Origin of the sequence: Parabacteroides sp. Marseille-P3160 (assembly GCF_900162725.1) — a bacterium.
In the GTDB taxonomy this organism is placed as follows: domain Bacteria; phylum Bacteroidota; class Bacteroidia; order Bacteroidales; family Tannerellaceae; genus Marseille-P3160.
In genome coordinates this window covers 2,801,060-2,916,402 of record NZ_LT799418.1, presented here as the reverse complement: position 1 = coordinate 2,916,402, position 115,343 = coordinate 2,801,060, and the positions used below count along the sequence as shown (strand labels likewise).

The following is a 115,343-nucleotide window of genomic DNA, read 5'->3' as shown; positions in this document are numbered from 1 at the left end:
TCCTTGGAAACCAGTATCTCCGGATCGACTTCTGGGGAGTCGAACTCGGTACGGCCGATATAGAAATCTTCTTCTTCACGGTCGATGATGGTTTTAAACGTATGCCCTACCTTTTTTTCGTTTAGCTCGCCGGAAATGTTTTCCTGGATTTGCATCAGGTAGTCCAGGCGTTCCTGCTTGACTTCCATTGGGATTGTGTCTTCATAATGACGGAATGAATAGGTATCGGCCTCGTGGCTATAGGCAAAGGCACCCATGCGTTCGAAACGCATTTCTTTAACAAACTGCACGAGCTCGTCGAAGTCCTGGTCCGTTTCTCCGGGATGGCCGACCATGAGGGTCGTCCGGAGATGGATGCCCGGAACCTCCCGGCGTATCCGTTTTATTAATTCATACGTTTCCGACTTGGTAATATTCCTTCTCATGCGTTTCAACATCGGATCGCTGATGTGTTGCAAGGCAATATCCAGATAGCTACAGATATTGGCGTGTTCACGCATGACGTGCAGCAGATCGTAGGGAAAATGGGCGGGATAGGCGTAGTGCAAGCGCAACCATTCCACTCCCGGAATGGCAGATAAACGTTCCATCAGTTCAGGAAGGGCAAGCCTTTTATATATATCCAGGCCATAATAGGTGAGATCTTGAGCAATCATCTGGAACTCTTTTACCCCTTTGATGGCCAGCAGGCGGACTTCTTGCTCGATCTCTTCTATCGGTTTGGACTGGTATTGCCCGGTGATAAGCGGGATAGAGCAGTAGGAGCAGGTGCGGTTGCAACCCTCGGCGATCTTGACGTATGCATAGTGGCGGGGCGTGGAAAGCAGTCGGTCGAAGCTCAGATCGCTGTAATAGGACTTCCCGAGATCCTTCATCAGTTCTTTCCAGTTGAATTTCCCATAAAAGCGGTCCACACCAGTCAGTTCCTTTTTCAAATCCTTTAGGAACCGTTCCGACAGACAACCCATGACAATGAGCTGTCCGATGCGGCCTTTCTTCTTTGCTTCCTCCAATTCGAGAATCATATTGATGGACTCTTCCTGCGCATCCCCGATGAATCCGCAGGTATTGACTACGACGATTTCGCCGTTTACTTTTTCCGGGTCATGTTTGACCGTATAGCCGTTAGCTTGGAATTGACGCATGAGTTGCTCGGAATCGACCAGATTTTTGGAGCAGCCCAAGGTAATGATGTCTACTTTATTTTTTCTCATTCACCGAATAATGAATCTACGAACTCTTTTTTGCGGAAGACCTGCAAATCTTCGATGCCTTCTCCCAATCCGATATACTTGACCGGTATGCGGAAATGGTCGGAGATGCCGATTACCACCCCGCCCTTCGCGGTACCGTCCAGTTTGGTGATTGCCAGGGACGTCACTTCGGTCGCCGCGGTAAATTGCTTGGCTTGTTCGAATGCATTCTGACCGGTGGAACCATCGAGTACGAGCAATACTTCGTGGGGAGCATCGGGAACCACCTTCTTCATCACATTCTTGATCTTCGTCAGTTCGTTCATCAAATTTACTTTATTATGTAAACGGCCGGCGGTATCGATAATCACCACATCGGCGTCGTTGGCTTTAGCCGAACTCAGCGTGTCGAAAGCGACCGAAGCCGGATCGGAACCCATCCGTTGCTTGATGACGGGGACGCCGACGCGCTCACCCCAGATGACCAATTGCTCTACGGCCGCCGCACGGAAGGTATCGGCTGCTCCCAGATAAACTTTCTTCCCGTTTTTCTTGAATTGGTAGGCCAGTTTGCCGATCGTCGTCGTTTTGCCTACGCCGTTGACGCCTACCACCATAATGACGTATGGTTTCCTATCGGGAAACTCGAACTGGTCGCCGTCGACCGTATTGTTTTCAGTCAGGAGTGCGGCGATTTCTTCCCGTAATATCTTCGTGAGATCTTCTGTTGTTACGTATTTATCGTTCGCCGCTCTTTTTTCGATGCGTGAGATGATTTTCAGCGTCGTGTCTACTCCGACGTCCGAGCTGATCAGTACCTCTTCGAGATTATCCAGCACGTCGTCATCTACCTTGCTTCTGCCTGCAATCGCCTTGGTAATCTTGGAGAAAACGCTGTCTTTGGTCTTCGATAACCCCTTATCTAAGCTCTCTTTTTTATCCTTGTTGAAAAAACTAAATATACCCATATTCTATGCTGTTATAATCAAATTCTTACGCCACCGCTAAGATACGGAAAAATAAGCAACTGCAAAGCTTTAACTCATTCGTCCTTTGTAATCTTCGTAGCCGAACCGACGGTAAACGACCAATCGGTCGTCGGTCGTCCATAAAGCGATGGCCGGATGGGGAATGCCATTAAACATCGTTGTCTTAACGATGGTGTAGTGGATCATATCCTCGAAAATCAGTTTGTCGCCCACCTTCAGCTCCTTATCGAACGACCAGTCGCCCATATAATCACCACTCAGGCAACTATTTCCCCCGATCCGGTAAGTGGGTCTGCCGGCTATTTTCCCGATAACGGCATTCCGAATGGCCGGCTGGTAAGGCATCTCCAGGCAGTCGGGCATGTGACAGGTAAACGAGGCATCCATCAGGGCAGTCCGGATGCCATGATTCTCTACAATATCCACCACCGTCGCCAATAAGAATCCGGTTTGCCAGGCGAAAGCGCTGCCGGGCTCCAAAATGATTTCCAGATTGGGATATTTCGCACGGAAAGACTTTAGCAAAGACACTAAATGGTCTGTATCGTATCCTTTCCGGGTCATCAGGTGTCCGCCTCCCATATTGAGCCATTTGGCCTGGCGGAGAAGCGGGTCGAATCGTCTTTCCACCTCTTTTAGAGTCTTTTCCAGGTCGTAAGAGGAGGATTCGCACAACGTATGGAAATGGAGGCCTTCAATCCCTTCAGGCAGCGTATCGCCCAATAAATCCCGGACGATACCCATCCGGGAGCCGGGAGCACAGGGATTGTACAGTTCCGTTTCCACTTCCGAATATTCCGGGTTGATCCGCAGTCCGCAGGAAATATGCTTTCCGCCGGCCGGAACCATCGGATAAAAGCGTTCGTATTGCGACAGCGAATTGAAGGTAATATGGCTGCTGTATTTCAATATCTCAGGAAAATCGGCCTCGGTATAGGCCGGGGAATAGGTATGCGCCGGATTCCCCATCTCCTCATAAGCTAACCGGGCTTCGAACGGCGAGCTGGCAGTGGAGCAGGGAATGTATTCCCGGACAATCGGGAACGCTTTCCATAGGGCGAAAGCCTTGAATGCAAGAATGATATTCGCACCGGAGCGTTCTTTTACGTTCTTAATAAGCGATAAATTATTACGCAATAATTTCTCTTCCAGAACATAGCAAGGAGAAGGAATCGATTGGATATCTATCATGTCTCTTTTATAATCTTTAGTTTTGCGTACTTCAAAAGTAAGTTTTTTTCTCCGAAACTGTCAAAAACCACAGTCGCCTTTTCGTTACCCTCCACTTCGGTTACTTTCCCGACACCGAAGCGGTCGTGCCGTACCTGCATCCCTGCTTTTAATCTGGGAACATTCGTCGCCGGGGCGGCCGCCGGAGAATCGTTGTCTTTCTCCACCCGGCTTAGCCGGCGCGTCGGGATTGTTGTTGCCCGCGGTTGGGATGTAACCCCTGTACGCAGCTCGGGTTTAGGCTGTTGGAGAGGTGAAGCGAAAGCCGGGCGCGATTGAAAGGGTCCCGGTTCCTTATCCAACCGGTCTTCGGCCGGGAATGCATCTTCCGGCAGTTCCAGGTAAACCGGGTCGATATCTGCAATGAAACGGCTGGGGGAACTGAAGTTGGTCTGCCCGTTACGGAAACGGCTTTTGGCGTAGGTCAGGATACAATTTTCGCGGGCGCGGGTGATTGCCACATAGAACAGCCGCCGCTCTTCCTCCACACCCCGCGGATTATCCAGCACCATTTGTGAAGGAAACAGGTTTTCCTCTAAGCCGACGACGAATACATTACTGAATTCAAGTCCCTTGGCGGCATGAACCGTCATGAGGGTAATCTTGTCCGCCTGTTCTTCCTTATCGGTATCCTGGTCGGTCGCAAGTGCTACTTCCGAAAGAAAATCCGTAAGGGAAACTTGTTCCATGCCTTCTTCCCGTCTGATTTCGCAGAATTCGGCGATTCCTTTCAGCAGCTCTTCCATATTTTCCTGGCGGCTGATTCCTTCGACCGAGCGATCCTGATAGAGCAGGCTGGCTATACCGCTCCGTTGGACGACTTCGCGGGCAATCTCTTCGGCGGAAAATTGTTCGTTTTCTCCGATCAAGTTGTCGATCAGCTGGCGGAAATCCGCCAGTTTCCGGGCGGTCCCCCCGTTAATGGAAATGCCGTAGGTTATCGGCTCCTGCAGGACGGTCCACAAACTCAGGTTCTGTTCGCGGGCGGCGGTGACCAACTTCTGAACCGTCGTCTCGCCGATGCCCCGGGCGGGATAATTGATAACGCGCTTAAAAGCTTCCTCGTCATTGGGATTGATGATCAGTCGGAAATAGGAGATGATGTCTTTGATTTCCTTTCGTTGGTAGAAGGATAAGCCCCCGTAAATCCGATAGGGAATATTTTGCTTGCGCAAAGCCTCTTCCAGTATACGAGATTGGGCGTTGGTACGGTAGAGGATGGCAAAGTCGGCATACCCGTACTGGCGGTTGCTTCTCTTCAGGTTATTGATCTGGGAAGCGACGATATACCCTTCCTCATAGTCGGAATAGGTGCCGCATACCTTCACTTTCGTCCCCTTGTCGTTTTCGGAATAGACGCTCTTGTAGATCTGAGCCTTGTTCTTAAGGATAAGGCTGTTGGCCGCATTAACTATGTTTTGCGTCGAACGGTAGTTGCGTTCCAGTTTGAAGATCCTGCATCCGGGGTAATTCTCCTGAAACTGCAGCATATTGTCAATATTTGCTCCCCGGAAAGAATAGATGCTCTGTGCATCGTCGCCCACCACGCAAATCCGATGGTGCAGTGCGCTCAGTTTCTGTATGATCAGATGCTGGGCAAAGTTGGTATCCTGGTACTCGTCGACGAGTATATAACGGAACAGGCGTCCGTATTTGTCTAATACTTCCGGGAAATCCCGGAACAGGATATTGGTTTGCATCAGCAAGTCGTCGAAATCCATGGCCCCGGCCTGAAAACTTCGGTTCTGGTATTGTTTGTATATTTCGCGCAGATAGGGGACCTTCGATTTGATATCGTTTTCCATCAATTCCTTGTTCTGCCCGTAAGCATTCCAGGTAATCAGCGAATTTTTGGCGTTGGAAATCCTGTTTTGAATCATTCCCGGACGATAGACTTTATCATCCAGTTTCATCTCCTTGATGATGGCCTTGATTAGATTCTTTGAATCTGTTGAGTCGTAGATCGTAAAATGGGAGGGATAACCCAATAGAGTCGCTTCGCTTCGCAGTATACGGGAGAAAATCGAATGGAAAGTCCCCATCCAGAGGCGGCGTGCCGTCTCTTCTCCCGTAATAGCGGCAATCCGTTCCTTCATTTCGCGCGCGGCCTTGTTTGTGAATGTCAGCGCCAGAATGCTATAAGGGGGAAGCCCCTGTGATAGCAAATAAGCAATCTTATAAGTCAATACCCTTGTTTTGCCGGAACCGGCGCCGGCCACGACTAAAGAAGGGCCGCTGCAATATTCCACTGCCTCCCTCTGACTTTTATTTAATTGGTTCAAATATGTTTCCACCCAGAATTGATCTATCAGGACAAGTCGATATAAACGTGGAAAGAGCAGGCAAGCCCGCCTTTCCACGTAATTTTTTACAAAGGTAGAAAAGATTTGGATATTATGGAAGGATGTCTACATCTTCAGCAGTTTGTCAAACCGCCGGATTAAGTCGTGGAGATCTTCAGGCGTTTTGGAACTGCCTTGTTCAGTGGTGAGCCAGTCGCTTGCATAAGATTTACGCGCTTCTTCCAACACTCTTTTCCAATTGACATCGCCTTCGGTCAGCTTGGCGTTGAACCCGGCCCAACGTCCTTTTTCATCCGCTGTTTTTTTGCTGAATTCCTTAATATGAATCCGTCCGATACGGTTTCCCAGTATCCGGATCCATTGTTCGGGCCAACCGTATACGAGGATGTTTCCACAATCGAAATAGAAACGTACGTAGGGACTATTGAACTGGTCTATATACTTACATGCTTCGATCGGACTTAATAGAAAATTATTCCATACGTTCTCGATGCAAATTCTCACCCCGAGCCTTTCGGCAACGGGAATCAGTTTCTTTATTTCTTCAGTGGAACGATCCCAACATTCGTCGTAAGTGATGAATTCATTCACTATACCGGGGACAAGCAGGACGGCGTCCGTACCATAGGCTTTCGCATCTTCCAAAGCGATGATTGCCCCGTTCACTCCTTCCTGCCGGGTAGCGGCATCGGGAGAAGAAAGCGGTTTGTCCCAATGCGTAGAGCAGCAAACGCCGGAAGCGACCAGCCCGGTTTCCTTCAGGGCGTCGATTACTTCTTGGCGGTTCATGTGGCTGCTCGGCTCGATTCCATCGTATCCAACCGCCCGGATGATCTTGCATTTATTCAATACGGTGCCTTCCATACTGACGGTTCCCCACATGATTGATTTGCGGAAAGCATCTGCCGTGCCGTTCGCGATAACCGGATTGCTCAATGCCGCCTTACTCTCCGAAGCTTTTCCATGCAACGAAGGCAGGGAAAGCGCTCCGGCGGTCAGGAGGGTGTTTTTTATAAAGTTACGTCGTTTCATCTGATTATATTTTAGGTAACTGGGGAGCTTCGCCCGCGACCGGTATCTCTTCCTTGATTCCCGGAACAGGCCCGAAGGCGTAGGTCTCCGGCCCAAGTTTCATTGTGGAAGCCATGATCTGGTCCCAGGTGACGAATTTACCGGTATAAGCTGATTCGCGCCCCATGATGGCCATCAGGGTGGATTGCACGTGTTGCTCGACGTCATTGATCGGCTTGTTAGTGCGGATCGCGGTCACCAAGCGGATCAGCTCCTGTACGTACGGATCCGGCACCGCCATCGACTGGTCTGCATCTTCCGGTTTTGGATATGGATACTTCCACGCCACGCTGCCGTCAAGATTGAAAATCGTATCGAAACAGTTGGTATATCCCTTTGTCCCATATATCATTACATTATGTGTATAATCGCAGCCGCCGATCTGGCGGGAAGTACAATGGGCGCGATGTCCGTTTTCATAGACATATTCAATGCTGAAGAAATCGTACATGTCGCCTGTAACCCGACGTTGGCGTCCTCCCGTCGCTTCTGCACGAACGGGATGTTTGTCTCCCATGAACCAGGTCATCATATCGATCTCATGGATGAATTGCTCGACTACCAAGTCGCCGGAAGTCCAGCAGAAATTCACCCAGTCGCGCAGCATATATTCCATATCGTTCCATTCCGGACGGCGTTGCACGAACCACAAAGCGCCTCCCAGGCGGGTAACGTGTGCCGAAACGATTTCGCCGATGGCTCCTCCAGCTACGCGCCTGAAAGTTTCTATACAATCCTTTTGCGAACGCCGGATGGTACCGCTGATAACCGACAGCCCGAGTTGGGCGGCTCGTTTCCCCAACATCAGCATCTGCCTGGCTCCCACCGGATCCACGGCGCAGGGCTTCTCTATAAAACAATGTTTATTCTTTCCTATGGCGTATTCGAAATGGGAGGGACGGAAGACGGGAGGCGTACAGAGAAGCACCACGTCTACTCCGGAATCGACAACTTTCTTGTAAGCGTCGAAGCCGATGAAGCAGTTTTCGTCCGCGACCTTTTGTCCTTTTTCTTCCAGCGTTTTCCGGCAAGCATCCAGTTTATCCTGGAATACATCGCCAAGCGCTGTTACCTGCAGGCCGCTGCCCGCATCCAGAAAATTACAGGCCGCACCGGTTCCCCGGCCGCCGCATCCGACTAATCCTGCTTTTAATGGTTTTCCTTCCGGTGCGGTTTTCAGAATTTCAGGGACAGATACGTCCTTTGATTTTGTTTCTTTAGAAGAGTTCGTACATCCGGTCAGAAAGGAGGGAACGGACAAGGTTCCGATTGCTCCCAGCGCCGAATTCTTAAAAAAATTACGTCTGGTTAATTTAAGACTTTCTTTCATGCTTGTGTATATTATAATAATAGGATTAAAATCAGAATTTTGCAATAGTACAAATTTAAAGCTTTTAATTTATGTCTCAATGAAATAATTCCGAAATCTCGATAAAAATCCGAGAGATATCCGGCAACTGATTTCTTTTATTCAATTAACCGGATTTTACCGGTGAAATTTAAATAAAGGATTCATTGCATTATTTTTTTTCGACTATTAAAAAAGAATAACTACCTTTGCAGCAAATATAACAAAAGAAGTTCCTTCAAACAATGATCAATCGAATTTTAATCCGTATTAAGGTTTTGCAGATTTTATTCGCGTACTATCAAAACGGAAGCAGAGATTTGCAAGCGGCAGAAAAGGAATTGCAGCTTAGCCTACGCAAGTCTTATGATTTGTACTACTATTTTCTTCTCTTGATTACTGATATAACTTATTTACAAGAACTTATTGTCGATAATCGGCGTAATAAATACATTCCGAAAGAATCGGAACTGAATCCGAACATACGTCTGATCGAGAATCGTTTTGCAAAACAGTTGAAAGAAAACAAGACGTTGAAAACGTATCTTCTGAACGAAAACATCTCATGGAATGGCGAAGATGATTTTCTTAGATCGATATTGGAACTTATCATAAAGTCCGATATTTACGATGAATATATCAAAAATCCGGATGATTCTTATGAAACCGACCGGGAGTTCTGGCGTTTGGTCTTCAAACGGTTGATTTGTGGAAATGAAAATATTGAAGAATATTTGGAAGATAGATGTATCTATTGGAACGACGATATCGAAATCATCGAAACATTCGTCATTAAAACGATCAAGAAGTTCGATGAATCGAAGGGAGCCGCCCAATCTCTTTTGCCGATGTTTAAGGATCGTGAAGACGAAGAATTCGCCATTGCTCTTTTCCGCCAATCCGTATTGAATGAAGCGAATTACCGGGATTTGATAGAGAAACATATGAAAAACTGGGAGACGGAACGTATCGCCAATATGGATTTGATTATCATGCAGGTGGCTTTGGCGGAATTACTTAATTTCCCCTCGATCCCGACAAACGTCACATTGAACGAATATATCGACGCAGCGAAGTTTTACAGTACGCCTAAAAGCGGAACATTTATAAACGGAATTTTGGATTCGGTGGTAAAGGATCTAAAAAAAGAAAAGATTCTATTGAAGGATTAAGAATAATCCTTATTTTTGTAAGTGACTGTTAGATATTTACAATACAAACTAATTATAAATAAAAGAGTATGATGCTATTAAATGTTTTGCTCCAAGCTGCCGGCGGACAATCGCAATGGTCCGGAATTTTCATGATGGTTGTTATCATCGCGATTTTCTATTTTTTTATGATCCGTCCCCAACAAAAAAAACAAAAGGAAATACAAAAAGCGCGTGAAGCATTGAAAGTAGGAGATGCCGTAATTACTTCCGGTGGTATCTACGGGAAAATCAAAGAAGTGGGTGATACTTTTATGATACTTGAAATAGCCGACGGCGTTAAGATTCGCATCGATAAAACTTCCGTATTTGCAACAGGCCAAGGCCCTCAGCAAAAATAAGAAAACCAAATGCCACGGCTTGAACATAAAAACATGCCTTTCAAGTCTGTAATGAAAAAGGTAAAGGCTTCTTTCCGAGAATTTCATTGGAGGGAAGCTTTTACCTTTTGTGCGTTTGTCCTTTTAGCCTCCGGCTTCTGGCTAATGCAGAGCTTGAAGCAGGAATATGAAATCGAATTGTCGGTTCCGATCCGTTACCGGAATATTCCGCCCAGTATCCATTTCTCGGAAGACCGGCCGGAAAAGCTAATTATCAAAGTAAAGGATAGAGGGAATGTGCTGCTTAATTACTCCCTGGGACGTACTCTGGCTCCGATAGAGATCAATATGAAGAACCTGCCTTTGGATCAAAAGGAAAAAGTCCTGGTCAGCAAGCAAAATATAGAGGCGGATCTTCTGAAGCAATTGATTTCGACCACATCATTGATCAGTTTTGCACCTCGTGAGATCCGGGTAAGCTACGGAAAGTTAATAAGTAGGGAGGTTCCCGTCGTTTTTGCCGGGAAAGTGCAGCCTGATGCGGGCTTTCAGGTTTCGGACAGCATTCGCATTACACCGGCGACTGTAAAGGTCTATGCCAGCCAGGGGGCTTTCGATTCCATATCAGTCCTTAAAACAGCCTATGCCGAATGGAAGACGAACCAGAGGATCGTGCAAAAGGTAAAGGTCATCGCTCCTAAAGGGGCCAATGTCGAGCCGGCAGAAGTGACGGTTACGATCCCTGTGGAAGAATATACGGAAAAGACACTTTCCATCCCTATTATTTGCCCGGATCTTCCGTCTCAATACACCGTACGGACTTTTCCTTCAAATGTGAATGTGGTTTGCAATATTCCGATGTCCCGTTTCAAATATCTGTCCGATGTAGACTTCGGTGTGAGTATTTCATTTAAAGATCTGAAGGATAATAAGAGCGGGCTTGTCGACCTGACCTTGTTTAAAAAGCCCGACTGGGTGACGGACGTCACGCTTTCTCCGAACCAGATTGAATTTTTACTTGAACAAAAGACCTCTCCCCAACCGGAGAAAGCCGGCGATGAAACAGCTCCCCAGGAATAAGCGAATCGGCATTACCGGAGGTATAGGTAGCGGAAAATCCGTTCTGGCTTCCCTGTTAGAGGTCTATGGAATTCCCGTTTACATTGCGGATGTCGAAAGCAAGCGCCTGACAAACGAATCCCCCATAATCCGTGAGGGGTTGACAGACCTCTTTGGAGAATCCTTATATACGGACGCAGGATTGGATAAAAGAAAACTGGCCTCTTTTATTTTTACACAGCCGGATAACCTTAAGAAGGTGAACGCCATCATACATCCGGTGGTGGGAGATCATTTCCGCCGGTGGGTGGACGGACAGGAAACGCCTTATTGCGCCATGGAATCGGCGATCTTATTCGAATCGGGTTTCGACCGTTGTGTAGATACGACTTTGATGGTATATGCTCCGCTGGAGCTTCGCATTGCACGCGTACAAGAGCGGGACCAGTTTAGCCGGGAAGAGATTTTAAAACGGATCCGGAATCAACTTTCCGACGAAATAAAGAAAGAACGTGCCGATTATGTTATCTACAATGACGGCCATCGGGCTTTGATCCCGCAAGTGGAGGCCTTCCTTGCTACGCTCGGGCTTTGATTTTTTCTATTTTTTTTCTTTTATCTTATTGATAGTAAGTTTCGAAGTAATGAAGCGGTTTTGCCTTTTAGGTTTATTTCAGCTGGGAGTTGTTGCTTTGCGGAGATTTATATTACATTTGTACCCTTGAATTTTATAAATAAATAAAGAAAATAAAAGTGTTATGTTGAAGACAATCTTGTCTATTTCGGGAAAACCCGGGTTATACAAATTAGTTTCACAGGGTAAGAACATGTTGATTGTAGAGTCTTTAGTTAATGGAAAACGGATGCCTGCGTATGCAAAGGATAAGATCACCTCTTTGGGCGATATTGCCATGTATACGACTGACGGCGAGGTTCCTTTGGCTGATATTCTGACTGTGATGAGAGAGAAGGAGAATGGAGAGAAAGCTTCTGTGGAAGCTTCCGCCCAACCGGATGTACTGCGTGATTATTTTGCCGGCATTCAGCCGAATTTTGATCGTAGCCGGGTTTATCCAAGCAATATAAGCAAGTTGATCACGTGGTACAATCTTCTGATTGGAGCCGGAATTACAGAATATAAAACGGCCAACGAAGAGAAAGCGGCTCCTTCCGCCGAAGAGAAATAGGAAGAAATAGCACTATTATCATACAAATAGCCGGTCGTCCGCTTTAAATGCGATGATCGGCTATTTTATTATCGGAGGATGTGAATGTAAAACACCCTTATTTATCTCTATCCAGATTCATGATCTTCAAGGTAAAGATACTGTTGGGCAACTCAAATGCCTCTTTTATACAACGTGTCAAAGCATACATCACATCTTCGTATTCGCCAAACACATGCGTAGACATACTGTTCGGTTTCACCGTAATCTTATCTTCTTTCTTCAGATCCGCAATAAATGCCTTTACCGGAGCTTTGAATTCCTCTTTGAGGGGATAATAACTAATTTCAACAGAGACTTTCATATTCCTTTTTTCTTATTAACCTATTCCGCTCCGGTTTTGTTCATCCGGCATCAGAAAAGGGGATGGTCTACTTTTTCATCCGAGAGGGCAAGTCTGATCACTTCCGTGATGTCATCGACATAATGGAAGGTCAGCCCGGACAGATAGTCGGGATTGATGTCATCGATATCTTTCTTGTTGTCTTTGCACAGAATCAGATTCGTGATGCCGGCGCGTTTTGCTGCCAGTATCTTTTCCTTGATGCCACCGACCGGCAAAACTTTTCCGCGTAGCGTAATTTCCCCCGTCATCGCCAAGTTCTTGTTTACTTTCCTTTGCGTGAAGGAAGAAACCAGAGAGGTAACCATTGTAACTCCTGCACTGGGGCCATCTTTCGGAATAGCCCCTTCCGGTACGTGGATGTGGACGTTCCAATTCTCAAATAACTCTTCGTTGATCCCGAATTGGTCAGCGTGGGAATGGACGTATTCCAATGCCAGAATGGCGGACTCTTTCATGACATCCCCCAGATTACCCGTGATTGTCAGCTTCGATCCTTTTCCTTTACTCAGGCTGGATTCGACAAACAGGATCTCTCCGCCAACCGTAGTCCAGGCCAATCCGGTTACGACGCCGGCATAGTCATTACCCTGATATTTATCACGTGTATATTCCACTTGTCCCAAATAGTCGACCAGATCCGCCGGTTTGATTGTCACCGGCGTGAATGACGATTCGTCGGTAGCCAACTTTCGTGCTACCTTTCTCATGATTTTCGCTATTTTCTTATCCAATTCACGGACACCGCTTTCACGGGTGTAAGATTCTACGATGGCTTGTAACGTCTTCCTGGGTATCGAAATCTGTTTTCTGGAAATACCATGAGCTTCTATTTGTTTAGGAACCAGGTGATGGGTGGCTATTTCCACCTTCTCTTCCAGAATGTAGCCGTTCACTTCGATTAACTCCATCCGATCCAACAACGGCTGGGCGATCGTATTCAGGTCGTTTGCCGTGGCGATGAACATCACCTTGCTCAGGTCATAATCAATGTCCAGATAATTGTCATGGAAAGCATTGTTCTGCTCCGGATCAAGCACTTCCAATAGAGCGGAAGAGGGATCTCCCTTAAAATCGTTGCTGACCTTGTCGATTTCATCGAGAACAAATACCGGATTCGAAGTGCCGGCTTTCTGTATGTTCTGGATAATACGTCCCGGCATCGCGCCGATATAAGTACGGCGATGGCCGCGGATCTCCGCTTCATCGTGCAATCCGCCTAATGAAACCCTCACATACTTACGGTTTAATGCCTTGGCAATCGATTTCCCCAAAGATGTCTTACCGACTCCCGGAGGGCCGTATAGGCAGATGATCGGGGCCCGCAGGTCGTTTTTCAGTTTCAATACGGCCAGGTGTTCGATGATACGTTCTTTTACCTTTTCCAGTCCATAATGGTCATGATCCAGTACTTTCTGCGCATGCGTCAGATTGAAATTGTCTTTGCTGTATTCTTCCCACGGCAGATTGATGATCGTTTGCACATATTGTGTCTGCATGGAATAGTCCGGAGACTGGGGATGCAGGCGCTCCAGCTTGCTGAGCTCCTTCTCAAATGTTTCGGCAACGGCGGCCGGCCATTTCTTTTTCTTCGCCTTTTCACGGAGTTCCTTTATTTCCAAATCATTGATATTGCCTCCCAATTCCTCTTGGATGGCCTTCATCTGTTGTTGGAGGAAATATTCCTTTTGTTGCTTATTGATATCTTCTTGTGTCTTAAGTTGGATAGATGCCTTCAACTCAAGCAACTGATACTCCCGGTTCAGGATGAATAGCAGCCGGTAGGCACGGTCTTTCAGGTCGCCGATCGACAGCAGCTCTTGCTTTTCGGAGGCGCTCGTCAGGATATTGCAACACGAGAAATTGATCAGATAGATCACGTTCTGGTTATTACGTATCGAAAAAACCAGATCGCGCGGAGGGTCGGAGATTGCGTGAAGCATCTTGATCGTCAGATCCTTGATCGTGGAGATCAAGGCCTCGAATTCACGATCGCTTTTACCCGGCATGGTCTCCGTCATTTGCGTGATCCTCGCTTTCAGATAAGGTTCCGTAGCGGTGACTTCGTTCAGCAGGAAGCGCCTCTTCCCCTGTAAGATGGCGGTGGTTGTACCGTCCGGCATTTCGAGGATGCGGATCACCTCCGCTATGACGCCGATGTTGAAAAGATCTTCCTGTTCAGGTTCTTCCGTATCTTTTTCTTTCTGGCAAACTACGGCAATGAGTTTTTTCTTTTGTACGGCCTCTTTGATCAACCGCAAGGATTTGGGCCGCCCTACCATGACCGGCATGGCTACGCCCGGAAAGAGAACCATATTGCGGAGCGGAAGCAAAGGAATTTCACTTCCCAATTTTTCCAAACCGTCGGAGAAATCGTCATCGATATCACATTCGGTCAGGATGGGGACTACCATTCCTATGTTGTCGTCCATGTCGTCATAAGTATCTTCGGGAAGCATTCTAAGCTTGTTTTTTTTCATTGCGTATGTATATTCTTGTATTTATTGATAGCTTGGACAAAATATGTGCCAAAGTTACAGCTTTTATGTCAAAAACCGTTTACTTTTGCAAGATCGTATGGCGAATTCGTATTTTCAGTTTAAACAATTTCTGATTCTGCAAGACCGGTGCGCCATGAAAGTGGGAACGGATGGTGTTTTGCTCGGAGCATGGACAGAGGCCGCAGGAGCCGCCCGTATCTTGGATATCGGCACCGGTACGGGGTTAATCGCTTTAATGTTAGCCCAGAAAAACTCCCATGCCCAAATCGACGCCATCGACATTGACGCTGATGCCTGCGAACAGGCTGCCGGTAATGCGCTCGGCTCTCCCTTTGCCGGCCGGATCCGGGTGCATTCCCTTTCCCTTTCCGAATATGCCGAAACGAATAACAAGCGTTACGATTTAATCGTTTCGAACCCTCCTTATTTTGTCCGTTCCCTGAAAAGCCCGGAAGAAAAAAGGAGTCTGGCGCGACATAACGACAGCCTGTCTTTATCCGACCTGATACGCCTCGGACGTTCGATGCTCACGGAAGAGGGGAAAATCTCACTGATCCTGCCGCCTGCGCTTTATGAGGAATTGTTGCTATTGCTTCCCGCCCATGTGCTGTCGATCCGGCGCCTGACCGAAGTGGCCCCCGTTCCCGGAGCCGTCCCCAAGCGTTATCTCGTGGAACTTTCCCCAAAGCAGGCGGATGATCCGGTTGAAACGAACCGGTTGGTGATAGAGGAGAAAAGGCATCAGTATACACCGGAATATATCCGGCTGACCAAAGACTTCTACCTGAACATGTAATCAGGGGCGGGTATAGATGAAAGTCGAAATTACTTTTTCGATCTTTACCTGGTCCGGATTGGGAACGTCTATATCTTCCAGTGTGTCCGCATCGTATTCGCTCGTGTTGTCCGATACCAAAGTCAACGTCTTCCCGGAAATCATATAATTATATCCATCGAAATCATCTTCGCCAGGAACAATTTCCGTGTAGATAATCAGCGAATCGCCGGTAAGGTCGTATGTAAATTCAAATTCGAAGGAATCATTCATTTCCTTGACCTCAGCCAAGGAAGTTCCCGTCCCGTCCTGCCGGAAGGTAAGGGTACCCATCGGAGCGTTTACAATATCATCCTTGATAATGCCCGTAGCGGTAGGATCGCTTGTTTTTATATCCACTTTGGTTTTTACATACTTCCATGTACCTAATAGCGGATTATCCTCCGAATAGGCGGATATCTGACTATTAGCCTGTGTAAAAAGGTATAACAGGAAAAGCGAAAGCATAAATTTAGCCATGGCTGATTCATTTAAACGGATCAAATAATTGGGTGCAAAAGAAGTTAAAAACCTTTTCTTTACAAAATATTTTACCTCTTTTTATTAAGTAACTTTAGAAATTATTTTCTTTACCCCTCCGCTCTTTATAACTTGATGATAATCAATTGGAATATTTGCTGACGGATGGCCTTTCTTTCGACCCGTTACGATTCCAATGTCCGTTCATGTCGGCTGGGAATGCCTCTTATACGATCGGGTATATCCTTCTTAAGGAAAAGTAATACCCGATAGAGTTACTCGGTACAGGCGATTGCCTGTTTGTGTATTGGGAAACTAATATTCTCTGGCTGGGAAAAGATCTTTCTCTGGTCAGTAAAAGATCTTTTCCCGCCCAGAGAAAGATCTTATTACGGCGGGTGAAAATTGACTTGTCAGTACTTTACGAGGCAAACGAATTTACCCATTTGTTCGGCGGAGTGTCTTCACTCCGTAGTGTTGGAAGTAAAGCTCCCGCTTTGCCTATCCTTAAAAAAGGAGAATCATTGCGAGGCGGGAGCCTCGCTTTTATCACCGACGGAAGCGGGAGCTTCCGCCGAACATAACAGGAGTTTAAAAGCAAAACGATTATAGGTGTAGACTATATCCGCTTGCTTCCGTCGAACATAACAGGGGTTTAAATGCAAAATCATTATAGGTGTAGGGCAATTCAAGCTCCAAGGTGCCGTTTCGTTCCGAGTTTAAATGCAAAATCATTATAGGTGTAGGCTATATCCGCTTGCTACCGTCGAACATAACAGGGGTTTAAATGCAAAATGATTATAGGTGTAGACTATATTCGCTTGCTTCCGCCGAACATAACAGGAGTTTAAAAGCAAAACGATTATAGGTGTAGACTATATCCGCTTGCTTCCGCCGAACATAACAGGGGTTTAAATGCAAAATGATTATAGGTGTAGACTATATTCGCTTGCTTCCGCTGAACATAACAGGAGTTTGCCTGAGTACTTTATCTAAAAATCAGTAACTATCATAACAATTTGTATTCTTTATGGGTTCCAATTTTCTTTGAAATCTAATTCCAGTTGGAAGGCATCCCCTAACTTGGGGAGGTCGTTGTTTTTGATAGTGAGGCCGATCAGGCGGACTTTGGGGGTGAGCGAAATATCTGCCAGCAGTTCTGTACCGTTTTTATATAACGAATCGTAGTCCGTGACGGGGAACTGGAAAGAGCGGCTGCGGGTGATCGTACGGAAGTCGGCATACTTGATTTTCAATGTAACTGTTCGTCCCTGGAAAGAATGTTTGTTAATTCGCCGGATGACATCCTCCGCAATTTCCTTGAGTTGCTCCTTCAGGACGTCAATGGAATCATAATCTTCCGCAAAGGTCGTTTCGGCGCCGATCGACTTATGGATCCGGTTCGGTTCTACCTGCCGGTCGTCAATGCCCCGGGCATGCTGGTAGTAAATCATGCCTGCCTTGCCGAACCAGGCGGCGAGCTCTTCTATCGAATGCTGCTTCAGGTCGAACCCATTGTGGATGCCCAGTTGATGCATTCTTTCGGCCGTCACTTTTCCGATGCCGAAAAAGCGTTCGATCGGAAGCTGCTCGAGAAACGGTTCCGCATTCCGCGGCTTGATCACGAAGAGTCCGTCCGGTTTCTTGACATCAGACGCGATCTTTGCCAGAAACTTATTGAAAGAGACGCCCGCCGAAGCGGTCAGCCCGGTTTCTTTATAAATACGTCCCCGGATTTCTTCGGCGATGCGGGTAGCTACTTGCATCTGTTTATGGTTGACCGTTACGTCCAAAAATGCTTCATCCAGGGACAAGGGTTCGACCAGGTCGGTGTAATCGAAGAAAATCTGCCGGATCTGCCTGGAAACGGATTTATAGACCTCAAAGTGTGCCGGGACAAAAAGAAGATGCGGACATTTCCGGAGAGCCGTCACCGACGGCATTGCCGAATGGATGCCATAACGGCGCGCTTCGTAACTGGCGGTGGCAACGACACCCCGCGCGCCGGGATAACCGACAGCGAGCGGCTTACCCCGGTATTCGGGATGATCCCGCTGCTCGATCGAAGCGTAAAACGCATCCATGTCGATATGTATGATCTTTCTCATTCGTTCCGCCCGAAAAACAAATTATCCTGCAAGAAAATAAAAATTTCCCACAGGACAATTTACGAATAGCTATTTTATTTTTTCCGCTTATTTATCGAATATAGAGCGGGCGATTCCGAGTTCTAATCCGCGAAGTTCCGCTAAGCCTCTCAGGCGGCCGATGCAGGAATATCCGGGGTTCGTCTTCTTTTTCAAATCGTCGATCATCTGGTGCCCATGGTCGGGACGGAAAGGAATGGAGCATTGGCGGCGTTGTTGCAGTTCAAGGAAAGCCTTCATGACTCCGTATATATCCACGTCGCCTTCCAGATGGTTGGCTTCATAGAAGTTACCCTCGTCATCCCGTTGCGTGCTCCGCAGATGAACAAAGTTCACCCGGTCGCCGAAGCGTCTCATGATTCCCGCCAGGTCGTTATCGCTCCGCACACCGAAAGAGCCGGTGCAAAGGCAAAGCCCGTTGCTTTCGTTCGGGACGGCTTCAACCAGTTTCCGGAAGTCATCCTCCGTACTGAGAATGCGCGGCAAGCCGAGGATAGGGTAGGGAGGATCGTCCGGATGGATCACCAGGTGAACGCCTGCCTCGTCCGCTACCGGAGCTATTTCGCGAAGGAAATAGATCAGGTTGGCGCGAAGCTTCTCGGCGTCGATGTCTTTATAGCGGTCCAGAGCTTCCTGGAATTGTTCGATGGTAAAGCTCTCTTCCGATCCGGGAAGCCCGGCTATCATGTTGCGCGTTAACTGATGGCGTTCCGCTTCGCTCATGCCGTCGAACCGTGCTTTGGCTTTCTCCTTTTCAGCCTCGGTGTATTCTTTTTCCGCACCGGGGCGCTTCAGAATAAACAGATCGAATGCGACAAAGGCGGCGCGTTCGAAACGAAGCGCCTTGGAGCCGTCGGGCAGGGTATAGGCCAAATCCGTACGAGTCCAGTCCAATACCGGCATAAAGTTGTAGGTAACGATCTTAATGTCGCAAGCGCCCAAGTTACGCAGGCTTTCTTTGTAATTCTCAATATAACGTTGGAAATCTCCCGTTTGCGTTTTGATATGTTCATGTACCGGCACGCTTTCGACAACGCTCCAGCGGAGCCCGGCATCTTCAATCAATGCCTTGTGCTTTTTGATCTCTTCTACGGTCCAGACTTCCCCGTTGGGGATATGATGCAGGGCGCTCACTATACCGGTGGCTCCCGCTTGGCGGATATCCCACAGGCTTACCGGGTCTTTCGGCCCGTACCAACGCCACGTTTGTTCGGATAGATACATATAGTTTCTTTATTTTATGGTTATTAAATGGAAAAGGCGTCAAAACCTCCGTCGATAGGAGTGATGGTGCCGGTTACGAATGCGGAAGCATCGCTTGCCAACCATTGGATGGTGCCCAGGAGTTCTTCCGGTTGTCCCAAACGGGCAAAAGGCGTATGGGCGATAACCGTTTTGCAGCGATCGGTCGGAGTCCCATCCGGGTTGCTCATCAGCGTGCGGTTTTGTTCCGTCAGGAAGAATCCCGGGGCAATCGCGTTGACACGCAAGCCTTCACCGAATTTGCGGGCCAATTCCCCTGCCATATATTGCGTAAAGCTGTTGATTGCCGATTTGGCGCATCCGTAGCCGACGACACGGGTCAGCGGGCGTAAAGCCGATTCGGAAGATATATTGATGATACTTCCTTTCTTTTGTTTGACCATCGCATCGGCGAAGACCATAGTCGGCAAAACCGTACCGAAGAGGTTCAGGTCGACTACTTTCCGGAAAGCTTCGATGTCCAGGTCAAAGATGGTTTTATCCGGCGGAATTGTCGCCCCGGCCATATTCCCTCCGGCAAGGTTGATCAATACGTCGATACGGCCGTAGGCACTTATAATTGCTTTCCTGTTTTCTTCGAGCAATTCTTTCTTCAACACATCGGTCGTAAGGAAGAGCGCTTCTCCGCCGTCGTCCTTGATTTCTTTAACGAGTTCTTCGCCTCGTTCGGCATTCCTGTCCAACACGACTACCCGTGCACCTTCGCCGGCCAGATACTTGGCCATGCTGCTCCCTAAGATTCCGCATCCTCCGGTCAGAAGGATTACCTTTTCTTTGATACTAAATAAATTTGACATTTCTTAATTAGATTATATGTAATTATTATAATAATGTACGTTTTCCTTCATCAGGATATCCATCGGCATATAATTGATTCCATCCACTTTCTCTTTCAGGACCAAATGCCGGAATAAGGCTTTCACGCTGTTCAGTCCCTGTACTTCCGGCCGTTGGGAGATCAGATGACTTACGAAACCGCTGTCCAGGCAGGGTATATTGGCGTCTACGATATCGTATCCGATCATTTTGAAATGCTTCAGCGAAGGATGCGACTGAAAATACCGGGATAGAAAATGTACCCTTGAGTTGAAGATAATCCCCGCCTGTACTTGCGGATGCATTTCGAAAAAGCGATCTAAGATCTGATCGTTTTTCTCTTCATCGTGGGAATCGAGATGAACGGTAAATATATGGCCTTTGTGGTTATGTTCGACAAGGTATTGCTGGAAGCCCGCCCTCCGGTTTGTGATCTGGGTCGATACCGTGTTCTGGTTAATATGGAAGATCAGGATATCATCCGCCGGTTTTGTCTGTTCGGATAGCAATCGTCCTGCAATAAAGCCGGAGATGAATGAATCCGTCCCGTAATAAGCCAGGCTGTTTGTATTCTCTATATAAGAATCGATCATGACGTAAGGGATCTCCCTCCGGTCGAGTTCCTCCATGAGCCGTATACAACTGTTTCTGAAAAGCGTGGCAATGATGACTCCCTCGTAGGTGTCTTCTTTAATCTCATCGATCAGCCGGTCAAAGCTGCCGTTGTCATATTGGTCGAAATATTTCCTGATGACTTCGATGTTGTAGTAGTGCAGTTCGCTTTCCGCCTTGTCAATGCCACTGCAGACCTGCGACCAATAATCTCCCGCTTCAAAGGAAGGCGTAAGTGTCAGAAAGCGATAGTTTTTTTTTAGGGCAAGCGACCGGGCAATCATATTCGGTTGGTAATCGATTTCCTTAAGGACTTTTTCTACTTTTTTCTGAGCCTCTTCGGACACTCTGCCTCTTTTATGCAAAATCCGGTCGACTGTACCCGTCGATACGCCGGACAGCTTCGCTATATCTTTGATTCTATAGTGTTTCATTTTTAATTATTGAGGTTAACCGTTTATCGACACAATTAATTTATATTATCTTGTGTTCGCACACAACAAATGTATAAAAGTATTTTGAATCGACACCAAAAGAAAGGAAGTAATCCGGGAAAGATATATTTTTTAACAAAGAAGCCGTTCACTTTTATTGTGAATGGCTTCTGAAGTTATGAATGATTTCAGTTTTCCGCTTTCGCCAGGAAGGTTCCTTCTTCTTCCAATATCGATGCGGCAGGAGCATTCAACTTGCGGAATACATAACATGAAGCCATAAAAATTAAAGGTATGGCAACAAAAACACCGATGCCTAATGCTATAATTCCCAAGATCACAATTCCGATGCCTACCAGTAAAAGGAGAAACAAGGGGAAGACTTGTCCTTTTGTGATTGTCCAGCTCTTCTTCAGAGAATCCAGGATACCGGTATTTTCCTCCACGATAAAGTAAAAGGCAAATTGGAGCCGGAGCCCCAGGTAGATGCCGGGAATAATCAGCAAGCAGAGCCCGATAACCATGATGAGAGAGTAAAGTATGGATGTAATCATGCCTTTAAGGATCTTTCCGGATTGTTGCCCGTAGGCTGAAAATTGCGGCTCTTCCCCGTCTAAAGCCTGAAACAGGTTTTTGATGTAACCCAGATAGAAAAGGGTGGTGAAAGCGAAGGAGACAAAGTACATGACACCGCCGGTAATTCCTTTGGGAGCTCCTACTTCATTAGTCGGAGTAAATATATTCAATAGAAAATAGATGATAGTATATCCGACCAACAACCCGACTAATATCCAAATTTGCTCTTTTAAGCTTTTCCAAGCTGCTTTAAGTGCCTCAGAAATGACTATTTGTTGCTTCATTTTTGTGATTGTTAAAGATTTAAAACGGATATAAAAGTAATTGTTTTTGTTTTTCCGGCAAACTTTTATGCAATAAAAAAGGAGATTCTTTGCAGAACCTCCTTCATTTATTTAATCTATCGGTTTAGAGAGCATTGATCTCCTTCAAAACATTGTTTGTCTTGCGGGTTGCATCTGCACTCTTGGCAAACAATTCTTTTTCGGCATCATTCAGGTCCAAAGAAATGATCTTTTCGATACCGTTTTTACCTAATACAACCGGTACGCCGATGCAGATATCGGATTGTCCGTATTCTCCTTCCAGATAAACGGAGCAAGGAATTACTTTTTTCTGGTTGTGGATGATGGATTCAACGACATAAGCTCCCGCCGCTCCCGGAGCATACCAAGCGGAAGTTCCCAGCAGGCCGGTCAGGGTGGCGCCGCCTACCATCGTTGCTTTCACTACCTCGTCCAGTTTCTCGGCGCTCAACAATTGGCTTACCGGAACACCTTTGTAGGTTGCCAGGCGAGCCAGAGGAATCATGGTCGTATCTCCATGGCCGCCGATTACGATACCTTCTACTTCGTTTGCGTTAGCTCCCAAAGCCTGAGACAGGTAATATTTGAAACGTGAGCTGTCCAATGCGCCGCCCATACCGATGATCCGGTTCTTAGGCAAGCCCAATGACTTTAATGAAAGGTAGGTCATGGTATCCATCGGATTGGAAATCACGATCAGGATAACATTGGGAGAATATTTCAAGATGTTCTGTGCGACACTCTTTACGATTCCTGCATTTACACCGATTAATTCTTCACGCGTCATACCGGGCTTACGGGGAATACCGGAGGTAATTACTGCTACATCGGAGTTTGCCGTAGCTGCATAATCGTTTGTTGTACCGATAAGAGTCGTATCAAAACCTAACAACTGGGCTGTTTGCATGATATCCATTGCTTTTCCTTCGGAAACGCCTTCTTTGACATCCAATACGACGACTTCGTCTGCAACCTCATTGAATGTAAGAACATTTGCTAATGTAGCGCCTACGTTACCGGCGCCTACTACTGTTACTTTAGACATGATCTTTTTAATTTATAATGTTTTACCTTGAAATAATCTTTTATTCCTTAAAACCTCCACAAAATTACTACGTATTCTTTAATAAAGAAATATTTCCGTATATAATTTTGCCAATCATTCTTAAAAATCGATGAGAGACTGTTTAAATTTTATCGGATCCCTTTTTCATGCCGGATATAGAAATGGATTGGGATATTCTGATGTTTGCCGGTTTTCTACTCAACGTACAAAACCAGCCCCTTGAGGTATTCTCCCTCCGGGTGATAGATGTTGACCGGATGGTCGGCAGGTTGCGTCAGTTGGTGCAACACACGTACCTTGCGCCCGGCTTGTGCGGCGGCACTGAAAATCGTCAGCCGGAAATTCTCTTTGCTTACGACCTGTGAGCAGGAGAAAGTAAAGAGAATGCCTCCCGGTTTTATTTTCTCAAAAGCGATTGCATTCAGTTTGCGGTATCCCTGCAGGGCGTTTCTCAATACATTCCGGTGCTTGGCGAAAGCCGGAGGATCGAGGATGATCAGATCGTAATTGCTCCCCATTTTCTCCAGATATTTGAATGCGTCTTCGGCAAAGGCTTGATGCCGGGGATCGTCGGGAAAGTTCAGGGCTACATTTTGGTTGGTCAGGGCGATTGCTTTGGCCGAACTATCTACCGAATGAACGACCTTGGCTCCTCCGCGCATGGCATAGAAGGAGAATCCTCCGGTGTAACAGAACATATTAAGCACCGAACGGCCTTTGGCATAAGCCTGAAGGAGCGCACGGTTCTCCCGTTGGTCGACAAAAAAGCCGGTTTTCTGTCCTTTGCGCCAGTCCACATAGAACTTTAGCCCATGTTCCGTCGCAATGCCCTCTCCGCCATTTTCTCCGTACAGATAACCGTCTTCGTTTCCCAGATCGGCTTTGAAGGGCAATGTGCTGTCCGATTTATAATAAATGGCTTTCAATGTGCCACCGAGTATGCGTATCATCGATTCGGCAATTTCCTTCCGTGAGAGGTGCATGCCTATGGAATGAGCTTGCATGACTGCGGTCTGATCATAGATATCGACCACCAGTCCCGGCAAATTATCCCCTTCTCCATGGATCAACCGGTAGGTGTTGCCGTCACTTGCGCCGACCAGCCCGATGGCTTTCCGAAGTGCGTAGGCTGCTTCAATCCGCTGATCCCAAAAGGCGCTGTCGATTATGGTAGGCTCGAAGGATAAGATCCGGATCGCAATGCTCCCGATCTGATAATGCCCGACGCCGAGGAATTGCTGGTTCGCGCCGATTATTTCGACGATCTCTCCTTCTTCCGGTTCTGCGGAACATGAGGCGATGGCGCCGGAGAAAATCCACGGATGAAAGCGGAGAATGGACTCTTCCTTCTTCGGTTTTAGATATATCTTTTTATAATTCATTGGGGTAAATTCAGGAACTTATAGATTCGCAAGCAGGCCCAGGCATCCAACGCAGCATACTTCTGCTGCGCTTCGGTAAGGAAACCGGATTCCCAATTGCTCAGACGAGCTCTTTTTGATATTTTCTTTTTAAACAGGATTGCATAGATCTTTTGAAGACTGGCGTCGTCGATGCCGTATTGGCTGACATAATTCTGAAGATCCAGGAAATTGACCGGTTCTATGTTGGTACGCTTGCGCAATGCATTGAAGTCATCCCTAAGCGAAAGCCCGATCTTCTTGACGGACATGTCTTTCAGGAAAAATTCCAGCTCTTTCGGCATACCGAGCAAGTTTAAGCGGAAAAGATAGCAAATCTCTTCCGTCGAGAGTTGGATTAATGCCACCTGATGGGTTTTTCCTTTGGCAAAGGTCGGACGGGTTTCCGTATCGAATCCCACTTCCTTACTGTCGGTAAGCACCTTGATAGCGTCCGGAACCTGGTTCTCACGTTCGACGACAATAATCTGCCCGGGAAATTCTTCTATCGGCAGGGAAGCAATCTCTTCTTTCTTTATGGTGTTGATATAGTGCATTAGGCTAATTCTTCCTCATTGGTTTTCAACTCGAATTTTTCGTCGTAGCGGATCGAATGCAAGGCTTTTAAGGCGTTCAAAAGTTTTTGCCCCCAATATTGACGGAAATTCTCCAGACACGAGGCCATTGCTTCTTCCATCGCCTCGTCATATCCCTGGCGGAAAATAGAAACAAAATTACCGATATCCTGATACAAATCCGCTATATCTTCCGAAATGAAGGCGGCGATAGGACTGTCACTGTATTTCATATCCGATTGGAAAGTGTCCAGATAGGTATCCTTTTCTTCAAGAAGGGTTGCAATACGCTCTCTTACTTGGTTATACATCTCTTCCGTTATATAAAGTTCGGGAAAAGCCTCCCGGTTCAGGGGATAAACTTCCGGTAAAAGCGTTGCCTTCAGATATAAAAGAGGAAGCAATTTAACGGTCTTATCAACGAAAGTGAATTGATTTAAAGAGGGAAGTGTCTCGACAAAAGAGCAAAACTCCAATGCTACAGTCACAAATTCGATTGTATTTTTGTTATATATCGGACTCTCTTCCTTTTCCATTTTAAGTTAAGAATTTGTAGAACACTATTTTTCGTTTCGTTTGCAAAAGTAAGAAATTTATTGCTTTGTTGTTGTATAACCGACGTAAATGCGGTGGATCAAATGGCAGAATATCCGGTAAGGTTTAGTTAAAAAAGATGAAAGTTATGTTTTATAGCATATTTTTGAAAAACTTGTTGTATATTTGCAGTGAATTAAAGGAGAAGAGTCTCCGGATTTAGATTAATAGGTTATTTAAAATTAGGTTATCATGACAAAAACGAATGAAATGAATCGTCATTTAGCTAAACTGCGTTATTCGCTTGGTCGGTACCAGGCTGCAGGTAACGGGTTTATGTGTCAACAACTCAGTACGCAAATACGTCGTATGATTGCTGGCGATTTGAATTTAAGTTCTGCAAAGAACTGATTTTTGTGAAGTATTTATCCTATCGGGTCATTTGGACTGCGATAGGGATCTAAAGAGGTTAGGCTCTTACGTCAATGAGGTTGCGTAAGCGCCTTTTTTGTTGCCCTAAAGTCAAAAAAAATAGAGTCAAAATATTTTGACCCTATCTTATTTCTATCCTTCGCGTAAGGAGGAACCCAGTTTACATCAGAAACCTCCGATCCAGCGTACGTAAGCAAAGTCCATACGGTGGGGCAGCTTATCGTTTTTCGGGTAAACACGTACCCCGAGTTTCAGCCGGCCGGCTTCAACCGGAGTCGTCTTGATTTCAAAATATAGTTTGGAACCTTCTTCTTTTACCAACGCAAACGGTTCGGCAATAATAAATTCGGTCTGATTATTATCCGGATTCTCTTTTGTATAAACCAGATCGATTCCCAGCATCGCCTTCAATTCTTTTCGGTCGATTACGATATCGGCTTTATATTCTTTACCTACGACGGCCGAGGAAAATAATTCGTTGTCATACGTAAAGGACTCCACTTGGAAACTGTCCCAATGGGTGACCACTTCTTCTTTCCAGGCAGTGATATCCTTAGCCTCCGCATAATTATTCTCTTTCAGAAGGGTGGAACGCGTTGCCAGCTTATTATAGAAACGATTCAGATAGTCGTCGAGCATGCGTTTCATCGTGTAGTCCGGCGCTATTTCCGAAATGGAGCTTTTGATGTACTGGATCCATTCGGGAGAATATCCCTTGCTGTTCTTGGCATAGTAAGCCGGGATGATCTCGTCTTCCAGCGTATGATAAATCGTAGCGGCATCCAACTGATCCTGATACTGCTGGTTTTCATAAGTCCGTTTGTCCGTTAAAGCCCAGCCGGCACCTTCGCGGTAACCTTCATACCACCATCCGTCCAGAACGGAAAAATTAAGCACTCCGTTCATTTCCGCCTTCTCACCGGAAGTTCCGGAAGCTTCCAACGGGCGGGTAGGGGTGTTCAGCCAGATATCCACGCCGGAGATTAAACGCCGTGCCAACCGCATATCGTAATTCTCAAGGAAAAAGATCTTACCGGAGAATTCAGGCCGGCGGGAAATCTCAACTATATGCTTGATCAATCCTTGTCCGCCTCCGTCCGCCGGATGCGCTTTCCCTGTATAAACAAACTGGATAGGATATTTTTCGTTATTGACTATTTTGGATAAGCGATCTAAATCGGTAAACAATAGGTGCGCCCGTTTGTAAGTAGCAAACCGGCGGCCGAAACCGACCAGCAGGGCGTTCGGATTAATCTTTTCCAACAGGCTGACCACCTGGGAAGGATTTCCCTGATTCTTCAACCAGTTTCCTCTGTATTGGTCTTTGATATAGTCGATCAGTTTATTCTTCAACATCTTGCGGATGTTCCAGATCTCTTCGTCCGGCACTCGCTGGATAGCCGACCAGATCTTTTTATTCGATTGGTCATTAAGAAAGTTCTTGTCGAAAATCCGGTTGTAATATTTCTTCCATTCGGTCGCTGTCCAGGTCGGCATATGGACGCCGTTGGTTACGTAGCCTACATGTAGTTCTTGGGGGAAGTATCCTTTCCATACGGGGGCGAACATCTCTTGGGATACCCTGCCGTGCAATTTGCTTACGCCGTTCGCTTCCTGGCAGGTATTCAAGGCAAAAGTACTCATGGAGAATTTTTCGTTCGTACCGGGGTTGGCGCGTCCCATATCGATGAAGTCCTGCCAACTGATACCCAATTTAGCGGGGAATTCGCCCATGTATTTGCCGAACAGGCTTTCTTCAAAGTAATCATGTCCTGCAGGTACCGGCGTATGAACGGTATATAGGGCGGAGGCGCGAACGACTTCCAATGCCTGGTTGAAAGTTAAACTTTCTTTCTGAATATAGTTCACAAGCCGTTGCACATTAATCAAAGCGGCATGTCCTTCGTTGCAATGATAGACTTGTTTCTGGATCCCCAGCTTATCGAGCAGGAGGATGCCTCCAATGCCCAGCAGATATTCCTGTTTCATCCGGTTCTCCCAGTCCCCTCCATAGAGCTGGTGGGTGATGGAGCGATCCCATTCGCTGTTGGAAGGGATATCGGTATCCATTAAATATAAAGGAACCCGCCCTACCTTTACAACCCATACGTTTGCGTAGACAATCCGTCCCGGATAAGGGACTTCCAGAATCATCGGCGTTCCATCGGGCGTTAAGACCTGCGTCAGCGGAAGGGTACTGAAATCCTGCGGTTCGTAATTGGCGATCTGCTGTCCGTCCATGGACAGAGTTTGGGTAAAATAGCCGTAGCGGTAAAGGAAGCCGACGGCTACAAGATCCATATGGCTGTCGCTGGCTTCTTTCAGGTAATCGCCGGCCAGTACGCCCAGGCCCCCGGAATAGATCTTTAATACATTGGTCAGGCCATATTCCATGCTGAAATAAGCAATGGATGGTTTGGTCTTATCCGGCGCTTCGTTTATGTATGATTTGAACAGTTTATATACTACATCGATTTCCGCCATCAATTCTTCATCGGCCAGAATTTCCTCAATGCGTTTATGTGTCAGGTTTTGTAAGAGAAGAACAGGATTACCTTCGGTCGATTTCCATAAATCAGGATCCAACTTACCGAACAATTTTGCCCCTTCGTAATTCCATACCCACCAGAGGTTGGTGGCTATTTCCTGAAGTCGTTCTAATTGAGGTGGAAGTTTGGAATGGGAATAAACGACTTTCCACGTAGGTTCGTTTGTGTTATTAACCTTAATTTTCATAATTATAATCTGTTATTTTTTGTCTTTTTCCGTATGAGTATTGTCGTCTAATGATACAAATATAAAAATCTTTTCATGAAACGACGACTGTTTCTCGTTTATTTCTTTTCCTTGTGTTCGAGAGTGCTGTGTCGAAGGCTTGGTAATAGTAAAGGATAAATTCTTTCCATTCGGCTTTGGAGGCCAGGTCGAAACAGCGCTTTCTTATCTGTCCGGCTTGTGCCTGGTCTTTGCTCAAGGAAAGCAGATCCTTTGTAATATGATTGACCACATCGAAATAGTTGAAGTCGGTACGGTCGATGACAGATACGCCGTCATCGATATTATAGCCGGAAACGATACTTTTTGCCCACAGACCGAATCCGGATAAGTCGGTTGTAATTGTCGGAATGCCGAAGGCAATACTTTCCAGCGGGGTATAGCCCCAAGGTTCGTAGTAGGAAGGAAATACGGTCGCATCCATTCCGATCAGCAAGTCATAATAGGACTTGTTGAAAAGACCGTCTTCCCCGTTGAGATAACAGGGGACGAAGATGATTTTGAGCCGGTCTGTCGATGTATTGGTGAAGCCCAGTTGGCGGATATAGTTGATGATTCGGTCTTCCTCCATCCGGTTCAGCCAGTGCGTAGCGAACGGCATCTGCAGGGGATGATCCTGGCGTATATCTTTATTTATCAACTCATTCAGGTCTGATCGGGCAGCTTTAACCCATCCCGGAACCATGAGGAACGCTACGGCGTCCCGTTCCAGTTCTCCGCCCGTACGAAGGGCGTTCATCGAGGAGATAAAGACATCGATGCCCTTATTCCTGTATTCATAGCGGCCTCCGGTTGCAATCAGGAAAGTATCCGGAGAGAGCGTACAGCCGCAAAGTTTCTCCGCCACATTAATTAATGTATCCCTTGCTTCCCGGCGTTTGGTTTCATACTCTTTGCCGACGGGTACAAAATTAGGTTCGAAGCCGTTCGGGGTTACCAACGCCTCTTTCTCCAGCAGTTGCTTGCATTCATAGGCGGTAATTTCGCTTACTGTCGTGAAGCAATCCACGTGGCGGGCGGCCTGTTTCTCTACGGAATGTTTGGCTTCCATATGGAGTTCCTTTGCCATCTGGTCGCCGTTATATTCATTCATGTAAGCATATAAGGGTTTTCCGTTGCCGGCGATGGAGCGTCCGATGGAAGTCGCGTGTGTCGTAAAGACCGTTGCGATCCCGGGAAGATGTTTCTTCACATAAAGGGCTCCCATGCCGAGCATCCATTCATTGAAGTGGGCTATTACCTTCTTCTTTTGCAACCGGTAGTGGTTGTGGAAGCTTTCGATGGCCTTGCCGACGGCATAGGCAAAAAGGCAGGAATCGTCGTAATCGCCGTATGCTTTCGAAGAATCCACTCCGAAAGATTCCCACATTGAATAATAGAGTGCATTCTTTTTATTCAAAAAGAGTTTGTAATCAACCAGAAGTACGGGAGGTGTTCCGGGAACTTTCCAGCGTCCGATCCTTATTTTCAAATGTTCTTCTTTAACAAGCGCATCCCGCCAGGAAGTAAAAAGCGTCATGTCTTCCGTGAAATCGGCCGGCATATGACCTAAGTCGGGACCAATGAAAATTACTTTGTCGGTGAATTTCTCCTGCAGGGTGTACGCTTTGGTAGAGAGTACGGTATAAATTCCGCCTACCTTGTTGCAGACTTCCCAACTACTTTCAAAAATATATTCAGGCGTTATCATATGGCTTGTTAAAATATATAGGCCCTCATTCTCATCTCATTAAATAAACGGGGCCAGGAAACGGAGGTCAAAGATATCTTATTTTTTTTGTTAATTCGTTAAACAATCTATAATTAACCCTTAAATATTATTTAATGGCGAAAGAAGCACATTGTCAATTTGACAGCCATTGTGTAGTCTCGGCAAACAATGCTATCTTTGCACATTGACAAAATTAGAAATATGGCAAATAAAAGACTTTTAAAGAAAGAAATAAGCGCAATATCAGACGCTTTGTTTGCGGAAGCGCTGTTTTCTATCTTGCAAAGACCCGAATCGGATAAGGAAAAAGGAGAACAATTACTGTCGCGGATTGTCCGCCTGAACGAGGAATTTGTACGCAGGGCGCACCGTCCGTCAGGTAACGGGAACCGCTCAATAGTAAAGCAATACTACCGCAAGTTGGTTGACGACCTGGTTGTTGAGGTAGAATCGATAGCCGGGGAAATCAATGAACTTAGTGGAATAAAAGAAGCGGAAGCATGAGCCGGATTCTTGCAAAAACGATCCTCCGCCTTTTCGGTTGGAGGATAGGTTCGGTGGGGGATGACGTGAAAAAGTGTGTGATTTGTGTGGCTCCCCATACGAGTAACTGGGACTTTATTATCGGAAAATTTTTCTATTGGGCGATCGGCAGGAAAGCTAATTTCCTGATAAAGAAAGAATGGTATTTTTTTCCATTCAACCTTCTTTTTCATATGATTGGAGGTATTCCTGTAGATCGTGGGCAACGCACCTCCACCACCCAACAGATGGTCGAGGAATTCGGCAAACGTAATTATTTCCAGTTGGCCATTACCCCTGAAGGAACACGTAAGAAGACGGATGACTGGAAACGAGGATTCTATTTCATTGCCCTGGAAGCCAATGTGCCCATCCTGTTGGCTTATATCGACTATGATCTTAAGGAGGTGGGTTTTATGGGAACCTTTTATCCGACGGGTGATGCCGAAGCGGATATCCAGGAAATACGCGCCCGTTACCAGCATAAGACCGGACGCCATCCGGAAAACTTTACCAATGAATAAGCGCCATCGGTTCCTGATTTCATGTTTTTATACCAATGTATGGTGATGACGAATAGATGTTTACCATATATCGATCTGTTCCCGCGCCGTCTGGTAGTCGGAGATAAGTTCGTTCATGACTTCGGCTACCGTCTGTTGCCGGCGGAAAAGGGCGGCGATCTGCCCGATTTCCAATTCTCCTTCTTCCAGATCGCCTTCAAAAATTCCTTTTTTGGCGCGTCCTCTGCCCAACAGTTCCCTTAATTCCTCCGGCGAGGCTCCACGCGCTTCCGCTTCTTCCACGGCCGTTTTGAAACCGCCTTTTGCCAGGCGGGCAGGAGTGAGTTTCTTCAGCAGTAGCTTGGTATCGCCCTCCTCCAAGTCCAGGCAATGCTGCTTGAATGCCGGATGGGCGGAACTTTCTTCGGTTAAGGCAAAGCGGGTACCGATCTGTACGCCCTCCGCACCCAAAGCGAAGGCCGCCAGCATCTGGGCGCCGGTACCGACTCCTCCGGCCGCCAAGAGCGGCAGAGAGGTGGAGCGCCGTACGGCCGGGATCAGACAAAAGGTTGTCGTTTCTTCCCGCCCGTTATGGCCACCGGCTTCAAAACCTTCGGCGACAATGGCGTCGACTCCGGCTTCCTCGCATTTAAGGGCGAATTTGGAACTACTTACCACATGGACCACTTTGATGTCCCGCTCTTTCAGGTAACCTGTCCAGTTTTTCGGATTCCCGGCTGAAGTAAAAACGATTTTTACCCGTTCATCCACCAAGAGTTGCATGATATCTTCTATCTGAGGGTACATTAAAGGCACATTTACACCGAACGGTCGGTCGGTTGCCGCCTTGCATTTACAGATGTGTTCCTGTAGGATTTCGGGACGCATCGAGCCGGCGCCTATAAGCCCGAGACCGCCTGCATTACTGACCGCCGCCGCCAATCTCCATCCACTGCACCATACCATGCCTCCTTGAATGATAGGATACTTAATTCCGAATAATTGACAGATTCTATTCATGTTCTGGTATTTTTATTTTTAAAACGAAGACAAGATACACGTTTTTACGATATTTTGTATCTTTGTTGCTTGAAAAACAGATACAGATGAGCAAAGGAGCCAAAAGTTTACTCTTTTATATAGTGATGATTCTAATCTTCGGCTCATTAATGTATGTAGTCGTTTTAAAAGGTGAAAGTCACGAGGCTACAGATGAAATCGCACCAGTTCAGAATGCTCCTTCTAATTTAATAGAAGGATTTCCTTTTTTTTGCCAGTCTTTATTAGAAAATATTGAATCCCCATTGGGCGTTTTGCTCCTGCAGATTGTCGTTATCTTGATAACTTGCCGCATCGTCGGATGGGTATTTCATAAAATGGGGCAACCGACCGTAATCGGAGAGATTCTGGCTGGGATATTACTCGGCCCCTCAGTACTCGGCCATCTGTCACCGGATCTTTCCGCTCTTTTATTTCCGAAAGAATCCTTATCGAACCTGACGCTTTTAAGCCAGTTCGGGCTGATTCTTTTTATGTATACCGTCGGAATGGAATTGAATCTCTCCGAAGTTAAAAAACGACTTCAACAGACCATTGTGATCAGTCATACCAGCATTATCATACCCTTTGCCCTGGGAATGGTGCTGGCTTATTTTTTCTACGACGAATATTCTTATAAAACCACCCCTTTTCCTTCTTTCGCCCTTTTTATTGGAATTGCCATGAGCATTACCGCTTTTCCGGTCCTGGCACGGATCATTCAAGAACGGAAACTGACACGTACGCATCTGGGGACTATTTCTTTGGCCAGTGCGGCCAACGATGATATCACGGCCTGGTGTCTTCTGGCTGTTGTCGTGGCTTTCGCCCAGGCGGGTAATGTTCTTAGTTCCCTCTATAATATCCTGTTCTCCATTCTTTATGTGTTGGCCATGCTCTATTTGGTTCGTCCGATTCTCCGGGCGGTCGGACATTTGTATCATAACAAGGAGGTGGTGAACAAATCGTTGGTGGCCTTTATGTTCTTGGTTCTGATCCTTTCCGCTTACCTGACGGAGATGCTCGGCCTGCATGCTTTGTTCGGAGCTTTCTTTGCCGGAATAGTCATGCCGGCAAACATCAAATTCCGGAAAATAATGACTGAAAAAGTCGAAGACGTATCCTTGGCCTTATTCCTCCCGTTATTTTTCGCTTCCAGTGGTTTACGTACGGAAATCGGACTGCTGAATACCCCTGAACTATGGATGATGTGCGGAATTCTTATTCTGGTTGCCATCATTGGTAAATTCGGCGGAGGATACATCTCTGCACGCTATGTCGGGGAAACGCGGAAAGATAGCCTTTATTTGGGGACGTTAATGAATACCCGCGGTCTGATGGAATTGATCGTTCTTTCTATCGGTTATGAAATGCATATTCTGCCTCCCTCCATCTTTGCCATGTTGGTTCTTATGACCTTGGTGACCACTTTTATGACGACTCCGCTTATTTCCTTGATTGACTTCTGTTTCCGTACGAGTGAGAAACAGAAACAGCATCGGGAGATGGAAGCCAAAGAGTTGGCTTTCAAAGTGCTGCTTTCTTTCGGCCGGGCCAGTAGCGGGCAGATTCTCCTGGATGTCGCCCATCAGATGTTTTCGCAAAACCGCAAGCGGCTGGAATTGACCGCCCTTCATTTTACAGTGGGTGACGATGTGAACCCCCTGCAAACGGAAAATTTTGAAAAAGTGAGTTTCGGCCCGGTTCTGTACGAAGCCAAGAAACTGAATCTATTGATTTCAACCCGGTATGAAGTATCGAGCCATGCCAGTCAGGATATTTGCAACATCGTCAATAAGGAAGGCTATGACTTTCTATTGGTCGGTTCCGGTGTAGCGATGAGCGATTTGCCGACCGATGTGGAGGCTTCCCGATTTCAACGCTCTTTCGGACGTTATTTCGGAAAGCTGAAAGCTTCTTCTTTCTTATTTTCTCCCAATGCTTTGCTGCAGGATAAGACGAAACGGTTTATTGAAGAAAGTCAATGTTCCGTCGGTGTTTTTGTAAACCGTGGTTTTGTTATGGCCAACCATATTCTGGTCATCCTCGATTTACCGGAAGATTTGGTTTTACTCGATTATACAAAAGACCTGATAAAAACAACCCACGGTTCGGTCTCCCTGTTGATTCGCACCAGCTATATTTCTCCCGACGTGAAAAAGATACACCGGACAGCGAAGGAGTTCATCACTTCGATTCCCGACTCGAATATCGTACCGGATAATGAATTCACGCAAGATACTTTCAACGGTTATGATTTCATGTTAATCGGCTACAATACGTGGAATCATATCTCGGAAGAATATGGAGAATCCCTGCAGCAAATCCCTTCTACACTGATTATCAGCCATCTCGTCCAACCGGAATCCTCAATGGCAATTAAAAAGGTTAAATGATTATCCCGCTTGACTTGTACGGTAAAAAGATTGTACAAGGAGCAAGCCATGTATAAAGTGACTTCTCTTTGCGTACTGTTTGGTGTAAATATGCTGCGCAAACATGGTGCCGCGAAGACGTTCCCAAAGCGATGGGTTTTTATGAGGGGGCAATTTTATTTGTTAACTTTACTCCACTCCTCATACGGCAGAGGGTTGTGCAAAGGCACTCTCGGATAAGGGGAAAAAACGTAAATCGAAGTTAGGTTTTAGACTTTGTTAAGTATATTGATTCTATTAATTAATGTATAATCTGTACCTGATTTCAGTAAAGGTCACCATGAAAAAATTCAGTATACTGAATTTTTTCATGGATCAGACTCTCAATGGGGCATTATGCGATCATCATAAAAAGTTATTTGACGAACGAGGACTTCAATAAATAGTCGGCGCATCCCTTGACTCCTTCGAACTGGGTTTGCCCTTTGGGCATTCCTTCGATTTCCACAAAGTAGTCGGTTCGCCCATTGGCATAGAACTGCTTGAAGATCATCCCGAAATTCATCATTCCGGATTGACCGAGTACATACCGGTCCTTGATATGCAATACTTTAATACGATCTTTGTAGTTCTCAAGGTATTCTACCGGATCCTGTTGACCGATGACCGCCCAGTATACATCCATTTCGAAGAAAACGAGCGAAGGATCGGTCTGTTTAAGGAACAAATCGTAAATCTTGTCCCCTTTTTGCTGCCGTCCAAACAGCGCCTCTTTACCTCCGGGTACGACATGGGCAAATTCGAAGTCATGATTGTGGTAACCGAAATTCAGACCGGCCGCTTTTACTATTTCTCCGGCTTCATTGAAGACCTCGCAAACGAAAGCGACTTCTTCCGTATTACGGGTACTGGGTTGCCCTGGTTGAATTAAATAGGTGACACCTAATTTGGCGTGATCATCGGCCGTTTTTTTCCAATAGTCTGCAATTTGAGATTTGTTTTCCTTTGTGTATTCACGGATGGGAGGATTGACATGGGAGCTGATGATTTTCAAGCCGGCATCTTCAGTCATCTTTTTATATTCCATCATATCGATACCGTTAATTTTACCATCGCCATATCCCGCTAATTCCAGCGTGCTGTAGCCCATCTTTTTTATCTTTTTCAAACCGCCGGGTAGATCTTCATATAACTCTTTACCCAATGAATAAATCTGTAACCCGATTTTCTTTTTTGCTTTCACGACTTCAGCTGTCTGTGTGGTCGCATTTACCTTGCCGGATACGAGGCCTCCGACGGTTAGAAGGGAGGCCGCTTTAAGGAAGTTTCTTCTATTAGTCATAAGTGGATTTGATTTAATTAAACGTTCAAAGATACGAGATATTTCTGTACGTTACTTTCTGAGAAGCCAAATATTGATCTAATTTTTTTTGTTTGAGAGAATGGTATTTGGATATTATCAGGTTTTCTTGGTTCTTTCCCGATATTCCTTACCCCATTTGATCATTTCCAAAATAATATTACCGAATGTTTTGGAATCGATCTCAAAGTGGATTAATTTGATGACATTGAGCTGGGGTCTAATACTGAAAAAAAAAGCCCGCTTCTGGATTAGAAGAAGACTGTTGTTAATATTACCTTACATTTACGTTGTAAAACTAAGAAAAGTTTTAGCTAAAGACAAATATTTAGGCATTTTTTAATAAAAAAACTTTCACTGAAGAACTATATGTTTAATAAACAGAAAGTTTACTGGATGTTTTTAATGCAAAAAAATAGATTATTTACTATCTTCTTAAAAACCAATCTATATAAGACTCCCCTTAAAAATAGTAGATGAAACTGTTTAAAAAATAGTTTTCACTCCCTTCCATTTATTTCTTTCTATTCAGGATGAATGTATGATAAGTATTTTTTCCCCGCTTCTAATCCAGTAGGAAAAGCTGAACGTATTATTATGAAATGTAAAGGTACTATATATGAATGATTTAATCTAATTGAAGTAAACAGATTAAAATAAATCTGAGATGTTGAATGTTAACTGTAAATAGAAAAATCAGATATGATTTGTATGATTATATATGCTTTTAACGAACCTGAATAACAAATTATTTTAACTATTGTGTATGAATCACCATCATCCATTAAAAGGAATCTCACATTCCTCTTCTTTTTCGAGAAAAACAGTTCTATTTTGTTTTGAGAGTGATAAAAAAATTCATCCTCCAAATTATAAGAACATGTAGAAGCAGTATCTTATGATGAACCATCCGCTATTGTGATGGCAATGGTTTATTTATGATTTTGGAGCTTTATTAAAATAACGTATATTTTAATGAGGTTCAATGAAAACCATTATGAGTAATTAAATCTCGCGTAGTAGCCGATTTTATTTAATTATCAATAATACCCTCTGTCTTTTTAGTACATATTATACTATTCTTAATGAAAAGAATAAACGATTAACCGTCTTAAAATCTATCGAATGAAAAAAATTATTATCTGGAATACAATGAGAAATACAGGCTTCTTACTGTTTGTGTGTATGTCTGTTATGATGTCTTGTGGGAAAAATGATGAAGCAAATGAGGGAGATAATAGAGTATATGATCCCTCCCAACCCATAGAACTCACAAGTTTTTATCCTGATTCAGGCAAATATCTGGAAAAGATAATGCTAACAGGAGAAAATTTTGGTACCGATCTGGAGCAAATCCGAGTGTATTTTAATAGTAAAAAAGCAGCGGTAATTGGTTCTACGGGTACCCGCATGTATGTTTTGGCTCCGAGATTGCCCGGCGATACATGCACAATATCGGTGGCTATTGGAAGCGATTCCGTGGTTTATAACAAGACATTTCTGTACCATACATCAGTTACCGTTACTACTATTGCAGGAAATGGAAATGGCTCAGGATATCAGGATGGAGATCTCGCCAGTTCTGTTTTACAACCTCGTTATCTCTGTGTAGACAATGAGAATAATATTTTTGTTCTGACAAGATCCAGCAGTGATGCGGATATGAATGTTGCAAGAATTGATGAAGAAGAGAATCTTCTCATAACAATAGCGAAAGATGTGGTAGGCAATGCGCCTTGTGCAGATGCAGAAACTGGTGTAGTAACCTTTCCCACCGAAGCAACGATTGGTTCTTTTTATACCCTTAATCCGAAAGAACTTTGGGCGCCTCGCTTCAGAGAAATGAAATGGCCCGCTACAGGGGATATACCTGATGCCGGATGGAAACATAGTATGGTGGTAAATCCTACTGACGGCTATGTTTATACACGCTATTATTATGGTCATATAGTGAAAATGAATCCAAAGACTTATGAAGTGGAAACCATCTATAAAACAGAACAAGGAGATAGTTATGGATTAACCTTTAATCCTTTAAAACCGAATATCCTTTACATCGCATTTTGGAGTAATTCCGGTGTGAATGCAAATAGCATTTGCAGCATTGATGTATCAAATCCGAGTAATTCGTTTAAAAAATTAAGTGGATCAACAAGCGGAGGACATCGGGATGGAGCACTGGAAGTTGCACAATTTCGTGAGCCGTCACAAATATTTTGTGATGCGGACGGCAACATCTATGTTGCAGATAGCGGAAACCATTGTATTCGTAGGATAACGCCGGAAGGAATGGTGGAAACGACGTTGGGTATGCCTGGTACTGCAGGATGGAAAGACGGTGGGAAGGAAGAAGCTTTGTTTAACACACCACGGGGAATTGGTATTAGTAAAGATGGATCGGTTTATGTTGCTGATTGGGGAAACTCTCGTGTTCGAAAATTATCCATTAATTAAAATTCGAGGCAAGCAATATTACAAATAAACGGACAGTAAAAAACAACTTAAATCATATTAAATGAAACACATAGTATTTATATTATGGCTACTATTATCCGTAAGCCTTGCTCTTTCGGCTCAAGAGAAAAAAACCACTTTTGTTATGGCAGGAACTGTTTATGATGAGATGGATACTCCTTTGCCGGGGGCTACTATTTATTTAAGGGATAAAATTAGCATTGGAACAACGACAGATGTCGACGGTAAATTTACTATTAAAGCATCTCGTGGAGATATGATTGTCTTCTCTTTTGTGGGTTACGAAAAAATAGAATATTTGGTTACGGAAGAGAAAAAAGATCTTAAAATAAAGTTTACTCAGACAGCTCAGAAATTGGATGAGGTGGTCGTTGTTGGCTTGGGAAGCCAACGGAAAATATCTACGGTCGCTGCCGTTACGAGTGTAGACGTTAAGGACTTACAGCAGCCGGCTGCATCTGTTGCAAATCTTTTAGGAGGTCGTGTAGCAGGTGTGATTTCTATGCAAGCAAGTGGTGAACCGGGGAAAAATATCTCCGAGTTCTGGGTCCGGGGTATTGGTACATTTGGAGCAAATTCGAGTGCCTTAGTCCTTATTGATGGATTGGAAGGAGATATCAATTCTTTAGATCCGGCTGATATAGAAAGCTTTTCGGTATTGAAAGATGCATCGGCAACAGCCGTGTATGGGGTAAGAGGTGCAAATGGTGTCGTTCTGGTTACAACAAAAAGAGGTGAAGCGGGTAAATTGAACATCATAGGGCGTGCTAATTTTACGCTTTCGCATCTTAACAGAATACCCAAATATTTACGTGCCTATGATTATGCCAAGTTGGCGAATGAAGCAAGAGAGGCTCGTGGGGAAACCCCTGTATATTCTGATGTCGAAATGGATATCATTAAAGATGGATTAGATCCGGATCTTTACCCTGACGTCAGTTGGCAGGATGAAGTACTTCGTGATGTTTCTTTCAAACAGACTTACTATGTAAGTGCCCGTGGCGGTGCCCAAGTGGCAAGATATTTTCTCAGTTTAGGAGGAAGTAATGAAACGGCTGCTTATAAATATGATAAGAATAGTGTTTATTCTGCAAATGTCGGATATAATACCTATAATTACAGGGCTAATATTGATCTGGAATTATCGCCGACTACCACGCTTTATTTCGGGACGGACGGTTATTTATCAGTACAAAATAATCCAGGTGTCGCAAACACAGATTATATCTGGTATGCCCAATCAAATCTTAATCCTTTATTACTTCCTATTATGTATTCCAATGGACAATTACCAGCATCCTCAACGACTGCTTCTCTTCGATCTCCTTTGGTAATGATTAATCATATGGGGAGACGGACAGATCAGGAATATAAAGGCAAGTTCACATTATCCCTTGAACAAAATCTATCAATGTTTCTGGACGGACTAAAAATAAGGGCGCAGGGAGCTTATGATTTGAATAGTAATTTTTCGGAAGGTCGTTATATTCAACCGGCCCTTTATCAAGCTGTAGGTCGGGATCAGGCAGGAAAACTTATTACAATACAGCGGGTACAGGAAGGTACGGTTTCATATTCTAAGTCAACAGATCAATACCGGAAATATCATTTTGAAAGCACCTTGAATTATGATAAGGTTTTTGCCAAAGACCATCGTGTTTCCGGGCTGGTTTATTATTATATAAGTGATCAAAAACTTGCAAGTGATGGAGTTAACAATTTAAGTGCTATTCCAATCCGTTATCAGGGAGTTTCCAGCCGATTGACATACGGATTCAGGGATACCTATATGATCGATTATAATTTTGGTTATACGGGGTCTGAGAATTTTCAACCCGGCAGACAGTATGGTTTTTTCCCTTCAGTCGCTTTAGGTTGGGTACCGTCTAACTATTCTTTTGTAAAAAAGCACTTCCCCATTATTAGCTTTTTAAAGATCAGGGGATCCTATGGATCTGTCGGTAATGACCGTATCACTTCCAGTCGTTTCCCTTATCTGACTATGGTGAATCGTTATAATTCAAGTCCCTGGGGCTCTACTCCCGTGGAGAGTATTAGCGAGTCGACCGTCGGGGCTGATAATTTGGAATGGGAGAAGGCTATTAAGGCCGACTTGGGAATTGAAGGACGTCTTTTAAATGATAAAATATCTTTTGTGGTAGACTTTTTCAAAGATAAGCGCGATGGTATTTTTATGCAGCGTGTCCAGGTTCCGGATTATGCCGGTTTGGTTTCCATGCCGTATGGAAATGTCGGAAAGATGGAAAGTTATGGTGCCGACGGAAACATATCGTATACACAAGAAATATCCGAAGATATGAGTTTTACGATCAGAGGCAATTTTACTTATTCCAAAAATAATGTACAAAACTGGGAAGAGGCCAATCCTAAATATCCTTATCAGGAGGCAGCCGGCTATCCATATGGAACGATACGCGGCTATCAGTCTATCGGACTTTTCAAAGATTGGGACGATGTGAATAACAGTCCTGCTCAATTCGGGACGGTAATGCCGGGAGATATTAAATACCGGGATGTAAATGGCGACGGTAAAATCGATACAGATGATAGGGTACCGCTATCATACAGTACTTATCCTCTATTGATGTATGGATTCGGCGGAGAGTTCAGATACAAAGATTTTACGATAGGTATTCTTTTCAAAGGAACGGGGAAAACTGACTTTTTCCATGTAGGTTATGGTGGAAATGGAACCGGATATGTACCGTTTTATAATGGAGTACAAGGAAATGTATTGACGATTGCAAACGATCCGGTCAATCGGTGGATTCCTAAGGACTATGCAGAAAAGCATGGAATAGATTTGAAATATGCGGAAAATCCAAATGCCCGCTTTCCCAGGCTAACGTATGGCTATAATGAGAATAATTCACAGCTCTCTGATTTCTGGAAGGGGGATGCCCGTTATTTACGCTTACAGGAAGTAACTGTTAACTATAACTGGAAGAACAGGTTTTTGAAAAAGATGAATATACAATCTGTTGATATTCAATTGGTGGGGAATAATCTCCTGCTGTGGGATAAAGTAAAGTTATTTGATCCTGAACAAGCTTATAGGAACGGAGAGGTTTATCCGATACCGAGTACCTATACTTTGCAGTTGTACATTAATTTATAATTATAATAAATAAGATTCAGATGAATATAATAAAATTAGATAATAAGAAACATAGGGATGGTTGTATGGCTTTAGCCAATGATACCAGTCTCATGCGTGACGATTTCTGTAAAGAAAAATCTTTCCGGTTTGGCTCTTTAATGCTTATCTCTTTATTATGGTTGTTGTTATCATCCTGCCAAGACTTTCTTAGCGTGGATAATTATTTCAGTGATGAGTTGAAACTTGATTCGGTATTTGCAGAAACAAGGTATGTAAAAGCTTATATGTGGGGCGCGGCGTCAATGTTTCCCGATGAAGGACAAATATTGCAGAATAATTATACTCCGGGGCCTTTAGCTACCGATGAAGCTTTTACAGGGTTTTTAACAGTGTATGCATATAATGGAATGCGATTTGTGTTGGGTGAAATAACAGCTGCGAATTTATACTCATTTAACACATGGGGAAACCTATATAAAATAATACGTAAATGCAACACCATTTTGGCTCGTATCGATGAGGCAAAAGATATGACAACCAAAGAGCGCTTCGAGATAATTGGGTATACCCGTTTTTTAAGAGCGTATGCCTATTATAATATTTTAGTTGATTTTGGATCTCCGATTTTATTAGGTGACAAAATAATGGAGTCGAATGCTTCGCTTGCTGATTATGACTGTATCCGTAGTACCTATGATGAGGCCGTAGAATATATTTGCAGTGAGTTAGAAGGAGCTGCCGAAAATTTACCGTCAAGTGTATCATTAATGGAATTCGGTCTCCCCACAAAAGGGGCCGCTTATGGGTTAATTGCACGAATAAGGCTGATTCATGCGAGTCCATTGTATAACGGAGGAGATGCAGCACGAGCTTATTTCGGAAACTGGAAACGCTCGACGGACGGTGCTCAGTATGTTTCCCAGAATTATGATGAGAAACGATGGGCGTTGGCGGCTGCAGCAGCCAAACGCGTAATGGATATGCAAGCTTCCGGATCTGTAATGTATAAGCTTCACACAGTGGATGCGGATTCTGATACGCCGGCTCTTCCCGGGGACGTAACTTCGGATCCGGATTATTATAAGGAGTGGCCTACCGGAGCTGCAGGCATAGATCCGTACAGGTCTTATTCTGAAATGTTTACGGGAGAATCGGTCATTCCTTCCAATCCTGAATATGTATGGGGCCGTAAAAGTGCGGCTGTAACAACAAATACACAGATGTCTTTTCCGCAAAAATTAGATGGATTTAATGGAATGTGTGTTACACAAAAGGTGGTGGACGCTTATTCGATGATAGATGGAAGTTCGATTAATAATTCCAGTGAAGCTTATCCATATACCGAAACTGGTTTTACGAATGATGTGAAAACCTTTTCCGGATATCGCTTGAATGCGGGTGTGAGCAATATGTATGCAAACCGGGAAATGCGTTTTTATGCATCGATTGGCTTTAGTGAATGTTATTGGCCGATGAGTTCCTCTACATCATCGGGTTATTATAATCAAACGATTGCTTATTATTTTGATTCTCCAAACGGGAAAGGTAGTGTAAGCAGTCCGAATGATTATCCGATAACCGGATATGTGATCAAGAAATATATCCATCCATCGGATGCATGGGGCGGAACAAATGCAAGAAGAATGGATAAAGGGTTCCCTATTATCCGATATGCTGAAATTCTACTTTCTTATGCTGAAGCACTTAATAACTTAACAACTACTCATACCATTGAAATAGATGGACAGCAGCAGGTATTCGAACGGGATATGAATGAAATAAAAAAAGCTTTTAATCAAGTTCGCCACCGTGCAGGACTTCCCGGATTATCAGGAAATGAAGATGCAAAAACGGTTCAGTCATTGATCGAAAAAGAACGTATGGTAGAATTTCTTTTTGAAAATCGCCGTTACTATGATGTCCGGAGATGGGGTATTTATGAAAAAGAGGAAAGCGAATCTATCAAAGGTATGAATGTGGAAGGTACCAAAGATGTTTTTTATACGAGAGTTGCTCCTAATACCTCCAGAATCGGAGCGAGAATTGTGAATAAGCGATTGGCTCTATTGCCTATTCCACTTAATGAAGTCAGACTATTGCCGTCTTTGGATCAGAATCCCGGGTGGGGAGATTAATATAACATAAATATCTATTCGTATGAAATATAAACAGATAAAAGAGGGTAGAAATCAGAGGCATTTATTCCCTTGTTCTCGGTTAATAAAAGTTGTAGGATTGGTTGCAATCTTGCTTTTAGGAGTTATCGCTTGTAATGATGATGAAGTCTTTGAGAAAGAGCAATACAAAAATGTATTCGCATTGATCAGTGAAAGTGATAATGTTTCAAGGAAATTTCATAAACTTGGAGAAGAATCTACCGGCTATGTTGCAGCATCCCTTGGAGGAACCGATCCTACAACAAAGGATATTATAGTAAGTTTAGTTGAAGATGAATCACTGATTGATGATTTTAATAAGACTAATTATGATGTGGATGTATCTAAATATGTACGTCCTATGCCCAAAAGTAAATATGATATTGCAAGTTATCAGTTTTCTATTCCTGCGGGAGAAATTAGCGGTAGATTACCGATTAAGATTAGACCTGATGGCTTATCGCCCGACTCAGCCTATTTTATTGCGTTACGTGTGGACTCATATTCATCATATGAAGTTAATCCGGATAAAAGTTATACTTTGTATAGGATAAGGATTAAAAACGGATGGGCGCAGGGAGATGGCACTACCATTTATACAATGAGGGGAAAACTTAAAATCGGATCTGCTTCAGAGATTGAAATGCCTGGAACGAAGGTTATGCATCCGCTAACTAAAAACCGAGTGCGCATTATGGCAGGTAATGAAACGTATGAATCAAACATAAGCGTATTCAATAAATCTGCTATTATATTAGAAATTGGCGATGATAATAAAGTAACTATCTATCCATATAAGAATATTGAAGTTACCCAGATTGATGGAGATAAAGATTTCCCCAATATCTTTAAAATAGAAGACGATGGATATAGGACCTACAAAACTTTCCTTCTCAGATACAATTATAAAATAGGGAATACGAGCTATGAGATGAAGGAGGAATTGAGGCTTGAATATGATGCGGATGAGGAGGAAGAGGAAGAAATGTAGCATAAGGCTGTTGAAAGGAAATATAGTTATGAGAAACAATAGATTATTTATTAAGAACACACATAAAGCGTAATGAAAACAAGATTTATTAAATATACTTTGTTCCTTTTGTTGTCTGCATGTATATCAGGATGTGACGATTACAATAGGACAGCCGTAGAAAAAGCTATTTACGTAAACAAAGAATCCTTGGTTTTATTTGTCGGTGAGCAAATAAAGCTTACGGCGAGTCCTACAGATGGAACATATCAATATCAATGGACAAGTGAAGATCCTTCGGTAGCAACTGTAACTGCTGAAGGCCTAATTGAAGCTGTTGGTGAGGGGTTTACAAATATTGTGATAAGCAGCGGCGATATTAAAACGAAAGTGGAAGTAACGTCAATTATCCGGATCCCTTTGGAAGATGTACAATTGAGCGAAACTTCTCTTGAATTACAACCGGGAAGTAGTAAGACGATTATCGTGAATTATATTCCTGATAATGCCAATGATATCGCTGAATATAAATGGTCTTCTGAAGATGAGGAAATTGCTGTTGTAAATGAAGGTGGTGAAATTATAGCCATGGCAGAGGGTAATACCAATATTGTATATCAAATAGGAGATATTGTAAAAAAAATATCGGTATTTGTAGCTTATACCCGTCCGTTTAACGGGCCTCATATACTTTCTTCTGCTCAGCCATGTACTATTCAAGCAGCTGACTTTGATTTTGGAGGTGAGGGTTATGCTTTTCATGATATTGATGAGAGCAATGCTATAGGAAATGATAATTACCGGAAAGGTAGAGGTGATTCTCAAAGTTATGCAGTTGAAATAGAAGGAGAAGGAACGGATATCGGTTATACTAATACTGGTGAATGGCTTCAATATACTGTAGATGTGGAAGATGAAGGTGATTACCTGGTTGATATCAGCTTGTCTGCTGCAGGGGATAACGGAAAAATCCATTTAGAGGTTGACGGTATAGACGTAACGGGAACCATAACTATTCCTAATAATGGAAGCTGGAACGATTGGAGGTGGTATCCTTCACCTGGTATTGTCATGAATCTGACATCAGGAAGGCATAAAATAAAATATTATTTTGAAGGTAGTGATCATAACCTTAAAGCCTTGCGATTTATAAAGAAATAATATATACATGCTTCATCATTGGGATTTAAGTCGAATCTGTATGATTTTACTGCAACAAATTTATCAGCCATTTCTTCGGAAGGAAGGGAGGATATTTCAGGATTGAGGTTCGCATTTAGGGTTCCTTGAAATATTCAAATTCATTCCTTTTTATTTCAAGGAACCTCCTGATATCCTTTGTCCTCTCTTCCTTTCGGGATTAACGGTGAAAGGAATAACCATTATACAAAACATTTAAAGTGAATAGTATAAAAACAGAATCGAGTCTTCCGACTGACTCCGTTAATAGTTTGTTTATTCATTTAACTATCTGATATTTGATATCTTTCAGTGAACCCTATTTAGGAACTTTAATTCAACGATTGCTCGTTATCAATAGACAAGGTATAACAGGATATTCTATACAAAAACGACGTGATCGATGCGGAATGAGCAAAGAGGGCGTTTCGTTACTCGATATTAGTATTGGAGCTGAAAGCATCGGACTGTTTACTTTCGCGAAAAAACTTATGCAAAGCTTTACATAAACTCTTAAAAAAGATAAAGCAAAACTTTCAATTTCGTTACTTTTACGGAGAAATTGAAACAGCTGTTTTTCATTGGCTATCTATCAGTTACGGGACAGCAGGCGAGTTTGGAATTTGAAATGTAAGCAATATTGGTTGTTATACAATAAATAAAGGACAAATGAAAAAACTTGTATTTTTAGTTTTTGTTGCGCTATCCTTTCAAGGATTCGCTCAAGAAAAGCACATCTTGGAAAAACCTAAAGTTGATGCAAGAGTAGAACTGTTAAGTATCGTTTTTAGACTTGCCGGCAATGAAGAGTATAATTCAACACAGTTTAAATTTTACACAGACAGGATAGAAAATCACTTTAGCTCATACAAAAATCACGAACTTATTCAGTTTGTGAAGAAAATGAAAAATGAAAACAGTGTTTCTTATGATGCTGTAATGTCTATGGCAATTCATATTGACAACAATCTAAATCCTTTAACAGACTTTACGGAAAATATACCGGATACAAGATGGGGAAAGAATAATGCAAATGAGTTTGTAAATCTTTTGAAGAAATTTTATCAAGATGCAGAATGCGACGTATTTTTTAAGAATAATGAAGATTTATACAAAGAAATATCCGCTAAATTCCTTCCTGTTTATGAAAATTTGGATTTAAATTGGTATAGCTCTTTTTATGGGAAAGAACCTACCGAGAAATTCACTATTGTGATAGGTTTGGGTAATGGAAGTAATTCGTATGGGCCTTCTTACAACAATTCAAATGGGAAAAAGGAAGTATATGCTATAATAGGAACTTTGAGAGTAGATAGTTTAGGTATGGCCGAATTTAAAATAAATGAATATTTCCCGACTTTGCTTCATGAATTCAATCATTCATTTGTCAATTATTTATTAGAGAAAAATAAAGAGGCTTTCAGAAACAGCGGAGAAAAGATTTATGAAGCGGTGAAATATGAAATGAATAATCAGGCTTATGGAAATTGGGAAATAATGCTGAATGAAGCATTGGTAAGAGCATCCGTAATCAAGTATTTTAAAGACCACAACTTTGACAAATCAGAGATTGACAAGAAGATAAATGAAGAATCAAATAATGGCTTTCTATGGATAAAAGGTCTTGTTGCTGAATTGGAAAATTACGATGCACATCGGGAAATTTACCCGACCTTGGAAAGTTATATGCCAAAACTTGTTGAGGCATACGGAACATACGCAGAAAAAATTATACAATTTGATGCTAAAAGACCAAAAGTTGAATCCATAAAAGAATTAAAAAATGGTGACGCAAACGTGGATGCAACAATAAAAACTATAACCGTAAATTTTGACAGACCCTTATCGGGAAAAGGATATTCTGTTTTTCTTGGTAAAAAAGGGAAACAAGCCTTTCCCGTTGTTAAAAAGATATATTATTCCGATGACAATAAATCTGTTATAATGGAAGTACAATTAGAAACAGATAAGGAGTATCAGTTTGTATTAACAGGCAATAGCTTCAAAACTCCGGAAGGCATCGGACTGAAAAGTTACGAAGTAAACTTTAAAACGACAAAATAACCGAACTGCCAACAAGCGGCTTGCCAAAAGTGCGGGTGTATGTCCGATAATTATCAATGAATTCCAAACAACCTGCTATATTTGTATCTCTATTTTGATTGGAAAATGACGAATGGTTGGAATCCGTGGCATGGTTGCCACAAATTAAGTGAAGGTTGCCAGAATTGCTATGTCTATCGTGGTGATGCCAAACGAGGTATTGACAGTACTCTTGTAACACAGACCAAAAGCTTTAACTTACCAATTCAGAAAAAACGCAACGGGGAATATAAAATTACCTCCGGGATAGAAGTTGCAACTTGTTTTACTTCTGATTTTTTTGTGGAAGATGCCGATGAGTGGCGTATTGAAGCATGGCGAATGATACGGGAACGTTATGACCTGGACTTTTTTATGATAACCAAACGTATTGACCGTTTCTTTGTCAATTTACCCGAAGATTGGGGCAATGGCTATGAAAATGTCACGATATGCTGTACCGTAGAAAATCAAGATAGGGCAGATTACAGATTACCGCTTTATCAATTAGCACCTATAAAGCATAAAATCATTATTTGCGAACCGATTTTGGAAGAAATAGATTTACAACCTTATATCGGCCCGTGGATAGAAGAGATTATTGTGGGTGGAGAATCGGGAAACAATGCCCGTGTATGTAATTATGATTGGGTATTGAAGATTAGAAACCTTTGTGTCGAAAATAACATTCCTTTCGGATTTAAACAAACGGGAGCCAGGTTTATGAAAGACAATCACCTTTATTATATCAGACGGCAGTTTCAGCATTCCCAGGCTCGTAAAGCCGGAATTAATTACAAACTGTAATTTTTATCGGGCATAAAAAAATAGTTATTCAAACAGTATCATTGAAAAAAATGAATCAGAAAAAATAATAGCTCCCCGAACTAAATCAGTGAAACTGGTAGAATAATCAAAGATTTGTATAAAAACCACGCCTTCTTACACTAACTTCATACGATATAATTAAACTTCTATTAAATGAAATAGAGAACAATTAAATAAAATAGATAACAGTGTAAACTAAAAATATTATACTTAATATTGCATGCGTTTTTTAAACCTGTTATAAATAACATATCTAAAAATAAACTTCATGCAAGAACCAGTCGGCCGCAGAATGGCTAAAATAGGACAAAGGCTTCAGGCAATACTTCAGGGATATTTGAAAAATCTTGATATTAACCGTTCGTTTTATCCCTTGTTACTTATCGAAGCTGGTAACGGAATTACACAACAAGAACTTGCCTACCAATTGATGTGCGACAAAGTTCAGGTAGTCAGAATCATTGATTATTTATCGTCGAATGGATATGTGAAACGGATACAGAATCAAACGGATAAACGAAAATACGAATTAACCATAACCGAGAAAGCCCGGCTAGCCTTGCCTGAAATAAAAACAGCTATGATAAATACGACTTCAATAGCGTTGAATTGTTTGAGTGAAAGCCAGATTAATGAGTTATATAATATACTTTCAATATTAGAGTCAAATCTTTTGCCGCATAAAAGTTAAAAAATCAAATGAAAAGAAAATCAACTATCTGGATCTCAATAGTCTTTATATTATTAGTTGCTTTCTTTCTGAGGTTGGGTTTCTCAAAGGCATCCGATGAGGAAAATAAAAGGGAGCCAAAGGAAAAAAAGCAGAAAAAAGTAGATGGATTTATTGCTAAACCATCATTGCTTATCACCGAGATAACCGTTTCCGGTTCTTTGCTTGCTTTAGAGGAAGTCGAATTAAAAAATGAAGTTGCAGGGAGAGTGGTTATGATTAATTTGCCGGAGGGAAAGCCAGTAAAGGAAGGAACTTTGCTGGTTAAACTTTTTGATGACGACCTTCAGGCAACATTGAAGAAATTAGAGGTTCAGCTTGCTATCCAACAAAAAATTTATGAACGTCAGACCGAATTGCTTAAAGTGAATGGAATCACTCTAAATGATTATGAGCAGACCGGGTTGCAACTAAGTTCTCTAAAAGCGGATATAGAGGTAGAAAAGACTTTGATACGAAAAACTGAAGTTCGTGCACCCTTTGACGGTGTAATAGGATTAAGAAGTATCAGCGTGGGTGCCATTATTAGTCCATCCACTTTATTAGCCACTATACGGACCGAAGATAAAATTAAACTTGATTTCAGTGTTCCGGAAAAATACGGACCGATGATTAAAACAGGCATGAAAATCAAATTCAGTACCACTGATGTCGAAAAACAATTCAATGCTACAGTCATCGCCACCGAAGAAGGTGTTGATGCTTCCACTCGTAATTTGAAGATCAGAGCCTTGGTTAATACGAAATCTCCGGATTTGCTTCCCGGTTCATTTAGTAATGTATCGGTTCGACTCAATGAAAATCCGGATGCCCTTTTAATTCCTATACAATCGATAATACCTCAGGAAGATACTAAGACAGTGATTGTTGCCAGAGGAGGTAAAGCTCATTTTGTGGAAATTAAAACAGGAATCCGCCAAGCTTCAAGCATAGAAGTTATCGAAGGTATCCAGTCCGGTGATACAATTGTTACCTCTGGCTTACAATTTCTGAAAGAAGGTAGCCAATTACTGTTTTCTTCTGTAAAAAAATAAATTATGACCATTTCAGATATTGCATTAAAACGTCCTGTTGGTTCCATTGTGCTAAGCCTTATTATTATTTTAATGGGAGTGGTAGGGTTTAATTTTTTGACTGTCAGACTCTATCCGGCCATTGATCCGCCTATTATTACAGTACAGACAAATTATACGGGAGCAAACGATGAAATTATAGAATCACAAATAACCGAACCTCTTGAGAAATCGATAAACGGCATTGAAGGTGTGAAATCTATTTCATCCCAATCCGCTACCGGAACAAGTAATATTACCGTTGAATTTGAGTTAGGTGCCGATCTGGAGAAAGCAGCGAATGATGTTCGTGATAAAGTCTCACAGGCCATGAGAAACCTGCCTCAGGATATTGATGCTCCGCCAACGGTAACTAAAGCGGATGCAAACAGCGATCCGATTATTATGTTGATGGTGGAAAGTGAAACGATGGATGTCGTCGAAATGAGCGATTATGCCGAGACTGTGCTTCAGGAGAAGTTGCAAACGATTCCCGGTATCAGTTCCGTAGCCATTTACGGGCAGCAACGTCCAGCCATGCGTTTATGGTTTAATTCGGCAAAAATGTCGGCCTTTAACGTTACACCTGCCGATATAGATGCTGCATTGCAAAAAGAAAATGTGGAAATGCCGGGTGGAAAGATTAGAGGGAATGCTACCGAACTCACTGTAAAAACTTTCGGAAGACTGGTTACCGAGGATGATTTTAATAATTTGATAATTAGGCAAACCGACAATCAGGTTATCCGGTTAAGCGATATTGGCGAAGCGATACTCGGTTCACAAAACGAAGAATCGGGTGGGGCCATAAATGGAAATGTAGGAGTATCGTTGGCTTTAATCCCTTTGCCTGGAGCGAATGATATTCAAATTTCGACTGAATTCAATAAACGGTTGGCGCAAATCAGGCAGAGTGCCCCTAAAGGGATAGAGTTGAATGTGGGACGTGATAAATCGGTCTTTGTCAAACAATCCGTGAAGGATGTACTCGAAACGCTGTTAATTGCTATTTCTCTGGTTGTTCTTATTATCTTTCTTTTTTTCCGGAACTGGATAATAGCTTTGCGTCCGCTGATTGATATTCCGGTTTCGCTAATAGGGACATTCTTTATTATGTACCTTTTCGGATTCTCCATCAATGTGCTTTCGCTATTGGGTATTGTCTTGGCCACAGGATTGGTAGTAGATGATGGGATTGTAGTGACTGAAAATATATTTAAACGGATAGAACAGGGAATGGATAAATTTCGTGCGGCGATGGAAGGAACCCGTGAAATATTCTTTGCCGTTATTTCCACTTCACTTACGCTGGCTATTGTTTTTATCCCTGTCATTTTTTTACAAGGTTTTACCGGACGTTTATTCCGTGAGTTCGGTATAGTCGTAGCAAGTGCCGTACTGATTTCATCATTGGTTTCACTAACCCTGACACCCGTTTTGAATGTCATTTTGGGCGGTTCGGCATCGCATCATTCCAAATTTTATTTGGCAAGCGAACCGTTTTTTTTAGGTATGGAGAAAAAATACAGACGCTATCTTAGTTTTTTTATTCAGAATAAGTGGATATCCTTTTCAATTTTGGGATTGTGTATTGTGATAATCGTTTGCTTATCGGCAAATCTGAAATCGGAATTAGCACCGCTCGAAGATCATAGTTATATCCGCACCAATATTACAGCGCCGGAAGGTACGGAATACAGTACAACCAAGAATATCGTTGACCGATTAGCTAGAATTAATCTGGACAGGGTTCCGGAAGCTAAATATACCATGTCCCGTTATGCGGGAGGTTCGTCGGCAAGCTCGACAAATACGGGTTCCTTAACTATTTTTCTTTCCGATCCTTCGGAACGTAAAGCAAGTCAACAGGCTATATTTAAAAAACTGTCCGGAATTTATGATTCCGTCCCCGATGCGCGGGTTATCGCCAGTCAGGAACCGACCATCGCCACTTCTAATTCCAGAGGATTGCCGGTACAATTTGTATTGCAGAATCTTGATTTTGAAAAAATCAGGACAGTCTTACCTAAATTTATGGAGGAAGCGCAAAATAGTCCGGTCTTCAGCAATATTGATGTCGACTTAAAATTTAATAAACCGGAAGTCGATATTACAGTGGACCGTTTGAAAGCGACCAGCCTGGGAGTCAATGAAAGTGATGTATCCAATGCACTGAATTTAGCATATAGCGGTAGTCGATATGATTATTTTTTACGTAATAACAGACAGTATTATGTTGTCGGGCAGATGGAACGCAGCGGCAGGAATATTCCGGCCGATATTTCATCTATGTATGTTCGTTCCAACAACGGAGCTTTGGTTCAGTTAGACAATCTGGTCAAAATAAATGAAAATAGTTCGCCTCCGATTTTATACCATTTCAACCGCTATAAATCGGCTACTGTTTCGGCCAATTTGGCTGAGGGCAAGACGCTGGGTGAAGGAATTGCCGAAATGCAGCAAATTGGCAGTAGATTGCTCGATCCTACATTTACTACAGCATTATCGGGGCCTTCACGGGATTTTGCCGAAAGTAATTCGAATATCTCGTTTGCTCTTATTTTAGCTTTGTTGCTTATTTATTTGATTTTGGCAGCTCAGTTCGAAAGTTTCCGTGATCCGTTCATTATCATGTTCACTGTGCCTATGGCGATAGCGGGAGCTATGCTGTCTCTTTGGATATTCGGACAAACGTTGAATATATTCTCTGAAATCGGTATGATTTTACTGATAGGTATTGTGACTAAAAACGGTATTTTGATTGTGGAATTTGCCAATCAGAAGCGTAAAATGGGTATGAACAAAAAAGTGGCTGCTTTTGAATCGGCATCAGCCCGTTTCCGTCCTATTTTAATGACTTCGCTAGCAACTATTTTTGGCGCATTGCCTATCGCATTGGCATTAGGTGCCGGTTCTACCAGTCGTATTCCATTGGGAATCGTAGTAGTAGGGGGATTACTATTTTCGTTATTGCTAACCTTATTTGTTATTCCGATTATTTATATCGCCATGTCAAGTAATAATAAAATTGGTACGGAATGAAATTCATTAAAATGATAAGCGTGATGAAAGTATGTGCTTTATTCTTGCTGTTTTCTCTTTTTTCAATGGTTAATGCTCAAAAATTATTAACTCCTGAGGATGCAATCAAGATCGCATTAAAGAATAATTTTGATATTCTTGTTGCTGGAAACGACGCCACGATAGCCAAGGTGAATAATACGGCTGGAAATGCAGGAATGATGCCGACAATTGCTTTTACAGGTACAGCTGGTTATGAATTGAATGATACCAAACAAAAACTTGCTTCGGATACCAGAAATGATCATCCATCGTTATCTACCACTGCTTTTAGTACCGGCGTTGAATTGAATTGGACATTATTCGACGGTGGAAAAATGTTTGTTACCAGAAGTAAATTAAATGAGATGCAGACTCTTGGCGAGATTCAATTCAGAGATCAGGTATTGCAAACTTATTTCGATGTAATTGCCGCTTATTATGATGTGGTGAGACAGAAACAACAGTTGGCTTCCATCAACGAATCGATGAATTATAATCGCGACCGGGTCATGATCTCCCAGGCCGGCTTTAATGCCGGATCGATGTTGAAGACCGACCTTCTTCAGGCTAAAATAGATTTAAATGTTACTACTGAAAATGTAATTAATCAACAATTTGTCATTGATGCAGCATTAAAAACATTGAATCAGTTACTTGGGCAAAATGCGGAAGAACAATTTGAAATTGTAGATTCAATTCCATTGGACTATTCTCCCGATAAGGCCGACTTACTTCAAAAAATCAATAATTCAAATACCAGTATTCTTGCTTTTCAAAAGCAAATTGAGATTGCCCAGTTAGTATTGAAAGAAAACCGGGCAGCTTATCTGCCGACACTAAGCTTTAGAACCGGTTATTATGCGTCGCAGACAGTCAATTCGGCAGGTTCTGCTCTAAAAACGAGTTCTGTAGGTCCACAGGTAGGAGTGACACTTTCCATTCCTATTTATAATGCGGGAGAAAACAAACGGAAAGAACGGGTTGCCAAAATTCAGGCACAATCTGCAGAATATGATTTACATAATATAAAATTGCAAGTTAATATCCAACTACAAAATACGCTGACAGAATTTGAGAATCAACAGCAATTGCTGAAAATCGAAACTGAAAATAATGAACTGGCAAAGGAAAACATCCAAATCAGCATCGATTGGCTGAAACAAGGGCAAGCGACTTCTCTGGAAGTGCGTCAGGCTCAGAACGACTTTGTTGACTCAAATACGCGATTGATTAATTTTCGTTACAACCTGAAAGTGGCTGAAACTAAATTGAAGCAACTTGTTGCTAATTTGTAGTTTGTTGTCTTGATTATCGATAGTATATTCATGCTATATTTGTATTTCTATCTTGATAGAAAAACGACGGATGGTTGGAATCCATGGTATGGTTGCCGGGATAGATTACGAACTATAATTTATATGAATATAAAGAAATAACTCCTGACTAAGGTTCCTGTTTTTAGTGGCAGATTTGTAAGAAAGAATATCATATCTCTAATTTATCTTTACGATAAGAAGTCTATATTTGCAACATATAATCTATATTATTGTAAATTATGAAGAAGAACCATTTTGTCAGAAACATTTCTTTCCTATTATTTTGTATTCCTTTTATTGTTTGGGGACAGACTTTGCAGCATATTGAACTCAGTGGTTATCTGGGGAGGAGCGTAGATAATTGCATTGAGCATCGTGTGAAGGCACAGGATGTGGATCATCTCGTCGAACCATTCCGCCATAAGGAAGAAACCAGCCGCTGGCAGAGCGAGTTCTGGGGAAAATGGGTGCAAGGCGCCATTGCATCCTACCGTTATAATAAAGATCCGGAGTTATATAAAATTATTAGCGAAAGCGTAGAATCTTTATTGAAAACTCAGCTCCCCAACGGTTATATCGGAAATTATTCGGAAGCCGCCCAATTACAGCAATGGGACGTCTGGGGGCGCAAATATACGGCACTCGGGTTGATCGCCTATGCGGATCTTTCGGGAGATAAAAAGGCTTTGGATGCCGCCTGCCGGATGATCGACCATTTGATGACCCAGGTAGGGCCCGGAAAAGTTAATATTGTAACAACCGGCAACTATATCGGTATGGCGAGTTCCAGCATTTTAGAGCCGGTTATGTATCTGTATAACCGGACGAAAGAGGAAAAGTATTTGAATTTTGCCCAATATATTGTCGCCCAATGGGAAACTCCGGAAGGACCGCAATTAATCAGCAAAGCGATTGCCGACGTGCCGGTATCTCAACGCTTCCCGCATCCGAAGATTTGGTTCTCCAGGGAAAACGGACAGAAAGCCTATGAGATGATGTCTTGTTACGAAGGGCTGCTGGAATTATATAAAGTAACGAAGAATCCGTTGTATTTGTCGGTGGTGGAAAAAACGGTGAATCATATAATCAATGAGGAGATCAATATTGCCGGTTCGGGCAGCGCTTTTGAATGTTGGTATGGTGGAAATAACCGTCAGACTATTCCGACGTATCACATGATGGAAACTTGCGTCACTTTTACCTGGATGCAAATTTGTAACCGTCTGTTGGAATTGACCGGCAATTCGTTATATGCCGACCAGATTGAGAAGACCATTTATAACGCATTGCTGGCCTCCATGAAAAGTGACGCGTCGCAAATTGCCAAATACAGTCCCTTGGAAGGCTGGCGGCATGAAGGGGAGGAGCAATGCGGTATGCATATTAACTGCTGCAATGCAAATGGACCGCGGGCTTTCGCCTTGATTCCCGCCTTTGCCTATCAAGTGAAAGACGATGCTGTGCGGGTTAATTTGTATGCACCTTCCACGGTGGATATACAATTGGCGAATAAAAGGAAAGTACAGCTTCGGCAGCAAACCGATTATCCGGTAAAAGACCAGATTGCAATAGAGGTGAATCCCGAAAAGGCCACCGAATTTTCTCTTTTGCTTCGTATTCCGGCTTGGAGCCGGCAGGTAAGCGTTGCGGTGAATGGGGAAGCGCAAACCGGTTGCTTGCAGGGTAGCTATTATACCCTTCGCCGGAAGTGGAATCCGGGAGACCAGGTGGTTTTGACTCTTGATCTGCGTGCGCATGTAGTGGAACTCAATCAAGCGCAGGCCATTGTTCGCGGACCTATCGTACTGGCGCGGGATAGTCGTTTTGGGGATGGTGATGTGGATGAGGCGTCGGTGATTGTACAAAAAGAGGGCTATGTGGATTTACAACCCTCAGCAGCTTCCGACTTTGCCTGGATGGCGTTTACCGTTCCAATGGTTTTGGGGACGGATCTGGAAGGAAATCGTGACCCCAAGCCGATTCATTTCTGCGACTTTGCCTCGGCTGGGAATACATGGAATAAGGCAGAACGTTACCGAGTCTGGTTGCCCAAGACTTTAAATGTAATGCATAGTCCGTATAAACCGTATTGACCTTAAATGTGTCAAAAGTCATTCGTTCTTAACTGAAAAATTCATAACTATGAACGAGTACAGTCATAACTATGAACGAACGGATTCATAACTATGACTGCGTGGGTTCATAGTTATGAATTTTTTACAGGATTTTTTCTGGTACAGTCCCTTTTTTATGCTTTCCGGTATTTTTTGAAGGGGCATATTCTGAAAATTAATGGGCGCGTTTCCTGAATTCAGAGGGGGTGATGCCTTCTTTCTTTCTGAAAAAAGTCGAAAATTGGCAGGCATTTTCGAAGTAAAGCGTATAGGCAATCTCTGAAACATTCATCGAGGTAGTGGTTAATAGTTCTTTTGCCCGTAATAAACGCTGTTGTAACTGGTATTGAGCCGGTGAGACGCCGGTATACTCCTTAAACATCCGGCGGAACCAAGAATAACCTAAACCTAATTTTGCTGCTATTTCTTCTTGGGATAGAGGATGTTGGAGTGTGTTTTTCATTAGATTGCGGGCTTCGTTAATCTTGTCGACAATCATAGAATTGGCGAAAAGGCTTTTCTTCCTTTTATAATAAACAGATCCTAAAATATGTAGAACAATACTGGAAATCATCTGCTGATATCCGGTTTTTTCATTTTGGGCGTAATTGAGGATGTCTTCATACAGTCCCAGTATTGTCGTGCTTAATCCGATATGGAAAAGAGATTCTTCTTTTTGAAAAAATCCTTTCTCAACCCGTTTATCGATATGCGGTCCGCGAAACCCGACCCAATACTCTTCCCAACCGGTAGCAGGGTCGGGGTAATAACTATGCCATTCGCCGGGAAATAAGAGTAAAATGGTTCCGGCTTCTACTTTCTGATGTTTGCAGGATTGAGAGGAAAAATAACCACTTCCTTTCGTAATGTAAACTAATTGATACTCATTGAGAATACGTCCTGTTTGCGGTTTGAAATTATAGGAGTCGGGGTGGAGGGAAACAGGAGGGTAGGTCTCCTTGGGCGAGATGGTCTGATGCCCGATCGTAGTCACGACAATACCCCATTCCTCGTCGGTAGAACTAATAGTCAGATAATGTAAACGGTCGTTTGTAGTCATATTATGTCAAAAAAGAAAGCTTAAATGTCAGTTTCGTTAGCAAAGATATGAATTTTGTCACATAACTTTGTTTCCATAGTTAATAGATCTAATTCCAAATGAAACAACATCAATTTCTTGCATTTGATATCGGCGCTACCAGCGGCCGGGCTGTTTTGGGGACGCTGGAAGGTGTCAAATTTGAAATGCGTGATATCTACCGGTTTCCGAATGTCCTCATGGAACTTCACGGCAAATATTATTGGAACATTTTCAGTCTGTACGATGCGTTGAAAGAGGCGCTTCGTCTTTGCGCCAAAGAGGGTATCGAATTGACGTCGATCGGTATTGATACCTGGGGGGTCGATTTCGGTTATATCGGTAAGGACGGTACCCTGTTGGGTTTGCCGCGTGCTTACCGCGATCCTTATACTTCAGGGGCGCCGGAAGAATTTTTCAAAAAAGTTCCGCGCGAGGAAGTATACCGTCTTACCGGCGTTCAAATTATGGACTTTAATAGTTTGTATCAACTCTATCGTGCCAAAGAAGAAAACTTTGCTCCTCTGGAAGCGGCGGAGGAAATTCTTTTTATCCCGGATTTATTATCATACCTGCTCACCGGGAAAAAGGTTTGCGAATATACGGACGCTTCCACTTCCCAATTCTTGAATCCGGTTACCAAACAATTTGAATCTTCATTACTGGAAGCGGCCGGTGTGCCCCCCTCTTTGTTGCGTTCCTTGGTATTGCCCGGGACACGAGTCGGGGAATTAACGGATGCCTTGAGTCGGGAGACCGGATTAGGCAAAATACCCGTCATTGCGGTAGCCGGCCATGACACGGCTTCGGCGGTTGTCGCTGTGCCGGCTGAGGATACTCGTTTCGCTTACCTAAGCAGTGGAACCTGGAGCTTGATGGGGATTGAAACGGAAAAACCGATTATTACGGAACAAAGCTATAAGAACAACTTTACCAATGAAGGAGGAATAGAGGGAACAACTCGCTTTCTGAAGAATATCACCGGCATGTGGCTATTAGAACAATGCCGGAAAGAGTGGGAACGCGAAGGACGTTCTTACACCTATTCCCAGATTGTCCGAATGGCAGAGCAGGCAACGCCGAATCGCTCGATTGTCAATCCGGACGACCCCAGCTTGGCCAACCCGCCAAGCATGACACAGGCGATAGCCGCTCTTTGTGAAAAGAGCGGGCAGCCTATTCCCGTAACCGATGAAGAATTAATCCGTTGCATTTTTGAAAGTCTGGCTAACCGTTATAAAGAGGTGTTGGGACAATTGTCCGAAATGGCACCTTTCCCGATCGATAAATTGCATGTGATCGGAGGGGGTTCGCAAAATGCCTTGCTGAATCAGTTTACCGCTGATGCAATTGGCCTTCCGGTTATAGCCGGACCTTCCGAAGCGACCGCTATCGGTAATTGTTTAGTACAGGCCAAAACGGCCGGCCTGATTGCGGATCGCTGGGAAATGCGGAAAATTGTAGCCAATGCTTTTCCTTTAAAAACATATAAACCGAATAAATAAATTAAATTGAAGTATCATGAAAAAAGAAAATCAATTAAAACAAGCGTATGAGATTGCAAAGGAACGCTATGCCGAATTAGGAGTAGATGTGGATTCGGCAATAGAAAATATGAAGAAAATATCCCTGTCCCTGCACTGTTGGCAGACCGATGATGTGGTCGGATTTGAAAACCAGGGAGGCCCTTTGACAGGTGGAATTCAGGTGACCGGCAATTATCCCGGCCGTGCCCGCAATATTGATGAAGTTCGTACCGATATTGAGAAAGTGACTTCCCTGATTGCCGGCAAACATCGTTTAAGCCTGCACGAAATATACGGAGATTTCCAGGGAAAAGTCGTAGACCGCGACGAAGTGGAACCGAAACATTTCCAAAGCTGGATGGAATGGGCAAAAGAAAAAGAATTAAAATTGGATTTCAACAGTACTTCCTTTTCTCATCCGAAAAGCGGTAACCTGACGCTTGCCAATCCGGACGACTCCATTCGTAATTTCTGGATCGAACACACCAAGCGTTGCCGTTGGATCAGTGAAGAAATGGGTAAATTCCAAAACGATCCTTCCATTATGAACCTATGGATACATGACGGAAGCAAAGAAGTACCGGCCAGTCGCCTGAAATATCGCCAAATCCTCGAACAATCGCTGGATGAGATCTTTTCTACCCCTTATGAGCATATGAAAGATTGTATCGAAGCTAAATTGTTCGGTATCGGTCTGGAGAGCTATACGGTCGGATCTTATGATTTTTATTTAGGCTATGGGGCAAAAAAGGGTAAAATCGTGACATTGGATACCGGGCATTTCCATTTAACGGAAAGTGTAGCTGATAAAATCTCCAGTCTTTTGCTCTTTACTCCGGAAATTATGCTTCACGTCAGTCGTCCGATCCGTTGGGATAGCGATCATGTGGTCATTTTGAATGATGATTTATTGGATCTTACACGTGAAATTATCCGTAGCAATGCCTTGGATCGCATACATGTCGGTCTGGATTATTTCGATGCGACGATCAACCGGATCGGTGCTTATGTCGTGGGTTGCCGGGCTACCCAGAAAGCCTTCCTACGAGCCTTGTTGGAGCCTTCGGCTACTTTACAGAAATATGAAGCAAACGATCAATATTTCGAACGTCTGGCTTTACAAGAAGAACTGAAAAGCTTGCCTTGGACGGCTGTTTGGGACCAATATTGTTTACAGAACGGCGTACCGGTGGGTGAAGACTATATTGCGGATATCAAAAAGTATGAGAAAGAAGTAACCTCTAAACGATAGTCCGATGAACATATTCATTGGTTTGCTTATCATTGCGGTCGGCAGTTTCGGACAAAGTAGTTCGTACGTGCCGATACGCAAGGTGAAGGATTGGAGTTGGGAAAGCTTCTGGCTGACGCAGGGAATCTTCGCCTGGTTAATCTTCCCTTTATTGGGTGCTTTGTTAGCCATACCGGAAGGAAGCAACCTTTTTGAGTTGTGGAACAGAGAGGGTGCCGGTATGGCCATTTTCTACGGAATGCTGTGGGGAATCGGAGGATTGACGTTCGGCCTGAGCATGCGTTATCTGGGCGTTGCTCTCGGACAGAGTCTGGCTTTAGGTACTTGTGCAGCCTTCGGTACGCTTTTCCCGGCGATTCTTGCGGGAAGAAACCTTTTTCATGGAGAGGGGTTGCTTTTGCTGATCGGCGTTTGCATTACCATTGCCGGAATTGCCATTATCGGTTATGCGGGTAGCCTCCGGTCGAAGAATATGTCGGAGGAAGAACGGAAAGCCGCCGTAAAAGAGTTTGCTTTGACAAAAGGATTGCTGGTTGCATTACTGGCCGGGGTGATGAGCGCTTGTTTCGCTTTGGGGCTTGATGCAGGCGCTTCGGTTAAGGAGGCTGCCTTGGAAGGAGGGGTAAAGCCGTTATTGGCTGGGTTGCCCGTCATCATGCTGGTGACGATCGGCGGCTTCATTACGAACGCTTGTTTTTGCATTCAACAGAATATAAAGAATAAAACGGGAAAAGACTATTTTTCGGTTTCTTCCGGCGTATTAACCAATAACCTTCTTTTCTGTGCCCTTGCCGGCGTGTTGTGGTATTCACAATTTTTCGGATTGGAAGTAGGAAAGAGTTTTCTGACCGGAAACGCCATGTTGCTGGCTTTCTCCTGGAGTATTCTGATGTCGCTGAATGTTATTTTCAGTAATGTTTGGGGAATCTTGCTAAAAGAATGGAAAGGAGCGGCCCCTAAGACAATTATAGTTCTTATCTTTGGATTGTTAGTGCTGATTGCTTCGATCATTGTCGTGGCAGTCGCTCAATAAATGAATATTATTATTATAAGAATTGAATATTAGAATGAAATCGATCTTAGAAAATCGTCCCGCTTTGGCAAAACAAGTGGGAGATGTAGCGGAAGTTGCCGGCTATCTTTGGCAAAAGGGATGGGCTGAACGAAACGGTGGAAATATTACCATCAATATTACAGAATATGTCGACGACGAAATCCGCGGGTTGAAACCAATAACCAACCCTGTGTCATTCGGTGTATACCTGCCTCATCTGAAAGGTTGTTACTTTTTCTGTAAGGGAACCAACAAGAGAATGCGCGATTTGGCCCGATGGCCGATGGAGAACGGGGCTGTCATCCGTATTCTGGATGATTGCAAAAGCTATGTTATTATCGCTGATAATCCGGTTTGTCCTACTTCCGAATTGCCGTCTCACCTGTCCATGCATAATTTCCTGATAGGAAAAGGTTCGACTTATAAGGCCGCTTTGCATACGCATCCGATCGACCTGATTGCAATGACACATAACCGCGCTTTCCTTGAAAAAGACAAATTGACTTATCTGCTCTGGAGCATGATTCCGGAGACGCGTGCATTCTGTCCGAAAGGATTGGGGATTATTCCATACAAAATGCCGAGTTCCATAGAGCTGGCGGATGCGACGATCAAGGAACTGGAAGACTATGACGTCGTGATGTGGGAAAAACACGGGATTTGCGCGGTCGGTGAAAACATTATGGAGGCGTTCGATATGGTGGATACCTTATCGAAGTCGGCGCAAATCTATTTGACGGCAAAATCAATGGGATTTGAACCGGAGGGTACTTCTCCCGAACAAATGGAAGAATTGAAGATTGCATTCAATTTGCCGAAATAAAGTATTTTCTTAATTTATTGACCTTTGCGAATTTAAAAGAGTTATATTATGAAAAAATGGATAGGCTTCATCGGATGTCTCACCTTTTTATCTATATGCTTCGGATGTGTGCCCCGTAACATGCAAATAAACGGAAAAGAGTTGGAGACTGGTTTTGTAGCCCCTCCGGATAGCATTCAGACCTCCGTTTATTGGTATTGGATTTCGGGTCATATATCCGAAGAGGGGGTAGTCAACGATCTGAAATCGATGAAAGCTGCAGGAATCAACCGGGCATTCATTGGTAATATCGGCTTGGAAGAGAAAGAATCAGGAAAAGGAAAGGTTGCCTTCAATAGTGATGAATGGTGGAAGATCCTGCATACGGCTTTAAAGACGGCGACCGAGTTGAATATCAAAATAGGAATCTTCAATTCGCCGGGTTGGAGCCAATCGGGCGGCCCATGGGTGAAGCCGAACCAGGCGATGCGCTACCTGGCTTCATCGTCTGTAACAGTAAGCGGCGGCAAACAGGTGGAATTGGACTTGCCGGCTCCGGGTGCGGATTTTCAGGATGTGAAAACAATCGCTTTTCCGTCTATTCCTGGAGGGAGCAACCTTTATAAAAATATTTTTAAGATACACTCTTCCCAATCGGTAAAGGAATTACTTCATTTATGCGACGACGATTTGGCGACCGAAACCGTTTTTCCTGCCTTGAAGGAGAATAAATTGACTTTGGATTTCGAATCCAAGGATCCGTTTACACTTCGCTCGCTGAAGATTTATCCCACTCGCGTCCCGATAAGAGCTAATGCAAAATTACAGGTAAAGAAAGACGATAATTTCGAGACGTTGGATTCTTTTCTGATAGACCGTTTCAACTTTGCGTTGAATGTCGGTTTCCAACCGGATGCGCCTATTGTTATTTCCGTCCCGGAAACAAAAGCATCGGACTTTCGTCTGCTTTTGACGGATGTAGCGCCTAACAGCGGCTTCCGCGAGGTGGAATGGTCTTCTGTTCCTTATGTGGAACGTTATCCGGAAAAAACACTGGCAAAGATGTTTCAGACGCCATTGCCTTATTGGAATGAGTACCAGTGGCGAGATCAACCGGAAGTAACGAATGATTCGCTGGTTATCGACCCCGATAAGGTGATCGATCTGACGGCCAGAGTTACCGGCGGCCATTTATCATGGAACGCTCCGGCGGGAGAATGGACTATTTTACGCATGGGAATGCGGCCGACAGGCGTGACCAATAGTCCGGCCGCTCCGGAAGCAACCGGATTGGAGATTGACAAGATGAGTAAAGAACATGTGGAATCTCATTTTGAGGCCTTTCTAGGTGAAATAATCCGTCGTATTCCGGCGGAAGACCGGGCTTGCTGGGAGGTGGTCGTACAAGACAGCTATGAGACTGGCGGACAGAATTTCACTGATGATTTTCTCGAATCTTTTACGGAACGTTATGGCTATGATCCGATTCCTTTCCTTCCTGTCTACGATGGCTTTGTCGTACAGAGCGAGGAACTGTCCGACCGTTTTCTTTGGGATATGCGAAGGTTGGTTGCCGATCGGATTGCCTATGATTATGTGGGCGGATTACGGGATGTCAGCCATAAATACGGTTTACATACCTGGCTGGAAAATTACGGGCATTGGGGATTCCCAGGGGAGTTTCTGCAATATGGCGGGCAGTCCGATGAGATTGGCGGCGAGTTCTGGAGTGAGGGAGAATTGGGAAACATAGAGAACCGGGCAGCTTCTTCATGCGGCCATATTTATGGGAAGAACAAGATTTCGGCAGAGTCGTTTACAGCCGGAGGAAATACGTTCGGCCGTTATCCGCAAATGATGAAGCAAAGGGGAGACCGTTTCTTTACCGAAGGAATTAATAATACGTTGCTCCATGTATATATCTCACAGCCCTATGAAGAAAAAGAACCGGGTGTAAATGCATGGTTTGGTAACGAATTTAATAGGAAAAATACCTGGTTTCCACAGTTAGACCTCTTTACAACTTACGTGAAACGAGTGAATTTCATGTTGCAGCAGGGGCTTAATGTAGCGGATGTCGCTTATTTCATCGGCGAGGATACTCCTAAAATGACCGGAATCACCGATCCTCCGCTTCCCAAGGGCTATCAATTCGATTATATCAATGCCGAAGTGATAGAAAGGGATTTGTTCGTGAAAAACGGACTGCTGACCCTACCTCACGGAACCCAATATAAACTGCTGGTACTTCCTGCCCTGGAAACCATGCGTCCGGAACTGCTGACGAAGATAAAAGACTTGATTGAAGCGGGGGGAGTCGTTCTGGGGCCTCCGCCGTCCCGTTCCCCAAGTATGCAAAATTATCCGCGAGCGGACGAAGAAGTCCAACGGCTGGTAAAACTCCTTTGGTCGAAACTCGACGGCACAACGGTAAAATCCGTAAAGATAGGGAAGGGTATGTTGCTCCGGGGGATGAATCTGTCCGAAGCGTTGGCTCTTGTGAACTGTGTCCCGGATTGCAAACTGGCTGCTGAAGATCCGATCTTATACGGACACCGTGATGGCGGGAAGATACAGATTTATTTCTTATCCAATCAAAGCGAGAAACCCATTACATTTACACCCGAATTCCGGGTGAAATCGATGCAACCGGAAGTCTGGGACGCTACCACCGGTAAGGTTCGTCCACTGCCCTCTTTTGAACAGACGCAGGAAGGAACTGTTGTTCCGATGAAACTGGATGCCTTGGAAAGCGCTTTTGTCGTCTTCCGTACGGCATTGAAGGATATGGGTAACTTATCGGCCCAGGCGGATGCGGAACTCAATTTTCCTACACCGCAGGTCTTGAAAGAACTGTCCGGTCCCTGGACATTGACATTCGATACTGCCAGGCGCGGGCCTGCCGAACCACTTCTTATGGATAAGTTGGTTGCAATCACCGAAAGCAAGGATTTTGATATCCGTCATTATTCGGGAAGCATAGTCTATAACTCTTCTTTCGATCTGGACAGCCTGCCGGATAAACGGTTATATCTCGATTTACATGAACTCTACGCCATGGCAAAAGTCAAGGTGAATGGAGAATATGCGGGTGGCGTCTGGACAACTCCTTATCGTCTGGACATAACCGAGCGGGTGAAGAAAGGTGTAAACAACCTCGAAATAGAGGTGGTGACCACTTGGCGGAACCGGTTGGTCGGAGACCAGCAATTACCTGAAAAAGACCGTAAAACCTGGCTTCCGGCTAATCCGTGGAAAGCGGACTCGCCTTTGCAAAAAATGGGTTTGATCGGACCGGTAACGCTTGAAACACAAACTTATTAGAAATAAAGGTACCTCTGCTTCTCCGGAGTGGAGGTACCTTTCTCTACGATATCATTTTTCAAATCATATTTTTATGAAACAGTTCTTTGTTTACCTTTCTTTCTTTTTAGCTTGTTCTCTTGCTGCACAGCAACGGGACAGTCGTATGCGTGAATATTTACCTCCCACACGGATTGTGTGGCAACAACACGAGGAACGGATAAGCAATGCCCGGGCCTTGTTTCAGCCCGGTAACGGCCAGAGTGATTTAGCCAATACGTCCATTTGTAAGATGAAAAGTTCATCGACAGAACATCCTGCCGTTCTGCTCGATTTCGGAAAAGAATTGCAAGGCGGCTTGCAGATTGTGACCGGGATGTCTCCTTCTCAGAAGCCTGTATCCGTACGGATACGCTTTGGCGAATCGGTGAGTGAAGCCATGTCCGACATCGATGGCGTGAATGGGGCAAGCAATGACCATGCCATACGCGATTTTATCCTTCCCCTTCCCTGGTTGGGCGTGGTTGAAGTGGGGAATTCCGGTTTTCGTTTCGTCCGGATCGATTTGCTCGATGATTCGACGGAATTACATTTAAAAGAGGTTCGGGCAATCTCTACTTTCAGGGACATTCCCTACCGGGGATCTTTCAAATCTAATGACGAACGGTTAAATAAAATATGGCAGACCGGAGCTTACACGGTCCATTTGAACATGCAGGAATACTTATGGGATGGCATTAAACGGGATCGTCTGGTTTGGGTAGGCGACCTGCATCCGGAAGTGATGACCGTCTCGACTGTTTTCGGATACAATGAGGTCGTGCCGAAAAGTCTCGATCTGATCCGCAACCTGACGCCTCTTCCCCAGTGGATGCACGGCATCAGTTCTTATTCGATCTGGTGGCTATTGATTCAACGGGACTGGTATTATTACCAGGGAGATTATGCCTATTTGAAAGAACAAAAACCTTATCTCACCGGATTGGTCCGCCAATTGCTCGGGAAAGTGGATAAGGGCGGGCAGGAACAATTGGACGGCAATCGCTTCCTGGACTGGCCTTCAAGTGAAAATAAACCGGCTATCCATGTCGGCCTGCAATCCTTAATGGTGTTGGCGCTTTCGGCCGGTGAAGAGCTTTGCAACCTGTTGGGAGAAACCTCTTTAGCGGATGAATGCAATAAGAAAAAAGAGTTGGCAACCCGGCAAGCGCAAAAGATATCCAAGGATATCCTTCATCCGAAAACTTCGGCAGGGCAACCCGGTTATAAGCAGGCGGCAGCTTTACTCACCCTGGCCGGTGTTATCTCACCGCAGGAAGCGAATGAGAACGTCTTGTCCATAGATGGCGCGCGCGGATTCTCCACTTTTTACGGATATTATATGCTGCGTGCCATGGCGGCGGCAGGAAACTATCAGGGAGCCCTGGATGTAATCCGCCAATATTGGGGAGCGATGCTCGATCTGGGGGCGACTACCTTTTGGGAGGATTTCAATATGGACTGGCTGCAAGATGCGGCGCGGATTGACGAACCAGTACCACCCGGAAAAGTAGATATCCACAAGAAATACGGCAATTATTGTTACAAGGGGTACCGTCATAGCTTCTGTCACGGTTGGGCATCCGGTCCTACGGCTTGGCTCAGCGAGCAGGTGCTGGGTGTCCAGGTCATTGAACCGGGCTGCCGGACGGTACGGATTACTCCTCATTTAGGCGATTTGCAATGGGTGGAAGGCGCTTTCCCGACGCCTTATGGAGAGATTAAACTTCGCCATGAAAAACAAGCGGACGGAACGGTGAAAAGCACCATTCAGGCGCCGAAAGAAATTAGAGTTCTTCAGTAAATACAATAATTCATGAAAATCAATTTTATTCTCCTCGAATTGTTTATTACAATCCTTTTATTAACGGCTTGTAGCGTGCGGAATGAAAAAGTAACGCCTACGCATCTGCGTACGGAATTTCTAACGGAACCGATTGGCATAGATAATCCGAATCCTCGTTTTACTTGGGAGTATTCCGGTGAGGAGAAAGGTTTTTCCATACGGAAAAATGAAATCCGGATCGGTACCGATCCGGATCGGATGGAAGTCTATATCCCGGGTAGTCCATTGAAACCTTTTACGAAATATTATTGGACGGTTACCGTATGGGATCAAAAAGGCCGCCGTTGTCCGACTTCGGAACCGGCGACTTTCGAAACCGGAAGAATGGATACCTCTGCCGATTCCTGGACAGTTCCCTGGATAACCGATCAGCATGATAAGGAGTTCGAACCGGCCCCGTTATTCCGCTCGACTTTCAGCCCGAAGGATTCCATCCGGGAGGCCCGTTTGTATGTCGCTTCGGCAGGTTATCATGAACTCTTCCTTAACGGCGAACGGGTAGGGGAGAATTATCTGGATCCGGGATATACCCATTTTGACAAACGGATTCTTTATGTGAGCCATGATGTGACGGATCTGGTTCAGCCCGGACAAAAAAACGCATTAGCCGCCGTATTGGGTAATGGCTGGTATAACGAGCAATCGGTAGCCGTCTGGAATTTTCATCTCGCGAGCTGGAGGCAACGTCCCCGGTTCTCATGTCAGCTCCGGGTGACTTACGCAAACGGTGAAACCGAAAAATGGGAGACCAACGACAAAGAATGGAAGACATCGACCGGACCTTATACTTATAATAATATTTATAGCGGAGACCATTATGATGCCCGCCTGGAAGAAAAGGGATGGAATATGGCCGATTTTGATGATAACCAATGGAAGCCGGCCATACTAACCCACTCTCCGGCTCCGCTTATCGTATCCCAACAGATGCCGGGAATCCGGATTACGGAAGAGATGGAACCAACGGATATGCAAAAATTCAACGACCAACTCTACGTATATTCTTTCCCCAGGAATATCGCCGGGCTATGTCGCCTGGCAGTCAAAGGTGAGAAGGGTACACGCATCACGATTAAGCATGGCGAACTGTTGAAAAAAGACGGACGATTGGAGCAAGGGAATATTAATGTTTACTATCATCCGGTAAAGCCGTATGAAATCTTTCAGACAGATGTCTTCACATTGGCCGGCACGGGAGAAGAGGAAATCTTCATGCCTTCCTTTACCTATCATGGCTTCCAGTATGTAGAGGTGGAAAGTTCGAAACCGGTTACGCTGGCGAAAGAGAGCCTGACTGCTTTGTTCATGCATACCGACCTCCCTCCGGTGGGAAACTTTTCCTGTTCTAATCCTTTGCTGAATGATATCTGGGATGCTACGATGCAGTCCTACCGGAGTAATATACATAGTATACCGACCGATTGCCCGCAACGCGAAAAAAACGGATGGACCGCCGATGCCCATATCGCAGTCGACTTGGGATTACTCGGTTTCGACGGCATCACGTTCTATGAGAAATGGATGGACGACTTCATCGATAACCAACGGAAGACGGGGGATATTTCTGGAATCATTCCTTCCAGCGGTTGGGGATTCGGCGAATGGCCGGGGCCGGTGTGGGATGCCGCCCTCTTTATTATCCCTAACGCTTTATATAATTATTACGGGGATACACTATGTATAAGGAAAATATATCCGGCCTTGGAACGTTACCTGGACTATCTCAAGACAAAGGAAAAAGAAGGTTATTTGACTTTTGGGTTGGGTGACTGGGTCTATTGGAAATCCACCACTCCGAATGAATATACATCAACCGCCTATTACTATCTGGATTATATGTTGATGGCGCGCTTTGCTTCCCTGTTGGGGAAAGACCCGTCTGTTTACCAGGAGAAAGCGGATGAATTAAAGGGATTGATCAATCAAAAGTTCTTTGATGCTGCTTCCGGGCGTTATGCCAACGGTACGCAGACTGCGCAAGCGTTGGCTCTCTATCTTGGATTGCCGCCGAAAGGAAAGGAACAGCAGGTTGCCGACTTATTGCATAAGGTGGTGGCTGATAACCAGTACTATCTCGATTTCGGACTGCTGGGAAGTAAAACGGTTCCGGCTATGCTTACCCGGTACGGCTATTTGTCCGATGTAATGAAGATGGTGACCAAGACGGATGCGCCTTCATGGGGCTATTGGGTGGAAACGAAAGGATGTACCACTTTGCCGGAAACCTGGACTCTCAGCCCGGAATTTAAGGATGCTTCCCTGAATCATGTTTTTATGGGGGATGTCTCCGCCTGGATGATGAATCAACTGGCAGGCATTAATTATGACGCCACCCGGCCCGGTTTTCGCCATATCCGTTTTACGCCTCATTTTGCTGAAGAATTGGATTGGGCAAAAGGGGAATATCATTCGGTTCGCGGACTGATAACAAGCGAATGGAAGCGGGATGGCGATTCTGTGAAACTGACGGTTCAGGTACCGGCCGATTGCACAGCGGAAATACAAATCGGAGATGAAGTAAAAAAGGTGAAATCAGGAATTTATACCTTCACCTATCATAAGTGAGATAGTTAAGTTCCGCTGGTAAAATACGAAGCGACGGCTTGCATGGGAAAATTCTCTTGCACTAAACCGTTCAAAATAACAACGGAGAATAGGATAAAAAAGAAAAAGATGAGAAAAACGGTTTTTTTATTTTTGTTTTTACTCTGTTTCTGTATACTGCAGGCAACAGATGGATGGAAAGGAATGTGGATCAACAGCGAAAATACACAAAGCCGGATAAACACCTGGCAGGGATACAGGAAAGTGACGGATATTTCCACAATACCGCCTTCGTTGAAAGCGCGTATCGCCGTCGATTCCAAATATTGGCTATGGGTGAATGACCGGTTGGTCGTTTTTGAAGGAGGATTGAAACGGGGGCCTTCCCGCGATGCAACCTACTACGATGTGGTCGAACTGGCGCCTTTCCTGAAAGCGGGAAAGAATACGATTGCTGTGCTGGTCTGGCATTTCGGTCAAAACGGATTCAGTCATTTGAATAGCGGAACGGGTGCCTTGCTGTTCGATGCTGAAGCTCCGGGTGTGAATCTTTCTTCGGACGCCGGTTGGCAGTGCTTTGTTTATGATGCTTACCAAAATACGGAAGCGCCCTTTCCGAATTATCGTTTGCCGGAGAGTAATATACGCTTTGATGCGGGAAAAGAGAAGATCGGCTGGAATCGTACGGACTATGTTGGGAACTTTCCGGCAGCGCAGGTCATTGCCGCTCCCGGACAGGCTCCTTTCGGCAAATTGGTGGAGCGGCCGATTCCGTTATGGAAAGATTATGGCTACTCCGATTATGCGGAAATACGGAAATCGGCGGCAGGTGATACGCTTTATTGTAAACTGCCTTATAATTGCCATATAACCCCTTACTTCAAAGTGAAAGCGGCTGCCGGGAAAACCATTGGAATATGGACCGACAACTATATGGGAGGGGGGACACCGAATATACGGGCGGAATATATCACCCGGGAAGGAGTTCAGGAGTACGAAAGCCTGGGTTGGATGAACGGCCATGAGGTTCGTTATATCTTGCCAGAAGGGGTGGAGGTGCTGGATCTGAAATACAGGGAAACCGGCTACGATACCGAGTTTAGCGGTTCGTTCCAATGCAACGATCCTTTTTATAATGAGTTGTGGAAACGATCGGCGAGAACATTATATGTTACGATGCGTGACACCTATATGGATTGTCCGGACCGTGAGCGGGCCCAATGGTGGGGGGATGAAGTGAACGAGCTTGGAGAGGCTTTTTATGCCCTTTCCCCTTCTTCGCATAAACTGGCGCTCAAGGGAATTCATGAACTGATGGACTGGCAGCGCCCGGACGGTACGCTTTTCGCCCCTATCCCGGCCGGGAACTGGGCGAGAGAATTGCCCTTGCAGATCCTTGCTTCCGTCGGTTGGTATGGTTTTTACACGCAATATTATTATAGCGCCGACAGCAGTTTTATCCCGGTAATATACGACCGTTTGCATCGCTACCTGCATGAGGTCTGGAAACTGAATGAGCAGGGACAGCCGGTTCAACGGAATGGCGAATGGAGTTGGGGCGATTGGGGAGAAAACATAGATCAGGGCGTCTTGACCAGCGCCTGGTATTATTTGGCTTTAAAAGCCGAACATGCGTTTGCCTTGCAACTTGGGAAGACGGCGGATGCCGATGCCCTGATAAGACAGATGCAGCGGATGAAAGAGACTTTCGATTCTTCCTTCTGGACAGGGACAGCCTTCCGGACGCCTTCCTATAAAGGCGCCGACGACGATCGCTCGCAGGCCATGGCTATCCTCTCCGGCCTGGCTTCTCCGGATAAATATCCTGCTCTGCTGAAAGTCCTTAAAAAAGAATATCATGCCAGCCCTTATATGGAGAAATATGTTTTGGAGGCGCTCTTCCAGATCGGTGAAACTGATTTCGCACTCAAACGAATGAAAGAACGCTATGGGCAGATGCTTTCCCACACCGAATATACGACACTCTTTGAAGGGTGGGGCATCGGCGAAGAAGGATTTGGAGGCGGAACGATCAATCATGCCTGGAGCGGAGGGCCCTTGACGCTACTCAGCCAGAAGGTATGCGGCGTCGAACCGACATCGCCGGGCTTCCGTACTTTTCGTGTTGCTCCACAGATGGGTTCTCTGACAAAGGTTTCCGCCCGTATAAACTCCGCCAATGGAATTATTGAGACGGAAATCACGAAAAAAGGGAAGAAGCTAACTATTCGTTTGGTGGTTCCGGAAGGAACTTCCGCCGAAGTCGTTTTCCCCAATGGAAAAGTGAAAAGGGTAGAAGCAGGCGAACATTTTCTGATGTAGTTTTCAATTGTCCGGATGAAAAAAACAGGCTTCTTAGCCGTCGGAATACTATTTTTCTATACCTTTGCATCCGGAAAGGAGAAGTGCCAGAGCGGTCGATCGGGGCGGTCTCGAAAACCGTTATACCTTTACGGGTATCTGGGGTTCGAATCCCCACTTCTCCGCTGAAAGCGAAAATAAGTGAATACTGCTTGTTTTCGCTCTTTTTGTTTTTATTACTTATTGAATTGTTTGTCTTTTTGTGTTCGATAAGAATTTACGGATGTACGAACGTACTTATTTGAAGCAGGTTTAAAGAACTTCTTCTTTTCGGCGTTCGCCTATTTGCTGTCTCCACATAGCATAATACAGTCCTTTTTGACTTAACAGCGTTTGATGGGAACCGGCCTCTACAATCTTTCCTTTTTCTAAAACAAAAATCGTATCTGCATGCATAACTGTCGACAACCTGTGCGCAATGAGAATAGAAATTCGCTCCCGGTCTTTTGAAACTGTTTTAATGGTATTGGTAACAGTCTCTTCTGTTAAAGAATCTAAAGCAGAGGTTGCTTCGTCAAAAATAAGCAGCTTCGGGTTTCTCAGTAAAGCCCTTGCTATGGATATACGTTGCTTTTCTCCTCCTGAAAGTTTCATCCCATTTTCTCCTACTACCGTATAAATACCTTTTGGCGAGCGGTCTGTGAGCTGTTTTGCAGAGGCTTTTTCTAAGGCTGCAAGCACTTCATCATCTGTTGCATCAGGTTTTACGAATAATAAATTGTCACGAATAGTCCCGGCAAAAAGTTGTGTGTCCTGCGTTACAAAACCTATTTGACGGCGCAGGGGGTTATATCTTATTTGTGAAAAAGAAACGCCGTTAAAAAATATATCTCCTCCAACAGGCTTATATAAACCTACCAACAGCTTAATTAATGTAGATTTACCTGAACCCGAAGGACCTACAAAAGCAATGGTTTCCCCGATTTTCGCCTGAAATGAAATGCCGTCTATGGCATTGAACGAGCTTTTCTGATGTCTGAAAATGACATTTTCAAAAGAAATAGCGTTTAAACTATCTATTTCAACGGCATCTTCGGGACGTTTTTCTATGGGTTTTTGCATCAGTTGTTTAAAAATCTGAATAGATGCTTCCACTTCCCGATACTGCACTATTATTGTTCCTAAATTTTGTAACGGACCAAATATGCTTGTAGAAATAAACTGCATTGCAATAAGTTCGCCTGTTGAAAGAATGTCCCTGAAAATAAGCCATAGCAAAATAAATAAAATAGATTGCTTAAGAATATTAAGTGTCGCGCTTTGAAAAAAAGAGAGCATACGAACTCTTTTTAGCTTTGCCATTTCAAGATTGTAAATGCCTTCCGTTTGTGCCTTCATCCTGCGAATTTCAGGAAAAGTAAGTCCCAGACTTTTCACCAATTCTATATTTCGTAAACTCTCGGTAATTATTCCTGAAATTTCATTGGTCTTTTTATTAATGGAGCGTTGTGTGGTTTTTATCTTTTTTGAAAGAAGTCCGGTTAACGATCCCAACAACAGGATGCCGATTAAAAATACAGGGATGAGCAACCAGCTTTTTGTGATACTGTACCAAACCAAAAAGCCTATGCCTACCATGGAAGAAAAAAGTATATTAATAAACGAATTGACAAAACGCTCCGTATCTTTTTTTATTTTTTGCAGAATAGATAGCGTCTCTCCGCTGCGGCTTTCTTCAAATTCCTGAAACGATAGTCGTAATGTTTGACGGATACCGTCGTTAAAAATCTGCATTCCAAACTTGGAAACCACTTTATTCGTTAAAAATTCCTGGAATACACTTGCAACTCTCGAAAGCAATGCAATGGCAACGGCAATGGCTAACCAGAATAAAACACCATTTATAAGTTCGCTCTCTGTTTTATTATCAACATTAGTTGCATAATCATCAATTATTTTCCCGAAAATAATTGGATCAATAAGATTTAACAACTGGGCAATGGTTGCCAAAAGAAGCGAAAAAAAGATTAACCCTTTATGCGGTTTGAGATATTTCCAAAATAATTTCACAGTATTGCAATTTTTATGATTATTTCGTTGGCTAAGCGAAAACATAATAACTGGCAAAATGGGCATTGGGTTTTATGCTGCCGCATTTTGTTCTATAATGTTCTTGCATTATGTTAAAGAGCTTCCACCCATGTGTTGGCTTTCTCTCATTGTTTTTAATTGCTTGTCTTAAAGTTCATAAGTGAAATTGTTAAACGTCTTCCCCGATTTAATTCCACCTGTCGAACTGAATAAATCCTGTCCTTCAACATTGTCAATTACCGTACTCAACTAAAGCTCGCTTACTCCGTCAGGTTTCAGATGTGTAAGCAATCTATCAAGAATCCAGTACATCAAGTGCCTCCTCGGCGGGTTTAAAAAATAAGCGAAATCAGTAATAAGATGTTCAGAACCGTTACTCCGGAAGCAATCAGATAAAGCAAAGTCTTCGTAAAAGGCGTGTTCGCATATTTACCCATAACTTTCTTAGATGAGGTAAGATGCACCTGCAGGAAGACAGTAATCGGCAGTTGAATACTCAGGATTGCCTGTGAAATAATCAATCCTTTAAACGGATTGCCAATCAGAAATATAATAATTAGTGCGATTCCAAAAGAAATCAGCACCCCTATCTTTGAATGGATATCCCCTATATTATAAGGTTCGTCGAACATTCCCGCAAAGATGGAGCCGGCAGCTATCCCGGATGTCATCGTCGAAGAGATGCCGGAAAAGAGCAAAGCAACGGCAAAAATAATGACTGCATTTTCCCCCAATAGTGGCTGAAGCAAAGAATGTGCCTGCGACAGATCATCCACGACAATCCCCTGGCGGAAGAAGGTGGCGGCTGCCAATAGGATCATTGCACTATTGATCGCCCATCCTATCAGCATCGAAAAGAAAGTATCAAAAAACTCGTATTTCAACTGCTTTTCCATTACTTTCTCGTCTTTCAAGTGCCATTGCCGGCTCTGGATTATTTCAGAGTGGAGAAACAGGTTATGAGGCATAACTACAGCACCCAATACACTCATGATAATGAGCATACTACCTTCAGGAACAGAAGGTTTCACCCACGACTCCATCGCTAAGGGCCAATCGATGTCGACCAGAAAAAGTTCGTAGATAAAGGATAATCCGATGATTGACACGAACGCAATCACATAACGCTCTACTTTCTTATATGTATTCGAGAACATAAGAACAAAGACGAAGATGGCCGTCAGAATAGCTCCGATCTTGATTGGAACGTCAAAAAGCATATTCAAGGCGATTGCACCTCCTAATATTTCCGCCAATGAGGTGGAAATGGATGCGCCGATAGCTGACCAGAGAATAAAGCGGGAAGCTGTATACGGAAGATACTTATTCGCCGCTTCCGACAGGCATAAACCCGTTACAATCCCCAGATGGGCTACGTTATGCTGGAGGATAATCAACATAATCGTCGACAGGGTTACGATCCAAAGCAAGGCATATCCGAATTCCGACCCGGCGGCAAAATTGGAGGCCCAGTTACCCGGGTCGATAAAGCCGACCGTTACTAATAATCCCGGCCCGATATAACGCAATAATTCAATTGCCTTAGACTTCTGGCCAAGATGAATCGTCTGGTATTCTTTCCGTAATTGTTTAAAAATGTTCTTCATTTTTCTTTCCCCCAAAGCCGTCAAAATCACTCCCCGCGGCTAAGCGCCTATAACTATAGCTGTTTTCTTCCCTTTCTCCACTCTTTTTCGCAAGAGGAAAGCAGTAAGTCGCTCTTTTCCATGGGAATAATAATGACAATGAATAAAACAAAAAAGAATGCGTCAAAAGTTTGTATTTGAATTTTACTTTTTCATACCTTTTGACGCACCCTCTTGGCTAGTGGTGACCCCGACAGGATTCAAACCTGTAACCTTCTGATCCGTAGTCAGATGCTCTATTCAGTTGAGCCACGGGGCCGGAAGATGTTTAGTGACCGCGACAGGATTCAAACCTGTAACCTTCTGATCCGTAGTCAGATGCTCTATTCAGTTGAGCCACGCAGCCTTCTTATCTCTTCTTAGCGTGTGCAAAGTTAGTAGATTCTTTTTTATTCACAAAAAATCCGTTTCTTTTTTCCTAAATATCGATTTAATATTTTCACTTTACCAAGGCGTATGCGGATGTGTGCTTCGAGCGGGTATTCTTGATCAGCCTTTCCCCGCTTAATTCTTTCAAGTCTTTTTGTGCCGTATAACGGGTGCAGTGATTCAAACCCATACATTCGGAGGTAATTATCGTATCCTCTCCCGAAAGATATGAAAGAATGTTTTTCTTGCGCTCCTCCGCCGGCAGATTGGTCTCTCTTTTACTCTTGGGTATGCGCTTTAGATGCATATGACGTATCTTGCTTCTCAATTCTGCCGAACATCGGAATTTGACGGTTTTTACATAGATCTCTTTATTCTCTTCCTGATCCTGCTCTGTTTGCTTCACCGGGCGAGTCCCTAAGGCAACTGAAAACAATCCCAATCCTTCCAATTCTATTTTTCTCCCCTGAAGCAACAGTAGGGACATTGTTTCCTGAAAGGCTTTTAACATGCCGCCGACATCGGCTGAACTAAACGAACTGATCTCGGATATCAACATGGACAATTCATTGATTCTGACTACTTCTCCATAAGGAACCAACCGGGCGTGATATTCTTGCCTGGGGGAACCGTTCTCCGGCTTCGGAGTTTTAAAAACATCATATTCTGCACTCATAACTTTAAGGTATTAAATTGGTTATTATTCATGGGTACTGCCTTTAGCGTACCTGTATACTGCGTTTTTCTTTTTCCACCCAATTCAGCCAGGTGTTTGACGGTAATCGAACACGTGTTCTACAGCTGTCAAACAGGTGTTTCACAGCCGTAAAACACGTGTTCTATAGCCATCAAACACTCAATTATCAATACACAAAGATACAATAGGGTAGGGCGTGTTTGTTCAAAGGCAGGCCTCTTTTTTTCGAAAGGCTCGAATTATTTAAGAGAAATAGTAAAACGAAATCTATATTTGGGTAGGGCAGGCTTTTATTTTAAAAATATAATTGTATCTTTGCACCGCATTCAGAAAAAGGAGAATGACATTCGGGGTGTAGCGCAGTCCGGTTAGCGCACCTGCTTTGGGAGCAGGGGGTCCCAAGTTCGAATCTTGGTACCCCGACAGAAAAAGTCCTAATTATTAGGTATTTAAAAGTGAAGTGATCTGCTATTATAATAGTATCAAGTCACTTTTTTTATTTAAAATGAGCAGATTCGAACGGTTTTAGAACGTTTTTTGCTGTTTTTTTGTAAAGATATTCTAAAGATGATATTTTCCCTTAATGTATTCCGCAGGCGCCATAAACCTACATCATCATTATGGCAATATTTAAAGCAGTAGTATTAAGCTCAACAAACCAATTACGGCAAGACGGTATGGCGAATATTAAAATTCGAATATACCACAACAATTCGACACAATATATATCAACCCCTCATTATATATCCAAAATTCAGATATCACCCCGGATGTTTTCTTCTGCCATATTTTCTATTTTAATGGTGAATAAAAAATAATTGTCGTGGTAAAAATAGGCGACTGGTTTATATAATATACTGATTTTAAACCTACTGGCGATGTATTACATCACATGTCATCCTGTGTCATCACCAAGAGGGAAGCATGGAAGCGCAGAAAGAACTGGAAAGAGAAAAACGGCATGGACAAACCTTGCGGTATGCCGAAAATTGGATTACGCGCAAATGCCAATAAAAAAGAAAAAAAACGATTCTATGCATCATCGTTTCGGCTTCACATGCTAAGTCCCAAGACACTCATCAATATGAATGGGGTTCAGGAGCATTTTTTACGGGGAAAAATTACAGTGGAGCGCCCATAATTTTTCTCTAAAACCCGGAGGGCCTGAACGTGGATGAAACACCATTCATATTATCTTTCCAAGAGGGACTTGACTTATGAAGCGGTCTATGAGATGATTTTGAAGTTTTGATAAGTATTATTTTATTTTTCAACTTTTCACAACGAATTATTCAGATATGAAAACATTTAAGGATCGTATTGAACAACAGATAAATGTGATTAAGAGTGGAAAAATGTTTACTTTTAAGAACCCTAAGCCAAATAGCAAAGTATTTTTAGGCCAAATAGCAAAATAAAATTCAGCCAAATAGCAAAGTTTAATTATCTATCTATCGTCAAATGAAGTAAGTTTGATAACTTTGTATCTAAATAAATCGTAAATATGGCAAAGGTTTATAAGAAGCGTCTTGCAGATAAGATACTAACTGTCTAAACTTTATATATTTGCATCAAAGATTATATAAGGGGAATTAAGAATAAAAGATATATTACAAAGCAATTAGGCATAATGGCATCTGCGTTAAGTCAGAATATCGCAGGGCGTGTAAGCCTTGACAAATTAGAGGATATTGCAAAAATATTAGGCGTACCGGTTTGTGATTTATTCCCAGAGGATAATAATTCCATCACTTGCCCTAACTGTGGTAAAAGATTGGTTATGGAAAATTTCCACATCCCACAAGATTACGAAAATATCAGAGGAAAAGAATATTATAAATAACGCCATGGAAACGAATGAACCTAAAATTATCACAAATGCCGGTATAGCTATATTAGCTCCTTATTTACCTCGTCTTTTTTCTTTGCTGTCGCTTATAGAGAAAAATGAGTTTAAAGGCGATAATGCCCGCATAAAAGCTGTATTCCTCTTGCATTATGCTGTTTGGGGAAAAGAAGAAGCGAGTGACTCAGAACTATTGATAAATAAACTATTAGTGGGGATTGGAATTAACGATCCTATATCTAAAACAATGGAAATCTGCGATTCAGAAAAAGAGACTGTCATATCGATGCTAAACGCAGTATTACAAGGTTGGGAAAAACTGAGAAACTCATCTATCACGAGTTTACGCGAATCCTTTTTAAGGAGGAATGGAAGCCTTGAAGAAATAGAAAACTCATTTAGGCTTATAGTGGAAAAAAAAGCATACGATATGCTTATCAATAGCGTTCCGTGGAATTTGGAAATAATAAAAATGCCTTGGATGAAAAAGCCTATTATGGTACAGTGGCGATAGAAATTGAGCGAATAACCGATAGTGATTTCACAAAGTGGCTTTGAGGGTAGGGGGCAAGTTCGAATCTTGGTATCCCTACAAAGCTTTAAAAGCTGATTAATAGCTTAAAACAACGCTTGGCGAGTCGATACTTATTGTGTCGGATCGCTTTTTTTATGTCAATATGGCGCTATTTATATCGATAAGAATCACTGCCCCGGGGAATTTTTCCGTCTCAGGTCCTTTCCTTCGTAGGCACAGATGGCCTTCACCCATTCATCCGTCAGGGGCTTGGATTCATGTTTGATCAGGTCGTAGGCCACCATAATGGAACGACAGCAACACTTCACTTCCCCCGTCTTGGAATCGACGACGCGTTGGGCCAACTCGAAACTCTTTGTCCCGATACTTACGACAGCCGTTTCTACGGATACATGATCCGTGCTGAATATCTGAGACATGAAATCCACAACAATATGAACCACAACGATTCCGTCTTTTTCCCAATCGACATTGGGGCAGACGGATTCGAAATATTCCGTTTTCCCTAAATCATAAAATGAAAAGTAAACTTCATTGTTTACATGGCCGAATTTATCAACATCGTTAAATCGTATCTGAAGGGGTAAGGTATGTTTAAATGCTATTTCCTCCATTTTATATTTCTTAAAATTTCTGCAAAAATACGCTATTCTTACTTATTTTACTCCGTCTTCCATTCGATAATTCTTAAAAGCTCTTTAATTGTTTCTATCGATGCACCGTTTGAAATCAAAACCCGGGCTTCGATTGTTTATTTCTTGAAGAGAGATTCTAATGAACAGGAAACAAGTATTTTTATTTATAATATTAATCGCCACGAGTTTCTCGTGTGCATATAGCCAAAAAGAAATGAAACAGGACAACGGATATAACCCGCTGACTCCCGAAGAGGAGTATGTGATCGTACATAAAGGGACGGAACGGCCCTTTACCGGCGAATATGTAAAGAACACACGCGAAGGCGTCTATGTATGCAAACGCTGTGAGGCGCCGCTTTACCGTTCCTCCGACCAGTTTGATGCACATTGCGGATGGCCTTCCTTTGACGACGAGATCGAGGGCGCGGTCAAGCGGATCCCGGATGCCGACGGACTGCGTACCGAAATTGTTTGCGCCAAGTGCGGCGCCCATCTGGGGCATGTCTTTCTTGGGGAAGGATTTACACCCAAGAATACCCGCCATTGCGTAAACTCGATCTCCATGAAGTTTATTCCGTCGGTCAACAAAACTTTGAAGAAGGCCTATATGGCTTGCGGTTGCTTCTGGGGAGCCGAATATTATTTTATGAAAGCTGCCGGCGTAAAACATACTGCTGTCGGGTTCATGGGCGGGCATGTCGAGCATCCGACTTATGAACAGGTCTGCCGGAAAAATACCGGACATCTGGAAACGACCGAAATAGAATATGACAGCACACGGATTTCCTATGAAGACTTAGTCAAGTTGTTTTTCGAAATCCATGACTTTACGCAGGCAGATGGACAAGGCCCCGACATCGGCCCCCAATATCTTTCCTGCCTCTTTTATGCCAATCCGGAAGAAAAGGCAATCGCCGAAAAATATATCGGGATCCTGGAATCGAAAGGCTACCGCGTAGCTACGATGTTGAAGCCGGTTTCCACCTTTTGGAAGGCGGAGAACTATCATCAGCAATACTACGAGCACAAAGGGGACCGTCCCTATTGCCATCGTTACCGGAAAATATTCGACTGATCGCTGAATCCGGGCCTACGGGATATTGTTTTCATTCCAGAAATTTACATTTTATGGTAAACTTCCTCAAATGGGATCCTAAACCGTTCGCCCCAGATTCCTTCGTCTCCTTTTCGTATTCCGCACGGAATAACCATGTTCACTTCGGCGCCATAAGGTAGCTTAAGTAGTTTTTTTACTTGTTTGCTGTCAAACCCTTCCAGCGGACAGGTATCATACCCTTCATTCGCCATCGCTATCATGAATGTCTGAGCTGCGAGCCCGCACGTTTTATGAACGACAACACGTATGTCTCCTTCTGAAACCTGGCGTACAATCGGGTGGAAAATACCGATAATGCTCACTATTAATTTTCTAAAAAGTCCTAAAATGCCGAAAAAACGTGCATAAAGAAACGGAATCAACTTCCCGTAATACAATTTCCTGTCTTTGATACGTTTTTCCTGTCGCTCCTTAGGGCTGTTCCGTTGAATGTTTCCTTCTTCAAATTCGAAAATAGCTTTCGCCCGTTTTCTATATAAATCCCGACGTGTGACGAAGACAACCAACTGTGAAGCTGTTGAAACAGCTGTTTGATCAAGGCACGCTGTTGCCATCTTATTCAAAAGTTCAGGGGTTGTAATATGATAAAACTCCCACAATTGCATATTCGAACTATTAGGCGCTAATGTCGCCAATTCAATGCAATGCCTGACTTTATCAGTATCTATTTGTTTTTCCTTATCATAGACCCGTACCGAACGGCGGTAATTCAAGATTTCCTCTAAATTCATATTTAATAGATTTTATAAAGTTATTTTTTTTGTGATCATTAACGTCACAGCGGCTTGGCTGTGACTGACACCAAAAATACAAAAAAAACGTCAACCAACAACGTTTACTGGATGAGCATGTTATACTATTGAGGCCTGGCCGGAAGACGGCCATCGTCATTTATTCGCTGAAGATGCAGGAAGGGCAGGTGCATGGTAAATTTGGCCACAGCCTTTGCGTAATCCAAAATCTTGTTTTATCTTTGCAGCCGTTATGCGAAAGTAGCTCAGTTGGTAGAGCATAACCTTGCCAAGGTTAGGGTCGCGGGTTCGAGTCCCGTCTTTCGCTCATATTCTGAAAGACATCAGAGAGAAGAATGGAGATAACACCTTTCAAATTAATAGTTTGGAAGGTGTTTTTTTAAATACCGATCCCAACGAATAGACAAATATACAGTCACGAAGACAGAAAAAAGTGCCTAAATCGGTACCTGTTTTCAAAAATCCGAAATAGGTGATGATTCGCAACTTAAACCGTTAATTTATATTGTTATCCGATCCTTTTTCCTACGATCACCAGGCTTCGTTCGCAGTCATCGAGACGGGCAATATCGGGGAGCAGCCCCCAGTCTTTAAATCCGAAATGATAAAAGAGTTGCAAGCTGGGAATGTTGTGCTGAAAGATAAAGCCCAGTAATGTTTTGATTCCGAACCGGGGAGCCTGGTTGATGCAATACTGCAAAACCTGTTTGCCAAAGCCTTTGCCCCGTTGTTCCGGTGCCAAATAGATGCTGACTTCCACTGTGGCGTCGTAGGCCTGACGCCCATAAAAAGATTGCAGGCTGCACCAGCCTACCATTTCTCCGGAAGCATTTTCCACAACCCATAAAGGCCGCTTCCGTGGATCATGGTCGGCAAACCACTTTTCCCGGTCGGCCACGGACACCGGCCGCAGATCGGCTGTAACCATACGCGAAGCAACGGTAGAATTATAGATATCTACAATTCCAGGCAAATCTTCGCGCTTTGCATCACGATAATTCAACTCAGGCATACCAATATCATTTATAACGGGAACAAATGTAAGAAAAGAGGATAAAAAGCGACCTTATGCCCAAGGAAAATTTCCTATAGCAACGATCGAAAATCAAAAAGTAATAGTAGTTCTCCTATGTAAATGTTTGTAAAAGATTAATTATATTTATTTTACATAATTTTATTGGAATATTATTGCTTATTTGCATGAATTATATTAAGAACTTTTTTGATCTTTGTGAGGGATAATAACATAATAAATATGAAAAAGATTTTATTTCTGGCGATATGTATTATTTACGGCTTAAAGATGGAAGCACAAAGTGCATCTGAGTCTTATACTGATTCGATCACAGATAATTTTGTGAAACAATTGAATCTTTTTCCTCAAGAAAAACTTTATCTTCAAATTGATAAACCCAACTATATTTCGGGAGAAAAAATCTGGTTCAGAGCTCATCTGGTCGATGCCTTATTGAACAAACAGGCCAATGCGAGCAGATATGTATATGCCGAACTGATAAATCCATTGGATTCGGTAATCAGCAGGGTTAAGATACGCCCCGACAGTTTAGGCTTGTTCCATGGCTATATCCCGATAGAAGAGGATGTGCCGGAAGGAATCTATACGATACGTTCCTACACCTTGTTCATGAAAAATTTAGGAGAAGACTATTTTTTCAGAAAACAAATCCTTATCACGGATCCGCTTTCCCTCAAATTCAATATGGACACGAAATTTGCTTTTGAAGGCGACGAGCATGTAACCCTCACATTAAAATTTACAGATAAAAGCAATAACTCTTTTGAACCTGGGAATGTGGAATTGCTAATGGGAATGAAGACGGCATCCCTGAAGTTTGGCAAGGATACGATTGCAAGATATTCGTTCAAGATGCCGGAGAAGGAGGGCAGTCGGATTTTGAAGATCAGCCTGCGGTATAACGGGAAGATATATAATAAATATATTTATGTGCCTTTTCCGAAAGATGATTATAATGTGTCGTTTTTCGCCGAAGGAGGAAACTTATTGGAAGGGGTTAGCAATGCCCTTACCTTCAAAGCAATCGGTTCGGACGGATTATCAGACAGCGTGACTGTGGCCATTGTGGATGACCAAGGGGAGGAGATTGTCCATTGTAAAACGACATATCAGGGTATGGGAAGTTTCCACTTGATACCGATGCCCGGCAAAAAATATTTTGCGGAATGCACAAATAGCGAAAACAGGATCAAACGCTTTGAACTTCCCCCTGCAGTAACGAATCATTGTGGGTTAAAAGTGAGCCGGGCCCAAAATAGTATTTATGTGGCGGTCAACAAATCGGCGGATTATACTAAAAAAGAGGATCTATATCTACTGGTACATACCCGCGGGGCTGTGTTATATAACAAAAAATGGGATTCATCAAAAGAATATATAATTTTCGAGAAGGATTTTTTTCCTTCCGGAATAGGTCATTTTGTCCTTTACGATTCAAATAAAAATGTAATCAGTGAACGTTTGATTTTCAATTATTATGAAAATGACATGGCCCGGACAGACTTTTCTACCGATCAGGAGAATTATGCCGCGAGACAGCATGTTCTATCTTCCATAAAGATTGCGGACGTCACTCAAGCGCCTCTTTCCGGGAATTTTTCTATTTCCGTTACGGATGACAAAGATGTGAAAATCGACGTTCGTAATACGATTATAACAGACTTGTTACTCACGTCGGAACTGAAGGGATATATAGAAAATCCTTCCTATTACTTTGGCCTGAATGTGCATTCGGCAATGTATGCCTTGGATTTATTGATGACCACCCAAGGTTGGTGCCGTTATCCCATACCTGAAGTAATGCAGGGAAAAATGGCCAGACCTTCTCTGCCCTTGGAGAGCAGCCAGACGATCAGGGGAAAGGTCGACGGTATCTTTCGGTCAATAAAAGACGGTTATGTTTCTGTTTTGGCGATGGAGGATAGTTCGGTAAACGCTCACGTTGTCCAGACCGACCAGAAAGGACTGTTTGAGTTAAAAGACATCGAATATCCGGACGGCACCCGTTTTGTTGTTCAGGCAAAGACGAATAAAGACAGAGGCAATGTATTTCTTGAATTAGATAAAACCGATCCCTATCCGCCGGTATCGCAAAGCATTCCCGTCGATTATAATTCCATCAATACTCCTTCAGCAGAATATATAGCCAAGGCTGATGAAAAATATCTTACTGAAAACGGGATCAGGGTGCACAACCTTGCCGAAGTTGAAGTTACGGCCAAACGTAATCCGGAGACCGAATCCAAATACTATTCCCCGGTTTCCTCGGGCCGGATAATCACCGCAAATGATATAGATAAAAGGCATATACATGATATGCGGTCTTTGTTGATGCAAATATCCGGGCTTATGGTCATCAATGACGGATTATCCGTCCGGGGACAAGGAGCTCCCTTGATTGTGATTGATGACGTGCCTTATGAAGGCTATGATATTTTTTCAATGGAAGTGAGCGATATCAGCGATCTTTTCCTTATCAAGGACGCTTCCGCAGGAGTGATGTTCGGTTCGCAGGCAACCAATGGCGCCCTTGTCATATCGACTAAACGGGGATTGGGAATTTATACGAAGAGCGTCAATAAAAATATCAATGACTATCGGCCCTTAGGATATCAAAAACCTATCGAATTTTATTCTCCCAAGTATGATGTAGAACCGGAGAATCCGACGCCTGATCTTCGAACAACAATCTATTGGAAGCCGGACGTAAAAGTTCCGGTAAACGGAGAAATTATGTTGGATTTCTATGCGGCTGATAGTCCGACTTCTTATTCCGTCGTCATAGAAGGAGTCTCAGACTATGGACATATCATCCACAAGGTAGCTAAAATAGAAAGGGATAAGGTAGAGTGATGTTCCGGCAAAGTTTCGTCCGTTTCTAAGAAAACATAAAAGATGTTGTTTTTAAACCTTTTTAAAAGAATATAGTCTAACATTCGTCACAAAAAACAAGAAGTGCGGATGAAAGACCTTTTTTTCTTTTTGTTATTGCTTATACCCATACCCATTTTCTCTCAAACCAATATTGAGTTTCTTGGACAGAGTCGGTATTCCATAAGAGGTATTGTGATCGACTCGGTTAACCGTGAGCCGGTAGAGATGGCTGTCGCCGGTCTATATACTATTGATAATAAATTAATAAAAGCAGTCGCTACGAACGAATCGGGCGTTTTTACATTTAATGACCTTGCTTTATCCCGATATAATCTGGCCGTTTCATTTCTGGGTTATGATACGGCTCGCGTCGCTATTCCCCCGGCGAGTCTGAAAAAGCAGACGGGAAAGCCGTTGGTGGCGGATACAATTTATTTAAAGGCGGCCGATATCATGCTTTCGGAAGTGACCATAACGATAGAACCTCCGGAACTTGTTGTCAAAGAGGATACGCTGGAGTATAATGCAGCCGCCTTTAAAGTGGCGGAAGGTGCAGTCGTGGAAGATCTTATCAAGATGTTGCCGGGAATGGAGGTCGATACGGACGGAAATATAAAGAAACCGGATGGAAAACAAGTTCGCCGCGTCTATGTGGACGGGAAAGAATTTTTCGGCGATGATCCCAAAATGGCGACGAAAAACCTGACTGCAGATATAGTGGACAAGGTACAGGTAATCGAAAAAAAGTCGGATATGGCCATTTTGACCGGTATCGACGACGGGGAAGAAGAAACCATCATCAACATTACGATAAAGAAAGGGATGAAGAAGGGTTGGATGGGAAACGTGACATCCGGATTGGGAGCATTGACCAGGGAGAACAAAGATAATGATCTGCGGTATACGGAAAGCGCGATGCTAAACCGGTTCCTGGAAAACGACCAGATTTCATTTATCGCCAATGCAAATAACATTAATAACCAAGGTTCGACCGACCGGGGGAACAATATACGTTCGGGGCGTAGCCGAAGCGGCCGGAGCGGTATTACCAGTTCCAATACGTTCGGAATAAATACGGCAAAGATTGTCAATGATAAAATGAAGTTCGGAGGAAATGTCATGTATGATTACAGCGATAGCTATGCCGAAAACGACCAGTTCCGCCAGAACCTATTGAAAGATAGCGTTTCGTATCGTAAAAGTTTATCGACCGATCGCGATTATAGCAACAATTTTTCCTTTGACGGGAAGTTGGAATACCAAATGGATTCTTCCACTCAAGTCGTGTTCAGTCCTTCTTTGTCTTATAATTATTCCAAATCCCGTTCCTCTTCTTTTCAGGTTACGATGGCTGGCGATGCGGATTCATCAAAAGTAAACGAGAGTAACTCGGAGGATTGGATGAATACAAATGGTTTTAATACACGGTTGCGCCTGGATGTTTCCCGTAAACTCTCGGCCAAAGGACGCAGAATCAGCTTGGGGGCTAACTATAGCCTTAATAAAAGTTCGGGGTCGGGGATGAATGCCTCGGAAAATATATTCTACCGTTCGCCCGACAGGAATGAAGACAGAGACCAAAAGCTGGAATCAAATCAAGACCGGTTCTCCTATAATCTGAGCCTGAGCTATGTGGAACCGGTATGGAATAATAATTTCCTTGACTTTTCATACAGTATAGATGTCAATAACACGGAAAATAGGCGGAAAACATTGGATTATGAAGAAGAAACAGAAGACTATACCTATATAGACCCCGATTATAATAAAAGTTCGAATACTAAAACGATCAACCAGAACTTTCGGACGAATTTCCGGTCTATCCGTCCGAAATATTCCTATAATATCGGACTACGGATAGCTCCTGCCCGTACCAGCAGCAAGAGTTTTGTCAAAGATTGGTATGCTTCGGGAAATGATTCAATTGTGAATGAACTGCCCGGACGGACGGCGACCAATTACGCCCCTCAATTGAATTTTACTTATCGCTTCAGCAATTCGCGTGAGTTAAGGCAAAACCTGCGTTTCCGTTATAACGGCAGTACCAGCCAACCGTCCGTCTCGCAGCTCGATCCGACAACCAACAATACGAATCCTCTGCATATACGCAACGGTAACCCTGATTTGCTTCCTGCTTTCAATCACAATATCTCTTTGGATTATGATTTCAACAACAGGGAAACATATAAAGTATTTACCGTCAATCTCAGCCATCAGTTTACACAGAATCAGATAATCAACTATACGACTTATGAGGAAAATACGGGAATCCAATATACCAAGCCCATCAATGAAAACGGAACATGGAGCAGTAATGCCACTATTAATTACTCCAAACCTTTTGATGCAAAAAAAAGGGTTCGGTTCAGTTCGCGTTCGAATTTAGGCTATAACAACAGGATTGGTTACACCACGATAGAGAAGCAGACGGAGAGGAATATTTCGAAAACGCTCAATGCCGCCCAGGATTTAAATTTGAGTTATTCGAATGATTTTTTTTACGGACAAATAAGGGGGCGCGTCCGGTATTCCAAAACATCCAACGAGGTGATTGTAAACCAGCAGGGTACGGAGTCATTCAATTATACGTTTACCTATAATACCAATTTGCAGTTGCCATACAGCTTCGCTATCGCTTCGGACATAAATTATACGGCCAACCGGGGATTGTCGTCGGGTTACAATCTAAACGAGACCATCTGGAACGCCCAGGTCAGCAAGCAATTCCTCAAACAAAACCGGGGTTCCCTCCGTTTGCAGATCAACGATATCCTACAACAACGGTTAAGCATCAGAAGAAATATTACCGCCGATTATATCGAAGACGTGAGGAATAATGCCATGACCGGCTATTTTATGGTTTCCTTTTCTTATAGATTCAATAATATAAGAGGTCCACAAAGAAACCGGTCCAGGGAGGTCGGGGATACGGACTTTGAGGATAACGGTAACACCGAAAATAGGGATAACAGAAGGTCCGGTAATAGAGGCCAATTCTAAAGAAATATTCCGGTTCTCATTTATCTATATCTTTCAATGTTCATCATTCATCGTTAAATACATTCCATTCAAAACATGGGCCATTAGTTTGTTGTTCTCCCTAATATGATTTGCTCCCAGTAAAATCGTATCCGGGTTCTGAATGTAGGCACCATTTTCTTTCAATTCTTCTTTTCCATGATATAACATATTCTTTAGAGACTCGATGGTCGTTTCCAAATGGAATTGAAACCCGATTACATTGTCTTTGAAAATAAAGGCTTGATTTCGGCAAACTTCGCTGGAGGATATCAATACGGCTCCTTCGGGAAGATCAAATGTATCGCCATGCCAATGGAAAACAACTGTCCTTTGTTTTGGAATCCCCTTAAAAGCAGTATAAAAGACTTTGTCCGGAGTAAATTCCACCGGAAACCAACCGATCTCTTTCATTTGATTTGCTTTTATTCTTGCACCCAGAACCGAGGCAATGAGTTGGGAGCCCAGACAGATTCCAAGAACTGGCTTGTTTTGCTCTATGGCTTGTTTGATAAAACTCTTTTCTGTTATGAGCCAAGGATATGTCGTCTCCTCATAAATATTCATCGGGCCCCCCATAACGATGAGCCAGTCTATCTCCTCCACATTAGGAGGTAATTCTCCTTTATAAAATTGAGTAGACGATAACTGATGTTTATTTTCCGAAGCCCATGTTTCAATATAACCTAACCCTTCAAATGGAACATGCTGAAAATAATGAATTCTTAAACTTTTCATCAAAAATCAAAGTTTTTATTTTTAGTTGAAAGGAAATCACTACGAGCGCTCGGTTTTAATTAAGACCAGCTATGGTCTTTCAAAATGCCTTTTTCGAAGGCTTCGAACTCACGGTCGGAACAGAGACACTCCGTCAGCGTCTGACGGATCTTCGCTTCATCCATGTTCTGGCCGATAAAGACCAGTTCGATGATACGGTCTCCGTATTTTTTGTCCCAACGGCTCATAATATATTCCTCATTCGCCTGGAAGGCGGGATGCTGGTTACGGTCGATCAAGGGTAGGGATACCCACCAACTCCCTATTTTGTCGACAGCGATGGATGCTCCGGCCTGGCTTAACAACAGGACTTCATCCGGGCGGCTGGCAATCCAGAAGAATCCTTTGCTTCGGATGATCCCTTTGTCCCAGTCATTGGAGATGTAATCGTTAAACCGTTTGGGATGAAACGGACGGCGGGCGCGAAAAACAAACGAACCGATGCCGTATTCGCTATCTTCGTCGTGATGATGGTGGTGGTGATCGTGATCATGTCCACAGGTACATTCTTCACCTTCATCATGGCGGCAGCCTTCTTCGTGCTCATGTTCATGTTCGTGATGATGGGCGGAGTGTTCTTCCTTATCTTCGGTTTCTTTTTTCGCTAATTCCTTTTGCCATCCGGCGCCTTCGGCCGCTTTGATAAAATCGAACAGGCCGGTATTGAGAAGTTCCTTCGGATCCACTTTCCCGTGATCCGCCAGGATTATTTTCGCTTCGGGGTTCAGGCGCCCCAATATACGACGGGCGGACTCCAACTGGTAAGGCGTAACTAAGTCGATCTTGTTGATTACAATTACATTCGCAAACTCGATTTGTTCGACCATCAGATCGACTACCGTCCGGTTGCCGTTGACGGGGGTCAGGACTTCCTCTGTGACTTCCTTTTCGCCGAACCATTTGAGGAAATTGAATGCATCTACAACCGTGACCATCGTATCCAACCGGGTAATCTGCGCCAGATTACTACCGGCGTTGTCATAGGCGTAAACAAAAGACTGTGCAATGGGTAACGGCTCGCCGATGCCGGATCCTTCGATCAGTAAATAATCGAAACTCCCGTCTTTCGCTAATTCTTCCACCTGTTTTAACAGGTCATCATTGATCGTACAGCAAATACAGCCGTTGGTGAGTTCTACCAAATTACCCGCCGATTTTGAAACTCCTCCCTGTTTCTCAACCAACTGGGCATCGATATTCACTTCTCCCATATCATTGACGATTACAGCGACTTTCAAATTCTCTTTATTATTTAATATGTGATTCAATAGGGTCGTCTTTCCTGCGCCCAAGAATCCGCTAAGTATTGTTACCGGAATTTTCTTTGCCATCTCTTTTATATTTAATAATTCGAGCAAAGGTAAGCAGCATCCGAAAGAGAAAAAAATATACGAGGGTTTTTTCCTGTGAAAGAGTATTATGAGATATGAAAATTCGATTAATTAAATTTTAGAGCTGGAAATGCAAGTAGAGGTTAACAAAACATTGTAAATTTGCATCGCACTGACACTGATTTTTACGTTGAAAAACAAAACGGATAGAATGAAAGAAAAAAAGGAAATTATTCAGTTGAATATAAATGGTACCGATCGCCCGGGGGTAACGGCGGCACTGACGGATATACTGGCTCGCAACAATGCTGTCATCCTCGACATCGGACAATCCGGAATCCATAAGAATCTGACACTTGGTATTTTATTCCAATGCACGGAAGCCAATTCCGGCAACACCTTGAAGGACTTGCTTTTTAAAAGTTATGAGTTGAACGTGAATATCCGTTTTCATCCGATATCCGAAGAGGAATATACCCAATGGGTGGGGATGCAAGGTAAAAACCGTTATATCATCACGATCGTCGGACGGATGGTGACAGCCAAACAGATTGCGGGTGTCACGGGTATTGTCGCCCAACAGGNCGACAGCGATGGATGCTCCGGCCTGGCTTAACAACAGGACTTCATCCGGGCGGCTGGCAATCCAGAAGAATCCTTTGCTTCGGATGATCCCTTTGTCCCAGTCATTGGAGATGTAATCGTTAAACCGTTTGGGATGAAACGGACGGCGGGCGCGAAAAACAAACGAACCGATGCCGTATTCGCTATCTTCGTCGTGATGATGGTGGTGGTGATCGTGATCATGTCCACAGGTACATTCTTCACCTTCATCATGGCGGCAGCCTTCTTCGTGCTCATGTTCATGTTCGTGATGATGGGCGGAGTGTTCTTCCTTATCTTCGGTTTCTTTTTTCGCTAATTCCTTTTGCCATCCGGCGCCTTCGGCCGCTTTGATAAAATCGAACAGGCCGGTATTGAGAAGTTCCTTCGGATCCACTTTCCCGTGATCCGCCAGGATTATTTTCGCTTCGGGGTTCAGGCGCCCCAATATACGACGGGCGGACTCCAACTGGTAAGGCGTAACTAAGTCGATCTTGTTGATTACAATTACATTCGCAAACTCGATTTGTTCGACCATCAGATCGACTACCGTCCGGTTGCCGTTGACGGGGGTCAGGACTTCCTCTGTGACTTCCTTTTCGCCGAACCATTTGAGGAAATTGAATGCATCTACAACCGTGACCATCGTATCCAACCGGGTAATCTGCGCCAGATTACTACCGGCGTTGTCATAGGCGTAAACAAAAGACTGTGCAATGGGTAACGGCTCGCCGATGCCGGATCCTTCGATCAGTAAATAATCGAAACTCCCGTCTTTCGCTAATTCTTCCACCTGTTTTAACAGGTCATCATTGATCGTACAGCAAATACAGCCGTTGGTGAGTTCTACCAAATTACCCGCCGATTTTGAAACTCCTCCCTGTTTCTCAACCAACTGGGCATCGATATTCACTTCTCCCATATCATTGACGATTACAGCGACTTTCAAATTCTCTTTATTATTTAATATGTGATTCAATAGGGTCGTCTTTCCTGCGCCCAAGAATCCGCTAAGTATTGTTACCGGAATTTTCTTTGCCATCTCTTTTATATTTAATAATTCGAGCAAAGGTAAGCAGCATCCGAAAGAGAAAAAAATATACGAGGGTTTTTTCCTGTGAAAGAGTATTATGAGATATGAAAATTCGATTAATTAAATTTTAGAGCTGGAAATGCAAGTAGAGGTTAACAAAACATTGTAAATTTGCATCGCACTGACACTGATTTTTACGTTGAAAAACAAAACGGATAGAATGAAAGAAAAAAAGGAAATTATTCAGTTGAATATAAATGGTACCGATCGCCCGGGGGTAACGGCGGCACTGACGGATATACTGGCTCGCAACAATGCTGTCATCCTCGACATCGGACAATCCGGAATCCATAAGAATCTGACACTTGGTATTTTATTCCAATGCACGGAAGCCAATTCCGGCAACACCTTGAAGGACTTGCTTTTTAAAAGTTATGAGTTGAACGTGAATATCCGTTTTCATCCGATATCCGAAGAGGAATATACCCAATGGGTGGGGATGCAAGGTAAAAACCGTTATATCATCACGATCGTCGGACGGATGGTGACAGCCAAACAGATTGCGGGTGTCACGGGTATTGTCGCCCAACAGGGCATGAATATAGACGATATCCGCAGGCTGACCGGCCGGATTCCTCTGGATGAAAATGAACGTACGCCGAAAGCAAGCGTGGAATTTTCAGTGCGGGGCAATCCCATGAATAAGGAGCAGATGCAAGCCGATTTCATGAAGCTGACCTCCGAACTGGAAATTGACATCTCGTTTCAGGAGGACAGCATGTATCGCCGGATGCGCCGCCTGATTTGTTTTGATATGGATTCGACGCTGATTGAAACAGAGGTCATCGACGAGTTGGCGATGCGCGCCGGAGTAGGAGAGCAGGTGAAGGCGATTACGGAACAGGCGATGCGGGGCGAAATTGATTTTTGTGAAAGTTTTCATCAGCGTTGTGCTTTGCTGAAAGGGCTGGACATTTCGATATTGCAGGAAATCGCCGAAAATCTTCCGATCACCGACGGTGTAGACAGGCTGATGCATGTCCTGAAGAAAGTCGGATTTAAGATTGCCATCCTTTCGGGCGGGTTTACTTATTTCGGCAATTACCTGAAGCAAAAGTATCATATCGATTATGTCTATGCAAATGAACTGGAAGTGGAAGACGGTAAACTGACCGGGCGTTATACAGGGGATATTGTCGACGGGAAGCGCAAGGCGGAACTTCTTCGGCTGATTGCCCAAGTTGAAAATGTGGACATCCGCCAAACGGTGGCTGTCGGCGACGGCGCCAACGACCTGCCGATGCTGGCGGTTGCCGGCTTAGGGATCGCTTTCCATGCCAAGCCGAAAGTGAAGGAAAGCGCCAAACAATCCATTTCTACCATAGGCTTGGACGGGATTCTCTATTTCCTCGGTTATAAAGATTCTTTTCTGGATTAACGATTGTCCGGATTGTTTCTGAGAGGATATTGTCAATATTTATAAATTTATAACACTGTTGAATAAATTCGGAATATATTTTATATATAACATCCTGCTCTTTCTCTGCATCTTCTCTTGCCATATCCCATTATGGGGACAAGAGAAAGCAAAACCGAAGAACGGGGATGGAATAACCACTTTTTTAATGCGCTATAACCGTTCCGGTGACGACTATCAACGGCAATTTATAGAATTGAACAAAACGAAACTCGGGAAAAACAATTCGCTACTTATGGGAGTAACTTATACGCTTCCGCCGTTAAAAAAAAGGACAAAAGATACCGACGCCGCAAAACCGGTGGAAAATAGGCAAGTTGCAGGAACTTTCCAAACAGAACCTTTATTCGGTAAAAAACGGGCCCGCTACGAAATCAAATCCACCGAATTGAAAGGAGCTACCTTTTACGTTTGCAGCGGGCATGGCGGTCCCGATCCCGGAGCGATCGGAACGATGGACGGACATAGCCTGCACGAAGACGAGTATGCTTATGATATCGCCTTGCGGCTGGCTTATAATTTGAAGACAAGGGGAGCCAACGTTTATATAGTGGTACAAGACGCTGTAGATGGCATCCGGGACGAGCGGATTTTGGAAAACAGCAAACGGGAAACATGTATGGGAGAAGCGATTCCTCTGGGACAGGTAGCCAGGTTGCAACAACGTACTTCGAAAATCAATGCGCTGGACAAGAAAGAGGGGAAGGGATATTCCCGGGGAATTTTTATCCATATAGACAGCCGGAGCAAGAGCAGTCAAACGGATGTCTTTTTTTATCATTCTTCCAAATCCGGCAGTAAACAATTAGCCAATACAATGGTTAGTACGTTTGCGCGGAAATACGATCGCCACCAACCCGGACGCGGATTCACAGGTACGGTGAGTAAACGTAATTTATATGTCTTGAATCATTCGGAACCGGCTTCTGTTTTCATAGAGCTTGGGAACATCAGAAATTCATTCGACCAGCGGCGTTTAGTGATCGCGGACAATCGCCAGGCCTTAGCCAACTGGATGTGTGAAGCCTTAATAACGGACTATAATCATTATAAAAAGAAGAAATAAAATAATTCCGGTATCGGAATTTCTACCTGCTGCCTTTTAATTCATCCTTATGGTAGCCCCATAATTTCATTCCATGGCATATCCGGATATTTTTTCAAATATGTCGGGTCTGTAGAGGAAATCACTTTTACACTTTCGCCAATAAATATCAATTGCATGCATACTCCACCTAAAATGAACATTCCATGAGAAGTTTTTAGAAAATCATCCGACGATTTTATTTGCTTTGTTTGATCTAAGATAAGAACAATAGCCTCTTCGATTCTAAGTAAAAGGGAACGTATCCGACTTTCTTTATACATAAATCAGATCTCTATTAAGTTCATCTCCGAAAAACGTATCGGATAATTGATCTCTCAAACGGACTACATCTACTTTACAGCCGAATAACTTTTCCAAGTCTGTTTTTATGCGGATACGCAAAAATAAATCGGCCTTCCCCTCGTATGCTATATCCAAATCACTTCCTTCAGTCTGTTCGCCACGAGCGACAGATCCGAATATCCCCATACGAGTGATACCGTAACGGGAAACGTTTGCCCGCATATATTCACGCAGCAATGATTGATATTCTGATGTCGACTTCATATTCTTTTCACTTCGATAAAATATCCAAATTATCCGCACGGTCTAAACTTTCAATATCCCGGACTATTCGTTTTATTTTCGTTGTCGTAGCCATTATCTTATTGTTTAAAATACCGAAAACAAAAATACACGTAAGTACGTGCATATCCAAATAAATAGAATAGAAAAATCTTACTCGTTTTTTTATCACACCAAGGTAAAATAATACATTGAGTACATGGAAATACAGCATCGGATTCGCCGAATGATGCCGGTGGATAGGGAAATTTATGGATTTATGGATACAGGAGGATAAATAACAACCTCTTTTGGAGTGTACCTATTAAGCCAATATCTTGATTTGTGTAATATAGCCGGTCTGCCGGATGGCGTTAAAAAGGTTGGTGTAGGAAGACATCGCCTTGACATTGACCTTATAGGTCAGTACCGATGTATTCTCCACATAATTGTGTTCGTATGACGAACTGACGATATAGACCTTATGCGACTCCAGAATGAGGCGGATGGCCTTCAGGTCGGGCGAGGAAGTAGAGCAACCGATCGTCAGTATTTTATTCACTCCGTCGAGGAACAGCCTGCGTTCAAATTTTTCTAAGGAGACAAGGATAATCACCATAAAAACCGTGGCGATCGTTGCCGGGATGAACATGCCGGCGCCGACAGCCAGGCCGATCACCGCAATTACCCAGATACATGCGGCTGTCGTAAGCCCGTGGATGCTTCCTTTGCTTTGGATGATGGCGCCAGCACCGAGAAAACCGATGCCGGTCAGGACTTGTGCGGCGATCCGTCCGGGATCTCCGTTCAGGAAGTTCGGATAAGTCTGCGGAATCCAGATTGATATCAGCATGGCAACCGTAGAGCCCATGCAAATAAGCGTAAAGGTACGCAGCCCCGCTTCCCGCCGCCGTTGTTGGCGTTCCGCTCCCACAAGCGCCCCTAATGCAAAGCTGATAATCAACCGGATAAACGCCGTAGTTGGGGTAATAAGGGTACTGTCTATTTGTTCACTGATAAATTGGTAAAAATGACTGAACATTTATTTTCTTCTTTCCTGCAAAGTTAAAATTAATTTTTTAAAATAATAAACCGGGTGATTACTTGCAAAAAATAGGCTGTTCCTGCCTGCCCATGGTCGCCGGGGACGGAAGTGAACGTTACCGTTCCGCCGGCAGAGCGATGTTCCTCCGCATAATCTTTTGCATTCTGGAAATAGACCGACCGGTCTTCCATACCGTGTATCATCAGGAATTCGCATCGGTTTTTCCAGGGCTTCAGACTATTTTCCGCCAGGATCTCATCCACTTGGCGGACCGTTGGGTTCGTCTGGTCGCCCTGACGGAAAGCCTCCGTGTATAGTTCAGCCGTTTTCTCAGGAAACGCATGATCGATGTCCGGATAAAATCCGTCGAAATATTGAAAAGAATTGCCGGCATAAGGTTCCAATAGGAGGGCGGCTATGTTGAGATCCGGATAGCCGTTCTTCTTGTAGCCCCAGATGGCGTAAGGAAGGAAATAACTGGGGGAAAAGACATCCGAAGCCATCGCCAAGCCGGCAATCTGAAGCAGATTGCACGGAGTTCCCCCGATCATTAAGAGATCGACCGTATAGCCGTGGGACGCATTTGTTTCCAATTCCCTGGCCAGAGAGGCCGCCACATAGGCGCCTTGCGAATAGCCGCAAACATCCAATTCCGGACGACATACGTATCCGTTTTCTCCGGCAACCTGATCGGCCGCCATTATAAAATCGAGAGTTGTACGTACCAGGGGTTTCGCCTCGACATAAGGAGTAAAACATTGGCCGTGTGAATCGCCGAACCCCGGATAGTCAGGAATGATGACGACATATCCATCGGCCGCTACCATGGTCCAGCAAACCAAGTATTCTTTTAAAGATTGAAGCACATCATCCGACGCATATTGTATGGAAGGGGCTTCGGCATTTAACGTATAAGTAAATGGCGGAGCAATAATCTGTGGATAGCTAGTCGCCCTATCGGACGAATGCGGAAGCAAAAGGATACCCGACAGATCGATTTCATCTGCGGAACCGTCAGGGTGTCCTGATTTACAGGATACTTTGAGTGCTTGTACACGAATTTCATCTGTATTCCCATCAATAAAGCCGGTAATATCCGGCAAATTATTATTCTTCAGCAGTTCCTTTAAGTCAGCTAAATAAAAATCTTTAACAACTTTCGATTGAATGCTTTCTTCCGGCACCACTTCCGGATCATTATCATTACATGAGGGAAGTAATAGCAGCATATATATCCATAAAATGGATAAACATGCAGAAAAAAAGGTTGTCTTTTTCATATCCGATTTTATAAATGGGAATAACGGCCTTGAATATACTATAAATTTAGTAAAAGACATCATTTATAGGTATTCAAATAGTAAAAAATAAGTATTTGTAGGTATTGACAGGTACAGCGTTTTTTCGTTTTTTTGAGAAAAATCTTAAAAATATGTTAGCCATGGATTTACGTATGAAAGTGACCATTTATTGGTCTTTAATCGGTATTTGTTTAATTGCCCATTGTGCATTTTGTATCTTGGATATTGTCTATGGGAAAAGTATTGTAGCCCCCGAGGCCAATGGCCAAATACCATTAGCCGCTCATCTTATTACGACATTAACGATTACGGGAAGTTTTCTTTTTGCCGTATTGACTATGAATTTTTCTTCGAAGATATTTCAATGGATTGCTTTTATATGGAGCATACTTCTTTTGCTTCTCAATGCAGCTCATCTGGTGGAAACCATCATCGAAGACCATACTAATGTTTCGCAAATTTTAGTGGTTTTATTTGTTTTTGTAATTAATATTTTGCTCACCTTAGACCTTTGGAAGCTGCAGAAAGAGAATAAATAACTTGATAATTGACTCTAAAATATATATAGAGAGGGTTTTCCGGATTTACACGAAATCAAGTATTTATTTTTTTCTTTCAATTATATGGTATGAATATTAAATCTATCCGGTGTAAAACAAGAATTATTATTGTTTTTACACCGGATAAATTTTTTAATGGCATGTACTGCATTAAAAGCAAGGATATCGAAGTACTCTAAATTTCCTTAAGCTTTCATTTTATTTAGTTCTTTTTTTGTGGATTTGCTCCCTTTGCTTAGCTCAAATAGCCCGCTATTCTCACTTCACAAATGAAGCAAATCCACAAAAAAAGCTAAACAAATAACGAAATAATCTTTAGAGAAAAAAATGTGGAAAATTTAAACAAGCTGTTAATATATTGTATTTTTGTCCTTTCTAAAGTAATTTCTTAGGATGAAAATAATAACTTATAATGTAAACGGGCTGAGAGCGGCCATAACAAAAGGTTTTCCGGAATGGCTGGCCAAACAGGAGGCGGATGTCGTATGCCTTCAGGAAACAAAATTGCAGCCGGAACAGTTTCCTTCGGAGATTTTCGAATCGATGGGCTATCATTGCTATCTCTATTCGGCACAAAAGAGAGGGTATAGCGGAGTGGCCTTGTTCAGCAAAACGGAGCCTGATCAGGTAGTATACGGCATGGGGATTGAAAGGTATGATAATGAAGGGCGTTTCCTGCGTGCTGATTTCGGCGACTTGTCTATCGTCAGTGTCTATCATCCTTCCGGAACGAGCGGGGAGGAGAGGCAAGCCTTCAAGATGGAATGGCTGGAAGAATTCCAGTCCTATGTGGTAAAATTGCGCGAAGCACGTCCAAACCTGATACTTTGTGGGGATTACAACATCTGCCATGAACCTATCGACATTCACAATCCGAAGGGGAATGAGAAGAACAGTGGTTTCCTGCCGGAAGAGCGGGCGTGGATGACCCGTTTCCTTTCAACCGGGTTTACCGATACGTTCCGCTGCCTTCATCCTGATTTGCAGCAATACACCTGGTGGAGCTACCGTTTCAATTCCCGGGCGCAGAATAAGGGTTGGCGGATTGATTATTGCATGGTGACGAATTCGCTGAAATCCAGAGTGCAAAAGGCTTATATCTTGAATGGAGCCTGTCATTCGGACCATTGCCCGGCGGTGATAGAGATAGAATAGGCAACTCCTTAAGGGAAGAAAGTAAGGCAGTGAGAGACAAAAGATTTGAAGAGTCTGTTTCTTTTTAGAAAAAGAATACTAAATTTGCATTCTGTTTTTAGGATTTTTAGAAGAAAGCTATGATAAAGATTACATTTCCTGACCAATCGGTAAAGGAATTCCCGGAGGGAACGACCGCAATGCAAATAGCGGAAAGTATCAGTCCCCGTTTGGCGCAAGAGGTCTTGGCGGCCAGCGTAAACGGTGAAATATGGGATTTATCCCGTCCGATCCGACAGGATGCAGCGGTGAAATTATTCAAATGGGAAGATGAAGAAGGCAAGCATGCTTTCTGGCATTCCAGCGCCCATTTAATGGCGGAAGCACTACAGGAGTTGTACCCTGGCGTGAAGTTCGGTATTGGCCCGGCTATCGAAAATGGTTTTTACTACGATGTGGATTTGGGCGATACGACAATAACAGACAACGATTTTCCCGCTATCGAAGCCAAGATGGCGGAATTGGTGGCTCGTAAGGAGGAGATTGTCCGCAAAAGCATCTCCAAAGCGGATGCAATGGCCTATTTCGGCAACCGGGAAGAGATCTATAAGACCGAGCTCATCAGTGAATTGGAAGACGGACATATTACGACCTATACACAGGGGAATTTTACCGACCTTTGCCGTGGGCCCCATATTCCCAATACGTCCTATATAAAAGCAGTTAAGATACTTAGCGTTGCCGGTGCTTATTGGCGAGGGGATGAAAAGCGCAAGCAGTTGGTTCGTCTGTACGGAATCACTTTCCCGAAGAAGAAAATGCTGGACGAATATCTAACGTTGTTGGAGGAAGCCAAAAAGCGTGACCATCGTAAAATAGGGAAAGAGCTTGAGCTTTTTGCTTTTTCACAGGCTGTGGGAGCGGGGTTACCTTTATGGTTGCCGCGAGGAACCCAGTTGCGTCTTCGACTGGAAGATTTCTTGAAACGGATTCAGAAGAAATACGGCTATCAGCAAGTCATCACGCCGCATATCGGAGGTAAACAACTTTATGTTACTTCCGGTCACTATGCAAAGTATGGCAAAGATTCATTCCAACCGATCCATACTCCGCAGGAAGGGGAAGAGTTTCTATTGAAACCGATGAACTGCCCGCATCACTGCGAGATTTATAAAGTCTCTCCGCGTTCATATAAGGACCTGCCTCTCCGTTTGGCCGAATTCGGTACCGTATACCGTTACGAGCAGAGCGGTGAATTGCACGGGCTGACGCGGGTTCGCGGCTTTACGCAGGACGACGCCCATCTGTTCTGCCGTCCGGATCAGTTGAAAGACGAGTTCCTGAAAGTAATGGATATTATCTTTATTATTTTCAAGGCGTTGGATTTTGAGAACTTTGAAGCGCAAATTTCTTTGCGCGATCCGAATCACAAGGAAAAATACATCGGTTCGGATGAGAATTGGGATAAGGCGGAACGGGCGATTGTCGAAGCTTGCGAAGAGAAAGGGCTGCGCGCCCGCGTAGAACTGGGAGAAGCCGCGTTCTACGGTCCGAAACTGGACTTCATGGTGAAAGACGCTATTGGCCGCCGTTGGCAGTTGGGTACGATTCAGGTGGATTACAACCTGCCGGAGCGTTTCGAACTGGAATATACGGGTGAAGACAATAAGAAACATCGTCCGGTGATGATCCACCGCGCACCGTTCGGCTCGATCGAACGTTTCGTTGCCGTATTGATTGAGCACACCGGGGGTAAATTCCCGCTCTGGCTCACGCCGGATCAGGTGGCTATAATGCCTATCAGCGAGAAGTTTAATGAGTATGCCTACAAGATAAAGGAAACGTTGGAAGAAGACGACATCCGTGTTATTGTGGATGACCGGAACGAGAAGATAGGCCGTAAAATCAGGGATAACGAATTGAAACGAATCCCTTATATGTTGATAGTGGGAGAGAAAGAAGCTGAAAATGGTGAAGTTTCCGTAAGAAAACAGGGCGAAGGTGATAAAGGTTCCATGAAAATTGCTACCTTTGCGACACTTTTGACAACAGAAGTGAATGAATTAATGAACCATTGGCAGAAAAGCCAAGCTTGATTTTTGATTAACAAGTAATTTGTAGAAACAGGAGGAAGATAATTTTTTTTGAATGAAGAATGACAGTCTGAAGGATCAGTACAGAATTAATGAATTTATTCGAGTACGCGAAGTTCGCTTAGTTGGTGACAATATAGAACAAGGTGTTTATCCTATCGCCCAGGCGTTACGAATAGCAGAAGATCTGGGGTTGGATCTTGTGGAAATTTCACCAAATGCTGCCCCCCCCGTTTGTAGAATTACCGATTATCAAAAGTTTCTTTATCAACAAAAGAAACGCCAAAAAGAGCAGAAAGCAAAATCTGTCAAGGTGATTGTTAAGGAGATCCGCTTCGGGCCTCAGACGGATGACCATGATTACAACTTTAAGTTGAAGCATGCAAAAGGATTCCTGGAAGAGGGAGCGAAAGTGAAGGCCTATGTGTTTTTCAAAGGCCGTTCCATTCTTTTCAAAGAGCAGGGAGAGGTTTTATTGCTTCGTTTTGCAAACGACTTGGAAGAATATGGTAAAGTAGAGCAATTGCCTGTTTTGGAAGGTAAACGTATGATTATTATGTTGACTCCTAAAAAGGCAGGATCGGCTCCTGCGAAACCCGCGGCTCCGAAAGCAGCTCCCAAGTTAATAAAGAAGGTAGTTACTCGCCGGAACCCGGAAGAAGAGAAGAAGGAGCAAAAAGAAGATACGGAGGAATAAGAAAGACCGGTCTTTTATTGACCGGCCCAAATTAATAATTAATAAATAACAGAAGAGATGCCAAAGATGAAGACTAATTCCGGTGCCAAAAAGAGGTTTGCCCTTACCGGAACCGGTAAAATCAAGAGAAAACATGCTTTTAAGAGTCACATTCTAACGAAGAAAACGAAAAAGCAAAAGAGGAACTTGACACATATCGGCTTAATTGCGAATGTGGATGTAAGTAATGTGAAAAAATTGCTTGCTCTAAAGTAATTGTTAAAAGTAAGTTTTTTAAAAGATTTTTATTAACCGAATGGTTTAGCCAAAAAGATCATCGCAAAGATGGCGCTAACATTCAAAAATGATTTAAATTATGCCAAGATCAGTAAATCATGTTGCTTCGAGAGCAAAGAGAAAAAGAATTCTTAAGTTAACGAGAGGTTATTACGGAGCTCGCAAGAATGTCTGGACCGTAGCAAAGAATACATGGGAAAAAGGTTTGACCTATGCATTCCGTGACCGCCGCAATAAAAAACGTAGCTTCCGCGCTTTATGGATCCAACGTATCAATGCGGCCGCCCGCCTGGAAGGCCTTTCTTATTCCCGCCTGATGGGAGGTTTGCGCAATGCAGGAATCGAAATTAACCGTAAGGTGTTAGCCGATTTAGCGATGAATCATCCGGAAGCATTTAAAGCGGTAGTCGCAAAAATAAAATAAGATTTTAAGGACATGAATGGGAGAGGGGACTTCTTAATGAAATTCCCTCTTTTTTTATCGTTTTTTCTTTGTATAACTTGTACAATCTAAAATAAAGTCTTATATTTGTCATAAGACAATGAGTTAAGCCGCACTTGTTCGATTGGGAAACTCATCAGAAAATATCAATTCCGAGGCATAGCTCTTGTTACTAATGGCGGGCCGCAACTCTTCGGAGGTTGCTTTTCGGCACAGCGGATTACAAAGGTGGCAAAGCACTCAAAACCTGTCATACGGAGTTTGTTCACATCTACGGTGCGGCTTTATTATACAAGAGGCTACCTAATAATTTTAGGTAGCCTCTTTTGTGTTCGGCCCATATGGCATCCACCCCCTCTATCGGATCTCTATCCCGGATGGTTTTAATGGCATAAAAGAAATAGGAGGAAAATGCTTTCATTTTCCTCCTATTGATGCCGATATACTTGCGTATATCTTTTGTTCTATACTTATTTGCCTGGTTATCCGTTCATGGAGGCAAGAAATTCCGCATTGTCGACGGTATTCTCCATTTGCTTCTTAACAAATTCCATAGCTTCCATTGAATTCATGTCGGCCAGATATTTACGCAGGATCCACATGCGGTTAACAGTACTTCCGTCTTGCAGTAAATCATCCCGGCGTGTGCTGGAAGCTGTAATGTCAACAGCCGGATAAACCCGCTTGTTGGATAGCTTACGATCCAACTGAAGTTCCATATTACCGGTACCCTTAAATTCTTCAAAGATCACATCGTCCATTTTGGATCCGGTTTCCGTCAATGCGGTCGCAAGGATCGTCAGGCTACCGCCGTTTTCAATGTTACGGGCTGCTCCGAAGAACCGTTTCGGTTTCTGCAGTGCATTCGCATCTACACCTCCCGACAAGACTTTACCGGAAGCGGGCTGGACGGTATTATAGGCGCGGGCTAACCGCGTAATGGAATCAAGCAGAATAACGACGTCATGACCGCATTCTACCATTCTCTTTGCTTTATTCAATACAATTTCCGCAATCTTGACATGCCGTTCCGCCGGTTCGTCGAATGTGGAAGCAATGACTTCCGCATCTACGCTACGCGCCATATCGGTAACCTCTTCCGGGCGTTCATCGATCAGAAGAACGATCATATATACTTCCGGATGATTGGTCGCAATGGCATTTGCAATATCTTTCAGCAACATCGTTTTACCGGTCTTCGGCTGGGCAACGATCAATCCGCGCTGTCCTTTGCCGATCGGGGAGAAAAGATCTACTACGCGAACCGCAATGTTATCAAAAACTTTCGGCGAGCGGCGGGCTGTTAGCATAAACTTTTCATTCGGGAAAAGAGGAGTCAGATGATCGAAAGGAACCCGGTCGCGTACTTCTTCCGGCGTACGTCCGTTGATTTTGTCTACTTTGACGAGCGGGAAGTATTTTTCACCTTCTTTCGGAGGGCGGATCGCTCCTTCCACCACATCGCCGGTCTTTAGTCCGAAGAGTTTGATTTGCGACTGGGATACGTAGATGTCATCCGGTGAAGTCAGGTAGTTATAATCGGAAGAACGGAGGAATCCGTATCCGTCCTGTATCATTTCCAAAACGCCAGTGCCGATAAGGATTCCGTCGAAGTCATATTGCTTTTCCTGCGAAGCCGGATTAGAGTTCCTGTTGACGTTCTGATTATTACTCGGACGGTTGTTCTGGCGGGGAGGAGCGGAAGGAGCAGGGTTTTCCTGGGCCGCACGTTCCGGTTTCACCGAAGCCGTATGCAACGGAAGAACCTGGTCGAGTACGGAAGGAGTATCATTGCTATGTTTGAACACCAGCCTTCTGGGCTCGTTCGTATTTGTAGCCTCCGTCTTTTCTTTTTCTTCCGTATTATCGGATTGCTCTTCTGCGATGTCCGCTACTTCTACTGGTTGAGATTCCTTGACTTCGACTTTCTTCTCCACTTTGATAACCTGAGCTTTTACCGGTTCCTGTTTGACTGGAAGCGGAGCCGTTTCGGTTTTTTCTACTTTTTCCGTCTTATCTTCCGCAACAATCGCTTGCTGGGGCTCTGGTTGGGGCAGGGTAGTAGTCGTCGCTACCGGATTGTCTTTCCTGTTAATCCTTGTTTTCCTTCGAGGGGCCACTTTCTTTGTTACCGCCGCAGGTTCGGGAATCTTTTCTTCCACTATGGCAGAGGTAGGAACAGCAGGGGTTACCGTTGCCGGTTTGGGCGAGGCCACTTCTTCTTTAGGCGTTTCTTTCTTTCCTACCGCTTTGGGAGTGCGTCGAGTTCTCGTCTTCTTTTCTGTCTTTTGGGCTTCCTTTACCTTTTCTTTTTCCGCTTGGATACCGGCATAAGAAATCGCTTGTTCATCCAAAATCTTGTAGATTAATTCTTCTTTTTTGAATGACTTTACTTTTTTAACGCCTAATTCTTCAGCAATGGTTTGTAGTTCTGGCAGAAGCTTCTCGTTAAGCTCTAAAATGTTATATTTTTGCATATTGAAAGTAAATAATAAATACGTTTGAAGAGATATACTGCTACGCTTGTAATCGCAATAAATGCTTATTCGTATTTATTTCGTTAACAATAAAATTAAATTTTCATGTAAATAATTAACCGGATCGTTTATCTAATTTGACTTATTAGCAACTTATCAGCGGAGTAAGTTGTGCAAATGTAAGCATCTTTTTTCAGAAAAAAATATTTTACCTCGAAAAAAATGCAATGAGCACTGATTTTGTTGATTTTGTGATTCTAAACCGGTTGTCCGTCCGCTCACCGACAATCCAGATAATGTCCGTCCCGCTGCATAATAACCAGGTCTGCTCTTTTTGAAACCGGCTGAATTTATGATCGGTAAAATAATTGCTTAATTTCTTGCGTCCCTTCATTCCGAAAGGAATAAACCAATCACCCGGTTGCCATTTGCGCAAATAGAGAGGAAAGGAGAGCTGCTCCTTGTCAAAAAAGGCGTAATCCGGTGATTCAGTTATGGCAAAATCAGGATCGGAGATTTCGACCAGCCTGAATGATATGTGGATAGGATGGACGCACGGTTGATCTATTTGCAAAAAGTACTTGCCTGAATCTTTCCTTTCATTAGCAGAAAGCATTAAGAAATCGCGATCTTTCAACAGGACGTGCGATTCACCCGACGAATAAAAGATTTTACCGGGCTCCGCATCGAGGGCTTCATAGACAGAGTCGATTGTGGATGGCGTAAAGCCATAAGGATTTAACCACTCATATAGAATTGTCTTCGGAGAAGGATAACATAGAAGCGCATCGATTAAAAGCTTTCCATCAATGTCGACAGATTTATTTATAGCATTCTCAATCGAATACCGGAACAAAGCTTCCGTTTCCGTCAAATGATCGGCAGTCCGGGCAATTGCCTTTTTTACGGAAGGATTGATCTCTTCCAATAAAGGTAGTACCCGGAGACGGATGAAATTCCGCGTATATTCGTCGGAAGAATTCGTGCTGTCGGTTACATACGTCAGTTGGTTTTCTTTCAGATAGGAGAGGATCTCATCCCGGCCGATACAAAGCAGGGGACGGACAATGAAACCGTTTTTCGGCCGGATGCCGCATAACCCGCGGATTCCGCTTCCCCGGCATAGATTGAGTAGAAATGTTTCCGCACTGTCATCGCGGTGGTGGGCGACGGCAATCGCCTGCGCCTGGTGCTCCGATCGGATCTCTTCGAACCAGGCATAGCGGAGGTCGCGGGCTGCCATCTCAATCGATATATGGCGATCGTGGGCATATTCCTCTGTTTGGAAATCCGTCCGGAGAAAAGGGACATTCAACTTTCGGGCCGTTTCGGCTGCAAACCGTTCATCCCCGTCCGATTCTTCTCCCCGCAGGTGAAAATTGCAATGGGCGGCCAGGCAGGAATATCCTAATCGCACGAGCAGATGCAGCAAGGCGACGGAATCGGCCCCTCCGCTCAAACCGACAACAACCAATCCTTCAGGATTGAGCAGTCGATGCTCTTTAATATATTTACGAATTTGCCCGGTCATCATTATAAAAAAATAGGAATACGGTCGAATCGTATTCCTATATATAATATTATGAAAGATCTGTTATTTACCGATTTCGTCCGCAATCTCCTGGTCAACCATAATTCTTCCGCAATACTCGCAGACGATGATCTTCTTGTGGAGTTTGATATCCATTTGCTTCTGAGGCGGAATCTTATTGAAACAACCGCCGCAGGCATCCCGTTGGATACAGACCACAGCCAAGCCGTTACGCGCTCCTTTGCGGATGCGTTTGAATGCCGTCAGCAAACGGGGTTCGATTGTGTCCTCTACTTTCTTTGCTTTTTCGCGCAGCTTTTCTTCTTCCTGTTTTGTTTCGGAAACGATTTCGTCTAATTCGCTTTTTTTCTGTACCAAGTCCGCTTTTCGGCCTTCCAGCAATTCCTTGCAATGGATGATCTCTTCCTTCTTGGTTACAATGGCTTCCGTAAACTCTTTGATTTTCTTATCAGCAAACTCCACTTCCAGGCCTTGGAATTCTATTTCTTTGGACAGATTGTCGAATTCCCGATTGTTCCGCACATTATCTAACTGTGTCTTGTATTTTTCAACTAAGCCGGTGGATTCCTTAATCTTGGCCTTTTGCGTAACCACCGCATTCTCGTAGTCCTTGATCTCGGTCTGATAGTTTTGGTAGCGGGTTTCCAATCCTGCTACTTCATCTTCCAAATCCTGAACTTCCAACGGAAGTTCGCCGCGAAGCGTCTTGATCTTATCGATATCAGTTACGATTGTCTGAAGCCGATAAAGCGAACGGAGCTTTTCTTCTACTGTATATTCTTTTTCAACTGCTTTTTTCTCTTTAGCCATCTTATAAATATTTAACCGGGTTTGAATTAACACTCGATAGTTGGACTGCAAAGTTAGGGAATTTTTTCAATATAATAGTATATAGGATTTCTTTTGTACATATCTCGCTCTCATAATGACCGATAACGGCCAGCAGGATTTTGTCTTCCACATCATAGAAATCGTTATACTTCGCCTCGCCGGTGATAAAGATATCCGCACCGTAAGCGATGGCGTCTTTGATCAGGAAGGCCCCGCTGCCTCCACATAAGGCTACTTCCTTGATTTTACGTCCGGTAAGCGGGGAATGCTTGACGCAACCGACATGGAACAAATCCTTGATCCGTTGCAGGAAAGTGAGCTCGTCTTCCCATTCGGGCAGCTCCCCGGCGATGCCTGAGCCGGCCTGGCTCCAGGTGTTTGCCAACGGATAGAAGTCGAATGCCGGTTCTTCGTAGGGATGAACCGAAAGGATCGCACGCGTCACCGCCGTTTTCAGATAGGACGGAAGGATCGTTTCGATACGTATCTCATTCTCGAAATGCAATTCGCCGATCGCTCCCCGGAAAGGATGGCAATCTGCGGACGCCCGGAAACTCCCTTCTCCCGCCAGATTGAAACTACTGGAGTCATAATTGCCGATATGCCCCGCGCCGGCATTGAACAGGGCGTTCCGTACCAGTTCGGCATAGTCGGCCGGTACGAAAACCACCAGCTTGAGCAGGTTGTCTTTTAACGGGCTTAGAATCCGGACATTCTGTAATCCGATCAGTTCCGCCAGCTTGAAGTTAACCCCGCCCGACGCATTATCCAGATTCGTATGAGCCGCATAAATCACCAGGTCGTATTTGCAAGCTTTCATCAGACAGCGTTCGATGTAATTTGCTCCCGTGAGCGACTTGAAAGGTCTGAAAGCCAGGGGATGATGGGATAAAATCAGATTACATTCACATTCGATCGCCTCGTCTATCACTTCCTCCGTGACGTCAAGGCAAACCAGCGCTCCCGTCGCCGGCTGATTTACGTCGCCGACCTGAAGGCCTGAATTATCGAAGCTCTCTTGCAAGGGCAGGGGAGCATAGGCTTCAATCTCTTTTAGTATATCCTTAACCCGAATCATCCTAAATGCGCTTTTTAATCCTTCGTATCTATGATCAGTTTCAATTCCTTTAGTTGTTCGTCATCAATAACGGAGGGTGCATCCAGCATGACATCCCTCCCCGAATTGTTTTTCGGGAAAGCGATGCAGTCGCGGATCGAATCCAAGCCGGCAAAGAGGGAAACCCAGCGGTCCAGTCCGTAAGCCAATCCGCCGTGAGGCGGCGCGCCGTATTTGAAGGCGTTCATCAGGAAGCCGAACCGTTCCTGGGCTCTTTCTTCCGTGAATCCGAGCAGGCGGAACATCTTATCCTGCAAAGCGCTGTCATGGATACGGATGGATCCTCCGCCGACTTCCACTCCGTTGATCACCATATCGTAGGCGTTGGCGCGAACCGCTCCCGGATCAGTGTCCAACAGAGGAATATCCTCCGGTTTGGGCGAGGTGAACGGGTGGTGCATGGCGTAATAACGCTGCGTTTCTTCGTCCCATTCAAACAAAGGGAAGTCGACGACCCAGAGGCAGGCAAATTTGTTTTTATCGCGTAATCCCAATTGGTTTCCCATCTCAAGACGCAATTCGTTCAATTGCTTGCGCGTCTTCATGGCGTCGTCTCCGGAAAGGATCAGGATGGCGTCTCCCGGTTTAGCATCAAACGCTGCCTTCAGTTCCTGCAGCGTTTCCTGTGAATAGAACTTATCGACGCTCGATTTCACGTTCCCGTCCAGCTCTATCCGGGCATATACCAACCCCTTGGCGCCTACCTGCGGACGCTTCACGAAATCCGTCAGGGCATCCATCTGCTTGCGTGTATAGCTTCCTGCGCCTTCCGCACAGATACCGCCGATGTATGCGGCTTCGTCAAAGACCGGGAATCCGTGTCCTTTCAGGAAATCCAGCTCGACGAATTTCATTCCGAAGCGAAGGTCCGGTTTATCCGAGCCATATTGCCTCATGGCATCCTGCCAGGTCATGCGGACAAAGGGCGCATTGTCTTCAATCCCCCGGATTGTCTTGAACAGGTGTTTGGCCATTCCTTCGAACAGGCTCAGGATGTCCTCCTGCTCGACAAAGCTCATTTCACAGTCGATCTGTGTAAATTCCGGCTGGCGGTCAGCGCGCAGGTCTTCGTCGCGGAAACATTTAACTATCTGAAAATAACGATCGAATCCGGAAACCATCAACAATTGTTTCAGCGTTTGCGGAGACTGGGGCAAGGCGTAGAATTGCCCCGGATTCATGCGGGAAGGGACGACAAAATCGCGGGCACCTTCGGGTGTCGAATTAACCAGCACCGGCGTTTCCACTTCCAGGAATCCCTGTTCGCTCAAATAGCGCCGTACTTCAAAAGCCATGCGGTGACGAAGTTCGAGATTGGCGCGAACCACATTCCGGCGCAAGTCCAGGTAACGGTATTTCATGCGCAGATCGTCACCACCGTCCGTTTCATCCTCGATGGTAAAAGGAGGAGTAAGGGCGGAATTCAGGATGTTAAGCCCGGAGACGATGATTTCTATCTCGCCGGTCGGAAGATGCAGGTTCTTGCTGGAACGCTCTTCAACGACCCCGGTGGCCTGGATTACATATTCACGCCCAAGTTTGTTCGCTTTCTCACAAAGGGCGGCGTCCACTGCTTCGTTGAAGACCAACTGCGTGATCCCGTAACGATCCCGGAGGTCGACGAAAGTCATACCCCCCATCTTACGGATCCTTTGTACCCAACCCGCCAGGGTTACCTCTTGCCCTTTATTTGTCAGGCGTAACTCTCCACATGTTTTTGTTCTGTACATTTTATTTTGTATGTTTGAATTTACTTTATACTCTTTTTTATGGCGCAAATCAAATGCAAATATACAAGATTGTTCTTGTTTATCCCTCCAAATCATCATAAATAAAGTCCGTACAGGGAGGGAATTTCCAACGCGAACCGTTAGGATAATTCCCGCTTTTATTCTATTTTTGTGACTCTTACGAAGATCTGATGAAAAAGTCTTTTATAGCTTATGCCTTACTGGTCAGCAGTCTTTTCATTCCGCTGTCCTTTCTGATTCCCCATCACCATCATAGTGACGGGACTTTCTGCTTCAGCCTTTCGCTGGTGGAAGAGGCGGAGCATGAGGCGGAAGGGCATCATGAATCTTCACAATGTCCCTGCTCCGGGCAAAACCAGGCTGTTTATACGATCATTCAGACCCATCTGTCCGGAAGCATCTGGCTATATCCTATCCCTTTGGAAAAGTTTTATTCTTATGCGCCTCCGGTCTTTTTGCTTTCTAAGCAAGCGCTTCAGTGGAGGCAGCTCCATTATATAGAGTTTTTGCATGGGGTATGGATAGCCAGAGCTACAGGCTTGCGAGCCCCTCCTGTATCGTTATTATAACCTTTTCATTCCGGCTTCTTATCGAACGGCTCTTAAGTATCGTTCGAAGACTTTGTGCGGAGGAATCTCTTCTACCGGAATGTTTGGGACAGACTTGTGCATCTTTACGATCGCACCCCTTTTAATCTAAATTAATAGCGATACACTCTTAATATTTATGAAAAAAATCTGTTTATTATCAATTGCATGCGCCTATCTGTTTGCCGGTTGTGCAGGAAAGTCCACCCACGAAGGACACGACTGCGATTCGGAACGGGAAGCGCATACGGAGGAACATACGCATGATCACGAGGCAACATCCAAGCATTCCTCCGAAATAACTTTCTCTCCTGAAAAGGCGAAGGCGGCCGGACTACAGACCGAGGAGATCCGCCCGGGTGATTTCACGCAAGTGATCAAAACAACCGGACGTATCCTGGCGGCACAGGGAGAGGAGACCACTCTGGTCGCCACCCTCTCCGGAGTGGTATCGCTGGGAAAGGCTCCTTTTGTCGAAGGGGCGGCGGTTCGTCGGGGGCAGACTGTTTTGAGCCTCTCTTCCCGCAATCTGCCGGAAGGAGATCAAGTGCTCCGGATCCGGTCGGCCTACGAAGCCGCCGAAAAGGAATATGAACGGGCGAAAGCCTTGCTCCCCGATAAAATAGTGTCGGAAAAGGAGTTCAACCAGGCGAAGCTAAATTATGAAAATGCCCGGGCGGCGTTTGACGCCGTCAACGGAAAGCAGACGGCCTCCGGCATGGCTGTCGCTTCACCGCTGTCGGGTTATCTGAAAAACCTGCAGGTAAAAGACGGGGATTATGTATCTGTAGGACAATCGCTGGCAACGGTTTCGCGTAGCAACCGCCTGGTTTTGCAGGCGGAAGTCTCCGAAAAATACTATTCCAGCCTGCCGGCTATCCGTTCGGCTAATTTCAAGACGCCATATGATGACAAAGTCTATTCGTTGGGCGAGTTGGGAGGGCGGCTGCTTTCATATGGGAAAGCCTCGGATAACCAATCGTTTTATATCCCGGTAACTTTTGAGTTCGATAATAAGGGCGCCCTCATTCCCGGATCGTATGTAGAAGTGTATTTGCTGGCGGCTCCGGTTCCGAATGTCCTCAGTGTGCCGGTTTCCGCTCTGACGGAGGCACAGGGAATTTATTACGTGTTTACGCAACAGGACCAGGATTGCTATTTGAAAAAAGAAGTCATAATTGGTGACGGTAACGGCGTTTCCATCCGGATTCTTTCCGGGTTGGAGGCGGGTGATGTCGTGGTTACGCAGGCGGTCACTCAATTGAAGTTGGCTTCCGCCTCCGGTTCCATTCCGGCTCATACGCACCATCATTAAAGGGAAGGGAATATGCTGGACAAAATTATTTACTATTCGCTGCACAACCGAATGGTGGTGCTGATTTTTTCCCTGCTCCTGACACTGGCGGGACTTTATACGGCCTGGCACATGGAAGTGGATGTTTTTCCCGACCTAAACGCTCCGACGGTCGTGATCATGACGGAAGCCAAAGGACTGGCGCCCGAAGAAGTAGAACAGTTAGTTACTTTCCCGATTGAAACGGCGGTCAACGGCGCCATGGGAGTCCGTCGGGTACGTTCTTCTTCGACTACCGGCTTTTCAGCCGTTTGGGTGGAATTTGATTGGGGTACGGATATCTATCGCGCCCGCCAGATCGTGTCGGAGAAGTTGGCGGTCGTGGGGGAAAGCCTTCCCGGGAATGTCGGTAAACCGACTTTGGGGCCGCAGTCTTCCATCATGGGAGAAATCCTGATTATCGGGCTGACCGCCGACACGACTTCACTGCTCGACTTGCGGACGATTGCAGACTGGACGATCCGTCCCCGCCTGCTTTCCACCGGCGGGGTAGCGCAGGCAGCCGTCATCGGGGGGGACATCAAGGAATACCAGATTTTGCTTGACCAGGGACGCATGAAGCATTACGGCATCGGATTGGACGAAGTCCTGGCCGTCTGTCGGAACATGAACCGGAATGCTAATGGAGGCGTACTTTATGAATTCGGCAGCGAGTTCATCATCCGGGGAATTCTTTCCACTTCCAAAGCAGAGGAAATCGGAAAAGGGATGATCAAGACGATAGACGGTGCGGCGGTAACGCTTTCCGACATCGCGACCATCCGCATAGGTGCCAAAAGCCCGAAACTCGGATTAGCTTCTGAAAAGGGCAAGCCTGCTGTCTTGTTGACCGTTACCAAGCAACCCGGAACGAGTACAGTCGATCTGACCGACCGTCTGGACGTTACTATCGCCGACTTACAGAAGAACCTGCCTCCGGATGTCAGGGTATCGACCGATGCCTTTCGCCAAAGTCGATTCATCGATTCATCCATCAATAATATTAAAAATTGTTTGATCGAGGGTAGCTTCTTTGTCCTCGTGATTCTCCTGCTGTTTCTGATGAATGTGCGGACGACGGCTATCTCATTAGTAGCCATGCCTCTCTCTTTGCTGGTCTCCGTACTTGTTTTGAAATGGATGGGTCTGACGATCAATACGATGAGTTTGGGAGGAATGGCGATCGCCATCGGTTCGTTGGTCGACGATGCGATTGTGGACGTCGAGAATGTCTACCGGAAAATACGGGAAAACCGGAAATTGCCCGCAGAGGAACAGCGTCCGGTCTTGCAG

88 protein-coding genes, 5 tRNA genes and 2 pseudogenes (1 of these 95 cut by a window edge) are annotated in these 115,343 nt (G+C 44.1%); 51 read left to right on the top strand and 44 right to left on the bottom strand.

The window, feature by feature from the left end; all coding sequences use genetic code 11:
• From rimO to BQ8014_RS11595, 6 genes are all read right to left on the bottom strand, one after another.
• Nucleotides 1-1,214 carry the 5' portion of a 30S ribosomal protein S12 methylthiotransferase RimO gene (gene rimO / locus BQ8014_RS11620; protein WP_080904486.1) on the bottom strand. 103 nt of this gene lie to the left of the window's left edge, so only the first 1,214 of its 1,317 coding nucleotides appear in the window; it begins with the start codon at nucleotides 1,212-1,214; its stop codon lies off the left edge, out of view.
• Entirely contained in the window at nucleotides 1,211-2,161 is a 951-nt protein-coding gene (gene ftsY, locus BQ8014_RS11615) for a signal recognition particle-docking protein FtsY (RefSeq protein WP_080904485.1), read from the bottom strand. The genes rimO and ftsY overlap by 4 nt, the downstream gene beginning before the upstream one ends.
• A gap of 69 nt (nucleotides 2,162-2,230) precedes the next feature.
• The gene (nspC, locus tag BQ8014_RS11610) at nucleotides 2,231-3,373 is read right to left on the bottom strand and encodes a carboxynorspermidine decarboxylase (protein ID WP_080904484.1); all 1,143 of its coding nucleotides are present in this window, start codon (nucleotides 3,371-3,373) and stop codon (nucleotides 2,231-2,233) included.
• Entirely contained in the window at nucleotides 3,370-5,706 is a 2,337-nt protein-coding gene (locus BQ8014_RS11605; protein WP_080905939.1) for an ATP-dependent helicase, read from the bottom strand. Before BQ8014_RS11605 ends, nspC begins: the two co-directional genes overlap by 4 nt.
• Before the next feature lie 114 nt (nucleotides 5,707-5,820).
• Nucleotides 5,821-6,747, bottom strand: coding sequence for a sugar phosphate isomerase/epimerase family protein (locus BQ8014_RS11600; RefSeq protein WP_080904483.1), 927 nt, complete (start codon nucleotides 6,745-6,747; stop codon nucleotides 5,821-5,823).
• A 4-nt stretch (nucleotides 6,748-6,751) separates the two neighbouring features.
• On the bottom strand, nucleotides 6,752-8,116 hold the full coding sequence (locus BQ8014_RS11595; RefSeq protein WP_080904482.1) for a Gfo/Idh/MocA family protein: 1,365 nt from the start codon (nucleotides 8,114-8,116) through the stop codon (nucleotides 6,752-6,754).
• Between the two features lie 263 nt (nucleotides 8,117-8,379).
• Between BQ8014_RS11595 and nusB the strand changes: the two genes are divergently transcribed.
• The 5 genes from nusB (at nucleotide 8,380) to BQ8014_RS11570 (ending at nucleotide 11,911) form a co-directional block, all read left to right on the top strand.
• The gene (nusB, locus tag BQ8014_RS11590; protein ID WP_080904481.1) at nucleotides 8,380-9,306 is read left to right on the top strand and encodes a transcription antitermination factor NusB; all 927 of its coding nucleotides are present in this window, start codon (nucleotides 8,380-8,382) and stop codon (nucleotides 9,304-9,306) included.
• Nucleotides 9,307-9,374: 68 nt separating this feature from the next.
• Entirely contained in the window at nucleotides 9,375-9,686 is a 312-nt protein-coding gene (gene yajC / locus BQ8014_RS11585) for a preprotein translocase subunit YajC (protein ID WP_080904480.1), read from the top strand.
• A 51-nt stretch (nucleotides 9,687-9,737) separates the two neighbouring features.
• Nucleotides 9,738-10,745 (top strand): CdaR family protein, encoded by a 1,008-nt coding sequence (locus tag BQ8014_RS11580; protein ID WP_234998034.1) that lies wholly within the window; start codon nucleotides 9,738-9,740, stop codon nucleotides 10,743-10,745.
• Nucleotides 10,723-11,319, top strand: a complete 597-nt coding sequence (gene coaE / locus BQ8014_RS11575) for a dephospho-CoA kinase (RefSeq protein ID WP_080904478.1) — start codon at nucleotides 10,723-10,725, stop codon at nucleotides 11,317-11,319. Before BQ8014_RS11580 ends, coaE begins: the two co-directional genes overlap by 23 nt.
• Before the next feature lie 163 nt (nucleotides 11,320-11,482).
• On the top strand, nucleotides 11,483-11,911 hold the full coding sequence (locus BQ8014_RS11570; protein WP_080904477.1) for a DUF5606 family protein: 429 nt from the start codon (nucleotides 11,483-11,485) through the stop codon (nucleotides 11,909-11,911).
• Nucleotides 11,912-12,008: 97 nt separating this feature from the next.
• Here BQ8014_RS11570 and BQ8014_RS11565 read toward each other — a convergent pair whose 3' ends face one another.
• Together BQ8014_RS11565 and lon are read right to left on the bottom strand one after the other, a co-directional pair.
• Nucleotides 12,009-12,254, bottom strand: a complete 246-nt coding sequence (locus BQ8014_RS11565) for a thiamine-binding protein (RefSeq protein WP_080904476.1) — start codon at nucleotides 12,252-12,254, stop codon at nucleotides 12,009-12,011.
• Between the two features lie 50 nt (nucleotides 12,255-12,304).
• Nucleotides 12,305-14,773, bottom strand: a complete 2,469-nt coding sequence (gene lon / locus BQ8014_RS11560; RefSeq protein WP_080904475.1) for an endopeptidase La — start codon at nucleotides 14,771-14,773, stop codon at nucleotides 12,305-12,307.
• Between the two features lie 97 nt (nucleotides 14,774-14,870).
• Between lon and BQ8014_RS11555 the strand changes: the two genes are divergently transcribed.
• Complete coding sequence (locus BQ8014_RS11555) at nucleotides 14,871-15,590, top strand: tRNA1(Val) (adenine(37)-N6)-methyltransferase (RefSeq protein ID WP_080905938.1); 720 nt, start codon at nucleotides 14,871-14,873, stop codon at nucleotides 15,588-15,590.
• Here the strand turns inward: BQ8014_RS11555 and BQ8014_RS11550 are convergent, their stop codons facing one another.
• The 10 genes from BQ8014_RS11550 to BQ8014_RS11500 form a co-directional block, all read right to left on the bottom strand.
• Nucleotides 15,591-16,088: a DUF5640 domain-containing protein gene (locus BQ8014_RS11550; RefSeq protein ID WP_139785120.1), complete on the bottom strand. Its 498-nt coding sequence runs from the start codon at nucleotides 16,086-16,088 to the stop codon at nucleotides 15,591-15,593.
• Between the two features lie 1,028 nt (nucleotides 16,089-17,116).
• Nucleotides 17,117-18,196: a DNA polymerase IV gene (gene dinB, locus BQ8014_RS11540; RefSeq protein ID WP_080904472.1), complete on the bottom strand. Its 1,080-nt coding sequence runs from the start codon at nucleotides 18,194-18,196 to the stop codon at nucleotides 17,117-17,119.
• A gap of 87 nt (nucleotides 18,197-18,283) precedes the next feature.
• Nucleotides 18,284-19,459 carry a mannonate dehydratase gene (gene uxuA, locus BQ8014_RS11535; protein WP_080904471.1) on the bottom strand — a complete coding sequence of 392 codons (1,176 nt, stop codon included), beginning with the start codon at nucleotides 19,457-19,459 and terminating at the stop codon, nucleotides 18,284-18,286.
• Nucleotides 19,460-19,482: 23 nt separating this feature from the next.
• Nucleotides 19,483-20,295, bottom strand: coding sequence for an SDR family oxidoreductase (locus BQ8014_RS11530; protein ID WP_080904470.1), 813 nt, complete (start codon nucleotides 20,293-20,295; stop codon nucleotides 19,483-19,485).
• Between the two features lie 12 nt (nucleotides 20,296-20,307).
• Entirely contained in the window at nucleotides 20,308-21,360 is a 1,053-nt protein-coding gene (locus BQ8014_RS11525) for a LacI family DNA-binding transcriptional regulator (protein WP_080904469.1), read from the bottom strand.
• 188 nt (nucleotides 21,361-21,548) lie between these two features.
• Nucleotides 21,549-22,220 carry a DUF7847 domain-containing protein gene (locus tag BQ8014_RS11520; protein WP_080904468.1) on the bottom strand — a complete coding sequence of 224 codons (672 nt, stop codon included), beginning with the start codon at nucleotides 22,218-22,220 and terminating at the stop codon, nucleotides 21,549-21,551.
• A gap of 124 nt (nucleotides 22,221-22,344) precedes the next feature.
• Nucleotides 22,345-23,286, bottom strand: coding sequence for a malate dehydrogenase (gene mdh, locus BQ8014_RS11515; RefSeq protein ID WP_080904467.1), 942 nt, complete (start codon nucleotides 23,284-23,286; stop codon nucleotides 22,345-22,347).
• A 215-nt stretch (nucleotides 23,287-23,501) separates the two neighbouring features.
• Nucleotides 23,502-24,689, bottom strand: coding sequence for a class I SAM-dependent rRNA methyltransferase (locus BQ8014_RS11510; RefSeq protein WP_080904466.1), 1,188 nt, complete (start codon nucleotides 24,687-24,689; stop codon nucleotides 23,502-23,504).
• On the bottom strand, nucleotides 24,686-25,264 hold the full coding sequence (locus BQ8014_RS11505) for a 3'-5' exonuclease (protein ID WP_080904465.1): 579 nt from the start codon (nucleotides 25,262-25,264) through the stop codon (nucleotides 24,686-24,688). Before BQ8014_RS11505 ends, BQ8014_RS11510 begins: the two co-directional genes overlap by 4 nt.
• Nucleotides 25,264-25,818, bottom strand: a complete 555-nt coding sequence (locus tag BQ8014_RS11500) for a DUF5063 domain-containing protein (protein ID WP_080904464.1) — start codon at nucleotides 25,816-25,818, stop codon at nucleotides 25,264-25,266. The genes BQ8014_RS11505 and BQ8014_RS11500 overlap by 1 nt, the downstream gene beginning before the upstream one ends.
• 250 nt (nucleotides 25,819-26,068) lie before the next feature.
• Here BQ8014_RS11500 and BQ8014_RS19410 point away from each other — a divergent pair, with 250 nt between their 5' ends.
• Nucleotides 26,069-26,227 (top strand): hypothetical protein, encoded by a 159-nt coding sequence (locus BQ8014_RS19410; RefSeq protein ID WP_160150085.1) that lies wholly within the window; start codon nucleotides 26,069-26,071, stop codon nucleotides 26,225-26,227.
• Between the two features lie 186 nt (nucleotides 26,228-26,413).
• Here the strand turns inward: BQ8014_RS19410 and glgP are convergent, their stop codons facing one another.
• Nucleotides 26,414-28,984 carry an alpha-glucan family phosphorylase gene (gene glgP / locus BQ8014_RS11495; protein WP_080904463.1) on the bottom strand — a complete coding sequence of 857 codons (2,571 nt, stop codon included), beginning with the start codon at nucleotides 28,982-28,984 and terminating at the stop codon, nucleotides 26,414-26,416.
• Nucleotides 28,985-29,057: 73 nt separating this feature from the next.
• The gene (locus tag BQ8014_RS11490; RefSeq protein ID WP_080904462.1) at nucleotides 29,058-30,713 is read right to left on the bottom strand and encodes a glycogen/starch synthase; all 1,656 of its coding nucleotides are present in this window, start codon (nucleotides 30,711-30,713) and stop codon (nucleotides 29,058-29,060) included.
• Nucleotides 30,714-30,935: 222 nt separating this feature from the next.
• Between BQ8014_RS11490 and BQ8014_RS11485 the strand changes: the two genes are divergently transcribed.
• On the top strand, nucleotides 30,936-31,238 hold the full coding sequence (locus tag BQ8014_RS11485) for a hypothetical protein (protein ID WP_080904461.1): 303 nt from the start codon (nucleotides 30,936-30,938) through the stop codon (nucleotides 31,236-31,238).
• Nucleotides 31,235-31,780 carry a lysophospholipid acyltransferase family protein gene (locus tag BQ8014_RS11480; RefSeq protein WP_080904460.1) on the top strand — a complete coding sequence of 182 codons (546 nt, stop codon included), beginning with the start codon at nucleotides 31,235-31,237 and terminating at the stop codon, nucleotides 31,778-31,780. Before BQ8014_RS11485 ends, BQ8014_RS11480 begins: the two co-directional genes overlap by 4 nt.
• A 60-nt stretch (nucleotides 31,781-31,840) precedes the next feature.
• Here the strand turns inward: BQ8014_RS11480 and BQ8014_RS11475 are convergent, their stop codons facing one another.
• Nucleotides 31,841-32,779, bottom strand: coding sequence for an NAD(P)H-dependent flavin oxidoreductase (locus tag BQ8014_RS11475; RefSeq protein WP_080904459.1), 939 nt, complete (start codon nucleotides 32,777-32,779; stop codon nucleotides 31,841-31,843).
• 86 nt (nucleotides 32,780-32,865) lie between these two features.
• Between BQ8014_RS11475 and BQ8014_RS11470 the strand changes: the two genes are divergently transcribed.
• Nucleotides 32,866-35,193, top strand: coding sequence for a cation:proton antiporter (locus BQ8014_RS11470; protein ID WP_080904458.1), 2,328 nt, complete (start codon nucleotides 32,866-32,868; stop codon nucleotides 35,191-35,193).
• A 394-nt stretch (nucleotides 35,194-35,587) separates the two neighbouring features.
• Here BQ8014_RS11470 and BQ8014_RS11465 read toward each other — a convergent pair whose 3' ends face one another.
• The gene (locus tag BQ8014_RS11465) at nucleotides 35,588-36,514 is read right to left on the bottom strand and encodes a sugar phosphate isomerase/epimerase family protein (protein ID WP_080904457.1); all 927 of its coding nucleotides are present in this window, start codon (nucleotides 36,512-36,514) and stop codon (nucleotides 35,588-35,590) included.
• Nucleotides 36,515-37,657: 1,143 nt separating this feature from the next.
• On the opposite strand from BQ8014_RS11465, the gene BQ8014_RS11455 reads away from it, so the two are divergent.
• From BQ8014_RS11455 to BQ8014_RS11395, 12 genes are all read left to right on the top strand, one after another.
• A complete protein-coding gene (locus BQ8014_RS11455; RefSeq protein WP_234998033.1) occupies nucleotides 37,658-38,986 on the top strand; it encodes an IPT/TIG domain-containing protein in 1,329 nt (442 codons plus the stop codon).
• 61 nt (nucleotides 38,987-39,047) lie between these two features.
• Nucleotides 39,048-42,146 carry a SusC/RagA family TonB-linked outer membrane protein gene (locus BQ8014_RS11450; RefSeq protein WP_080904455.1) on the top strand — a complete coding sequence of 1,033 codons (3,099 nt, stop codon included), beginning with the start codon at nucleotides 39,048-39,050 and terminating at the stop codon, nucleotides 42,144-42,146.
• 140 nt (nucleotides 42,147-42,286) lie between these two features.
• Nucleotides 42,287-44,263 (top strand): RagB/SusD family nutrient uptake outer membrane protein, encoded by a 1,977-nt coding sequence (locus BQ8014_RS11445; protein WP_234998123.1) that lies wholly within the window; start codon nucleotides 42,287-42,289, stop codon nucleotides 44,261-44,263.
• A gap of 22 nt (nucleotides 44,264-44,285) precedes the next feature.
• Entirely contained in the window at nucleotides 44,286-45,275 is a 990-nt protein-coding gene (locus BQ8014_RS11440) for a BT_3044 domain-containing protein (protein WP_080904454.1), read from the top strand.
• A 72-nt stretch (nucleotides 45,276-45,347) separates the two neighbouring features.
• Nucleotides 45,348-46,415, top strand: coding sequence for an Ig-like domain-containing protein (locus BQ8014_RS11435; protein ID WP_080904453.1), 1,068 nt, complete (start codon nucleotides 45,348-45,350; stop codon nucleotides 46,413-46,415).
• A gap of 687 nt (nucleotides 46,416-47,102) precedes the next feature.
• Nucleotides 47,103-48,497, top strand: a complete 1,395-nt coding sequence (locus BQ8014_RS11425) for a DUF4932 domain-containing protein (protein ID WP_080904451.1) — start codon at nucleotides 47,103-47,105, stop codon at nucleotides 48,495-48,497.
• Nucleotides 48,498-48,602: 105 nt separating this feature from the next.
• Nucleotides 48,603-49,322, top strand: coding sequence for a DUF5131 family protein (locus BQ8014_RS11420; protein ID WP_080904450.1), 720 nt, complete (start codon nucleotides 48,603-48,605; stop codon nucleotides 49,320-49,322).
• A 289-nt stretch (nucleotides 49,323-49,611) separates the two neighbouring features.
• Nucleotides 49,612-50,034, top strand: a complete 423-nt coding sequence (locus BQ8014_RS11415; RefSeq protein ID WP_080904449.1) for a MarR family winged helix-turn-helix transcriptional regulator — start codon at nucleotides 49,612-49,614, stop codon at nucleotides 50,032-50,034.
• Nucleotides 50,035-50,042: 8 nt separating this feature from the next.
• Nucleotides 50,043-51,107: an efflux RND transporter periplasmic adaptor subunit gene (locus BQ8014_RS11410; RefSeq protein WP_080904448.1), complete on the top strand. Its 1,065-nt coding sequence runs from the start codon at nucleotides 50,043-50,045 to the stop codon at nucleotides 51,105-51,107.
• A 3-nt stretch (nucleotides 51,108-51,110) separates the two neighbouring features.
• On the top strand, nucleotides 51,111-54,167 hold the full coding sequence (locus tag BQ8014_RS11405) for an efflux RND transporter permease subunit (RefSeq protein WP_080904447.1): 3,057 nt from the start codon (nucleotides 51,111-51,113) through the stop codon (nucleotides 54,165-54,167).
• Nucleotides 54,164-55,483, top strand: a complete 1,320-nt coding sequence (locus BQ8014_RS11400) for a TolC family protein (protein WP_080904446.1) — start codon at nucleotides 54,164-54,166, stop codon at nucleotides 55,481-55,483. The genes BQ8014_RS11405 and BQ8014_RS11400 overlap by 4 nt, the downstream gene beginning before the upstream one ends.
• Nucleotides 55,484-55,743: 260 nt before the next feature.
• Nucleotides 55,744-57,597, top strand: coding sequence for a glycoside hydrolase family 127 protein (locus BQ8014_RS11395; RefSeq protein WP_080904445.1), 1,854 nt, complete (start codon nucleotides 55,744-55,746; stop codon nucleotides 57,595-57,597).
• Between the two features lie 196 nt (nucleotides 57,598-57,793).
• On the opposite strand, the gene BQ8014_RS11390 is transcribed toward BQ8014_RS11395, so the two are convergent.
• Entirely contained in the window at nucleotides 57,794-58,678 is an 885-nt protein-coding gene (locus tag BQ8014_RS11390; protein WP_080904444.1) for an AraC family transcriptional regulator, read from the bottom strand.
• 98 nt (nucleotides 58,679-58,776) lie between these two features.
• Between BQ8014_RS11390 and BQ8014_RS11385 the strand changes: the two genes are divergently transcribed.
• From BQ8014_RS11385 to BQ8014_RS11345, 9 genes are all read left to right on the top strand, one after another.
• Entirely contained in the window at nucleotides 58,777-60,201 is a 1,425-nt protein-coding gene (locus BQ8014_RS11385; RefSeq protein WP_080904443.1) for a rhamnulokinase, read from the top strand.
• Between the two features lie 16 nt (nucleotides 60,202-60,217).
• Nucleotides 60,218-61,474, top strand: coding sequence for an L-rhamnose isomerase (locus BQ8014_RS11380; RefSeq protein ID WP_080904442.1), 1,257 nt, complete (start codon nucleotides 60,218-60,220; stop codon nucleotides 61,472-61,474).
• Nucleotides 61,475-61,478: 4 nt separating this feature from the next.
• Nucleotides 61,479-62,507: an L-rhamnose/proton symporter RhaT gene (gene rhaT, locus BQ8014_RS11375; protein WP_080904441.1), complete on the top strand. Its 1,029-nt coding sequence runs from the start codon at nucleotides 61,479-61,481 to the stop codon at nucleotides 62,505-62,507.
• Between the two features lie 34 nt (nucleotides 62,508-62,541).
• Nucleotides 62,542-63,351, top strand: coding sequence for a rhamnulose-1-phosphate aldolase (rhaD, locus tag BQ8014_RS11370; RefSeq protein WP_080904440.1), 810 nt, complete (start codon nucleotides 62,542-62,544; stop codon nucleotides 63,349-63,351).
• 48 nt (nucleotides 63,352-63,399) lie between these two features.
• Nucleotides 63,400-66,654 (top strand): glycosyl hydrolase, encoded by a 3,255-nt coding sequence (locus tag BQ8014_RS11365; protein ID WP_080904439.1) that lies wholly within the window; start codon nucleotides 63,400-63,402, stop codon nucleotides 66,652-66,654.
• A gap of 73 nt (nucleotides 66,655-66,727) precedes the next feature.
• On the top strand, nucleotides 66,728-68,476 hold the full coding sequence (locus BQ8014_RS11360) for an alpha-L-rhamnosidase-related protein (protein ID WP_080904438.1): 1,749 nt from the start codon (nucleotides 66,728-66,730) through the stop codon (nucleotides 68,474-68,476).
• Between the two features lie 12 nt (nucleotides 68,477-68,488).
• Nucleotides 68,489-71,083 carry a family 78 glycoside hydrolase catalytic domain gene (locus BQ8014_RS11355; RefSeq protein ID WP_080904437.1) on the top strand — a complete coding sequence of 865 codons (2,595 nt, stop codon included), beginning with the start codon at nucleotides 68,489-68,491 and terminating at the stop codon, nucleotides 71,081-71,083.
• A 108-nt stretch (nucleotides 71,084-71,191) separates the two neighbouring features.
• Nucleotides 71,192-73,384 (top strand): alpha-L-rhamnosidase-related protein, encoded by a 2,193-nt coding sequence (locus tag BQ8014_RS11350; RefSeq protein ID WP_080905935.1) that lies wholly within the window; start codon nucleotides 71,192-71,194, stop codon nucleotides 73,382-73,384.
• A 77-nt stretch (nucleotides 73,385-73,461) separates the two neighbouring features.
• Nucleotides 73,462-73,548, top strand: a tRNA-Ser gene (locus BQ8014_RS11345).
• 127 nt (nucleotides 73,549-73,675) lie between these two features.
• Here the strand turns inward: BQ8014_RS11345 and BQ8014_RS11340 are convergent.
• The 5 genes from BQ8014_RS11340 to BQ8014_RS11320 all read right to left on the bottom strand — a co-directional run bounded on the left by BQ8014_RS11340 (nucleotide 73,676) and on the right by BQ8014_RS11320 (nucleotide 78,145).
• On the bottom strand, nucleotides 73,676-75,433 hold the full coding sequence (locus BQ8014_RS11340) for an ABC transporter ATP-binding protein (protein ID WP_080905934.1): 1,758 nt from the start codon (nucleotides 75,431-75,433) through the stop codon (nucleotides 73,676-73,678).
• A 353-nt stretch (nucleotides 75,434-75,786) separates the two neighbouring features.
• Entirely contained in the window at nucleotides 75,787-77,061 is a 1,275-nt protein-coding gene (locus BQ8014_RS11335; RefSeq protein ID WP_080904436.1) for an Nramp family divalent metal transporter, read from the bottom strand.
• Nucleotides 77,062-77,282: 221 nt separating this feature from the next.
• Nucleotides 77,283-77,359 (bottom strand) — tRNA-Arg (locus tag BQ8014_RS11330).
• 13 nt (nucleotides 77,360-77,372) lie between these two features.
• A tRNA-Arg gene (locus BQ8014_RS11325) sits at nucleotides 77,373-77,446 on the bottom strand.
• Between the two features lie 93 nt (nucleotides 77,447-77,539).
• Nucleotides 77,540-78,145: an HU family DNA-binding protein gene (locus BQ8014_RS11320; RefSeq protein ID WP_080904435.1), complete on the bottom strand. Its 606-nt coding sequence runs from the start codon at nucleotides 78,143-78,145 to the stop codon at nucleotides 77,540-77,542.
• Nucleotides 78,146-78,514: 369 nt separating this feature from the next.
• Here BQ8014_RS11320 and BQ8014_RS11315 point away from each other — a divergent pair.
• The 4 genes from BQ8014_RS11315 to BQ8014_RS11305 all read left to right on the top strand — a co-directional run bounded on the left by BQ8014_RS11315 (nucleotide 78,515) and on the right by BQ8014_RS11305 (nucleotide 80,526).
• Nucleotides 78,515-78,589, top strand: a tRNA-Pro gene (locus BQ8014_RS11315).
• 197 nt (nucleotides 78,590-78,786) lie between these two features.
• Entirely contained in the window at nucleotides 78,787-78,984 is a 198-nt protein-coding gene (locus BQ8014_RS19875; protein WP_139785119.1) for an Arm DNA-binding domain-containing protein, read from the top strand.
• Nucleotides 78,985-79,796: 812 nt separating this feature from the next.
• Nucleotides 79,797-80,009 (top strand): XRE family transcriptional regulator, encoded by a 213-nt coding sequence (locus BQ8014_RS19205; RefSeq protein ID WP_139785118.1) that lies wholly within the window; start codon nucleotides 79,797-79,799, stop codon nucleotides 80,007-80,009.
• Between the two features lie 4 nt (nucleotides 80,010-80,013).
• Nucleotides 80,014-80,526, top strand: coding sequence for a contractile injection system tape measure protein (locus BQ8014_RS11305; RefSeq protein WP_139785117.1), 513 nt, complete (start codon nucleotides 80,014-80,016; stop codon nucleotides 80,524-80,526).
• Between the two features lie 188 nt (nucleotides 80,527-80,714).
• Here BQ8014_RS11305 and BQ8014_RS11300 read toward each other — a convergent pair whose 3' ends face one another.
• Nucleotides 80,715-81,161, bottom strand: a complete 447-nt coding sequence (locus tag BQ8014_RS11300) for an acyl-CoA thioesterase (protein ID WP_080904432.1) — start codon at nucleotides 81,159-81,161, stop codon at nucleotides 80,715-80,717.
• Between the two features lie 235 nt (nucleotides 81,162-81,396).
• On the opposite strand from BQ8014_RS11300, the gene BQ8014_RS11295 reads away from it, so the two are divergent.
• Nucleotides 81,397-82,260 carry a bifunctional methionine sulfoxide reductase B/A protein gene (locus BQ8014_RS11295; RefSeq protein WP_234998032.1) on the top strand — a complete coding sequence of 288 codons (864 nt, stop codon included), beginning with the start codon at nucleotides 81,397-81,399 and terminating at the stop codon, nucleotides 82,258-82,260.
• Nucleotides 82,261-82,304: 44 nt separating this feature from the next.
• Here BQ8014_RS11295 and BQ8014_RS11290 read toward each other — a convergent pair whose 3' ends face one another.
• Entirely contained in the window at nucleotides 82,305-83,033 is a 729-nt protein-coding gene (locus tag BQ8014_RS11290; RefSeq protein ID WP_080904430.1) for a nitroreductase family protein, read from the bottom strand.
• A gap of 255 nt (nucleotides 83,034-83,288) precedes the next feature.
• On the opposite strand from BQ8014_RS11290, the gene BQ8014_RS11285 reads away from it, so the two are divergent.
• Nucleotides 83,289-83,361 (top strand) — tRNA-Gly (locus BQ8014_RS11285).
• Nucleotides 83,362-83,562: 201 nt separating this feature from the next.
• Here the strand turns inward: BQ8014_RS11285 and BQ8014_RS11280 are convergent.
• Entirely contained in the window at nucleotides 83,563-84,066 is a 504-nt protein-coding gene (locus BQ8014_RS11280; protein ID WP_087880507.1) for a GNAT family N-acetyltransferase, read from the bottom strand.
• Between the two features lie 243 nt (nucleotides 84,067-84,309).
• Between BQ8014_RS11280 and BQ8014_RS11275 the strand changes: the two genes are divergently transcribed.
• Both BQ8014_RS11275 and BQ8014_RS11270 read left to right on the top strand, forming a co-directional pair.
• Nucleotides 84,310-86,943 carry a TonB-dependent receptor plug domain-containing protein gene (locus BQ8014_RS11275; protein WP_080904429.1) on the top strand — a complete coding sequence of 878 codons (2,634 nt, stop codon included), beginning with the start codon at nucleotides 84,310-84,312 and terminating at the stop codon, nucleotides 86,941-86,943.
• Between the two features lie 108 nt (nucleotides 86,944-87,051).
• A complete protein-coding gene (locus tag BQ8014_RS11270) occupies nucleotides 87,052-89,964 on the top strand; it encodes an outer membrane beta-barrel protein (RefSeq protein ID WP_080904428.1) in 2,913 nt (970 codons plus the stop codon).
• Nucleotides 89,965-89,997: 33 nt separating this feature from the next.
• Here the strand turns inward: BQ8014_RS11270 and BQ8014_RS11265 are convergent, their stop codons facing one another.
• Together BQ8014_RS11265 and BQ8014_RS19730 are read right to left on the bottom strand one after the other, a co-directional pair.
• Nucleotides 89,998-90,720 carry a type 1 glutamine amidotransferase gene (locus BQ8014_RS11265; RefSeq protein WP_080904427.1) on the bottom strand — a complete coding sequence of 241 codons (723 nt, stop codon included), beginning with the start codon at nucleotides 90,718-90,720 and terminating at the stop codon, nucleotides 89,998-90,000.
• Between the two features lie 59 nt (nucleotides 90,721-90,779).
• Nucleotides 90,780-92,090: a GTP-binding protein gene (locus BQ8014_RS19730; protein WP_087880506.1), complete on the bottom strand. Its 1,311-nt coding sequence runs from the start codon at nucleotides 92,088-92,090 to the stop codon at nucleotides 90,780-90,782.
• 211 nt (nucleotides 92,091-92,301) lie between these two features.
• Here BQ8014_RS19730 and BQ8014_RS11255 point away from each other — a divergent pair.
• A pseudogene (locus tag BQ8014_RS11255) lies at nucleotides 92,302-92,673 on the top strand (ACT domain-containing protein); the annotation flags it as partial.
• A gap of 36 nt (nucleotides 92,674-92,709) precedes the next feature.
• On the opposite strand, the pseudogene BQ8014_RS11250 reads toward BQ8014_RS11255, so the two are convergent.
• Nucleotides 92,710-93,735 (bottom strand): annotated as a pseudogene (locus BQ8014_RS11250) (GTP-binding protein); the annotation flags it as partial.
• A gap of 211 nt (nucleotides 93,736-93,946) precedes the next feature.
• On the opposite strand from BQ8014_RS11250, the gene serB reads away from it, so the two are divergent.
• Together serB and BQ8014_RS11240 are read left to right on the top strand one after the other, a co-directional pair.
• Nucleotides 93,947-95,164: a phosphoserine phosphatase SerB gene (serB, locus tag BQ8014_RS11245; RefSeq protein WP_080904425.1), complete on the top strand. Its 1,218-nt coding sequence runs from the start codon at nucleotides 93,947-93,949 to the stop codon at nucleotides 95,162-95,164.
• A gap of 73 nt (nucleotides 95,165-95,237) precedes the next feature.
• Complete coding sequence (locus BQ8014_RS11240) at nucleotides 95,238-96,269, top strand: N-acetylmuramoyl-L-alanine amidase family protein (RefSeq protein WP_369808828.1); 1,032 nt, start codon at nucleotides 95,238-95,240, stop codon at nucleotides 96,267-96,269.
• 47 nt (nucleotides 96,270-96,316) lie between these two features.
• Here BQ8014_RS11240 and BQ8014_RS11235 read toward each other — a convergent pair whose 3' ends face one another.
• The 4 genes from BQ8014_RS11235 to BQ8014_RS11215 all read right to left on the bottom strand — a co-directional run bounded on the left by BQ8014_RS11235 (nucleotide 96,317) and on the right by BQ8014_RS11215 (nucleotide 99,179).
• The gene (locus BQ8014_RS11235) at nucleotides 96,317-96,571 is read right to left on the bottom strand and encodes a ribonuclease HepT family protein (protein WP_080904423.1); all 255 of its coding nucleotides are present in this window, start codon (nucleotides 96,569-96,571) and stop codon (nucleotides 96,317-96,319) included.
• Nucleotides 96,564-96,857, bottom strand: coding sequence for a nucleotidyltransferase family protein (locus tag BQ8014_RS11230; protein ID WP_080904422.1), 294 nt, complete (start codon nucleotides 96,855-96,857; stop codon nucleotides 96,564-96,566). The genes BQ8014_RS11235 and BQ8014_RS11230 overlap by 8 nt, the downstream gene beginning before the upstream one ends.
• A 322-nt stretch (nucleotides 96,858-97,179) precedes the next feature.
• Nucleotides 97,180-97,896: an MgtC/SapB family protein gene (locus tag BQ8014_RS11220; protein WP_080904420.1), complete on the bottom strand. Its 717-nt coding sequence runs from the start codon at nucleotides 97,894-97,896 to the stop codon at nucleotides 97,180-97,182.
• Nucleotides 97,897-97,925: 29 nt separating this feature from the next.
• Nucleotides 97,926-99,179 (bottom strand): alpha/beta hydrolase family protein, encoded by a 1,254-nt coding sequence (locus tag BQ8014_RS11215; protein WP_160150084.1) that lies wholly within the window; start codon nucleotides 99,177-99,179, stop codon nucleotides 97,926-97,928.
• Nucleotides 99,180-99,340: 161 nt separating this feature from the next.
• Here BQ8014_RS11215 and BQ8014_RS11210 point away from each other — a divergent pair, with 161 nt between their 5' ends.
• The 6 genes from BQ8014_RS11210 (at nucleotide 99,341) to rplT (ending at nucleotide 104,384) form a co-directional block, all read left to right on the top strand.
• Complete coding sequence (locus BQ8014_RS11210; RefSeq protein WP_139785116.1) at nucleotides 99,341-99,739, top strand: hypothetical protein; 399 nt, start codon at nucleotides 99,341-99,343, stop codon at nucleotides 99,737-99,739.
• Nucleotides 99,740-100,153: 414 nt separating this feature from the next.
• A complete protein-coding gene (locus tag BQ8014_RS11205) occupies nucleotides 100,154-100,915 on the top strand; it encodes an exodeoxyribonuclease III (protein ID WP_080904417.1) in 762 nt (253 codons plus the stop codon).
• A gap of 119 nt (nucleotides 100,916-101,034) precedes the next feature.
• A complete protein-coding gene (thrS, locus tag BQ8014_RS11200; protein WP_080904416.1) occupies nucleotides 101,035-102,990 on the top strand; it encodes a threonine--tRNA ligase in 1,956 nt (651 codons plus the stop codon).
• A 52-nt stretch (nucleotides 102,991-103,042) separates the two neighbouring features.
• Nucleotides 103,043-103,684, top strand: coding sequence for a translation initiation factor IF-3 (gene infC, locus BQ8014_RS11195; RefSeq protein ID WP_080904415.1), 642 nt, complete (start codon nucleotides 103,043-103,045; stop codon nucleotides 103,682-103,684).
• A 57-nt stretch (nucleotides 103,685-103,741) separates the two neighbouring features.
• Complete coding sequence (gene rpmI, locus BQ8014_RS11190; RefSeq protein ID WP_080904414.1) at nucleotides 103,742-103,939, top strand: 50S ribosomal protein L35; 198 nt, start codon at nucleotides 103,742-103,744, stop codon at nucleotides 103,937-103,939.
• A gap of 100 nt (nucleotides 103,940-104,039) precedes the next feature.
• A complete protein-coding gene (gene rplT / locus BQ8014_RS11185; protein WP_080904413.1) occupies nucleotides 104,040-104,384 on the top strand; it encodes a 50S ribosomal protein L20 in 345 nt (114 codons plus the stop codon).
• A gap of 289 nt (nucleotides 104,385-104,673) precedes the next feature.
• On the opposite strand, the gene BQ8014_RS19405 is transcribed toward rplT, so the two are convergent.
• The 6 genes from BQ8014_RS19405 to aspS all read right to left on the bottom strand — a co-directional run bounded on the left by BQ8014_RS19405 (nucleotide 104,674) and on the right by aspS (nucleotide 112,109).
• A complete protein-coding gene (locus BQ8014_RS19405) occupies nucleotides 104,674-104,823 on the bottom strand; it encodes a hypothetical protein (RefSeq protein WP_160150083.1) in 150 nt (49 codons plus the stop codon).
• Nucleotides 104,824-104,884: 61 nt separating this feature from the next.
• Nucleotides 104,885-106,879, bottom strand: coding sequence for a transcription termination factor Rho (gene rho / locus BQ8014_RS11175; protein WP_080904412.1), 1,995 nt, complete (start codon nucleotides 106,877-106,879; stop codon nucleotides 104,885-104,887).
• A gap of 208 nt (nucleotides 106,880-107,087) precedes the next feature.
• Nucleotides 107,088-108,410, bottom strand: coding sequence for a tRNA lysidine(34) synthetase TilS (gene tilS / locus BQ8014_RS11170; protein WP_080905932.1), 1,323 nt, complete (start codon nucleotides 108,408-108,410; stop codon nucleotides 107,088-107,090).
• Nucleotides 108,411-108,473: 63 nt separating this feature from the next.
• Nucleotides 108,474-109,241 (bottom strand): zinc ribbon domain-containing protein, encoded by a 768-nt coding sequence (locus BQ8014_RS11165; RefSeq protein WP_080905931.1) that lies wholly within the window; start codon nucleotides 109,239-109,241, stop codon nucleotides 108,474-108,476.
• Between the two features lies 1 nt (nucleotide 109,242).
• On the bottom strand, nucleotides 109,243-110,340 hold the full coding sequence (locus BQ8014_RS11160) for a Nif3-like dinuclear metal center hexameric protein (protein WP_080904411.1): 1,098 nt from the start codon (nucleotides 110,338-110,340) through the stop codon (nucleotides 109,243-109,245).
• A 14-nt stretch (nucleotides 110,341-110,354) separates the two neighbouring features.
• On the bottom strand, nucleotides 110,355-112,109 hold the full coding sequence (aspS, locus tag BQ8014_RS11155; protein ID WP_080905930.1) for an aspartate--tRNA ligase: 1,755 nt from the start codon (nucleotides 112,107-112,109) through the stop codon (nucleotides 110,355-110,357).
• Between the two features lie 191 nt (nucleotides 112,110-112,300).
• Between aspS and BQ8014_RS11150 the strand changes: the two genes are divergently transcribed.
• The 3 genes from BQ8014_RS11150 to BQ8014_RS11140 form a co-directional block, all read left to right on the top strand.
• Entirely contained in the window at nucleotides 112,301-112,699 is a 399-nt protein-coding gene (locus BQ8014_RS11150; protein ID WP_080904410.1) for a DUF6769 family protein, read from the top strand.
• A 157-nt stretch (nucleotides 112,700-112,856) separates the two neighbouring features.
• A complete protein-coding gene (locus BQ8014_RS11145; RefSeq protein WP_080904409.1) occupies nucleotides 112,857-114,032 on the top strand; it encodes an efflux RND transporter periplasmic adaptor subunit in 1,176 nt (391 codons plus the stop codon).
• 12 nt (nucleotides 114,033-114,044) lie between these two features.
• On the top strand, nucleotides 114,045-115,343 hold a 1,299-nt coding region (locus BQ8014_RS11140; RefSeq protein WP_139785164.1), incomplete at its 3' end, for an efflux RND transporter permease subunit.

Bases quoted from the DNA above. Each gene is read 5' to 3' on its own strand.
- ftsY (WP_080904485.1), bottom strand. From the start codon at position 2,161: ATGGGTATATTTAGTTTTTTCAACAAGGATAAAAAAGAGAGCTTAGAT.
- nspC (WP_080904484.1), bottom strand. From the start codon at position 3,373: ATGATAGATATCCAATCGATTCCTTCTCCTTGCTATGTTCTGGAAGAG.
- BQ8014_RS11600 (WP_080904483.1), bottom strand. From the start codon at position 6,747: ATGAAACGACGTAACTTTATAAAAAACACCCTCCTGACCGCCGGAGCG.
- BQ8014_RS11595 (WP_080904482.1), bottom strand. From the start codon at position 8,116: ATGAAAGAAAGTCTTAAATTAACCAGACGTAATTTTTTTAAGAATTCG.
- nusB (WP_080904481.1), top strand. From the start codon at position 8,380: ATGATCAATCGAATTTTAATCCGTATTAAGGTTTTGCAGATTTTATTC.
- yajC (WP_080904480.1), top strand. From the start codon at position 9,375: ATGATGCTATTAAATGTTTTGCTCCAAGCTGCCGGCGGACAATCGCAA.
- BQ8014_RS11580 (WP_234998034.1), top strand. From the start codon at position 9,738: ATGAAAAAGGTAAAGGCTTCTTTCCGAGAATTTCATTGGAGGGAAGCT.
- coaE (WP_080904478.1), top strand. From the start codon at position 10,723: ATGAAACAGCTCCCCAGGAATAAGCGAATCGGCATTACCGGAGGTATA.
- BQ8014_RS11570 (WP_080904477.1), top strand. From the start codon at position 11,483: ATGTTGAAGACAATCTTGTCTATTTCGGGAAAACCCGGGTTATACAAA.
- BQ8014_RS11565 (WP_080904476.1), bottom strand. From the start codon at position 12,254: ATGAAAGTCTCTGTTGAAATTAGTTATTATCCCCTCAAAGAGGAATTC.
- lon (WP_080904475.1), bottom strand. From the start codon at position 14,773: ATGAAAAAAAACAAGCTTAGAATGCTTCCCGAAGATACTTATGACGAC.
- BQ8014_RS11555 (WP_080905938.1), top strand. From the start codon at position 14,871: ATGGCGAATTCGTATTTTCAGTTTAAACAATTTCTGATTCTGCAAGAC.
- BQ8014_RS11550 (WP_139785120.1), bottom strand. From the start codon at position 16,088: ATGGCTAAATTTATGCTTTCGCTTTTCCTGTTATACCTTTTTACACAG.
- dinB (WP_080904472.1), bottom strand. From the start codon at position 18,196: ATGAGAAAGATCATACATATCGACATGGATGCGTTTTACGCTTCGATC.
- uxuA (WP_080904471.1), bottom strand. From the start codon at position 19,459: ATGTATCTATCCGAACAAACGTGGCGTTGGTACGGGCCGAAAGACCCG.
- BQ8014_RS11530 (WP_080904470.1), bottom strand. From the start codon at position 20,295: ATGTCAAATTTATTTAGTATCAAAGAAAAGGTAATCCTTCTGACCGGA.
- BQ8014_RS11525 (WP_080904469.1), bottom strand. From the start codon at position 21,360: ATGAAACACTATAGAATCAAAGATATAGCGAAGCTGTCCGGCGTATCG.
- BQ8014_RS11520 (WP_080904468.1), bottom strand. From the start codon at position 22,220: ATGAAGCAACAAATAGTCATTTCTGAGGCACTTAAAGCAGCTTGGAAA.
- mdh (WP_080904467.1), bottom strand. From the start codon at position 23,286: ATGTCTAAAGTAACAGTAGTAGGCGCCGGTAACGTAGGCGCTACATTA.
- BQ8014_RS11510 (WP_080904466.1), bottom strand. From the start codon at position 24,689: ATGAATTATAAAAAGATATATCTAAAACCGAAGAAGGAAGAGTCCATT.
- BQ8014_RS11505 (WP_080904465.1), bottom strand. From the start codon at position 25,264: ATGCACTATATCAACACCATAAAGAAAGAAGAGATTGCTTCCCTGCCG.
- BQ8014_RS11500 (WP_080904464.1), bottom strand. From the start codon at position 25,818: ATGGAAAAGGAAGAGAGTCCGATATATAACAAAAATACAATCGAATTT.
- BQ8014_RS19410 (WP_160150085.1), top strand. From the start codon at position 26,069: ATGACAAAAACGAATGAAATGAATCGTCATTTAGCTAAACTGCGTTAT.
- glgP (WP_080904463.1), bottom strand. From the start codon at position 28,984: ATGAAAATTAAGGTTAATAACACAAACGAACCTACGTGGAAAGTCGTT.
- BQ8014_RS11490 (WP_080904462.1), bottom strand. From the start codon at position 30,713: ATGATAACGCCTGAATATATTTTTGAAAGTAGTTGGGAAGTCTGCAAC.
- BQ8014_RS11485 (WP_080904461.1), top strand. From the start codon at position 30,936: ATGGCAAATAAAAGACTTTTAAAGAAAGAAATAAGCGCAATATCAGAC.
- BQ8014_RS11480 (WP_080904460.1), top strand. From the start codon at position 31,235: ATGAGCCGGATTCTTGCAAAAACGATCCTCCGCCTTTTCGGTTGGAGG.
- BQ8014_RS11475 (WP_080904459.1), bottom strand. From the start codon at position 32,779: ATGAATAGAATCTGTCAATTATTCGGAATTAAGTATCCTATCATTCAA.
- BQ8014_RS11470 (WP_080904458.1), top strand. From the start codon at position 32,866: ATGAGCAAAGGAGCCAAAAGTTTACTCTTTTATATAGTGATGATTCTA.
- BQ8014_RS11465 (WP_080904457.1), bottom strand. From the start codon at position 36,514: ATGACTAATAGAAGAAACTTCCTTAAAGCGGCCTCCCTTCTAACCGTC.
- BQ8014_RS11455 (WP_234998033.1), top strand. From the start codon at position 37,658: ATGAAAAAAATTATTATCTGGAATACAATGAGAAATACAGGCTTCTTA.
- BQ8014_RS11450 (WP_080904455.1), top strand. From the start codon at position 39,048: ATGAAACACATAGTATTTATATTATGGCTACTATTATCCGTAAGCCTT.
- BQ8014_RS11445 (WP_234998123.1), top strand. From the start codon at position 42,287: ATGCTTATCTCTTTATTATGGTTGTTGTTATCATCCTGCCAAGACTTT.
- BQ8014_RS11440 (WP_080904454.1), top strand. From the start codon at position 44,286: ATGAAATATAAACAGATAAAAGAGGGTAGAAATCAGAGGCATTTATTC.
- BQ8014_RS11435 (WP_080904453.1), top strand. From the start codon at position 45,348: ATGAAAACAAGATTTATTAAATATACTTTGTTCCTTTTGTTGTCTGCA.
- BQ8014_RS11425 (WP_080904451.1), top strand. From the start codon at position 47,103: ATGAAAAAACTTGTATTTTTAGTTTTTGTTGCGCTATCCTTTCAAGGA.
- BQ8014_RS11420 (WP_080904450.1), top strand. From the start codon at position 48,603: ATGACGAATGGTTGGAATCCGTGGCATGGTTGCCACAAATTAAGTGAA.
- BQ8014_RS11415 (WP_080904449.1), top strand. From the start codon at position 49,612: ATGCAAGAACCAGTCGGCCGCAGAATGGCTAAAATAGGACAAAGGCTT.
- BQ8014_RS11410 (WP_080904448.1), top strand. From the start codon at position 50,043: ATGAAAAGAAAATCAACTATCTGGATCTCAATAGTCTTTATATTATTA.
- BQ8014_RS11405 (WP_080904447.1), top strand. From the start codon at position 51,111: ATGACCATTTCAGATATTGCATTAAAACGTCCTGTTGGTTCCATTGTG.
- BQ8014_RS11400 (WP_080904446.1), top strand. From the start codon at position 54,164: ATGAAATTCATTAAAATGATAAGCGTGATGAAAGTATGTGCTTTATTC.
- BQ8014_RS11395 (WP_080904445.1), top strand. From the start codon at position 55,744: ATGAAGAAGAACCATTTTGTCAGAAACATTTCTTTCCTATTATTTTGT.
- BQ8014_RS11390 (WP_080904444.1), bottom strand. From the start codon at position 58,678: ATGACTACAAACGACCGTTTACATTATCTGACTATTAGTTCTACCGAC.
- BQ8014_RS11385 (WP_080904443.1), top strand. From the start codon at position 58,777: ATGAAACAACATCAATTTCTTGCATTTGATATCGGCGCTACCAGCGGC.
- BQ8014_RS11380 (WP_080904442.1), top strand. From the start codon at position 60,218: ATGAAAAAAGAAAATCAATTAAAACAAGCGTATGAGATTGCAAAGGAA.
- rhaT (WP_080904441.1), top strand. From the start codon at position 61,479: ATGAACATATTCATTGGTTTGCTTATCATTGCGGTCGGCAGTTTCGGA.
- rhaD (WP_080904440.1), top strand. From the start codon at position 62,542: ATGAAATCGATCTTAGAAAATCGTCCCGCTTTGGCAAAACAAGTGGGA.
- BQ8014_RS11365 (WP_080904439.1), top strand. From the start codon at position 63,400: ATGAAAAAATGGATAGGCTTCATCGGATGTCTCACCTTTTTATCTATA.
- BQ8014_RS11360 (WP_080904438.1), top strand. From the start codon at position 66,728: ATGAAACAGTTCTTTGTTTACCTTTCTTTCTTTTTAGCTTGTTCTCTT.
- BQ8014_RS11355 (WP_080904437.1), top strand. From the start codon at position 68,489: ATGAAAATCAATTTTATTCTCCTCGAATTGTTTATTACAATCCTTTTA.
- BQ8014_RS11350 (WP_080905935.1), top strand. From the start codon at position 71,192: ATGAGAAAAACGGTTTTTTTATTTTTGTTTTTACTCTGTTTCTGTATA.
- BQ8014_RS11335 (WP_080904436.1), bottom strand. From the start codon at position 77,061: ATGAAGAACATTTTTAAACAATTACGGAAAGAATACCAGACGATTCAT.
- BQ8014_RS11320 (WP_080904435.1), bottom strand. From the start codon at position 78,145: ATGAGTGCAGAATATGATGTTTTTAAAACTCCGAAGCCGGAGAACGGT.
- BQ8014_RS19875 (WP_139785119.1), top strand. From the start codon at position 78,787: ATGGCAATATTTAAAGCAGTAGTATTAAGCTCAACAAACCAATTACGG.
- BQ8014_RS19205 (WP_139785118.1), top strand. From the start codon at position 79,797: ATGGCATCTGCGTTAAGTCAGAATATCGCAGGGCGTGTAAGCCTTGAC.
- BQ8014_RS11305 (WP_139785117.1), top strand. From the start codon at position 80,014: ATGGAAACGAATGAACCTAAAATTATCACAAATGCCGGTATAGCTATA.
- BQ8014_RS11300 (WP_080904432.1), bottom strand. From the start codon at position 81,161: ATGGAGGAAATAGCATTTAAACATACCTTACCCCTTCAGATACGATTT.
- BQ8014_RS11295 (WP_234998032.1), top strand. From the start codon at position 81,397: ATGAAACAGGACAACGGATATAACCCGCTGACTCCCGAAGAGGAGTAT.
- BQ8014_RS11290 (WP_080904430.1), bottom strand. From the start codon at position 83,033: ATGAATTTAGAGGAAATCTTGAATTACCGCCGTTCGGTACGGGTCTAT.
- BQ8014_RS11280 (WP_087880507.1), bottom strand. From the start codon at position 84,066: ATGCCTGAGTTGAATTATCGTGATGCAAAGCGCGAAGATTTGCCTGGA.
- BQ8014_RS11275 (WP_080904429.1), top strand. From the start codon at position 84,310: ATGAAAAAGATTTTATTTCTGGCGATATGTATTATTTACGGCTTAAAG.
- BQ8014_RS11270 (WP_080904428.1), top strand. From the start codon at position 87,052: ATGAAAGACCTTTTTTTCTTTTTGTTATTGCTTATACCCATACCCATT.
- BQ8014_RS11265 (WP_080904427.1), bottom strand. From the start codon at position 90,720: ATGAAAAGTTTAAGAATTCATTATTTTCAGCATGTTCCATTTGAAGGG.
- BQ8014_RS19730 (WP_087880506.1), bottom strand. From the start codon at position 92,090: ATGGCAAAGAAAATTCCGGTAACAATACTTAGCGGATTCTTGGGCGCA.
- serB (WP_080904425.1), top strand. From the start codon at position 93,947: ATGAAAGAAAAAAAGGAAATTATTCAGTTGAATATAAATGGTACCGAT.
- BQ8014_RS11235 (WP_080904423.1), bottom strand. From the start codon at position 96,571: ATGTATAAAGAAAGTCGGATACGTTCCCTTTTACTTAGAATCGAAGAG.
- BQ8014_RS11230 (WP_080904422.1), bottom strand. From the start codon at position 96,857: ATGAAGTCGACATCAGAATATCAATCATTGCTGCGTGAATATATGCGG.
- BQ8014_RS11220 (WP_080904420.1), bottom strand. From the start codon at position 97,896: ATGTTCAGTCATTTTTACCAATTTATCAGTGAACAAATAGACAGTACC.
- BQ8014_RS11215 (WP_160150084.1), bottom strand. From the start codon at position 99,179: ATGAAAAAGACAACCTTTTTTTCTGCATGTTTATCCATTTTATGGATA.
- BQ8014_RS11210 (WP_139785116.1), top strand. From the start codon at position 99,341: ATGGATTTACGTATGAAAGTGACCATTTATTGGTCTTTAATCGGTATT.
- BQ8014_RS11205 (WP_080904417.1), top strand. From the start codon at position 100,154: ATGAAAATAATAACTTATAATGTAAACGGGCTGAGAGCGGCCATAACA.
- thrS (WP_080904416.1), top strand. From the start codon at position 101,035: ATGATAAAGATTACATTTCCTGACCAATCGGTAAAGGAATTCCCGGAG.
- infC (WP_080904415.1), top strand. From the start codon at position 103,043: ATGAAGAATGACAGTCTGAAGGATCAGTACAGAATTAATGAATTTATT.
- rpmI (WP_080904414.1), top strand. From the start codon at position 103,742: ATGCCAAAGATGAAGACTAATTCCGGTGCCAAAAAGAGGTTTGCCCTT.
- rplT (WP_080904413.1), top strand. From the start codon at position 104,040: ATGCCAAGATCAGTAAATCATGTTGCTTCGAGAGCAAAGAGAAAAAGA.
- BQ8014_RS19405 (WP_160150083.1), bottom strand. From the start codon at position 104,823: ATGAAAGCATTTTCCTCCTATTTCTTTTATGCCATTAAAACCATCCGG.
- rho (WP_080904412.1), bottom strand. From the start codon at position 106,879: ATGCAAAAATATAACATTTTAGAGCTTAACGAGAAGCTTCTGCCAGAA.
- tilS (WP_080905932.1), bottom strand. From the start codon at position 108,410: ATGACCGGGCAAATTCGTAAATATATTAAAGAGCATCGACTGCTCAAT.
- BQ8014_RS11165 (WP_080905931.1), bottom strand. From the start codon at position 109,241: ATGGCTAAAGAGAAAAAAGCAGTTGAAAAAGAATATACAGTAGAAGAA.
- BQ8014_RS11160 (WP_080904411.1), bottom strand. From the start codon at position 110,340: ATGATTCGGGTTAAGGATATACTAAAAGAGATTGAAGCCTATGCTCCC.
- aspS (WP_080905930.1), bottom strand. From the start codon at position 112,109: ATGTACAGAACAAAAACATGTGGAGAGTTACGCCTGACAAATAAAGGG.
- BQ8014_RS11150 (WP_080904410.1), top strand. From the start codon at position 112,301: ATGAAAAAGTCTTTTATAGCTTATGCCTTACTGGTCAGCAGTCTTTTC.
- BQ8014_RS11145 (WP_080904409.1), top strand. From the start codon at position 112,857: ATGAAAAAAATCTGTTTATTATCAATTGCATGCGCCTATCTGTTTGCC.